This window comes from Microbacterium sp. LWH10-1.2 (genome assembly GCF_038397765.1).
GTDB lineage: Bacteria > Actinomycetota > Actinomycetes > Actinomycetales > Microbacteriaceae > Microbacterium > Microbacterium natoriense.
The window spans coordinates 2,584,570-2,696,875 of record NZ_CP151638.1; the positions used below are offsets into that span (position 1 = coordinate 2,584,570).

Annotated in this window: 105 protein-coding genes and 1 pseudogene (2 of these 106 running past the window's edge); 41 read left to right on the forward strand and 65 right to left on the reverse strand. The window is 69.7% G+C overall.

What is annotated here, in order from left to right:
• The 5 genes from MRBLWH10_RS12330 to MRBLWH10_RS12350 form a co-directional block, all read right to left on the reverse strand.
• On the reverse strand, window positions 1-161 hold the 5' end (the start) of the coding sequence (locus tag MRBLWH10_RS12330) for a hypothetical protein (RefSeq protein ID WP_341940088.1). 448 nt of this gene lie to the left of the window's left edge; only the first 161 of its 609 coding nucleotides appear in the window; it begins with the start codon at window positions 159-161; the stop codon falls past the left edge of the window.
• 108 nt (window positions 162-269) lie between these two features.
• Window positions 270-1,940 (reverse strand): ABC transporter ATP-binding protein, encoded by a 1,671-nt coding sequence (locus MRBLWH10_RS12335; RefSeq protein WP_341940089.1) that lies wholly within the window; start codon window positions 1,938-1,940, stop codon window positions 270-272.
• A complete protein-coding gene (locus MRBLWH10_RS12340) occupies window positions 1,937-2,887 on the reverse strand; it encodes an ABC transporter permease (protein ID WP_105676079.1) in 951 nt (316 codons plus the stop codon). The genes MRBLWH10_RS12335 and MRBLWH10_RS12340 overlap by 4 nt, the downstream gene beginning before the upstream one ends.
• Window positions 2,888-2,921: 34 nt before the next feature.
• A complete protein-coding gene (locus tag MRBLWH10_RS12345; RefSeq protein WP_105676077.1) occupies window positions 2,922-3,926 on the reverse strand; it encodes an ABC transporter permease in 1,005 nt (334 codons plus the stop codon).
• 130 nt (window positions 3,927-4,056) lie between these two features.
• A complete protein-coding gene (locus tag MRBLWH10_RS12350) occupies window positions 4,057-5,730 on the reverse strand; it encodes an ABC transporter substrate-binding protein (protein WP_105676075.1) in 1,674 nt (557 codons plus the stop codon).
• A gap of 171 nt (window positions 5,731-5,901) precedes the next feature.
• On the opposite strand from MRBLWH10_RS12350, the gene MRBLWH10_RS12355 reads away from it, so the two are divergent.
• On the forward strand, window positions 5,902-6,822 hold the full coding sequence (locus MRBLWH10_RS12355; protein WP_341940091.1) for a sugar kinase: 921 nt from the start codon (window positions 5,902-5,904) through the stop codon (window positions 6,820-6,822).
• Window positions 6,823-7,045: 223 nt separating this feature from the next.
• Here MRBLWH10_RS12355 and MRBLWH10_RS12360 read toward each other — a convergent pair whose 3' ends face one another.
• Genes MRBLWH10_RS12360 through MRBLWH10_RS12380 form a run of 5 tightly spaced genes read right to left on the reverse strand, consistent with a single transcriptional unit; the run spans window position 7,046 to window position 12,504 of the window.
• A complete protein-coding gene (locus tag MRBLWH10_RS12360) occupies window positions 7,046-7,909 on the reverse strand; it encodes a MurR/RpiR family transcriptional regulator (protein ID WP_105676071.1) in 864 nt (287 codons plus the stop codon).
• 14 nt (window positions 7,910-7,923) lie between these two features.
• Window positions 7,924-9,393, reverse strand: coding sequence for a glycoside hydrolase family 3 N-terminal domain-containing protein (locus MRBLWH10_RS12365; RefSeq protein ID WP_341940092.1), 1,470 nt, complete (start codon window positions 9,391-9,393; stop codon window positions 7,924-7,926).
• A complete protein-coding gene (locus MRBLWH10_RS12370; protein ID WP_341940093.1) occupies window positions 9,390-10,223 on the reverse strand; it encodes a carbohydrate ABC transporter permease in 834 nt (277 codons plus the stop codon). The genes MRBLWH10_RS12365 and MRBLWH10_RS12370 overlap by 4 nt, the downstream gene beginning before the upstream one ends.
• The gene (locus tag MRBLWH10_RS12375) at window positions 10,220-11,188 is read right to left on the reverse strand and encodes a sugar ABC transporter permease (RefSeq protein WP_223587013.1); all 969 of its coding nucleotides are present in this window, start codon (window positions 11,186-11,188) and stop codon (window positions 10,220-10,222) included. Before MRBLWH10_RS12375 ends, MRBLWH10_RS12370 begins: the two co-directional genes overlap by 4 nt.
• A 14-nt stretch (window positions 11,189-11,202) precedes the next feature.
• Complete coding sequence (locus tag MRBLWH10_RS12380; protein WP_105676062.1) at window positions 11,203-12,504, reverse strand: sugar ABC transporter substrate-binding protein; 1,302 nt, start codon at window positions 12,502-12,504, stop codon at window positions 11,203-11,205.
• 143 nt (window positions 12,505-12,647) lie between these two features.
• Here MRBLWH10_RS12380 and MRBLWH10_RS12385 point away from each other — a divergent pair, with 143 nt between their 5' ends.
• The 4 genes from MRBLWH10_RS12385 to MRBLWH10_RS12400 all read left to right on the forward strand — a co-directional run bounded on the left by MRBLWH10_RS12385 (window position 12,648) and on the right by MRBLWH10_RS12400 (window position 16,346).
• Window positions 12,648-13,904, forward strand: coding sequence for an LCP family protein (locus MRBLWH10_RS12385; protein ID WP_341940094.1), 1,257 nt, complete (start codon window positions 12,648-12,650; stop codon window positions 13,902-13,904).
• A 60-nt stretch (window positions 13,905-13,964) separates the two neighbouring features.
• Window positions 13,965-14,825, forward strand: coding sequence for a fused MFS/spermidine synthase (locus tag MRBLWH10_RS12390; RefSeq protein WP_341940095.1), 861 nt, complete (start codon window positions 13,965-13,967; stop codon window positions 14,823-14,825).
• A gap of 433 nt (window positions 14,826-15,258) precedes the next feature.
• Complete coding sequence (locus MRBLWH10_RS12395; RefSeq protein WP_105676056.1) at window positions 15,259-15,786, forward strand: hypothetical protein; 528 nt, start codon at window positions 15,259-15,261, stop codon at window positions 15,784-15,786.
• A gap of 71 nt (window positions 15,787-15,857) precedes the next feature.
• Entirely contained in the window at window positions 15,858-16,346 is a 489-nt protein-coding gene (locus MRBLWH10_RS12400; protein WP_105676054.1) for a SprT-like domain-containing protein, read from the forward strand.
• A 19-nt stretch (window positions 16,347-16,365) separates the two neighbouring features.
• Here the strand turns inward: MRBLWH10_RS12400 and MRBLWH10_RS12405 are convergent, their stop codons facing one another.
• The 12 genes and pseudogenes from MRBLWH10_RS12405 to MRBLWH10_RS12460 form a co-directional block, all read right to left on the reverse strand.
• Window positions 16,366-16,785 carry a DUF3054 domain-containing protein gene (locus tag MRBLWH10_RS12405; RefSeq protein ID WP_105676052.1) on the reverse strand — a complete coding sequence of 140 codons (420 nt, stop codon included), beginning with the start codon at window positions 16,783-16,785 and terminating at the stop codon, window positions 16,366-16,368.
• A gap of 120 nt (window positions 16,786-16,905) precedes the next feature.
• Window positions 16,906-17,562: a 2-phosphosulfolactate phosphatase gene (locus MRBLWH10_RS12410; RefSeq protein ID WP_341940096.1), complete on the reverse strand. Its 657-nt coding sequence runs from the start codon at window positions 17,560-17,562 to the stop codon at window positions 16,906-16,908.
• Between the two features lie 161 nt (window positions 17,563-17,723).
• A complete protein-coding gene (locus MRBLWH10_RS12415; protein ID WP_341940097.1) occupies window positions 17,724-19,181 on the reverse strand; it encodes an FtsX-like permease family protein in 1,458 nt (485 codons plus the stop codon).
• Window positions 19,178-19,939, reverse strand: a complete 762-nt coding sequence (locus MRBLWH10_RS12420) for an ABC transporter ATP-binding protein (RefSeq protein WP_341940098.1) — start codon at window positions 19,937-19,939, stop codon at window positions 19,178-19,180. The genes MRBLWH10_RS12415 and MRBLWH10_RS12420 overlap by 4 nt, the downstream gene beginning before the upstream one ends.
• Before the next feature lie 185 nt (window positions 19,940-20,124).
• A complete protein-coding gene (locus tag MRBLWH10_RS12425) occupies window positions 20,125-20,595 on the reverse strand; it encodes a carboxymuconolactone decarboxylase family protein (protein ID WP_341940099.1) in 471 nt (156 codons plus the stop codon).
• Between the two features lie 53 nt (window positions 20,596-20,648).
• Window positions 20,649-21,284, reverse strand: coding sequence for a response regulator transcription factor (locus tag MRBLWH10_RS12430; RefSeq protein ID WP_105676044.1), 636 nt, complete (start codon window positions 21,282-21,284; stop codon window positions 20,649-20,651).
• Window positions 21,281-22,468, reverse strand: a complete 1,188-nt coding sequence (locus MRBLWH10_RS12435) for a histidine kinase (protein WP_341940100.1) — start codon at window positions 22,466-22,468, stop codon at window positions 21,281-21,283. Before MRBLWH10_RS12435 ends, MRBLWH10_RS12430 begins: the two co-directional genes overlap by 4 nt.
• 151 nt (window positions 22,469-22,619) lie before the next feature.
• Window positions 22,620-23,409: pseudogene (locus MRBLWH10_RS12440) on the reverse strand (class I SAM-dependent methyltransferase).
• A 46-nt stretch (window positions 23,410-23,455) separates the two neighbouring features.
• The gene (locus MRBLWH10_RS12445; RefSeq protein WP_223587021.1) at window positions 23,456-24,598 is read right to left on the reverse strand and encodes an AMP-binding protein; all 1,143 of its coding nucleotides are present in this window, start codon (window positions 24,596-24,598) and stop codon (window positions 23,456-23,458) included.
• Window positions 24,599-24,680: 82 nt separating this feature from the next.
• Entirely contained in the window at window positions 24,681-25,592 is a 912-nt protein-coding gene (locus MRBLWH10_RS12450; protein ID WP_105676036.1) for a 1,4-dihydroxy-2-naphthoyl-CoA synthase, read from the reverse strand.
• Between the two features lie 82 nt (window positions 25,593-25,674).
• Entirely contained in the window at window positions 25,675-26,661 is a 987-nt protein-coding gene (locus MRBLWH10_RS12455; RefSeq protein ID WP_341940101.1) for a permease prefix domain 1-containing protein, read from the reverse strand.
• Between the two features lies 1 nt (window position 26,662).
• Window positions 26,663-26,995: a helix-turn-helix transcriptional regulator gene (locus MRBLWH10_RS12460; protein ID WP_105676085.1), complete on the reverse strand. Its 333-nt coding sequence runs from the start codon at window positions 26,993-26,995 to the stop codon at window positions 26,663-26,665.
• 110 nt (window positions 26,996-27,105) lie between these two features.
• On the opposite strand from MRBLWH10_RS12460, the gene MRBLWH10_RS12465 reads away from it, so the two are divergent.
• The 3 genes from MRBLWH10_RS12465 to MRBLWH10_RS12475 all read left to right on the forward strand — a co-directional run bounded on the left by MRBLWH10_RS12465 (window position 27,106) and on the right by MRBLWH10_RS12475 (window position 31,644).
• Window positions 27,106-28,119, forward strand: a complete 1,014-nt coding sequence (locus MRBLWH10_RS12465) for a GNAT family N-acetyltransferase (RefSeq protein WP_341940102.1) — start codon at window positions 27,106-27,108, stop codon at window positions 28,117-28,119.
• A gap of 79 nt (window positions 28,120-28,198) precedes the next feature.
• Window positions 28,199-28,747 carry a hypothetical protein gene (locus MRBLWH10_RS12470; protein WP_341940103.1) on the forward strand — a complete coding sequence of 183 codons (549 nt, stop codon included), beginning with the start codon at window positions 28,199-28,201 and terminating at the stop codon, window positions 28,745-28,747.
• The gene (locus MRBLWH10_RS12475; RefSeq protein WP_341940104.1) at window positions 28,744-31,644 is read left to right on the forward strand and encodes an ATP-binding cassette domain-containing protein; all 2,901 of its coding nucleotides are present in this window, start codon (window positions 28,744-28,746) and stop codon (window positions 31,642-31,644) included. Before MRBLWH10_RS12470 ends, MRBLWH10_RS12475 begins: the two co-directional genes overlap by 4 nt.
• Window positions 31,645-31,695: 51 nt before the next feature.
• Here MRBLWH10_RS12475 and metH read toward each other — a convergent pair whose 3' ends face one another.
• Window positions 31,696-35,322, reverse strand: a complete 3,627-nt coding sequence (gene metH / locus MRBLWH10_RS12480; RefSeq protein ID WP_341940105.1) for a methionine synthase — start codon at window positions 35,320-35,322, stop codon at window positions 31,696-31,698.
• A 62-nt stretch (window positions 35,323-35,384) separates the two neighbouring features.
• Here metH and MRBLWH10_RS12485 point away from each other — a divergent pair, with 62 nt between their 5' ends.
• Together MRBLWH10_RS12485 and MRBLWH10_RS12490 are read left to right on the forward strand one after the other, a co-directional pair.
• The gene (locus tag MRBLWH10_RS12485; protein ID WP_341940106.1) at window positions 35,385-36,377 is read left to right on the forward strand and encodes an o-succinylbenzoate synthase; all 993 of its coding nucleotides are present in this window, start codon (window positions 35,385-35,387) and stop codon (window positions 36,375-36,377) included.
• 9 nt (window positions 36,378-36,386) lie between these two features.
• Entirely contained in the window at window positions 36,387-36,701 is a 315-nt protein-coding gene (locus MRBLWH10_RS12490; RefSeq protein WP_105676022.1) for a DUF2277 domain-containing protein, read from the forward strand.
• A 21-nt stretch (window positions 36,702-36,722) separates the two neighbouring features.
• On the opposite strand, the gene MRBLWH10_RS12495 is transcribed toward MRBLWH10_RS12490, so the two are convergent.
• Entirely contained in the window at window positions 36,723-37,346 is a 624-nt protein-coding gene (locus tag MRBLWH10_RS12495; RefSeq protein WP_341940107.1) for a helix-turn-helix domain-containing protein, read from the reverse strand.
• Between the two features lie 122 nt (window positions 37,347-37,468).
• On the opposite strand from MRBLWH10_RS12495, the gene MRBLWH10_RS12500 reads away from it, so the two are divergent.
• The 4 genes from MRBLWH10_RS12500 to MRBLWH10_RS12515 all read left to right on the forward strand — a co-directional run bounded on the left by MRBLWH10_RS12500 (window position 37,469) and on the right by MRBLWH10_RS12515 (window position 43,829).
• Window positions 37,469-40,303: an MMPL family transporter gene (locus MRBLWH10_RS12500; RefSeq protein WP_341940108.1), complete on the forward strand. Its 2,835-nt coding sequence runs from the start codon at window positions 37,469-37,471 to the stop codon at window positions 40,301-40,303.
• Complete coding sequence (locus MRBLWH10_RS12505) at window positions 40,300-42,288, forward strand: ABC transporter permease (protein WP_341940109.1); 1,989 nt, start codon at window positions 40,300-40,302, stop codon at window positions 42,286-42,288. Before MRBLWH10_RS12500 ends, MRBLWH10_RS12505 begins: the two co-directional genes overlap by 4 nt.
• A gap of 197 nt (window positions 42,289-42,485) precedes the next feature.
• Window positions 42,486-43,133 carry a LysE family translocator gene (locus MRBLWH10_RS12510; RefSeq protein WP_105676014.1) on the forward strand — a complete coding sequence of 216 codons (648 nt, stop codon included), beginning with the start codon at window positions 42,486-42,488 and terminating at the stop codon, window positions 43,131-43,133.
• A 105-nt stretch (window positions 43,134-43,238) separates the two neighbouring features.
• Window positions 43,239-43,829 (forward strand): 2'-5' RNA ligase family protein, encoded by a 591-nt coding sequence (locus MRBLWH10_RS12515; RefSeq protein WP_341940110.1) that lies wholly within the window; start codon window positions 43,239-43,241, stop codon window positions 43,827-43,829.
• A 1-nt stretch (window position 43,830) separates the two neighbouring features.
• Here the strand turns inward: MRBLWH10_RS12515 and MRBLWH10_RS12520 are convergent, their stop codons facing one another.
• The 7 genes from MRBLWH10_RS12520 to MRBLWH10_RS12550 all read right to left on the reverse strand — a co-directional run bounded on the left by MRBLWH10_RS12520 (window position 43,831) and on the right by MRBLWH10_RS12550 (window position 50,482).
• On the reverse strand, window positions 43,831-45,465 hold the full coding sequence (locus tag MRBLWH10_RS12520) for an alpha/beta hydrolase (protein ID WP_341940111.1): 1,635 nt from the start codon (window positions 45,463-45,465) through the stop codon (window positions 43,831-43,833).
• A gap of 4 nt (window positions 45,466-45,469) precedes the next feature.
• Window positions 45,470-46,024: a hypothetical protein gene (locus MRBLWH10_RS12525; protein ID WP_341940112.1), complete on the reverse strand. Its 555-nt coding sequence runs from the start codon at window positions 46,022-46,024 to the stop codon at window positions 45,470-45,472.
• 28 nt (window positions 46,025-46,052) lie between these two features.
• Window positions 46,053-46,457 (reverse strand): SHOCT domain-containing protein, encoded by a 405-nt coding sequence (locus MRBLWH10_RS12530; RefSeq protein ID WP_341940113.1) that lies wholly within the window; start codon window positions 46,455-46,457, stop codon window positions 46,053-46,055.
• A 77-nt stretch (window positions 46,458-46,534) separates the two neighbouring features.
• Window positions 46,535-46,846, reverse strand: a complete 312-nt coding sequence (locus MRBLWH10_RS12535) for an SHOCT domain-containing protein (protein WP_341940114.1) — start codon at window positions 46,844-46,846, stop codon at window positions 46,535-46,537.
• Complete coding sequence (locus MRBLWH10_RS12540) at window positions 46,843-47,241, reverse strand: hypothetical protein (protein ID WP_146114352.1); 399 nt, start codon at window positions 47,239-47,241, stop codon at window positions 46,843-46,845. The genes MRBLWH10_RS12535 and MRBLWH10_RS12540 overlap by 4 nt, the downstream gene beginning before the upstream one ends.
• A 5-nt stretch (window positions 47,242-47,246) precedes the next feature.
• Window positions 47,247-48,752: a leucyl aminopeptidase gene (locus MRBLWH10_RS12545; protein WP_341940115.1), complete on the reverse strand. Its 1,506-nt coding sequence runs from the start codon at window positions 48,750-48,752 to the stop codon at window positions 47,247-47,249.
• Window positions 48,753-48,832: 80 nt separating this feature from the next.
• A complete protein-coding gene (locus MRBLWH10_RS12550; protein WP_341940116.1) occupies window positions 48,833-50,482 on the reverse strand; it encodes an AbgT family transporter in 1,650 nt (549 codons plus the stop codon).
• 107 nt (window positions 50,483-50,589) lie between these two features.
• On the opposite strand from MRBLWH10_RS12550, the gene MRBLWH10_RS12555 reads away from it, so the two are divergent.
• A complete protein-coding gene (locus MRBLWH10_RS12555) occupies window positions 50,590-52,152 on the forward strand; it encodes an SLC13 family permease (protein WP_341940117.1) in 1,563 nt (520 codons plus the stop codon).
• A gap of 16 nt (window positions 52,153-52,168) precedes the next feature.
• On the opposite strand, the gene ccsB is transcribed toward MRBLWH10_RS12555, so the two are convergent.
• From ccsB to MRBLWH10_RS12580, 5 genes are all read right to left on the reverse strand, one after another.
• On the reverse strand, window positions 52,169-53,149 hold the full coding sequence (gene ccsB, locus MRBLWH10_RS12560) for a c-type cytochrome biogenesis protein CcsB (RefSeq protein WP_105675994.1): 981 nt from the start codon (window positions 53,147-53,149) through the stop codon (window positions 52,169-52,171).
• A gap of 4 nt (window positions 53,150-53,153) precedes the next feature.
• Window positions 53,154-54,893 (reverse strand): cytochrome c biogenesis protein ResB, encoded by a 1,740-nt coding sequence (locus MRBLWH10_RS12565; protein ID WP_341940118.1) that lies wholly within the window; start codon window positions 54,891-54,893, stop codon window positions 53,154-53,156.
• Between the two features lie 22 nt (window positions 54,894-54,915).
• Window positions 54,916-55,677, reverse strand: coding sequence for a cytochrome c biogenesis protein CcdA (locus MRBLWH10_RS12570; protein WP_105675992.1), 762 nt, complete (start codon window positions 55,675-55,677; stop codon window positions 54,916-54,918).
• 16 nt (window positions 55,678-55,693) lie between these two features.
• Window positions 55,694-56,344, reverse strand: a complete 651-nt coding sequence (locus MRBLWH10_RS12575) for a TlpA disulfide reductase family protein (protein ID WP_341940120.1) — start codon at window positions 56,342-56,344, stop codon at window positions 55,694-55,696.
• Window positions 56,345-56,432: 88 nt separating this feature from the next.
• Window positions 56,433-56,837 carry a MerR family transcriptional regulator gene (locus MRBLWH10_RS12580; RefSeq protein WP_341940121.1) on the reverse strand — a complete coding sequence of 135 codons (405 nt, stop codon included), beginning with the start codon at window positions 56,835-56,837 and terminating at the stop codon, window positions 56,433-56,435.
• A 61-nt stretch (window positions 56,838-56,898) separates the two neighbouring features.
• On the opposite strand from MRBLWH10_RS12580, the gene MRBLWH10_RS12585 reads away from it, so the two are divergent.
• Entirely contained in the window at window positions 56,899-57,804 is a 906-nt protein-coding gene (locus MRBLWH10_RS12585; protein WP_341940122.1) for an NAD(P)/FAD-dependent oxidoreductase, read from the forward strand.
• A 25-nt stretch (window positions 57,805-57,829) separates the two neighbouring features.
• Here the strand turns inward: MRBLWH10_RS12585 and MRBLWH10_RS12590 are convergent, their stop codons facing one another.
• Window positions 57,830-58,459, reverse strand: a complete 630-nt coding sequence (locus tag MRBLWH10_RS12590; protein ID WP_341940123.1) for a histidine phosphatase family protein — start codon at window positions 58,457-58,459, stop codon at window positions 57,830-57,832.
• A gap of 1 nt (window position 58,460) precedes the next feature.
• The gene (locus MRBLWH10_RS12595; RefSeq protein ID WP_105675982.1) at window positions 58,461-58,835 is read right to left on the reverse strand and encodes a DUF5684 domain-containing protein; all 375 of its coding nucleotides are present in this window, start codon (window positions 58,833-58,835) and stop codon (window positions 58,461-58,463) included.
• A 129-nt stretch (window positions 58,836-58,964) separates the two neighbouring features.
• Between MRBLWH10_RS12595 and aspS the strand changes: the two genes are divergently transcribed.
• Window positions 58,965-60,746 (forward strand): aspartate--tRNA ligase, encoded by a 1,782-nt coding sequence (gene aspS / locus MRBLWH10_RS12600; RefSeq protein WP_341940124.1) that lies wholly within the window; start codon window positions 58,965-58,967, stop codon window positions 60,744-60,746.
• 132 nt (window positions 60,747-60,878) lie between these two features.
• On the opposite strand, the gene MRBLWH10_RS12605 is transcribed toward aspS, so the two are convergent.
• Window positions 60,879-61,709 carry a TSUP family transporter gene (locus MRBLWH10_RS12605; protein ID WP_105675978.1) on the reverse strand — a complete coding sequence of 277 codons (831 nt, stop codon included), beginning with the start codon at window positions 61,707-61,709 and terminating at the stop codon, window positions 60,879-60,881.
• Between the two features lie 25 nt (window positions 61,710-61,734).
• On the opposite strand from MRBLWH10_RS12605, the gene MRBLWH10_RS12610 reads away from it, so the two are divergent.
• From MRBLWH10_RS12610 to MRBLWH10_RS12635, 6 genes are all read left to right on the forward strand, one after another.
• Entirely contained in the window at window positions 61,735-62,250 is a 516-nt protein-coding gene (locus tag MRBLWH10_RS12610) for a GNAT family N-acetyltransferase (RefSeq protein ID WP_341940125.1), read from the forward strand.
• Between the two features lie 202 nt (window positions 62,251-62,452).
• Entirely contained in the window at window positions 62,453-63,592 is a 1,140-nt protein-coding gene (locus tag MRBLWH10_RS12615; protein WP_341940126.1) for an ABC transporter substrate-binding protein, read from the forward strand.
• Window positions 63,589-64,518 carry an ABC transporter permease gene (locus MRBLWH10_RS12620; RefSeq protein WP_223587045.1) on the forward strand — a complete coding sequence of 310 codons (930 nt, stop codon included), beginning with the start codon at window positions 63,589-63,591 and terminating at the stop codon, window positions 64,516-64,518. The genes MRBLWH10_RS12615 and MRBLWH10_RS12620 overlap by 4 nt, the downstream gene beginning before the upstream one ends.
• Entirely contained in the window at window positions 64,515-65,309 is a 795-nt protein-coding gene (locus tag MRBLWH10_RS12625) for an ABC transporter permease subunit (RefSeq protein ID WP_223587046.1), read from the forward strand. Before MRBLWH10_RS12620 ends, MRBLWH10_RS12625 begins: the two co-directional genes overlap by 4 nt.
• Window positions 65,306-66,385, forward strand: a complete 1,080-nt coding sequence (locus MRBLWH10_RS12630; protein WP_105675968.1) for an ABC transporter ATP-binding protein — start codon at window positions 65,306-65,308, stop codon at window positions 66,383-66,385. Before MRBLWH10_RS12625 ends, MRBLWH10_RS12630 begins: the two co-directional genes overlap by 4 nt.
• Before the next feature lie 108 nt (window positions 66,386-66,493).
• The gene (locus tag MRBLWH10_RS12635) at window positions 66,494-66,673 is read left to right on the forward strand and encodes a DUF1508 domain-containing protein (RefSeq protein ID WP_105675965.1); all 180 of its coding nucleotides are present in this window, start codon (window positions 66,494-66,496) and stop codon (window positions 66,671-66,673) included.
• A gap of 74 nt (window positions 66,674-66,747) precedes the next feature.
• Here MRBLWH10_RS12635 and MRBLWH10_RS12640 read toward each other — a convergent pair whose 3' ends face one another.
• The 12 genes from MRBLWH10_RS12640 to MRBLWH10_RS12695 all read right to left on the reverse strand — a co-directional run bounded on the left by MRBLWH10_RS12640 (window position 66,748) and on the right by MRBLWH10_RS12695 (window position 76,401).
• On the reverse strand, window positions 66,748-69,135 hold the full coding sequence (locus MRBLWH10_RS12640) for a DUF2156 domain-containing protein (protein ID WP_341940127.1): 2,388 nt from the start codon (window positions 69,133-69,135) through the stop codon (window positions 66,748-66,750).
• Window positions 69,132-70,433 carry an alpha/beta hydrolase-fold protein gene (locus MRBLWH10_RS12645; protein ID WP_341940128.1) on the reverse strand — a complete coding sequence of 434 codons (1,302 nt, stop codon included), beginning with the start codon at window positions 70,431-70,433 and terminating at the stop codon, window positions 69,132-69,134. Before MRBLWH10_RS12645 ends, MRBLWH10_RS12640 begins: the two co-directional genes overlap by 4 nt.
• A 110-nt stretch (window positions 70,434-70,543) precedes the next feature.
• Entirely contained in the window at window positions 70,544-71,299 is a 756-nt protein-coding gene (locus MRBLWH10_RS12650) for an amino acid ABC transporter ATP-binding protein (RefSeq protein WP_341940129.1), read from the reverse strand.
• Window positions 71,296-72,039, reverse strand: a complete 744-nt coding sequence (locus MRBLWH10_RS12655; protein WP_341940130.1) for an amino acid ABC transporter permease — start codon at window positions 72,037-72,039, stop codon at window positions 71,296-71,298. The genes MRBLWH10_RS12650 and MRBLWH10_RS12655 overlap by 4 nt, the downstream gene beginning before the upstream one ends.
• Before the next feature lie 86 nt (window positions 72,040-72,125).
• Window positions 72,126-72,935 carry a basic amino acid ABC transporter substrate-binding protein gene (locus tag MRBLWH10_RS12660; RefSeq protein WP_341940131.1) on the reverse strand — a complete coding sequence of 270 codons (810 nt, stop codon included), beginning with the start codon at window positions 72,933-72,935 and terminating at the stop codon, window positions 72,126-72,128.
• A 131-nt stretch (window positions 72,936-73,066) separates the two neighbouring features.
• Window positions 73,067-73,369, reverse strand: coding sequence for a Dabb family protein (locus MRBLWH10_RS12665; RefSeq protein ID WP_341940132.1), 303 nt, complete (start codon window positions 73,367-73,369; stop codon window positions 73,067-73,069).
• Window positions 73,366-73,653 (reverse strand): glutaredoxin family protein, encoded by a 288-nt coding sequence (locus MRBLWH10_RS12670; protein WP_105675517.1) that lies wholly within the window; start codon window positions 73,651-73,653, stop codon window positions 73,366-73,368. Before MRBLWH10_RS12670 ends, MRBLWH10_RS12665 begins: the two co-directional genes overlap by 4 nt.
• Complete coding sequence (locus MRBLWH10_RS12675; protein WP_105675515.1) at window positions 73,650-73,952, reverse strand: rhodanese-like domain-containing protein; 303 nt, start codon at window positions 73,950-73,952, stop codon at window positions 73,650-73,652. The genes MRBLWH10_RS12670 and MRBLWH10_RS12675 overlap by 4 nt, the downstream gene beginning before the upstream one ends.
• 81 nt (window positions 73,953-74,033) lie before the next feature.
• The gene (locus MRBLWH10_RS12680; protein ID WP_003792170.1) at window positions 74,034-74,132 is read right to left on the reverse strand and encodes an AURKAIP1/COX24 domain-containing protein; all 99 of its coding nucleotides are present in this window, start codon (window positions 74,130-74,132) and stop codon (window positions 74,034-74,036) included.
• 100 nt (window positions 74,133-74,232) lie between these two features.
• Window positions 74,233-74,424, reverse strand: a complete 192-nt coding sequence (locus MRBLWH10_RS12685) for a helix-turn-helix domain-containing protein (protein WP_105675513.1) — start codon at window positions 74,422-74,424, stop codon at window positions 74,233-74,235.
• Window positions 74,425-74,499: 75 nt separating this feature from the next.
• Window positions 74,500-75,429 (reverse strand): cyclase family protein, encoded by a 930-nt coding sequence (locus tag MRBLWH10_RS12690; protein WP_341940133.1) that lies wholly within the window; start codon window positions 75,427-75,429, stop codon window positions 74,500-74,502.
• Window positions 75,430-75,468: 39 nt separating this feature from the next.
• Entirely contained in the window at window positions 75,469-76,401 is a 933-nt protein-coding gene (locus MRBLWH10_RS12695) for a TetR/AcrR family transcriptional regulator (protein WP_341940134.1), read from the reverse strand.
• 118 nt (window positions 76,402-76,519) lie between these two features.
• Between MRBLWH10_RS12695 and MRBLWH10_RS12700 the strand changes: the two genes are divergently transcribed.
• Both MRBLWH10_RS12700 and MRBLWH10_RS12705 read left to right on the forward strand, forming a co-directional pair.
• Entirely contained in the window at window positions 76,520-77,404 is an 885-nt protein-coding gene (locus MRBLWH10_RS12700) for an ATP-binding cassette domain-containing protein (protein WP_341940135.1), read from the forward strand.
• Window positions 77,401-78,198, forward strand: coding sequence for an ABC transporter permease (locus MRBLWH10_RS12705; protein ID WP_341940136.1), 798 nt, complete (start codon window positions 77,401-77,403; stop codon window positions 78,196-78,198). The genes MRBLWH10_RS12700 and MRBLWH10_RS12705 overlap by 4 nt, the downstream gene beginning before the upstream one ends.
• A 222-nt stretch (window positions 78,199-78,420) precedes the next feature.
• On the opposite strand, the gene MRBLWH10_RS12710 is transcribed toward MRBLWH10_RS12705, so the two are convergent.
• Complete coding sequence (locus MRBLWH10_RS12710) at window positions 78,421-78,837, reverse strand: metalloregulator ArsR/SmtB family transcription factor (RefSeq protein ID WP_105675503.1); 417 nt, start codon at window positions 78,835-78,837, stop codon at window positions 78,421-78,423.
• 106 nt (window positions 78,838-78,943) lie between these two features.
• Between MRBLWH10_RS12710 and MRBLWH10_RS12715 the strand changes: the two genes are divergently transcribed.
• The 4 genes from MRBLWH10_RS12715 (at window position 78,944) to MRBLWH10_RS12730 (ending at window position 83,897) form a co-directional block, all read left to right on the forward strand.
• Window positions 78,944-80,374 (forward strand): potassium transporter TrkG, encoded by a 1,431-nt coding sequence (locus MRBLWH10_RS12715; protein WP_105675501.1) that lies wholly within the window; start codon window positions 78,944-78,946, stop codon window positions 80,372-80,374.
• Window positions 80,367-81,038, forward strand: a complete 672-nt coding sequence (locus tag MRBLWH10_RS12720) for a TrkA family potassium uptake protein (RefSeq protein WP_105675499.1) — start codon at window positions 80,367-80,369, stop codon at window positions 81,036-81,038. Before MRBLWH10_RS12715 ends, MRBLWH10_RS12720 begins: the two co-directional genes overlap by 8 nt.
• 508 nt (window positions 81,039-81,546) lie before the next feature.
• Window positions 81,547-82,323 (forward strand): ABC transporter ATP-binding protein, encoded by a 777-nt coding sequence (locus tag MRBLWH10_RS12725; RefSeq protein WP_105675497.1) that lies wholly within the window; start codon window positions 81,547-81,549, stop codon window positions 82,321-82,323.
• A complete protein-coding gene (locus tag MRBLWH10_RS12730) occupies window positions 82,305-83,897 on the forward strand; it encodes a hypothetical protein (RefSeq protein WP_341940137.1) in 1,593 nt (530 codons plus the stop codon). Before MRBLWH10_RS12725 ends, MRBLWH10_RS12730 begins: the two co-directional genes overlap by 19 nt.
• A gap of 55 nt (window positions 83,898-83,952) precedes the next feature.
• Here MRBLWH10_RS12730 and proC read toward each other — a convergent pair whose 3' ends face one another.
• On the reverse strand, window positions 83,953-84,792 hold the full coding sequence (gene proC / locus MRBLWH10_RS12735) for a pyrroline-5-carboxylate reductase (protein WP_341940138.1): 840 nt from the start codon (window positions 84,790-84,792) through the stop codon (window positions 83,953-83,955).
• A 59-nt stretch (window positions 84,793-84,851) separates the two neighbouring features.
• Between proC and MRBLWH10_RS12740 the strand changes: the two genes are divergently transcribed.
• Together MRBLWH10_RS12740 and MRBLWH10_RS12745 are read left to right on the forward strand one after the other, a co-directional pair.
• Window positions 84,852-85,823 (forward strand): cation diffusion facilitator family transporter, encoded by a 972-nt coding sequence (locus MRBLWH10_RS12740; RefSeq protein ID WP_223587055.1) that lies wholly within the window; start codon window positions 84,852-84,854, stop codon window positions 85,821-85,823.
• 249 nt (window positions 85,824-86,072) lie between these two features.
• On the forward strand, window positions 86,073-86,720 hold the full coding sequence (locus tag MRBLWH10_RS12745; RefSeq protein WP_341940140.1) for an alpha/beta hydrolase: 648 nt from the start codon (window positions 86,073-86,075) through the stop codon (window positions 86,718-86,720).
• Between the two features lie 149 nt (window positions 86,721-86,869).
• Here MRBLWH10_RS12745 and MRBLWH10_RS12750 read toward each other — a convergent pair whose 3' ends face one another.
• A complete protein-coding gene (locus MRBLWH10_RS12750) occupies window positions 86,870-87,325 on the reverse strand; it encodes a nucleoside deaminase (RefSeq protein WP_341940141.1) in 456 nt (151 codons plus the stop codon).
• 80 nt (window positions 87,326-87,405) lie between these two features.
• Between MRBLWH10_RS12750 and upp the strand changes: the two genes are divergently transcribed.
• Window positions 87,406-88,038 (forward strand): uracil phosphoribosyltransferase, encoded by a 633-nt coding sequence (upp, locus tag MRBLWH10_RS12755; RefSeq protein ID WP_341940142.1) that lies wholly within the window; start codon window positions 87,406-87,408, stop codon window positions 88,036-88,038.
• 218 nt (window positions 88,039-88,256) lie between these two features.
• On the opposite strand, the gene MRBLWH10_RS12760 is transcribed toward upp, so the two are convergent.
• From MRBLWH10_RS12760 to nadE, 3 genes are all read right to left on the reverse strand, one after another.
• Window positions 88,257-89,024, reverse strand: a complete 768-nt coding sequence (locus MRBLWH10_RS12760) for a hypothetical protein (RefSeq protein ID WP_341940143.1) — start codon at window positions 89,022-89,024, stop codon at window positions 88,257-88,259.
• Window positions 89,025-89,027: 3 nt separating this feature from the next.
• Complete coding sequence (locus MRBLWH10_RS12765) at window positions 89,028-92,498, reverse strand: TM0106 family RecB-like putative nuclease (RefSeq protein ID WP_341940144.1); 3,471 nt, start codon at window positions 92,496-92,498, stop codon at window positions 89,028-89,030.
• A 62-nt stretch (window positions 92,499-92,560) separates the two neighbouring features.
• Complete coding sequence (nadE, locus tag MRBLWH10_RS12770; RefSeq protein ID WP_341940145.1) at window positions 92,561-93,379, reverse strand: ammonia-dependent NAD(+) synthetase; 819 nt, start codon at window positions 93,377-93,379, stop codon at window positions 92,561-92,563.
• A 96-nt stretch (window positions 93,380-93,475) separates the two neighbouring features.
• On the opposite strand from nadE, the gene MRBLWH10_RS12775 reads away from it, so the two are divergent.
• Window positions 93,476-94,033, forward strand: coding sequence for a nucleosidase (locus MRBLWH10_RS12775; protein WP_105675477.1), 558 nt, complete (start codon window positions 93,476-93,478; stop codon window positions 94,031-94,033).
• A 66-nt stretch (window positions 94,034-94,099) separates the two neighbouring features.
• On the opposite strand, the gene MRBLWH10_RS12780 is transcribed toward MRBLWH10_RS12775, so the two are convergent.
• The 4 genes from MRBLWH10_RS12780 to MRBLWH10_RS12795 all read right to left on the reverse strand — a co-directional run bounded on the left by MRBLWH10_RS12780 (window position 94,100) and on the right by MRBLWH10_RS12795 (window position 99,389).
• On the reverse strand, window positions 94,100-97,123 hold the full coding sequence (locus MRBLWH10_RS12780) for an SMC family ATPase (protein WP_341940146.1): 3,024 nt from the start codon (window positions 97,121-97,123) through the stop codon (window positions 94,100-94,102).
• Between the two features lie 15 nt (window positions 97,124-97,138).
• The gene (locus tag MRBLWH10_RS12785) at window positions 97,139-98,293 is read right to left on the reverse strand and encodes an exonuclease SbcCD subunit D (protein ID WP_341940147.1); all 1,155 of its coding nucleotides are present in this window, start codon (window positions 98,291-98,293) and stop codon (window positions 97,139-97,141) included.
• Window positions 98,294-98,553: 260 nt separating this feature from the next.
• Window positions 98,554-99,018 (reverse strand): DIP1984 family protein, encoded by a 465-nt coding sequence (locus tag MRBLWH10_RS12790; RefSeq protein WP_341940148.1) that lies wholly within the window; start codon window positions 99,016-99,018, stop codon window positions 98,554-98,556.
• 62 nt (window positions 99,019-99,080) lie between these two features.
• Window positions 99,081-99,389, reverse strand: a complete 309-nt coding sequence (locus MRBLWH10_RS12795) for a GNAT family N-acetyltransferase (protein WP_341940149.1) — start codon at window positions 99,387-99,389, stop codon at window positions 99,081-99,083.
• 326 nt (window positions 99,390-99,715) lie between these two features.
• Between MRBLWH10_RS12795 and MRBLWH10_RS12800 the strand changes: the two genes are divergently transcribed.
• The 3 genes from MRBLWH10_RS12800 to MRBLWH10_RS12810 all read left to right on the forward strand — a co-directional run bounded on the left by MRBLWH10_RS12800 (window position 99,716) and on the right by MRBLWH10_RS12810 (window position 101,724).
• Window positions 99,716-100,405: a winged helix-turn-helix domain-containing protein gene (locus MRBLWH10_RS12800; protein ID WP_105675466.1), complete on the forward strand. Its 690-nt coding sequence runs from the start codon at window positions 99,716-99,718 to the stop codon at window positions 100,403-100,405.
• A 135-nt stretch (window positions 100,406-100,540) separates the two neighbouring features.
• A complete protein-coding gene (locus MRBLWH10_RS12805; RefSeq protein WP_341940150.1) occupies window positions 100,541-101,497 on the forward strand; it encodes a DNA-3-methyladenine glycosylase 2 family protein in 957 nt (318 codons plus the stop codon).
• A 20-nt stretch (window positions 101,498-101,517) separates the two neighbouring features.
• Window positions 101,518-101,724 (forward strand): hypothetical protein, encoded by a 207-nt coding sequence (locus MRBLWH10_RS12810; protein ID WP_105675463.1) that lies wholly within the window; start codon window positions 101,518-101,520, stop codon window positions 101,722-101,724.
• Window positions 101,725-101,856: 132 nt separating this feature from the next.
• On the opposite strand, the gene MRBLWH10_RS12815 is transcribed toward MRBLWH10_RS12810, so the two are convergent.
• The 4 genes from MRBLWH10_RS12815 to MRBLWH10_RS12830 form a co-directional block, all read right to left on the reverse strand.
• Window positions 101,857-102,612 (reverse strand): ATP-binding cassette domain-containing protein, encoded by a 756-nt coding sequence (locus MRBLWH10_RS12815; protein ID WP_341940151.1) that lies wholly within the window; start codon window positions 102,610-102,612, stop codon window positions 101,857-101,859.
• Entirely contained in the window at window positions 102,609-103,640 is a 1,032-nt protein-coding gene (locus tag MRBLWH10_RS12820; protein ID WP_341940152.1) for an iron chelate uptake ABC transporter family permease subunit, read from the reverse strand. Before MRBLWH10_RS12820 ends, MRBLWH10_RS12815 begins: the two co-directional genes overlap by 4 nt.
• Window positions 103,630-104,676 carry an iron chelate uptake ABC transporter family permease subunit gene (locus tag MRBLWH10_RS12825; RefSeq protein ID WP_341940153.1) on the reverse strand — a complete coding sequence of 349 codons (1,047 nt, stop codon included), beginning with the start codon at window positions 104,674-104,676 and terminating at the stop codon, window positions 103,630-103,632. Before MRBLWH10_RS12825 ends, MRBLWH10_RS12820 begins: the two co-directional genes overlap by 11 nt.
• Window positions 104,677-104,757: 81 nt before the next feature.
• Entirely contained in the window at window positions 104,758-105,759 is a 1,002-nt protein-coding gene (locus MRBLWH10_RS12830; RefSeq protein WP_341940154.1) for an ABC transporter substrate-binding protein, read from the reverse strand.
• A gap of 101 nt (window positions 105,760-105,860) precedes the next feature.
• Here MRBLWH10_RS12830 and MRBLWH10_RS12835 point away from each other — a divergent pair, with 101 nt between their 5' ends.
• The 5 genes from MRBLWH10_RS12835 to MRBLWH10_RS12855 form a co-directional block, all read left to right on the forward strand.
• Window positions 105,861-106,622 carry a siderophore-interacting protein gene (locus MRBLWH10_RS12835; protein WP_105675456.1) on the forward strand — a complete coding sequence of 254 codons (762 nt, stop codon included), beginning with the start codon at window positions 105,861-105,863 and terminating at the stop codon, window positions 106,620-106,622.
• Window positions 106,623-106,776: 154 nt separating this feature from the next.
• Complete coding sequence (locus MRBLWH10_RS12840) at window positions 106,777-107,181, forward strand: VOC family protein (protein WP_341940155.1); 405 nt, start codon at window positions 106,777-106,779, stop codon at window positions 107,179-107,181.
• A gap of 266 nt (window positions 107,182-107,447) precedes the next feature.
• A complete protein-coding gene (locus MRBLWH10_RS12845; protein ID WP_341940156.1) occupies window positions 107,448-108,617 on the forward strand; it encodes an RtcB family protein in 1,170 nt (389 codons plus the stop codon).
• Between the two features lie 170 nt (window positions 108,618-108,787).
• Window positions 108,788-111,340 carry a LuxR C-terminal-related transcriptional regulator gene (locus MRBLWH10_RS12850; RefSeq protein ID WP_341940157.1) on the forward strand — a complete coding sequence of 851 codons (2,553 nt, stop codon included), beginning with the start codon at window positions 108,788-108,790 and terminating at the stop codon, window positions 111,338-111,340.
• Window positions 111,341-111,538: 198 nt separating this feature from the next.
• Window positions 111,539-112,306, forward strand: partial view of a hypothetical protein gene (locus MRBLWH10_RS12855; RefSeq protein ID WP_341940158.1) — the 5' end (the start) only. It continues 1,440 nt past the right edge of the window; only the first 768 of its 2,208 coding nucleotides appear in the window; the start codon lies at window positions 111,539-111,541; its stop codon lies beyond the right edge, outside the window.

Genomic DNA, 112,306 nt, shown 5'->3' on the forward strand with positions numbered 1-112,306 from the left:
GACGGCGTGGCGCTCAGCTCGGAGGCGCCTGAGCCCGAGGACTCGGATGCCGACGCCGACGGCTTGTCGGAACTCGCAGGGGCGGGGATGGCCGACGAGCACCCGGTGAGCGCGAGCGACGCGGCGAGCAGGACGGCGGCGGAGCGGAGCGGGGTGCGCATGCCGCTCAGCCTATCCACAGGATCCGACACCCGCCTGGTGCCGATGCGGAAGACCCCCTGCCGCGACCGACGTTCCGGGGCGACAGGGGGTCTTCGAGAGCGAGCCTTTCAGGACGCGATGTTGAGCTCGTTGCCCGGGATGGACGCGAGCAGGCGCCGCGTGTACGGATCGCGAGGGTTCGTGAAGATCTCCTCCGAGGAGGCCGCCTCCACGAGCGAGCCGTCCTTCATCACGCACACGTAGTCGCTGATGAGCCGCACCACCGCGAGGTCGTGCGAGATGAACAGATAGCTCAGGCCGTACTCGCTCTGGAGGTCGCGCAGCAGCGTGAGCACCTGGTCCTGCACCAGCACGTCCAGCGCCGACACCGGCTCGTCGCACACGATGAGATCCGGCGAGAGCGCGAGCGCCCTCGCGATCGCGACGCGCTGACGCTGACCGCCCGAGAGCTCCGACGGGTACCGCCGCAGCATCGACTGCGGCAGTGCGACGTCGTCGAGGAGCTGGCGGACGCGCTTGCGGCGATCAGCGCCGCTGCCCCTCCGGTAGAAGTCGAGGGGCTCGGCGATCAGGCGCTCGATCGTGAACATCGGGTTCAGGCTCGAGTACGGGTCCTGGAAGATCGGCTGCACCCGCTGGCGGAAGTCGCGCGTCTCCGCCTTGCTCAGAGACGACACGTCCTTTCCCTCGAAGCGGATCAGGCCGCTCGTCGGCTCGATCACCTTCAGCAGCATCCTCGCCGTCGTCGTCTTGCCCGACCCCGACTCGCCCACGATGGCGACCGTCTCCCCCCGCGGGATCGCGAGCGAGACGTCGTTCACCGCCACGAAGTCCTCGCCCCGACCGCGGACGGGGTAGACCTTCGTGAGGTTCTCGATCTCGACGATGTTGTCCACAGGAGCCGACTCCGCCTCTGCCTCCTCCTCGCGCTCCTTCGCGGCGGACACGAAGGCCTCGGGCCGCAGCCGTGCCGCGGCCACGGAGGGCGCGGCCTTCACCAGGGACTGCGTGTACGGATGCTGGGGATCCTCGAGGATCTGCCGCGCCGGCCCCTGCTCGACGACCCGGCCCCTGTGCATCACGACGACCCGCTCGGCCCGCTCGGCCGCGAGGCCGAGGTCGTGCGTGATGAGCAGCACGGCGGTGCCGAGCTCGCGCGTCATCGCCCCGATCTGGTCGAGGATCGTCTGCTGCACCGTCACGTCGAGGGCGCTGGTTGGTTCGTCGGCGATCAGCAGGCGGGGGTTGCACGCGAGGCCGATCGCGATCAGCGCGCGCTGCCGCATGCCGCCGGAGAACTCGTGCGGATACTGCTTCGCCCGCCGCTCCGGGTCGGGGAGACCAGCCGCGGTGAGCGCCTCGACGACCTTCGCCTGCACGTTCTGCCTGTTCGCGAGACCGTGCGCGAGCAGCGTCTCGGCGACCTGCGTGCCGATCTTCGCGACCGGGTTCAGGTTCGACATCGGATCCTGAGGCACCAGGCCGATGTCCCGTCCGCGGATCTTGCGCAGTTCGTGCTCCGGTGCGTGTCCGATCTCCTTGCCGTCGAGTCGGATCGTGCCGCTGGCGATGCGCCCTCCGCCGGCGAGCAGGCCGATGATGGCCATCGCCGTCGTCGACTTGCCCGACCCGGACTCCCCCACGATCGCGACGGTCTCACCCGCCGCGATGTCGAGATCGACGCCCTCGACGGCGTGCACGACGCCGTCCATGGTCGAGAAGTCGACGGCCAGTCCCTCGACGGTGAGCAGCGGCTGTCTCTGGTTCAGATCGTTCATCGTGCCCTCGTCCTCGGGTCCATGGCCTCACGCAGGGCCTCGCCGAACAGTGTGAAGCCGAGCGCGGTGATCGCGATGCAGATGCCGGGGAAGAACGCCAACCACGGTGCGATCGCCAGTTCGTCCTGCGCGTAGGTGAGCATGCGGCCCCACTCCGCCGTCTCGGGGCGTCCGCCGCCAAGTCCGAGGAACGAGAGCGCTGCCGCGTCGATGACGGCGGTGGCGAGCGTCAGGGTGCCCTGCACGATCACCGGCCCGATCGCGTTCGGCAGCACGTGCGACATGGTGATCCGACCGCGGCCGAGTCCGAGCGTCTGCGCCGAGAGGACGTAGTCGCTCGATCGCTGCTGGAGCATCGACGCCCGCAGCAGACGGGCGAAGATCGGCACGTTCGCCGCACCGATCGCGATCATCACGGCGAACGGCGTCTGCCCGAGGATCGCGGCGATCGAGACCGCGAGCAGCAGGTTCGGCACCGACAGGATGATGTCGACGAAGCGCATGATGAGCGTGTCGACCCACCCGCCGAACGTGCCGGCCAGGAGGCCGAGCAACATGCCGCCGGCGAGACCCATCACGGTGGAGATGACGCCGACGAGCAGCGACGCCTGGGCGCCCCAGATGAGCTTGGAGAGCACGTCTCCGCCGAAGCGGTCGAGCCCGAGCGGGAATTGCGCCAGCTCCCCCGGTCCGGGGATGTGCGTCGGCGTGATGAACTTCGCACCGGGCAGGGCCGTCTCCGGGTACGGAGCGAGGATGGGCGCGAGGGCGGCGACCAGCAGGAACAGCAGGACGATGCCGGCGCCGATCCAGGCGGTCGGATTGCGGCGGATGCGGCGGAACACGTCGCGCCAGAAGCCGCCGGGTCCGTCCTTGAGGTCCGCCTGGGCGATCGCGACGGTGTCGATGATCTCGCCGCCCTGGGCGGGTGGGAGTGCGACGCTCATGACGTCACCTCATTTCGGATGCTGAGCCGGGCCATCACTGCACCCGCACTCTCGGATCGATGAAGCTGTACGACACATCGACCGCGAGGTTGATGAGCGCGTACGCGATCGCGATGAAGATGATGAACCCCTGGAGGACGGGGAAGTCCCTGGTGAAGATCGCCCTCGCGAGGAACGATCCGATGCCGGGGAAGGCGAACACCGTCTCGGTGAGCACCGCGCCGGAGATCAGCAGACCGGTCTGCAGGCCGATCGTCGTGATCACCGGGAGCATGGCGTTGCGCAGGATGAACCGGTTGCGCAGCGTCGAGGATCCGACGCCCTTCGCACGACCCGTGCGCACGTAGTCCGCGTTCTGCACCTCCAGGACACTCGCCCTGGTGATGCGCACGATGATCGCGAGCGGGATGGTGCCGAGGGCGAGGGCGGGCAGCACGAGATGCAGGATCGCATCCCAGGCGGCGTCGAACTCCCCCGTTATGAGGCCGTCCCACACGTAGAAGCCCGTGGGATGTGTCGCGTCGATCCGCGGGTTCTGACGCCCGTCCGAGGGGAGCCAGCCCAGCTGCACCGCGAAGACGTACTTCAGGATGAAGGCCAGGAAGAACACCGGGATGGTGATGCCGACGAGGCTCAGGACGACCGAGGCGTGGTCGCTCAGCTTGCCGTGGCGGCGGGCCGCCCAGTAGCCGAGCGGGACGCCGACGCCCACCGCGAAGATGAGCGCCATCACGCTGAGCTCGATGGTCGCGGGGAAGCGACGGAAGAACTCCTCGACGACCGGTCGGTTCGTCTGGATGGAGGTGCCGAAGTCTCCCTGCAGGAGACGGCCGACCCAGACGAAGTACTGCTCGATGAGCGGTCGGTTGAAGCCGTACAGCTCGTTGACTCTGGCGATGGCCTCCGGGGTCGCCTTCTCACCGAGAAGAGCGACGGCGGGGCCGCCGGGAAGGGCCCTGACCCAGGCGAACAGCAGGATGCTGAGGCCGATCAGGGTGGGGATGAGGAACAGCAGTCGCCTGCCGATGGTGCGCAGCACGAAGATCTCCTATCACCCGGTCGTCGAGCGAGCGAAGCGAGACGAAACGCAGCTTCCGCAGGTCTCTGCTGCTGCGTTTCGTCTCGTCGCTTCGCTCCTCGCTCAACGACCGGTTGTCGGCGTCAGCCCGTTACTTGGTGAGGACGATGTCCGTGAAGACCTCGTCGTTCACCGGGCTGGCCGGGTAGCTCTTCACGCGGGGATCGAACGCCAGGGTCGGCGCCGGGTGCGCGAGCGGGACACCGGGGATGAACTGCGCGACATCCTCGTTGATCTGCTCGTAGAGCTTGCTCTGCTCCTCGAGGTTGGAGACGCCGCGGGCATCTGCAAGCTTCTGGAACAGCTCGGGGTTGTCGAAGCCCCACTCGGAGCTCTTCTGTCCGAAGAAGACGCCGACGAAGTTGTCGGTGTCGTTGTAGTCGCCGGTCCAGCCGAGCAGGTGGATGCCGTGGTCGGACGTGCCGGTGGTGCGGTCGAGGTACTCGACCCATTCCTCGGACACCGGGGTGGTCTCGACGCCGACCTCCTTGAGCTGCGTGGACAGCACGGTGAAGATCTGCTCGGGGTCCGGCATGTACGGACGCGAGACGTTGACCGGGTAGTTGAAGGTCAGCTTGAGGGGGTTGGCCTCGGTGTAGCCGGCCTCGGCGAGCAGCGACTTCGCCTTCTCGGGGTCGAAGTCGTAGGTCGTGACGTCGGGGTTGTAGCCGTTGACGACCTCGGGGACGAACTCGATGGCCTTCTTGGTGCCCTCGGGGAGCACCTGGCTGATCAGCGCGTCCTTGTCGATCGCGTAGGAGAGCGCCTCGCGGACCTTCGGGTTCTGCAGCTCGGGCACCGCCTGGTTGAACGCCAGGTAGAGGATGGTGAACGGCGGACGGGCGACCATGGTGAAGCCGTCGTCGGAGAGCGCCTTCGTGTCAGCGGGGCCGACCAGGTCGTAGCCGTCGATCGAGCCGGACTCGAGCGCCTGGCGGCGTGCGGTCGGGTCGTCGATCGTGCGGAAGATGATCTCGTCGATCTGGCCCTTGTCGCCCCAATAGCCGTCGTACGACTTGAGCGTGACCTGCTCGCCCGGAGCCCACTCCTCGAACTGGTAGGGACCGGTGCCCACGGGGTGGCCCATGGCGTACTCGGAGAGCACGGGGGCCTCGGCGGATCCCGACACCTCGTCGGCGCCGAACTCCTTCAGCGCCGAGGGGCTCTGCATCGCGAACGCGGGCAGGGACAGCGAGGCGACGAAGCCGGCGAACGGCTTGTTCAGCTCGATCGTGACCTTGTCGTCGCCGTCGGGCGTGCAGGACTTGTAGACGGCGTCAGCCGCGGTGGAGGCGTAGCCGTGGAACAGCTTGTTGTAGTAGTAGCCGAAGGCCTCGGACGCGGCCAGGCCCGTCCAGTTGTACCAGCGGTCGAAGTTGACGCAGACGGCCTCGGCGTTGAACGGGGTGCCGTCCTGGAAGGTGACGTCCTTCTTGAGCGTGAACGTGTGGGACATGCCGTCGTCGGACGACTCCCACGACTCCGCGAGCAGCGGAGCCGGGTCTGCGGTGCCGGGCTTGGTGCCGACGAGACCCTCGAAGATCTGACGCGAGACGCGGAAGCTCTCGCCGTCCTGGGCGAAGGCGGGGTCGAGGCTCGCCGGGTCGGAGGACGCGGCGAAGACGAACGTGCCGTCGACGTCGCCGGAGGCGGTGTCGCCCTTGTCTCCGCGCTCGCTGGCGACGCAACCCGCCAGGACGAGAGCGGCGAGAGCGGCTCCGGTGACGGCGATGAGACCCCGCCGTCGTGTGACTGTGTGGTGCATGGTGTGACCTTCCCTGTTGGGGCGCTTCGTTGCGCGACCCGGGAGCCTCTTCGCCCCCGGACACGGTGATCCCTCGACGCTACCCAGCGAATCCATAGATGCCAAATGCTTGCAGGTTGCGATCCGGTATCGGACTCACGGGTGCCGGGGCGATCCGGTAGCGTCGGAGACGTGCCCGACACCTCTCCCCTCGCCGTCTGCGTCGGCGAGGGTCTGATCTCGCTCGTACCGGTCGCGGCGGCCCCGCTCGAGGACTGCAAGACCTTCCGCAGATCACTCGCCGGCGCCGAGTGGAACACCGCGATCGCCCTCGCCTCGGCGGGCATCCGCACCGCCGTCGTGTCGCGCGTCGGAGACGACGGCTTCGGTCGCTTCCTGCGCAGCGAGCTGCGCGACCACGGCGTCGACGACTCGGCGGTCGAGGTCGATCCCGACGCCCCGACCGGTCTCTACGTGAAGGAGCTGTCCCCGCTGCCCGACGGCTCGATCGACGGCACCATGCACTACTACCGGAAGGGCTCTGCGGCATCCGCTCTCTCCCCCGGCACCCTCGCGTCTCCGGCAGCATCCGCTCTGCTCGATCAGGCCGCGCTCGTACACACCTCGGGCATCACGCCCGCCCTCTCGGCGAGCGCCCGTGCCGCGCAGGACGCACTGTTCGACGCCCCACGGGGCGAGCGTCTGGTGAGCTTCGACGTGAACTGGCGCCCTGCGCTGTGGCGCGGGCGGGAAGACGAGGGAAAGGCCCTGATCGCCGCCTATGCACGGCGTTCCGACGTGCTGTTCTGCACCCGGCCGGATGCCGAGGCCGTGTTCGGCACCTCCGACCCTGAGCGCCTCCGCGAGCTGTTCCCCGAACCCCGATATCTGCTGGCGACGCACTCCCGCGGGGCCGAGGCCTTCGACGGATCGGAGCGCACGCACAGCGACGCCCTCGACGTCGCCGTCGTGGAGACGATCGGCGCCGGCGACGCGTTCGCGGCCGGGTTCCTGGCCGGCATCCTCACGGGCCTGTCACTCAGCGGCAGTCTCTCCCGCGCGCACCGCATCGCCACGCGCGCCCTGGCGAGCACGCGCGACCACGTCGACTGAGGCGCGTCGGACGACACCCCGTTTCGTCTCGTCGCTGCGCTCCTCGCTCAACGACCCGCGGAGGAGACGCCGCTCACCCCGCGGAGGAGACGGCGCCCACTCGACGGAGGGGAAGGCGCCCACCCCGCGGAGGTGACGCCGCCCGCTCCGCGAAGAAGAGCCCACACCCCGCGGGACGAGACCGCCGCGGTCGTTGAGCGAGCGCAGCGAGACGACACGCGGCTCAGCGCCCTCGGCGGGTCGCGGCGTCGTGCGTCAGCTGGAGCGGGATCACGACGGGCAGTCCGCGATGCTGCACGACCCTGACGAACAGGATGTCGACGAGCACGAGCTGTGCGATGCGGCTGGACATCGCCGCCATCCGGAAGGGCGACTCCTGCGCGTGGGTGAGCAGCACCACGTCGGCGGCGAGGGCGAGCGTCGACTCCTCGACGCTCGTGACGGCGACCGTGAGCGCGCCGGCATCCCTGGCGACCTCCACCGCGCGCACCACCTCGGCGGTCTCCCCGCCGTGCGAGAACGCGATCGCGACGTCGTCGGATGTGCGAAGGGACGCCGTGGTGAGTGCCAGATGCGGATCGGCGGAGTGCGCCACCGAGCAGCCGATCCGCGCGAGCTTCTGCTGCAGATCCTGCGCGGTGAGCGACGAGGCCGCCTGCCCGTAGACGTCGATGTGGCGAGCCGCCACGACCGCGCGCGCGACCCTGTCGAGCGCCTCGGCATCGACGCCCAGCGCCGTCTTCTCGATCGCGTCGATCTCCTGCGCGGCGATCTTCGCGCCGATCGCCGTGGGCCCGTCCTCCGGATCGATCGCCGTCGTGTCGAGGCCGAAGCGCGCCTGCTGGGCCTGCGCGAGGGTGATCGTGCGCGCGGCGGCGACCCGCAGCTCGCGATAGCCGCTGAAGCCCAGCGACTGCGCGAAGCGGGCGACCGTGGAGACCGAGGTGCGGCACAACTTCGCGAGGTCGTTGATCGCGAGGTCGACGACGAGCGTCGGGTCGCCCAGGATCGTGTCGGCGACCCTCGCTTCGGCGGCGCTCAACCGAGGAAGGGATCGCCGAACCAGTGCGAGAACGTCAGCGTCCACGGTGGCCTCCGCGCTCAGCCTACGCGGCCGAGCAGCGTCTCCCTGGCGATCAGAGCCCCGATGCGGCTCGCGGCTCCCACCTCGACGGTGGGCAGTGCCAGCGGGCGCTCGGCGGCCAGCCCGACGTTGACGGCGACGGCGGCCGCATCGCGCTGCGCTGCGCGCTCCACGAGGGCCCGCTGCGCCGGATCGGCGTCGGGACGGTCGACGAGGATCACCGTGGTGCCCTCGGCGGCGACCGCCGCGTCCAGCGCGGCATCCTGCTCCTCGACGCCGGTGCTCGCCACGTCGAGCCGCACCCGGTGGCCGTCGCCGGCCAGCGCTGCGGCGACATAGCCCGCAGCGCTGTCGACGGCGAGCGACGAGCGGCGGCGCGCATCGACGACGGAGAGAGCGGATGCCGGTGCGACGCCCGCGTCGGCGACGGCCCTGCGGACCACCTCGGCCGCGTCGAAGTCGGCGACCTGCACAGCATCCGCCTCCCGCAGTCTCGCGGCCAGCGCGGCGACGCGACCCGCCGCCTCACGGACCCGCTCCTCCGACAGCGAGCCGTCGCGGAGAGCGGCGACGATGCCGTCGCGCGCCGCGAGGAAGTCGCGGAGATCCTGGTCGGGAAGCGCGGCCTCGCCCGGGTTGGTCGGGTTTCCGATGCACAGCAGATCGGCCCCCGCGGCCAGGGCCTTGGCCGCTCCCCCGCCGATGCCGACGGTCTCGCGGATCGCGGCCATGTCGAGCGCATCGGTGATGATCACGCCTTCGAAGCCCATCTCGCGCAGCATCCCCAGGACCCGCGGGTTCAGGGTCGCCGGCTCCTCGCCCCACGCGGGGACGACGATGTGCGCGGTCATGATCGTGTCGACGCCGGCGGCGATCGCGGCGCGGAACGGCTCGAGGTGCACGCGCTCGAACTCCTCGACCGGCAGGGCGATCTCGGGAAGCGAATGATGCGAGTCGAGATGGGTGTCCCCATGACCGGGGAAGTGCTTGACGCAGGCCGCGACGGCGCCGTTCTGGATGCCGCGCACCTCCGCCACCGTGTGCCGGGAGACGAGCTGCTCGTCACTGCCGAAGGAGCGGACGCCGATCACGGGGTTGCGCGGGTCGGTGTTCACGTCGGCGACCGGTCCGAGGACGACGTTGCCGCCGATCGCACGCACGCGTCGTGCGAGCTCGGCGCCGGTGGCCTCGGTCGCCGCGACGTCGTCGAGGCGGCCGAGCTGAGCCGCCCCCGGAAGGGTCGAGCCCGTGGCCGTCTCGAGGCGGGTGACGCTGCCGCCTTCCTCGTCGATGCCGATCAGCGCGTCCGGTCGGGCGGCGAGGATCTCTTCGCTGAGGGAGGCGAGATCGTCGCTGATGTTCTGACCGAAGTAGACGACGCCGGCGAGACCATCGCGCAGCTCCTCCAGGAGCCACGCGGGGGCCGTCGTGCCGAAGAAGCCCGGCCAGAGCACGCCGTTGGCGAGGCGGGTGAGGTCGCCGCTCATCCCTTCACCGCTCCCGCCACCATGCCGGCCGAGAGGCGGCGCTGCACGATCACGAAGAAGATCATGACCGGGATGGTGATGATCGTCGACGCGGCCATGATGCTGCCCCAGTCGTTGGAGTGCAGGCCGAAGAACGACTTGAGTCCGATCGACACCGTGTACTGATCGGTCGCGCTGCCGAGGATCGTCATGGCGAAGATGAACTCGTTCCACGCCGTGATGAAGCTGAAGATGCTCGTCGCGACGAGGCCGGGCATGACCAGCGGCAGCAGGATCGAGCGGAACATCCGCCACCAGCTCGCACCGTCGATGTACGCGGCCTCCTCGAGCTCGACCGGGACCGCGGCGACGAAGCCGCGCAGCATCCAGATGCCGAAGGCGAGCGACAGCGCCACGTAGACGACCATCAGACCCAGGATGCTGTTGAGCAGCCCGAGGCTCTTGACCTGGAGGAACAGCGGGATGACGAGCGCCTCGAGCGGCACCATCTGCACCACGAGGATCATCATGAGGATGGTGGTGCGGAACTTGAAGCGGAACCGGGCGACGGCGACCGCCGCGAGCAGGCAGACCAGCGCGCTGACGAGGACGGTGACCAGTGCCACGATCGCCGAGTTGCGCAGGTAGGTGCCGAAGCCGCCGTCGGTGAGGACGAAGGCGAAGTTGTCGAACGTGAACTCCTGCGGCAGCAGCGACTGCCCGCCGCTCGATGCCTTCTTGTCCAGGGCGCTGGAGACCATCCAGTACACCGGGAACAGGGTGAAGATCAGGACGGCGGCGATCGCGACGCCTGTGCCGACCCTCGACATGACAGACCGACGGGAGCTCACAGCTCGTCCTCCTTCATGAGGGAGCGGATGTACACGATCGTGATGCCGATCAGCACGAGGGTCAGCAGCACAGCGAGGGCAGCGCCGAACCCGTACTTGTTCTGACCGAAGGACTCGACGTACGACCACACGCCGAGGTTGAGCACGGAGCGGTTGCCTCCGTTTCCGCCGGGCATCAGGTACACCTGAGCGAAGACCTTGAAGTCCCAGATCGTCGACAGGATGATGACGACCGAGAACACGGGCTTGAGCGTCGGGAAGACGATCTGCCAGAACCGGCGCCAGGCGTTCGCACCGTCGAGGGCGGCGGCCTCGAGCATCTCCTTCGAGACGCCGAGGAGTCCGGCCAGCACCGTGATCGCGACGAACGGGAAGCCGTGGTGCACGACGTTGAGGAGGACGATGGCGTAGAACGACCACTGGTTCGTGAACCAGTTGACGGGCTCGTCGATCAGCCCGAGGTCCTGCAGGACTGCGTTGAAGATGCCGCGGTCGGCATCGAAGATGAAGGTCCAGACGTAGGTGCCGGTCACCGCGGGCATCGCCCAGGCGACCATGATGCAGCTGGAGACGATGGTGCGCCACACCGGGCCGAGCTTCGCGAGCAGCAGGGCGACGAGCGTGCCGACGGCGACGGTGACGAACACCGCGACGGCGGCGAAGCCGACCGTGTTCGGCAGCACGACGGTCCACAGCTGCGGGTCGCTGAGCGCCTTCGCGTAGTTCTCGAGGCCGATCCAGTTCTGCTCGCCGGTGTTGATCTCGCGCAGACCGTAGTCCTGCAGCGAGAAGAGGAACACCTGCACGAGGGGCCACAGCATGAGCACCGCGAGGATGATCAGGCCGGGAGCGAGAAGAAGCCACGGGCGGGCCTTCACCAGGGAGAACCCGCGCGGCCTGCCGGCCACGGAGGCGGAGGAGGACTCCGCCTTCGTGGCCGGCAGCGGTGCTTGCACCATCGACATGGAGGGAGACTTTCCTACTGGTTGAGGAGCTCGGTCATCTCGGCAGCGGCATCCTTCGTCGCCGTGGCGACGTCCTTCTGCCCGCTGAGGATGGCCTGGATCATCGAGTTGGTGGTCTTCTTCGCCTGCACGGCACCGAAGTTCGGGGTGACGGGCACGGATGCACCGCCCTCGACCATCTGCTGCGCGAACGGGGCGACCAGCGGGTCGGTCGAGGCGAGGGCCTCTTCCATCGCCGACTGCACGCCGGGGAAGTAGCCGGTCTCCTGCGACCACTGCTCGGCGAACTTGCCGGTGGTCATGAGCTGGACGAACTTCCAGGCGAGGTCGGCGTTCTTGGTCGTGTTGAAGATCGACAGGTGCGAGCCGCCGAGCACGGAGGGGGCGATACCGCCGTCCTTGCCCGGGATGACCGCGGCGCCGATCTTGCCGTCGAGCTCGGGGTTGGCCTCGATGAGGGCCTTGGGGGTCCAGGAGCCCGAGAGCATCATGGCGACGTTGCCCTGGGTGAAGGCGTCGCGGAGGTCCGTCTCCTTCCAGGTCGTGGCGCCGGCCGACGAGAAGCCGTGCTTCGTCGCGAGGTCGGTGTAGAACTCGATCCCCTCCTGGGACTTCTTGCTGTCGAGCTCGCTGGTCCACGTCTTGCCGTCGAGGGTCGCGACCTCTCCGCCCGCGCCCCAGACCCAGGGGTAGACCTGGAACTCGGCGTCACCCGGAACCGGGAAGGGCAGCATGTCGGGCTTGGCGGCCTTGATGGCCTCGCCGGCGGCGACGATGTCGTCCCAGTTCTTCGGAGCGTCGAGACCGAGCTCCTCGAAGACGTCCGTGCGGTACACGAGCGAGCGGACGCCGGCGTACCACGGCATGCCGTAGAGCTCGCCGTCGTAGGTGCCCGCGACCTTGAGGCCCTCGACGAGGTCCTTGTCGAGGCCCTTCTCGGCGGCGACGTAGTCGTCGATGGGCAGCAGTGCGCCGGCATCGGCGAACTCGGCGGTCCAGGTGGTGCCGGTCTCGGCGATGTCGGGGGTCGTCTGTCCGGCGATCGAGGTCACGAAGCGGTCGTGCGCATCCGCCCACTGGACCTCTTCGATCTTGACCGTCGCGCCGGTCTCCTTCTTGAACTCCTTGGAGACGGCGTCGTAGAAGGCGGTCGAGTCGGGGTTGGTGCCCTTCATGATCCAGACGGTGAGCTCCTTGCCCTTTCCGTCGACGGATCCGCCATCACTGGAGCCGGTTCCTCCACCGCTCGAGCAGGCTGCAAGGCCCAGGGTGGCCACGGCGCCCAGCGCCACAGCCGAGAGAATGCGCTTGTGCATCAGGGATCTCCTCTTTGAAACGTCCTGGCGGCATCGGGTGCTCACCAACTGAGATAAGTATCCACGACTAACTAATTCGCTGCAACTAATTCTCAAGATCGTCATCTCGTCGTGACACAAATTTCCAAAGGTAGGCTCAGCCCATGCGCCGTCCCCACGACAGCACCGACCGCTCGACCGTCGCACGTCACGCCCATCTGCCCTCCCCCTCTCGCCTCTCCGTCGGGCTCAAGCTGACCGGCATCGCCCTGAGCGTCGTGCTCGTATCGGCGATCGCCGTGGCCGGATACCTCGTCGCCGACTTCGCGAACCGCATCGGCGACGGCGCCGTCGTCCTCGAGGGCGCCCCCACGGTCGCACCACCCGCTCTCGGCCCCTATCCTGCGGACAAGTCGTTCGACATCCTCGTCGTCGGCACGGACGAATGCGGGGAGATCTCGAAGCAGTACCTCGCCGAGCGCTGCGAGAAGGTCGACGACGGCATCCGCAACGACGTGAACCTCCTCGTACATGTCTCCGCCGAACCGCGGAACGTCACGGTGGTGTCCTTCCCGCGCGACCTCATGGTCAAGGTGCCGTCCTGCACGAGAGAAGACGGCTCCACTGCGCCCTCCTCCCCCAAGGTCGCCTTCAACAGCCTGTTCGACCGCGCCGGCGTCTCCTGCATCGTGAAGACCGTCTCCGAGCTCAGCGGCATCCCCATCGGGTTCGCCGCCAAGATCAGCTTCGACGGTGTGATCGAGATCACCGACGCGATCGGCGGCGTCGAGGTCTGCGTCGCGGGCAAGGGCATCCGCGATTCGCAGGCCGGCATCAACCTGCCGCCGGGCACCCACACGGTGTCGGGCCCGGACGCTCTCGCGTTCATCCGCACCAGGCACGGCGTCGGCGACGAGAGCGACCTCGCCCGCATCTCGAACCAGCAGCAGTACATGTCGCGTCTGGCGAAGAAGATCCTCAGCGCCGAGACGCTCACCGATCCGGCGAAGGTGCTGCGCCTGGCGACCACCGTCGCCGACAACATCGTCCCCAGCGAATCGCTCAACAACGCGCTCACGCTGACGCAGCTCGGCCTCGCCCTGAAGGACGTGCCGTTCTCGGACTTCGTGTTCGTGCAGTTCCCCAACGGAGCAGACCCGACGGACAGCAACAGGGTCGTTCCCGACGAAGCCGCCGCCGAGCAGCTCTGGCAGGCGCTGATCGCTGGGCAGCCGATCGCCCTCTCCGGCGACGTGGCGACGAACTCCGGCGTCGAGCTGGTCACCCCGGCGCCCACCACGCCTCCGGTCGAGACCGCGACGCCCACCGAGACTCCCGAGGTGCGCACGACGCTGCCCCCGGAGATCTCGGGACAGTCCGTGGATCAGGAGACCTGCTCCAACGGCAGGCAGTCGAAGTGACCACGTGGGGGCGGAGCACGACCGCATAGGGCTCGGAGCACGACGGCGTAGTCTCGGAGCATGGGCAGGACGCGCGCACGAGACACCGAGCATCCGCAGGCCCGACTCGACCAGGGAGGCCTAGCCCGCATCGTGCCCTCGGAGTTCACGAGCGGGTTCGAGCTGATCGTCGACGACACCCCGCAGTCGCACGTCGATCCCGACGACCCGACGCATCTGCACTTCGAGTACATCGTGCGCATGGGCGCCGTGATCGACCAGCTGCCCGCTGGCGCGCTGACGGCCGTGCACCTGGGTGCGGGCGCCATGACGATCCCTCGCTACGTCGAGGCCACGCGGCCCGGCTCCCGTCAGCAGGTCATCGAGCTCGAGGGTCCGCTCGCGGCACTCGTGCGCGAGCACCTGCCGCTGCCCCGGGGCGCGGCGATCCGCGTGCGCATCGGCGATGCGAGGGCGGGCGTGCAGAAGCTGCCACCGGCGCTCACGGGCGCGTGCGACCTCGTCGTCTCCGACGTCTACTCCGGAGCGCAGACTCCCGCGCACCTCACGAGCGTCGAGTTCTACCGGGAACTGCGCGAGCTGCTGGCGCCATCCGGCGTGCTGCTCGTGAACGTGGCCGACGGACCGGGCCTCGCCTTCGCCCGACGCCAGGCCGCGACCGTCGCGGAGGTGCTCCCAGAGATCGGCATCCTCGCCGACACCCAGGTGCTCAAGGGCCGCCGCTTCGGCAACCTCGTGATCGCGGCATCCGCCACCCCGCTGCCCACCGAGTGGCTGCCGAGGATGCTCGCGGCGGGTCCGCATCCCGCGAAGATCGCCCAGGGCGCGGAGGTCGCCTCGTTCATCCAGGGCGCGAGAGTGGTGACCGACGCGGATGCCGTGGCATCCCCTCGCCCCGACGCCTCCCTCTTCCTGCGCTGACCCGCCGCCTTCACTCTCGCGGCACTTTGCCGGGCTGAGGGGTCAAAAAGCGTCCCCTCACGAGCCCCGCACCCAACACTTCATGACCCCTCACCCCGTGTGCCCCGCGCTCCCTTGCGCGAGAGGTCGCAACACGTCCCCTCACGAGCCCCGCACCCAACACTTCATGACCCCTCACGCACCGCGCGCAGCGCAAGTGGAGGTCAAGAAGCATCTCGCCCCTCCTGCCGTGGCCCTCTCGCCCCGTCATGCCCTCGCATACGTGAGGGTCAAAATGTGTCCCTTCGGGGGCCCAGCATTCAACGATCTTTGGCTCCTCAGCCCGGGCGGAGCACGACCTGCGGAATCGGATGCCGAGGAGCGGGGCGCGCCGCCCCCGCGACCGCGGCGAGGCCATGCAGACTGGAACGCGGGACGCTGCGGAAGGAGAGCAATGAGTTTCATCCGGGGATACGACCAGGACACCCTCCGCGAGCTGGTCGATCTCGATGAGTGCGAGACGAGGCTCGCCGAGATCGAGTATCAGCGCAGCCTTCCGGCTCTGCTGGAGCGCGTGTGGCTGCTGAAGGTGCTCGGACGCCTCGACGATGCGCTCGCGCTGGCGGACGAGGCCGTGCGCCAGGCCCGCATGGCCGGCACCCGCAAGGACGTTCTGCGCGCCCGCGTGCTGCACGCGACCGTCCTGCAGTTCCGCGGCGCCCACGCGGCGGCCGAACAGGAGCTCGCCACCTGCGCCGACGAGGCCGAAGGACAGCGGTGGCTGTCGATCGCCGCCTTCGCCCACCAGCACCACGGCAAGAACGCATACGAGGCCGAGGACTACGAGACCGCACGCGAGAGCTTCAAGAGGTCGCTCTTCCTGCGCCGCGAGGCCGGCGCCGAGGACCGCGAGCTGGAGACGGCGCTGCTCGCCATCGACGCGGCGGAGCGTCGTCGATCGACGCAGCTCGTCGCGGGCTGAATCCGCCCCTTCACCCTGACGCGGTGCGTCGCGCCGACCTCAACGTCCCCGGCATGGCTTAGCCTGGGCGCATGGCGGAACTCGACCGTGTGCGCGTCTGGGGCGAAGCACTGATCACGCTGCATCTCGATGACAGCTGGTCGTTCGGCTTCGACAATGCGAAGCGCCGTGCAGGACAGTGCGATTACACGAACAAACGGATCACCGTGTCGCGCTATCTCGCCGCGCGATTCGACGACGATGAGATCCATCAGGTGCTGCTGCACGAGGTGGCCCACGCGCTCGCCGGGCATCGAGCGGCGCACGGCCCGACCTGGAAGCGCGTCGCGCGCGATCTGGGCTACGTCGGCGGCACCACGCATCACGGCGAGACGGCGGTGGAACTCGCCCCCTGGGTCGGCACCTGCCCCGCAGGGCACGTGACCTATCGACACCGCCGTCCGACGCGTGCGACCTCGTGCGCCCGCTGCTCGCGGTCCTTCGACGCCCGGCATCAGTTCACCTGGACGCGACGCGAGATCACCGCCGACGTGCGGCTGGCGGCACAGTCCGCACGCTGACCGACGGCGGCCCGCGGGCTCAGACCGACGTCGGCTCCTCGGGGGCATCGGATGCCGCGGCATCCGTCGTGCTCTCCTGCACACCCCGCCTGCGACGCAACAGCGCGGCGAGCGCCCGCCATCCGACCAGGAAGACACCGAGCACGATCGTGGCGACGATGATGAACGGCACCTGCGCCGTATCGCCCGAGACCACCCGCAGCAGCATCCCGCCGGCCACGGTCACCACCCAGACGACGGCGCCCCACAGGATCGACCACGGCTTGCGCGGTCCGCTGCCCATCAGGGCGGCGAGGGCATGTCCGACGACGAGGGCGACGAGGAACGGCCAGGCCGTGAGGAGGAAGCCGATCGGACTCTCGCCATGGGACGCACGTCCGATCACGGCGAAGATCAGAACCAGCACGGCGTCGACGAGGAAGGCGGGGAGGTACCTCATGCCACGACCCTACGTCCGCGGCGGCGGATTCCTCGCCGGACGCACGGCCTGTTGAGGACTGCGACGTAGGGTCGCGCCGTGCGCCGCCACCCTACGTCGCGGCGGGGCGGATGCCGCGGCCTACTCGAACCGGACGAACAGGCCCTCGCGAAGAACAGGGACGACATCGCTCGAGTCCAGTGCCGCCGCCTCGGCGACGGACGCGGGACGGATGCCGGACTCCGCCATCCGTGCGGTGGAGGCCACGCCGATCTCCAGCTCTCGGGCGGAGCCGCTGGCGCTGAGCAGGTGGCCCAGAGCCCGCCGCAGCGCGCGGAAACCCTCGGCGGCGACGGCCGCATCCGGCGCGGTGTGATCGATGCCGAGGTCGGTGAGCGCGGCGATCACCGCCCCCGCCCCGAGCTGATCCTCCACCGCGAAGCGCAGCGACCCGTCGTCCGCCTTCTCGCCCGCCGCGATCACGGCGACCGAGGTGCGCGCCTGACGTCGCTCCTGCACGGTCTGCACGGCTCTCGCCACCGCCGAGGCGTTGCGCAGCCCGCCCACCAGGACGAGGGCGTCGCCCGCCGATGCGGCCACGGCGGCGCCGTTGCTCGACCACTCGACGGCGTCTGCGAGCGCGACGACGGTCCCCGACGCCACGGCATCCGGGAGCGTCGAGGAGAACCGCAGCACGTCGACCACCACGACGATGTCGGCCGGCGCCAGGCGGGCGAGCCCGGCGACACCCCACTCGTGGCGGACCTGGTAGGTGGACTGATCGAACGGCGAAGCCATCCGTCCAGCCTATGCGCCCCGGAGAGCGGGCCCGCCGCCCCAGGACGCAGTCCGCAGCCACGGGGTGCACGAAACGGACGCCTCCGCACCGCAGAGGCGTCCATCTCCGTCACCGGGGCTCCGCACGCGAGATCGGCTCCCCGCATCGGGCCCTGAGTCGTTCAGTCGGCGGCCAGCGCCTCGACCGGAGCGACGCGGGTCGCGAGACGCGTGGGGGTGGCCGCCGCGACGAGCGTCAGCACCGCGGTCGCGGCGACGATGATCACGATGGGCAGCCACGGGACGTGCGGAGGCACGAGACCCGCCGGCACGAAGTCGGGCAGCGTGGGGACCGATCCCAGCAGCGACTGCGCGGCGATCCAGCCGTACACGACACCCAGCACGAGTCCGGTCAGCGTCGCAGCGACCGTGATGTGCGTCGCCTCCAGCAGCACCATGCGGCGCACCTGACCGTTGGACAGCCCGATCGAACGGAGCAGCCCGAGCTCGCGACGGCGCTGCACCACGCCGATCGTGAGCAGGTTCACGAGTCCGACGGCGGCGATCACCGCGGAGACCGCGACGAGCACCATCATGACCGAGGCGAACGCGTCGAAGGGCGCGAAGAACTCCGCGGGGACCTCGCCCTCCACCTGGTTGATCATCATCTGCTTCACCGACTCGAGCGCGACGGCGAACATCGTCACGAGCGTGACGCCCATCACGACGCCGATGGCCATGCGCGAGGAGCGCTCCGGGTACCGGAGGGCGTTCTCGGCGGCGAGGCGCGCCGTCGCACTGCGCCCGAAGAGACGGCCGACGAGGCGGAGCACCGGAGGCATGAAGAGCACGGAGCCCAGGGCGAGCCCGGTGAACGACAGCAGGCCGCCGAAGAAGGCGACGACGACGCCGAGCGGGCTCGCGAGCCCGACCAGCACGCCGCCGGCGAGGAGGGCCGCACCGATGGCCAGAAGCACCCACGCGCCGATGTGACGGCCGGGGCGGGAGACCTCGTCGTGCGTGCGCTCGACGGAGCCGCCGATCGCCTGCAGCGGGGTCACCGCCAGCACACGGCGGGATCCCGCCCAGGCCGCAGCCCAGGTCGTGAGCGCGACGCCGACGGCGGGCAGCACGATGAACGGCTGCGCGAGCGAGAAGCCGACGGGAGGGTTGGCGAGCAGCCCAGAGGCGATCTGCACGCCGGCGACGGAGGCGAGCAGCCCGGCGAGCAGTCCGAGCACGGCGCCGATGATGCCGACGATCAGCCCCTGACGTCCCACCTCACCGCGCTGCGAGCGCGCCGTGGCCCCGATCAGGCGCATGAGCGCGATCTGCCTGGTGCGTCCCGCGATGATCGTGGAGAACGTGTTGGCGGTGACGATCGCGGCGACGTACATCGCGACGCCTGTCAGCAGCACGGACAGGATGCCGACGACGATGGCGAGCGTCTCGCTGTCTCCGATGAAGGGGTCGGCCTGCAGCACCGCGCCGATGAACACCGTCGTCTCCACCAGGAGCACGCCGAATGCGGCCGACAGCGTCGCCACGAGGATGCTGGCGCCCATGCCCCTGTCGCGGAGCCACGCCAGCCGAGGACCGGTCGCCGATGTCTGCGGAACGACCGTCGCGACCGCGCTCACGCCGCCACCTCGGCGGCGAGCATGTACGCCGAGATCTCTTCGGCGGTCTGCCGCGGGTGATCGGCGACGATGCGGCCGTCGCCGAGGAAGAGCACGCGGTCGGCATGGCTCGCGGCGATCGCGTCGTGCGTGACCATCGCGATGGACTGGCCATGCTCGCGACTGGCGGTGGCGAGGAGCTGGAGCACCTCACGACCTGTCTTGGAGTCGAGGTTGCCCGTCGGCTCGTCGGCGAAGACGAGGTCGGGGGCCGTGGCGAGGGCGCGGGCGATCGCGACGCGCTGCTGCTGGCCGCCCGAGAGCTGGTGCGGGCGGTGGTCCAGGCGTGCGCCGAGTCCGAGGGTCTCGATGAGGCCGTCGATGCGGGCCTTCTCGATCGCGCTCGGACGACGCCCGTCGAGCTCGAAGGGCAGCATGATGTTGCCGAGCGCCGTGAGCGTGGGAACGAGGTTGAACGCCTGGAAGATGAAGCCGACGCGGCGTCGGCGCAGGATCGTGAGGTCGAGGTCTCCGAGTCCGGTGATCTCGGTGTCTCCGATCCAGGCACGCCCCTCGGTGGGGGTGTCGAGTCCGGCCATGATGTGCATGAGCGTGGACTTGCCGGAGCCCGATGGGCCCATGATCGCGGTGAACTGACCGCGACGGATGCCGACGCTCACATCGTCGAGGGCGCGCACGGTGCCCTCGCCGGCGCCGTAGGTCTTCTTCAGGTGCTGGACGCGGGCGGCGAGCCCCAGGTCTGTGGTCGTGATCTCCATGCCTTCGACGCTATTTCGGCGGCGTCAGCGGGCGCGTCGCCCGTGCGGCGCATCCGCGTACATCTGGAGGATGACATCGCCGTCACCCGCACAAGCGTCCGTGGCCTTCACCCCGCACAAGCGTCTGTGGCCTTCACCCCGCACAAGCGTCTGTGGCCATCACCCCGCACAAGCGTCTGTGGCCTTCACCCCACCCAGGCGTGCGTCGATACCCCGACCGCGTTCCAGGCGTTGATCGTGACGATGAGCGCCACGAGCGCCCCCAGCTCCTCCGGCCGGAAGACGGCGGCGGCCGCATCCCAGTCGGCATCGGGGACGTGCGTCTCCGACGTCCTCGTGATGCTCTCGGTCAGCGCGAGGGCGGCACGGTCGCGTGCGGTGAACAGCGGGGACTCCCGCCACACGGCCACCGCGTTGATCCGCTGCGGGGTGTCGCCCGCCGTGAGGGCATCGCCGGAGTGCAGCTCGACGCAGTAGCTGCAGCCGTTCAGCTGGGAGGCTCTGAGACGCACCAGCTCGCGCAGACGGCTCTCGAAGCCCACCGCGTCGAGCTCGCGGACCATCGCGTTGTCGAGATGGGCGAGCGCCCGGGAGAAGTGCGGGGCGACGGCGTCGATGTCGAGGCGGACGGGGATCGGGACGAGAGGTTCTGTCATGACGACAGCATCCTCCCGCCCGCCGACATTCGGCGCCAGGACCGCGGATCGGGTCAGGTGAGCCCGTGCTCGAACGCGAACACGACGAGCTGCACCCGGTCGCGCAGGGAGAGCTTGGTGAGGATCCGGCTGATGTGCGTCTTCACGGTCGCCTCGCTGAGGTACTCGCGCGCGGCGATCTCGGAGTTCGAGAGGCCCCTCGCCGCGAGCGCGAAGATCTCCCTCTCCCGATCGGTGAGGTCGGCGTACTGCGCGGGGACGGGCTTGGGAGCCTCGGCGAAGTGCGCGAAGAGATCACGGGTGGCGGATGCCGCGATCACGCTCGACCCTCCGTGCACGGTGCGGATCGCCGCGAGCAGGAACTCGGGGTCGGCGTCCTTCAGGAGGAACCCGCTGGCCCCCTGACGGATGGCTCTGGCTGCCGCCTCGTCGAGGTCGAAGGTCGTCAGCATCACGATGCGAGGGGCGTCGGGCTGGGTGAGGATCTCGGCGGTGGCCGTGAGGCCGTCCATGACCGGCATCCGGATGTCCATCAGCACGACGTCGGGGCGCGTGGCCCGGACGACGTCGATCGCCTCCCGCCCGTCGCCCGCCTCGCCCACGACGTCGAGGTCGGGCTGCGACGCGACGAGCATGCGGATGCCGGCGCGGAACAGCGCCTGGTCATCGACGAGTACGACCCTGATCATGCGGCTCCTCCGATGGGAAGCGAGGCGCGCACGACGAACCGTTCGCCCTCCTGCCCCGCCTGAAGGCTACCGCCCACGAGCTGGGCGCGCTCGCGCATGCCGATCACGCCGTGGCCGCCCCCGAGCGACGCGGTCTCCTTCTCGAAGGCGTTGGTGACGACGACGTCGACGCGGTCGGGAAGCCACGCGAGCCGCACGTCCACCGCGCCGTCACCGTGTCGGATGGCGTTCGTGAGCGCTTCCTGCAGGATCCGGTAGACGGCGAGCTGGATGGCCCCCGGCGGCTCACCCGGCGGCATCGGATCGACGGTGATGCGCGGTTCGACGCCCGCCTGACGCACCTGCGCGAAGAGGGTCTCGAGGTCGGCGAGGGTCGGCTGAGGACCGTCGCCCTGCCGATGACGCAGCTGGGTGAGGAGCAGCCGCACGTCTGACAGCGCCCCGCGCGCGGTCTGCGCGATCGTGCTCAGCGCCTCGGTCGCCATCTCCGGCTTGACCGCCGCCGCATACCGCGCACCGTCGGCCTGCGCGATCACGACGGCCAGCGAGTGGGCGACGATGTCGTGCATGTCTCGCGCGATCCGCACGCGCTCCTGCTCCTCGGCCGCCATCAGCTCCGCCTGGGCACGGGCGACCTGCGTCTCCCGGCCGTTCAGCACCACGCGCCACAGGAGCCCCGTGCCCCAGGACATCACCATCGCGAGCACGAAGACGGAGGCCATCAGGGAGCCGATCAGCGCTGCGCGCATGGTGCTCGCGGCATCCGTCAGCAGCTCTCCCGACCAGATGACCGCGAAGTAGAGACCGCCGATGATCCCGCCGCCCAGCGCCGAGACGCCGCCGATCCAGAGGATCCGTCGCGTGCCCCACGCGGCCGTCGCGAACAGCACCACGAGGATGCCCGCGTCATAGGCGCTCGGAGGCAGCCCTGCCGCCATCTGCACGACGGCGCCGAACCAGGCGACGCCGATCGCGAGGGTGGGAGACAGACGGCTGATCGCCGCGGCGCCCCACAGGATGAGGCCGACGATGACGTACATCACCACGGCCACCGGCTCGGCGCCGATCCACGCGCTGAGCCAGCTGGAGCCGGCGATGAACGTCAGCGGGGTGGTGACGACGAAGCCGAAGACGGCGCCGATGATGTCGACGACGAGCCAGGCTCGGGAGACGGGGCGGAACACCCTCCTACGGTACGGGGCCGCGCCAGGACGCCGCATCCGTCTGCGGATGTATCCGGCGAGCCGCGTTCACAACTCCTCAAGAATCCGATGTTCGGGCGCTGTGAAGACGCCGTCGCCGCATCCCGGCCCGATTCTTGAGGAGTTGTGAACCTCAGGCGCGCGCGATGATCTCCCCGTGCGGCACGAGGAACCAGCCGTCGCCGTCGTCGGCCCAGCGATGCCAGGCCTCACTGATGCCGCGCAGCTCCGCGTCGGTCGCCATGCCGCTGTCGAGCAGCTGACCGGTCAGCGCGGATTCCAGGATGCGGTCGGCCCACATGCCACCCCACCACGCCCGGTCCTCGGGGTTCGCGTAGCACCAGGTGGATGCCGTCGCCGTGACGTCGTCGAAGCCGGCGGCGCGCGCCCACGACAGCAGACGTCGCCCGGCGTCCGGCTCGCCGCCGTTGGCCTGCGCCGCGCCGGTACAGGTCGAGCCAGCGGTCGAGCTCCGGCAGCATCGGGAACCAGTGGAAGCCAGCGTAGTCGGCGTCCCGCGCCGCGACGACGCCGCCGGGCACGGTGACCCTGCGCATCTCCCGCAGCGCCTGCACCGGGTCGCCGACGTGCTGCAGCACCTGGTGCGCGTGCACCACGTCGAAGCTGTCGTCGGCGAAGCTCAGCGCGTGCACGTCCTCGACCGAGAAGTCGATGTTCGCGACGCCCCGGCTCTCCGCGAGCCCGCGCGACAGCCCCAGGGCGTTCTCGTCGATCTCGGTGGCCGTGACGCGGGCCACGACTCCAGCGAAGTCGACCGTGATCGATCCGGGACCGGCCCCGACGTCGAGGAGCCGCGTCGACGGGGTGAGGTGCGGGCGGAGGTACTCGGCGGAGTTCGAGATGTCGCGGCTGCTGTGGGAGCGGAGGACGGACGAGTGGTGTCCATGCGTGTACGTGGCCATGCTCCAGTCTGGCACCTGCCGGAGACCGCGCCCGCCAGGGCGACGATCAGCGCAGCTCGGAGACGGCCCTGCGGATCGACTCGCGGTCGGGCTTGCCCGAGGTCAGGACGTCGAGCTCGTCGACGAGGATGAGCCGCGCGGGGCGCGCGTGCCTGCCGAGCTCTTCGGCGACGGCATCCCTCGCGTGGGCGAGCTGCTCGGACTCGCTGCGGCGGAGCGCTTCACCACGGGCGGCGACGATCACGGAGGCCTCACCCCAGCGCTCGTCCGCGACGCCGACGACGACGGCGCCGCTGAGTCCGGGGACGCGCCGGACGATCCGCTCGACCCGGTCGAGGGAGATGTTGATGCCGCCGGACACGATCACGTTGTCCGCACGGCCGTGCACCCGCACGATGCCGTCCTCCACCAGTCCGAGGTCGCCGGTGCGGTACCAGCGGATGCCGTGCTCGTCTCGGGTGAAGGAGCGGGCGGTGAGCTCCTCGTCTCCGAGGTAGCCGTCGGCGAGCATGGGTCCGGCGATGTGCAGCTCTCCGTCGACGGAGCGGACGGCGACCGTGTCGAGGGGCTCGCCGTCGTACACGCAGCCCCCGCTCGTCTCGCTCGATCCGTAGGTGCGGACCAGGCGCGCACCGAGCTCTCCCGCACGGTCGCGGAGCGGCTCCGGCAGCGCCTGACCGCCGACCAGGATGGCGCGGTAGGCCTGCAGCGCCGCACGGACGGGGGTGCTGTCCGCGGCATCCAGCAGCGTCGCGAGCTGCGCGGGCACGAGGGAGGTGTAGAGCCTCTCCTCCCCCGTGCGCAGCATGGACAGGGTGGTCTGCGCGAACGTCTCCGCCGAGAACCGGCCCTCGAGCACGGCGGGCTCGGTGCCGGCGACGACGGAGCGGACGAGCACCTGGAGCCCGGCCACATAGGTCGCGGGGAGGGCGAGCAGCCAGCGGCCGCTGCCGATCCGCGACGCGGTGGCCTCGGCGCTGGAGCGGAGCGCCTCCCCGCTCAGGACCACCCGCTTCGGGATGCCGCTCGACCCGGAGGTCGCGATGACCGCGGCCGTGCCGTCTGGCACGCGCTCAGGGGCCCCGTCGAGCATGCCGAATCCCAGAGCGGGTCCGCCGTCGAGTGCCCGGGCCAGCGCCTCACGCAGCGCGACCGGGTCGTCGGCATCCGTGGGCCTGAGCGCGATCATCGGCCAGCCCGCCGAGCACGGGGCTTCTCCCCCACGATGCCGGGGTGGAGAGGGTCGAAGATCGTCGAGACCATGGGCGGGATCAGTAGTGGTAGGGGAAGGACGACCAGTCGGGAGCGCGCTTCTCGAGGAAGGAGTCGCGGCCCTCCACGGCCTCGTCCGTGCCGTAGGCGAGACGGGTCGCCTCCCCCGCGAACACCTGCTGGCCGACGAGTCCGTCGTCGACGGCGTTGAAGGCGAACTTCAGCATGCGGATCGCGGTCGGCGACTTCGTGAGCACCGTCCTGGCCATCGCCAGTGCTTCGCGCTCCAGCTCCGCGTGCGGCACGACGCGGTTGACCGCGCCCATCTCGTACGCGCGCTGCGCCGAGTACTCCTCGGCGAGGAAGAACACCTCACGCGCGATCTTCTGGCCCGTCTGCCGCGCCATGTACGCCGAGCCGTATCCCGCGTCGAAGCTGCCGACGTCGGCATCCGTCTGCTTGAAGCGCGCTTCCTCCGCCGATGCCACCGAGAGGTCGCACACGACGTGCAGCGAGTGCCCGCCCCCCGCGGCCCACCCGGGGATGACCGCGATGACGACCTTGGGCATGAAGCGGATGAGCCGCTGCACCTCGAGGATGTGCAGACGCCCGCCTCGTGCGGAGTCGTGCACGGTGGTCTCTGAATCGGAGTACTTGTAGCCGTCGCGTCCGCGGATGCGCTGGTCGCCGCCGGAGCAGAACGCCCAGCCGCCGTCCTTCGGGCTGGGGCCGTTGCCCGTGAGCAGCACGGCTCCGATGCGCGGATCCTGCCGGGCGATGTCGAGGGCGCGGTACAGCTCGTCGACCGTGTGCGGACGGAACGCGTTGCGCACCTCCGGCCGGTTGAACGCGATGCGCGCGACCCCGCCGTCGTGCGTGACGTGCGCCGTGATGTCGGTGTAGTCCTCGGCACCGGGCGCGAGCACCCACTCCTCGGGATCGAACAGGTCGGAGACGAAGGGTGTGGTCACGGCATCCAGCCTATTCCCGTGGCCGCGTGGACATGCGGAAGGCGCTGCTCCCCGGGGAACAGCGCCTTCTGCGTGGATGCCGTCAGCGGCGGCTGCGGCGGACGGTCTTGAGCCATCCGTCGACGATGTCCCACCCGACGCCGATCGCGACGCCGAACCCGAGGAGGACGGCAAGGATGCGGAAGACGCCGCCTTCGCCTGCGGCCCCGGCATCGCCGGCCGCGAACCCCTCCCCGCCCGCGGCGACGATGTACGAGAGGAAGTCCGGGTTGACGAGCTGCCCGCCCAGCAGCAGGACGAGCGTCCAGGCGAGGAAGGCCAGCGCCAGGACGGTGTTGACCACGGCCAGCCCGGTGCTCCAGCCGCGGCGGAACACGACGACGGCGAACACGGCCTCGGCCACGATGAGCGCGAACAGGACGCTGATGCCCCACGGCCACAGGGCCGGGTCGAGGATCGGCAGCGCCTCACCGGGGACGAAGCCACGGAAGCGGTCCCAGAGCAGCGCGCCGGCCGCGATGCCGAGGAAGACGAGCGAGGCGATCAGCTCGCTGCGCCCCACCCCGTCGTCGGTGATCTCGGGCAGCTTGTCGAGATCCCACTCGTCGATCGTCGTCGTGCTCCCGGTGCGCTCGAGGATGACGAACACGAGGGTCGTCCAGAAGCAGATGTGCATGATCGCGCCACCGGTCGCGACGATCGAGGTCGAGATGACCTCGCCCACAGCCGCGCCCGAGATCGTCTGCCCGAGGGCGACGGCGCCGAGCACGCACACCGGGACGATCGCCAGCAGCAGCTTCAGCAGCCGCCACCACGTGAGGTAGAAGCGCGGACCGATCAGGTGCAGCGGACGATCCGCGTACCCGGCGGCGAGGATGCCGGGGTCGCCGAGCTCCGTGAGGACGGCGCGCTCTGCGTCATCCGGCGCCTCGCCCTGCTCGAGACGCGCCTCGATCGCGTCCGCGATGGAGGCTTCGAGCTCCGCCCGCACGTCGTCCTGCGTCTCGGGTCGCAGGCCCTTGACCGTGGCGGCGATGTAGCGCTCGGTGAGAGTGGCTGTCGTGGTCATGTCAGTTCTCCTCTGCGGTGAGGGCGGAGATCGCGGTGGTGAGCGATCGCCATTCGTCGGTGAGGGTGTCGGCGAGCCGGATGCCGGCATCCGAGGTGCGGTAGAACTTGCGGGGCCTGGCCTCTTCGGTGTTCCACTCGCTGGTGAGGTACTCCTGCTTCTCCAGCCTGCGGAGCAGCGGGTACAGCGTGTTCGCGTCGGTCGCGAAGCCGCGCGCCTCCAGCTCTTCGAGCAGTCCGTAGCCGTAGCCGGGCGTGCGCAGCAGCTGCAGGCAGGCCAGGACGACGGTGCCGCGCCGCAGTTCCTGCAGGTGCGTGTCGAGCGTCTCGTTCATGCCCATCACATTACTGTGCGTCACACACTATAGTCAAGCGCACATTGATGAGATTCCTTCCTTGCTCCCCACCTGTCGAGGCCGGAGAGGGCGCCGGGTAGCGTGGAGGGATGAGTCTCGAGATCAGCCGGGTCGACCCTTTCGACGATGCGACGGTCGACGAGTGGTGGGACGCGTACGCCGCGGCCGAGCGCGCCGACCGCGCGAAGGGCACCCCGGTATGGACCCGCGAGGAGACCAGGCGAGAGCTGCAGCAGGACTCGTCGGCCGTGGAGCGGCGGACCTACCTGCTGCGCTCGGACGGCGAGTGCATCGGCGCCGCGAGCCTCGCGCTGCCCCTCAAGGACAACACGCACGTGGCGCACCTCGGCCTCGGCGTGCCGCCCCGTCATCGCCGTCGAGGCTACGGCTCGCACGCACTTGCCTTCCTCGAAGGCGAGGCCGTGGCTGCCGGACGCACCACAGCGCAGTCCACGACGAGCTGGCTGTACGAGCTCGGACCCGACGGCGTCGGCTCACCGGGGCGCGAGTTCGCGCGCCGTCACGGCTATTCCCTCGCCCTCGGCGACGTGCAGAACCGGCTGGACCTGCCCGTCGACCCCGCGCTGCTCGACCGACTGCAGGCCGGAGTCCCCGACGAGGGCTACACGCTGCGGAGCTGGATCGGCCCTGTGCCCGACGACGTGGTCGAGGGCTGGGCGTCGCTGGACGCGTCGATCGAGACCGAGGCCCCCAGCGGCGAGCTCGACATCGAGCCCGCGACGCCGGACGTCGCCGACATCCGCGAGACCGAGGACCTGCTCGTGCTGCAGCACCGCATCTCCTTCGGCACCGTCGCGCTGGCCTCGGACGGCGCTGTCGCCGCCTACACGCAGATCGTGGTCTCGGGCGACGACGGCAACGCCTACCAGTGGGGCACGCTCGTGCGCCGTGAGGATCGAGGGCACCGGCTGGGAACGGCCGTCAAGGTCGCGAACCTCAGGATGTTGCAGCACGAGTCACCGGGGACCCCCTGCGTGTACACGTACAACGCGGAGTCCAATGCGCACATGCTCGCCGTGAACACCCTGCTCGGCTTCCGCCCTCGGGAGCGGATGGGCGAGCTGCAGAAGCGCCTGAGCTGAGGGCTCCGCGCGACGGGGCGCGCGGCCGAATGTGACACGACGGACGGGCGAGATGTCCCCGATTCCGTAGGGTGTAACGGTGACCCCGAAGACCCGCCACCTCGCCCTGTCCCTCGTCGCGGCATCCGCCCTGACACTCGCGTTGAGCGCCTGTACGCCGCCGGCGCCCTCCTCCGAGCCCACGTCGTCTCCGTCGTCCTCGTCGACCGCGTCTGCTGAGTCGTGCGCCGGGGTGACCGTGGTCGTCGACACGGGCGACCTCGACGTCTCCGACGATCCCTCCTCCTCGGTCTGCGTCGACACGGACGGGACGATCCTGGGGACGGATGCCGTGTCCGAAGCCGGGTTCACCACCGTGGGCACCACGACGTACCCCGACGACGTGATCTGCCGTGTGAACGGCGTGCCCGCCGAAGACACCGAGCTGACCGGCGACGACGGCGCCGCCTACCACGAGACCTGCGCCGACATGCCTCCGGCCGCCGCCTACTGGGGCCTGTGGGTCAAGCCCGCCGGCGGCGCGTGGGACTACGCGCAGACCGGTCTCTCCGCCCTCGAGCTCAACCCCGGCGACAGCGTCGAGCTGCTCTTCACGCTGAACGGCGCTCCCGCCGCACCCGCGTCGTGAGCGATGCGGGCCGGCTCAGACTGAGACCCGGCCCGCTGCGCGCGGCGGCGGGGCTGGCGGCGGTGTTCGTCGTCGCCCGCATCCTCTACCGCGTGCTCTTCAACGGAGCCGCCGGCAGCGGCCCCGTACTGCTCCCTCTGCCCGCGATCCGCCTCCCCGCGCCGTTCAGCTGGGTGACGCTCCTCGGCCCCGTGACGGTCGACGGACTCGCGGATGCCGCGCTGTCCGCACTGCCGATCGCCGCCGTCATCCTGCTGTTCGGGCTGCTGAACGCGATCTTCGACGTGTCCAGGGCGTTCGGGCTGCTCGCGAGGCGCGGTCCGCTGCGCGGCATCGCCCGCGCTCTCGCCGTCGCCTGGTCCACGCTCCCCGGGCTCGGTCAGGCCGTGCGGACGGTGCACACCGCCCAGCGGCTGCGCGGCGAGAAGCCGGGACCGCGGATGCTGGTGCCGGTGCTCGAACGCACTCTGGAGCGCGCCGCCGCCGTCGCGAACGGGCTGGAGCTGCGCGGCTTCGGCGGCGATCCCGTCGACGGGGAGTGCACGAGCCCGGTCCGCCTGGGGGATGCGGCGTTCGGGTTCGGCGACGACGCGGTGCTGACCGTGCCCGAGCTCGCCCTCGGCACCGGAGCGCTCACCGTCGTCACCGGACCGACCGGCTCGGGCAAGTCGACGCTGCTGCGCGGGCTCGCCGGCCTCGTGGACCACGTCGACGGGGGCTGGTCGACGGGCGTCGTCGAGGTCGCAGGCCGCGACCGACGGCGGATGCCGCCGCGCGACTCCTCGCGGCTGGTCGGCGTGGTGCTGCAGAACCCCCGTGAGGCGTTCTGCAGCGAGCTCGTCCGCGACGAGATCGGCCTGTCGCTGCAGCTGCGCGGCGTCGCCGCCGTGATCGTGAGCGCCCGCGTCGACGAGGTGCTGGAGCGCCTGGACATCGCCTCGCTGCGGGACCGCTCCGTGCACACGCTCTCCGCGGGGGAGGCGACGATGGTCGCGATCGCCGCCGCGGTGGTCGAGCGGCCGATCCTGCTGCTCGTGGATGAGCCGCTCGCCGATCTGGACGCAGAGGCGCGCGTGCGCGTCGTAGACGCTCTGGACGCCCTGGCGCACGAGAGCGGAGCCTGCGTGCTCGTCGCCGAGCACAGGGCCGCCGCGTTCGACGGCGTCGCCGACGAGTGGCGGTCGATCGAGCAGGGCACGGTGTCGACGGGGTCGACCGAGCGCAGCACGACGCCGAACATCATCCTTCCGGAACCTGCACCGCACCGCACCGCACCGCACCCTCTCCCTCCGGCGGCGTCTCCGTCGCCTGTCCTCGCGGCGTCGCACGTCCGCATCGCCCACGGCGACGTCCTCGCGGTGCACGACGCCTCCCTCGCTCTCGGGAACGGCGAGATCGCCGCGCTGATCGGACCGAACGGCGCGGGCAAATCGTCGCTGCTCACGGCCCTCGCCCTGCCGCCGCGCGGCCTGGAGGTCGTCGGCGCCCCCGTGCTCGTCCCCGACGCCTCCGACGATCTGTTCACACGCGACACCGTCGCCGCCGAGTGCGCGCGGGCCGACCACTCGGCGCCGCGGCGCGGCATCCACTCCCCCACGTCCACGGCTGACCGATTCGCGGCATTCCTCAGCCTCGACGCCGCAGGTCTCGCAGAGCGGATGCCGCGGCATCCCCGCGATCTCTCCCTCGGCGAGCGCAGGTGCCTGGCGATCGCCCTGCAGCTCGCGCGCTCCCCCGAGGCGCTGATGATCGACGAGCCCACGCGCGGACTCGACTCCCGTGCCCGCGAGCAGGTGCGCTCCGCGTTGGAGCAGGCGGCGGATGCCGGTGCCGCCGTGCTCATGGCGACGCACGACGCCGATTTCGCGGCGGCACTCGGTGCGCGGGTGCTCCCGATGCGGGAGGGCATCGTCCCGGCATCCGTCGCAGCGCCGTCTCGGCCCTGCCTCGTCGAGCGGAAGGGCACGAGCCGTGCATCGCGGATCGACGCGGCGCTGCGCACGGATTCGCGAGCGGCGGATGCCGTGGACGACTCCCCCGCTCCGGCTCGCTCACCCCGCGTGACCGGTGGGCGCGTGGCGGGGTCTGCCACTCCTCGTCCCGCCGCGCGCTGGACACCGCTCACGCTTCTCGCCGCGAACCTCGTGGCCCTGGCATCCTTCACCTGGCCTTTCGTCGCCGCGGCGGTGCCCGCGCAGGCCGACGCGGCGGTCCCGTGGGTCGCTCTCGCGCTGGCGCCGATCGCCGTGGTCGTCGCCGTCGCGGCCCTCGACCAGACCGTGCGATCAGCGCACGTGCTCGCGTACCTCGGCGTGCTCGCGGCGATCGGCACGGCCCTGCGCATCGCGAGCACCGGTGTGGGCGGCGTCGAGGCCGTGTTCATCCTGCTCGTGCTCGCCGGTCGCGCGTTCGGCGCCCGGTTCGGCATGCTGCTCGGGGTGTCCACCATCTTGCTGTCGTCGACCGTGTTCGGCGGGTTCGGCCCGTGGACGCCCTTCCAGATGTTCGCGTGCGCCTGGGTGGGAGCCGGAGCAGGGCTCCTCCCCCGCAGAGTCCGGGGCTGGGGCGAGATCGTGATGCTGTGCGTGTACGGAGCCCTCGCCTCCTACCTGTTCGGCCTGCTGCTGAACCTGTGGTTCTGGCCCTTCGCGATCGGATCGGGCACGGCCATCTCCTACGCGCCGGGTGCGCCGATCGGGCAGAACCTCGGCAGCTTCCTGCTGTACTCGCTCGTCACCTCGAGCGCGGGCTGGGACACCCTGCGCGCGATCACGACGATCGTGGGCGTCGCGCTGATCGGCCGCCCCGTGCTCGCCGCCCTCCGCCGCGCGAAGCCCGTGGCGGCCCGCCGTACCCGGTCGACGCCCCACCTGGCCGTCGACGCCCCGCTTCGCTGACGTCTGCCAGCGGGCGTCGAGACTCAGACGGGCATCAGTGATACAGCCTGCTCAGACCGAGAAGTACTTCGCCTCGGGGTGGTGGAACACGAACGCATCAGTCGACTGCTCCGGATGCAGCTGCAGCTCGTCGCTGAGCTCGACGCCCATGCGCTCGGGGCGCAGCAGCTCGACGACCTTGCGGCGGTCCTCCATGTCGGGGCACGCGGGGTAGCCCAGCGAGAAGCGGGCGCCACGGTACTCGAGCTTGAACAGACCGGCCGTGTCGGTGGGGTCTTCGGCCGAGAAGCCGAGTTCGGAGCGGATGCGCGCGTGCCAGAACTCGGCGAGCGCCTCCGTGAGCTGCATCACGAGGCCGTTGAGCTCGTAGTAGTCGCGGTACCGGTCCTCGGCGAACAGCTTCGCGGTGACCTTGTCGATCGCGGCGCCGGCGGTGACGAGCTGCACGGGGAGCACATCGACCTGCCCCGACTCGCGCGAGCGCACGAAGTCGGCGAGGTCCAGGTGTCGATCGCGACGCTGCCGCGGGAACGTGAACCGCAGCCGATCCGTCCCGACGGGTCCGCCCGATCCTCCGTCGGGTGCGAGCAGTCCGGGCACGCCCAGGATGCCGGTCGGGTCGTCGCCGTGGTGCAGCACCACGACGTCATCCCCCTCCGACACCACAGGGAAGTAGCCGTAGGCGACGGAGGCGTCGAGCATCCCCTCGCCGAGGATCCGGTCGAGCCAGTACCGCAGGCGCGGCCGCCCCTCGGACTCGACGAGCTGCTCGTAGGACGCCCCGTCTTCGCCGCGGCCGGGCTTGAGACCCCACTGCCCCATGAAGGTGGCACGCTCGTCGAGGAAGGCCGCGTAGTCGGCGAGCGCGATGCCGCGCACGATGCGGGTTCCCCAGAACGGCGGCGCAGGGACCTCGTTGTCGGATGCCACGTCGGAGCGGCCGGGCATCGCCTCGGGCTCCGTCAGCGTGAGCTGGGCGCCGCGCGCATGGATGCGCTTCTTGAGCGCCGGCAGTCCGACTTCGGAGGGGTCCTCGCCGCGCGCGACCCGCACGAGCGGCTCCATGAGCGCCAGCCCCTCGAACGCGTCCTTGGCGTAGCGCACCTCGCCGTCGAACATGCCCGCCAGATCGTCCTCGACGTACGCGCGAGTGAGGGCGGCGCCGCCGAGGATCACGGGCCACTTCTTCGCGAGCCCGCGGGCCTGCAGCTCCAGCAGGTTCTCCTTCATCACGACCGTCGACTTCACGAGCAGGCCCGACATGCCGATCACGTCGGCGTCGTGCTCCTCGGCCGCCGCGATGATGTCGGCGATCGGCTGCTTGATGCCGAGGTTGATCACCCTGTAGCCGTTGTTCGTGAGGATGATGTCGACGAGGTTCTTGCCGATGTCGTGCACATCTCCGCGCACGGTCGCGATCACCATGGTGCCCTTGCCCGAGGCATCCGACTTCTCCATGTGCGGTTCGAGCAGCGCGACCGCGGTCTTCATGACCTCGGCCGACTGCAGCACGAACGGCAGCTGCATCTCACCCGCGCCGAACCGCTCGCCGACGATCTTCATGCCCTCGAGCAGGTGGTCGTTGATGATGCCGAGCGCGGTCTTGCCCTCGGCGCGTGCGAGGTCGAGGTCGGCTTCGAGCCCCTTGCCCTCGCCGTCGATGATGCGCCGCTCCAGCCGCTCGCCGACGGGGAGTGCCGCGAGCTCGGCGGCGCGCTGGTCGCGCAGGGCCGCGGTGTCGACTCCGGCGAACAGGTCGAGCATGGTCGACAGCGGGTCGTAGGTGACGTTCCCGTCGGCGTCGTACTCGCGGCGGTCCCACACCAGGTCGAGCGCGACCTTGCGCTGCTCCTCGGGCAGGGAGGCCAGCGGCACGATCTTGGCGGCGTCGATGATGCCGCTCGACAGCCCGGCCTCCGACGCCTCGTGCAGGAACACCGAGTTCAGCACCATCCGCGCGGCGGGGTTGAGCCCGAACGACACGTTCGAGACACCGAGGGTGGTGTGGATGCCAGGGTACTTCTGCGTGATCTGCCGGATGGCCTCGATCGTCTCGATGCCGTCGCGCCGGGTCTCCTCCTGGCCGGTGGCGATCGGGAACGTCAGCGCGTCGACGATGATGTCCTCCACGCGCATGCCCCACTCGCCCACCAGCGAGTCGATCAGGCGCGAGGCGATCGCGACCTTGCCCTCGGTCGTGCGTGCCTGTCCCTGTTCGTCGATCGTGAGCGCGACGACCGCGGTGCCGTGCTCCTTCACGAGCGGCATGATGCGGCCGAACCGGCTGTCGGCGCCGTCGCCGTCTTCGTAGTTCACGGAGTTGACGACAGGGCGCCCTCCGATGAGCTCCAGTCCCGCCTGGATCACGGGCGGCTCGGTCGAGTCGATCACGAGCGGCAGCGTCGACTGCGAGGCGAAGCGCGAGACGACCTCGCGGATGTCGGCGACGCCGTCACGCCCCACGTAGTCCACGCACACGTCGAGCAGGTGCGCGCCGACGCGGATCTGGTTGCGGGCGATCTCGACGCAGTCGTCCCAGCGCTCCTCCAGCATCGCCTCGCGGAACGCCTTCGAGCCGTTCGCGTTCGTCCGCTCGCCGATCGCGAGGTACGAGGCGTCCTGATCGAACGACACGTGCTGGTAGAGCGACGCGACGCCCGACTCGACCTCGGGCGTGCGAGTGGTCAGCGCGCGGGTACGGTACGGCTCCAGCCGCTCGACCACGGCGGCGAGGTGCTCGGGGGTGGTGCCGCAGCATCCGCCCACCAGCCCCAGACCGAACTCGCGCACGAACTGCTCGTGCGCGGTCGCCAGCTCCGCGGGGGTCAGCGGGTAGTGCGCGCCGTTCGCGCCGAGCACGGGCAGCCCCGCGTTGGGCATGCACGCGATCGGCACCGTGGAGTGCTTCGACAGGTGACGAAGGTGCTCGCTCATCTCGGCGGGACCGGTGGCGCAGTTCAGGCCGATCGCGTCGACCCCGAGCGGTTCCAGCGCCGTCAGCGCGGCGCCGATCTCCGACCCCATCAGCATGGTGCCGGTGGTCTCGACGGTCACCTCGACGAAGATCGGCAGACGGATGCCGCGCGCCACGATCGCCTGTCGGCATCCGTTCACCGCGGCCTTCGTCTGCAGCAGGTCCTGGCTGGTCTCGATGAGGAACGCGTCGGCGCCTCCGTCGATCAGGCCCTCGGCCTGCAGCGCGAACGTCTGCTTGAGATGGTCGTACGTGGTGTGGCCGAGGGTCGGCAGCTTGGTGCCGGGTCCCATCGACCCCAGCACCCAGCGCACGCGGCCGTCCACGGCCTCGGCAGCCTCCGCGCGCTCGCGGGCGATGCGCGCGCCGCGCTCGGCGAGCTCGTGGATGCGGTCGTCGATGCCGTAGTCCGACAGGTTCGACCAGTTCGCCCCGAACGTGTTGGTCTCGACCGCGTCGATGCCCGTCGCGAAGTACGCGTCGTGGATGCCGCCGATCACGTCGGGGCGGGTGACGTTGAGGATCTCGTTGCACCCCTCGAGCCCCTCGAAGTCGGCCTCGATCGACAGATCGTGCTGCTGCAGCATGGTGCCCATCGCGCCGTCGGCGATGACCACGCGCGAGTGCACGGCATCCAGCAGCGCCTGCGAGCGGGCCGGGCGGTCGAAGGCCTCGATGTCGAGGGCGTGACGGGGGTGCGACATGCTCCCAGCCTAGGGGCGAGTTCCCGCCGTGTTTCGGCCCGCGACGGAGCAAGATGGACCCTATGACGCTCCCGCCGCTCGCAGACCTGATCGACTCGGCACGGGTCGTCTCCCTCCCGATGCACACGCGCTTCCGCGGCGTCGACACGAGAGAGGCCCTGCTCTTCGAGGGCCCCGAGGGCTGGGCGGAGTTCTCCCCCTTCGTGGAGTACGCGGATGCCGAGGCCTCGACCTGGCTCGCCGCGGCGATCGACTTCGCCTGGAACGCCCAGCCGGAGCCGCTGCGCGACCGCATCCCGGTCAACGCGACCGTCCCCGCGGTCGACGCGTCGAAGGTGGCCGAGGTGCTCGCCCGGTTCCCCGGATGCCGCACCGCCAAGGTCAAGGTCGCCGAGCCCGGTCAGACGCTCGCCGACGACGTGGCCCGCGTGCGCGCCGTGCGCGAGGTCATGGGTCCGGAGGGCCGCATCCGCGTCGATGCGAACGGCCTGTGGAACGTCGACGAGGCCGAGCACGCCGTGCACGCTCTCAACGAGTTCGACCTGGAGTACGTCGAGCAGCCGTGCGCGACGGTCGACGAGCTCGCCGAGCTGCGCCGACGGGTGAAGTACATGGGCATCCCGGTCGCCGCCGACGAGAGCGTCCGCAAGTCGACCGACCCGCTCGCCGTCGCCCGCGCGAAGGCGGCCGACCTCCTCGTCGTGAAGGCGCAGCCGCTCGGCGGCGTCACGCACGCGCTCCAGATCGTGACCGCCGCCGGACTCCCCGTCGTCGTGTCGAGCGCCCTCGACACCGCGATCGGGCTCTCCCAGGGCGCCGCCCTCGCCGCCGCGCTGCCGCGGCTCGACTTCGACTGCGGTCTCGGCACGGCGTCGCTGTTCCTCGACGACGTCGCCGACCTCCGTCCGGTCGACGGCTCGATCCCGGTGGGCAGGGCGACCCCGGATGCCGCGGCGCTCACGCGGCTCGCGGCCTCCGACGAGCGCCGCGACTGGTGGCTGGCCCGCCTCGGCCGCTGCCACGAGGTGCTTGGCGGCGTCGGAGATGCGTCCTAGCCTGGCTGCATGTGCCGCAACATCGTCCCTCTGAACAACCTCGAACCGGCCGCCACCGACGAGGAGTGCCACGACGCCGCGCTCCAGTTCGTGCGCAAGATCGCGGGCACGACGAAGCCCTCGCGAGCGAATCAGGAGGTGTTCGACCGCGCCGTCGCCGAGATCGCGGAGTCGACGCGTCGTCTGCTCGACGAGCTCGTCACCCCGGCGCCGCCGAAGAACCGTGCGGAGGAGGCGGCGAAGCGCCAGGCCCGCTCCGCCGAGCGCTACGAGGCGATCCGCGTGTTCCAGCAGGAGAAGCGGGCAGCGCGCGCCGCATCCTGAGTCCGGACGCGCGCCGCGACCTCACTCCTCGATGAGCAGCTGCACCAGGCGCCCGAGCTCGACGCCGCCGGAGCGGCGCAGCTGCGCGGCATCCTGCCCGTCCATCGCGCCGCGGACGGTCATTCCCTCCCACACGATCATGAGCATGCGCGCGGCGGCCTCGGCGGGCACGCGCAGCCGCAGGAGACCGGCGGCGACGATGTCGGTGATGATCTGCGCGATGCTGGCGACCATCTCACGCTCCTGGGCGAGATAGGCGGCGCCGAAGGCCTCGTCCCGAAGGGCTCTGATGCGGATCTCGCTCAGGAGCATCACGCCGAGACGGTCGTCGCCACCCGAGTCCATGACGTCTTGCACGAGGTCGACGGGATCGCACCCCTCGGCGAGCGCGCCATCGGCCGTCATCTCCTCCACGCGGGCGCGGACCGCCTTCATGCGCACCTCGCCGACGCTGGCGGCGAGCGTGAGGAAGAGCTCGTCCTTGGACTCGAAGTTGGAGTAGAAGGCTCCGCGGGTGAAGCCTGCGCGCTCGCACACCGCCTCGACCGATGCGCCGTCGAGACCCACCTCGGCGAACACCTGGGCTGCGGCGTCGAGCAGCCTGGCTCGCGTGTTCTCGCGACTGCGTGTCGTGGATGTCGTCATCGAATCCTCCTGCCCCCTCATTCTCACACCCGGCACACAGACTTTCGCGGGCCGACACCTTTACGATACATCTATGTATTGGATACACCTGTGTATCCAACTGGGATCCTCGGAGGAACGTCGTGTCCACTCTCCTGTCCTCGCTCGGGCGCTGGTCGTTCCGGCACCCCTGGCGCGTGCTCGTCTCCTGGCTCATCGTGCTCGGCATCGCCGGCGCCGGTGCGCTGGCTCTCGGGCAGGGCACCGACAACACCTTCTCGATCCCCGGGACCGAATCACAGGCCGGCCTCGAGCAGCTGTCCCGCTCGTTCCCCCAGGTGAGCGGCACCAACGCGCAGTTCATCGTCGTCGCGGCCGACGGCGACCACATCACGGATGACGCCTACCGGACGGACGTGGAGCACGCCGTCGACGAGCTGTCGACGATGAAGGGCGTCCTCGCCGTCACCTCGCCCTATGACGAGATGGTCAAGGGCATGATCAACGACGACAAGACCGCCGCGATCGTGCGCCTGCAGTTCGAGGGGCAGGCGACCGACGTCTCCGCCGAGACGAAGGATGCTCTCACCCGCACCGTCGACGAGCTCTCCACAGCGCTCCCCGACGGCTCTCAGACCTCCCTCGGCGGAGACCTCTTCGCGATGTCCATCCCGGGCGTCACCCTCACCGAGGCCGTCGGCCTGCTGATCGCCCTGCTCGTCCTCATCGTGACGTTCCGCTCCTTCGTCGTCGCAGGACTCCCGCTGCTCACCGCGATCCTCGGCGTCGGCATCTCCATGGCCGGCATCTTCGCCGCCACGGCCTTCGCGACCGTCTCCTCGACCACGCCGCTCCTGGCGCTCATGCTCGGGCTCGCCGTCGGCATCGACTACGCCCTGTTCATCATGGCGAGACACCAGGATCAGGTCCGCGAGGGCGTCGACCCCGAGGAGTCCGCGTCGCGCGCGGTGGGCACCGCAGGATCGGCCGTCGTGTTCGCCGGCGTCACCGTGCTGATCGCGCTGATCGGCCTCGGATTCGCCGGCATCCCCTTCCTCACGACCATGGGCATCGCGGCATCCGTCGCGGTCGCCGTCGCCGTGGCGATCGCCGTGACCCTCACCCCGGCCGTCCTCGGCTTCGTCAAGGGCCGGGTCACCGGCTGGCCGCGCCGCGAGCGCAAGGCGCGCAAGGGCTCCCCCGCCCCCGAAGGCCGTCGCTCGTTCAGCCAGCGCTGGGTCTCCGGCGTCACGAAGCGCCCGATCCTCGTGTCGCTCGCGGTCGTGATCGGCCTCGGCATCGTCGCGGTGCCCGCGCTCAGCCTGAACCTCGCGCTCCCGAACGCGGGCGTGCTGCCGAAGGACTCCGAGGCGCGGCAGACCTACGACCTCGTGGGCGAGGAGTTCGGCGCCGGCTTCAACGGTCCGCTGATCCTCACCGGCACGATCGTCACGTCGACCGATCCGCTGGGCCTCATGGAGGATCTCGGAGACGCCGTCGCGAAGGTCGACGGCGTGAAGGAGGTCGCCCTCTCGACCCCCAACGAGACCGCCGACACCGGCATCGTGCAGATCATCCCCGAGACGGCGCCCGACGCCCCCGCGACAGCCGATCTCGTGCGCGAGCTCCGCTCCCACCACGACGAGTGGCTGAAGGAGTTCGGCATCGACCTCAAGGTCACGGGCTTCACCGCCGTCGGGATCGACATCTCCGACCAGCTCGGCAACGCGCTGCTGCCGTTCGGCATCTTTGTGATCGGCCTCTCGCTGATCCTGCTGACCATCGTGTTCCGCTCGATCTGGGTCCCCGTCACCGCCGCCCTCGGCTACCTGCTCTCGATCGTCGCGGCGTTCGGCATCGTCGGCGCCGTCTTCGAGTGGGGCTGGTTCGCCGACCTCCTGCACGTCGCGAAGGTCGGCCCGATCATCAGCTTCATGCCGATCATCCTGATGGGCGTGCTGTTCGGACTCGCGATGGACTATCAGGTGTTCCTCGTCTCCCGCATGCGCGAGGACTTCGTGCACGACAAGGACTCGAAGAACCCCGACCGCGCGGCGCGCCGGGCCGCGGCGCTCCGAGCCGTGCGCAGCGGCTTCACGGGCTCGGCGAAGGTCGTCACCGCCGCAGGACTCATCATGTTCGCGGTGTTCGTCGCGTTCGTCCCCGAGGGCGACTCCTCGCTCAAGCCGATCGCGCTGGGGCTCGCCGCGGGCATCGCGATCGACGCGTTCCTCGTGCGGATGACGCTGATCCCGGCGCTCATGGCGATCCTCGGCGAGCGCGCCTGGCAGATCCCCGCGTGGCTGGAGCGGATCCTCCCCAGCGTCGACATCGAGGGCGAGGCCGTGGAGCGCGAACGGCACCTCTCCTCCTGGCCCGGAGACGACTCGGTCGTCGCCGCCGACGGCCTCGTGCTCGCCGACACCGGCATCGACGGACTGCACCTTCGCGTCGCACCAGGCGGATCGGCGGTCCTCACCGGAGCCGCCCCCGGTGCACTCCGCGCGCTCGCCCTCGCGATCGCCGGACGCGTCACCCCCGACGACGGTCGACTGCGGGTCGCCGGCCATCTCCTCCCCGGACGCGCGGCGTGGGTCAGGGCGCACGTCGGAACGGTGATCGCGACGGATGCCGGAGCCACGGCATCCGATCTCTCCGAAGCCCTGCGCGGCCGCCCTGCACTCGTCGTGATCGACGGCGTCGACCTGCTCCCGCAGGCGGCACGCGATCAGCTCGCCGCGCGACTGCGCGACGCGGATGCCGCCACGGCCGTGCTCCTCACCGCCGCTGCTCCCGCCGCGGCGCTCGACGTCCTCGCGTCCGCCGGGCGCGAGACCACGGACCTCGTCGATGTGAGCGCACCCGCTCCTCGCCTCGCCGACGCGCCCGCCGCCCACCCCGACTCCGCCGCAGACGCAACGGATGCCCCCGGCCTCGACGCCGAAGACTCCGCAGAATCCACCGAGGTGACCGCATGACCCTCCCCATCGAGCGCGCACGCTCCCGCAAGCCCATCACATGGCTGACGATCCTCGGCATCCTGCTGCTCCCCGCAGCCGTCGGGGGCATCCTCGTCGCGGCGCTGCAGAACCCGACCGAGCGGCTGTACTCCATGACCGCCGCGATCGTGAACCTCGACGACCCGGTCACGATCGACGGACAACTGACCCCGCTGGGCCGACAGCTCTCCGCGGGGCTCGTCGAGGGGTCGGACGACCTCGACTCCAACCTCACCTGGGTGATCTCCAACAAGGACGACGCCGCCGACGGGCTCGCCGACGGCACCTACCAGGCCGTCATCACGATCCCCGAGGACTTCTCCGCCGCCGCGACCTCCGCAGGCAAGGCGATCTCCGACGGCGGCGGCGCCGCCTCCGACAAGGCCGAGAAGGCGACCATCACGGTCACCACTCCGCCAGACGGCCTCGTCGCCGACGATCTCATCACCAGCCAGATCGCCTCGGTCGCGACGTCGACGATGGGCTCGATGCTCAGCGAGGCGACCATGAGCAACGTGCTGGTCGGCTTCACCACCCTCGGCGACCAGATCGGCGAAGCGGCGGACGGCGCGCTGCAGCTCGCCTCCGGAGCACGGGATGCCGCGACCGGTGCGGCCGCGATCCCGGACGGCGCCGCGAAGCTGGCCACCGGCGCGTCCGGTCTCGGCTCCGGCGCCTCCGATCTCGCGAACGGCCTCGGCACGATCGCCGGCAACACCCGTCAGATCGCCGCCGGAGCGGGACAGCTCGGGTCCGGGCTGCTCGGCGGGGCGTCCGGATTGCAGCAGACGGGCCTCGTCCCCGCAAAGCTGTCGGACGGCGCGGCTGCCGTGCAGCAGCTGACCAGCGGCGTCGCAGCCGGAGTGTCCGGTCTGTCGACGGAGCTCACGAAACTGGTCGGTGAATGCGACACGGTCGCGACGCCCGACTTCTGCACGAAACTCAAGAACGCATCGGCGACGGCGGCCGGCCTCGTCGACCCGGAGAAAGGTCCGGCGATTCTGGCAGCAGGAGCCGCGACCGGCACCGCGGCAGGATTGACGGCCTTCAACACGGAGGCGACCGCGACGCTCTCCACGCAGATGCGCGATGCCGGCACCGCCGCCTCGTCGATCGCTGCCGGTCTCAACCAGCTCGCCACCGACGGCATCGACAAGTCCACGAGCGGCGCCCGCCAGCTCGCCGACGGGGCGACGCAGCTGTCGGACGGCGCCACGCAGCTGTCCACCGGAGCGACCGAGCTCGCCACCGGGCTCGACACCCTGGCGACGGGCACCGGTGATCTCGCCGGTGGACTGCGCAAGGCCTCCGACTCCCTGCCGTCGTTCACCGACGGCGAGTCGAAGTCGCTGGCGACCGTGATGGCCGACCCGGTCACCTCGAACTCGAAGATGGACACGATCTTCGGCCCGACCGCGATCCCGCTGCTCGCCGCCGTCGTGCTGTGGTTCGGCGGACTAGCCTCGTTCATCGTGATGCGGGCGCACACGGCGCGCACCCTCACGTCCCGCCGTTCCTCGGCCGGTCTCGCTCTGCGCTCCTTCGCGCCGGCCGCGCTGATCGGCGCCGGCCAGGGCGTGCTTGTGGCGCTCATCGTGCAGATCGTGGCGAGCTATGACGCGGCGACCTGGTGGGCGTTCGCCGGCACGGCTGTGCTCGCCGGCGTCGTGTTCGCCGCGGTGAACCAGGCGCTCGTCGCGGTCTTCGGCGGGATCGGCCGCTGGATCGGCGCTCTGGTCGGTGTGCTGGCCGTCGCGACCGGGCTCATCTCGACCGTTCCCGGGTGGCTCTCGGCGATCGGGGCCTCCCTGCCCACGGCGCCCGCGTTCACGGGTCTCATCGCCGCGAACGGCGGGGCCGCAGCGGGGCTCGTCGTCTGGGGTGTGCTGTCCCTGATCGTCACGACCCTCGCGATCGCCCTTCGCCGGACGACCTCTGCGAAGACGGTGCTCGCGACCGCCTGAGCATCCATCGACCGTCGCCCTCCGGGGGACCGAGAACGCCTCCGCACAGCGACCTGCGGAGGCGTTCTCGTCGGCGCCGGCACAGATCTCCCCCGGCGCATCGGAGCGTGTGCGAGCTCATACGTAGATCGGATGCGAGACTGGGTGCAGCGTCGAGGGGGATGCGCGTGTGAATCCTCCTGATGAAAGAAGCGTGCATGATCTCGTTGTCCGCCGCCCTCGGTATCGCGCTCATCGAGCTCGGGCTCGCCCTCACCCCCGGACCGAACATGATGTATCTGGTCTCTCGCAGCATCAGCCAGGGATGGCGTGCCGGGATGATGTCGCTGTCCGGGACGGCTGTGGGCTTCGTCGTGTACCTCGTCATGGCCAACCTCGGGTTGGCGGCGGTCTTCCTCGTCGTCCCCTGGCTGTTCATCGTTGTGAAGATCGCGGGCGCCCTGTACCTCCTCTGGCTCGCCTACAAGACGCTTCGCCCGGGTGGGAGGTCCCCGTTCGAGACCGATGATCTGCCTCGCGATTCGTTCGGCACGCTCTTCCGCATGGGGCTTCTGACGAACCTGTTGAACCCGAAGGTCGCGATCCTCTATCTCGCGCTCATTCCGCAGTTCATCGATCCCGCCGCCGGCAGCATTGTGGCGCAGGGATTCCAGCTCGGCGCGATCCAGATCCTCGTCGGGGTGGTGGTCAACGGCGCGATCATCGTCGTCGCCGGCTCCGTCGCCACCTTCCTTCAGCGCAGGCCCACGTGGATGCGATGGCAGAAACGGGTCACCGGCACGCTGCTCGGCGCGATCGGCGTGAAACTCGCCATCGACGCTCCCGCTCCCGCCGTCGCCCCCTGACGTCGGCAGCACCTTCGAGTCGCCGCCCGGTCGTCGACCGCGCTTCTCCGGAACGTCACCGTCATGTGACGCACGGGGGCGACCGGACTCACGTACCCTCGACCCATGCGACGACCGTTCATGGACACCCCGGATCAGCTCGCCTCGCTGCAGGGCCAGCAGTACCTCGTGCTGCGGCCTTCCGCGGCCGTCGCGCGGGAGTACGAGAGCACGCAGCGCGCGCTGCTCGACGGGCCGGCACGAGACCTGCGGCATCCGCACACCGGACATGTGACGCTGCGCGGGTTCTTCGAGGCGGAGCGCCGAGAAGAGGTCGCGGCCCTGATCCGCGGGTGGGCTGCTGAACAACCTCCGATCGAGGTGACGGCGGATGCCGTTGACGCGTTCCCGTCTCCCTGGCAGGTCGTCATCCTCCGCGCGGCGCGGTCCGCGTCCCTGGTCCAGGCCTACTCCCGCCTCACGGACAGGCTCGAGCCGACCGACTACCGACGGCTCGATGAGCTGAGCGTCGACGACTGGACCTTCCACCTCTCCCTCGTCTACGCCCGCTCCCTCGGCGCTGCGGAGTGGGAGGTTCTGGAGCGCGCGGCGGGTCGCGCACTCGAGCTCCCGCCGACCGAGACCATAACCGAGGCCGAGTTCGTCTGGTACGACGAGGACGGGGAGCACGCCGAGATCATCCCGCTCGGCGGCTGACTCACTCCAGGTAGGGCTGGATGGGCGCGTAGCCCTCGATCTCCTCCTGGATGCGGTCCACGGCCGCCTGGTCGAGACCCGCGTCGCCGGCGACCTCGCGCCAGCCCGTCGTGACGACATCGCCGAAGTTGTGTCCGTGCCGTGCGGGCACGGCCTCGCCGCCGAGCATGTCGATGCCGACCTGCACGGCGGTCACGACCGGTATCCACCGCATCTCCGGGCTGACGTCATCCGCCCGCTGCGACGGATCCAGCCACTCGGGCGGACTCCAGATCAGCTCGGGAGCGAGCCAGGTCACCGGGTCGGTCGCGTGCTGCAGGTACAGCACGCGCGGCTCCGACCAGGGCCCCGGCAGCAGGCTCTCGTCCCCCGCGCGGGAGATCCATCGCACCTCGCGTCCGTCTGCGAGCACCGGCTGCCACACCGGACTCCCCGGATCGCGCGCCCCCTGCAGGGTGCGCCACAGCGCTGATCCGTTGGGGCTGCCGACGAACATCGCCCCGTCCGCACGAGACCGCAGATCGCCGAGGCCGTCGAACACCGCCTGTCCGCCGTGAGCGCCGAGGCTCAGACCGTACACGATCAGCTCGGGGCGGTCATCGGCGGGGAGCCGGGACCACCGCTCCTCGACCGCGTCGAACAGCGCCCGCGCCGACTCGACGGGAGCGTCCGGATCGAACAGGAACGACACCCAGCTCGGGGTGTAGGCGTACTGCATCGCGGCGATCGCGGTGTCACCGGCGTGCAGGTACTCGATCGCGTCGACGGTCTGCGCCTCCAGCCAGCCCGACCCGGTGGTCGTCGCGACGACGAGCACCGAGCGGTCGAACGCGCCCGTCCGCTCCAACTCGTCGACGACGAGCTGCGCCCTCGCCTCCGGGGTCTCCGCGGACTCCAGCCCCGCGTAGACGCGGATGGGGTCCTTCGCCTCCACTCCGGTGAGCGCCGTGATCTCCGACGCCGTGGGGCCGCCGCCGATGAAGGCGCTGCCGTGCCGCCCCAGGTCCTCCCAGCGGATTTCCGACCCGGCCCCGGCGGAGCGGAACTCGCTCGCCGGTTCGACGGCCTCGGCATCCGGGGCTCCGTTGAGTCCCTTGTAAACCGCGTCGACACCGAACATGACGACGAGCACCGTCGCGGCGACGCCCGCGACCAGCGCGGTGAGGGTGCCCAGCAGCGCCACCGATGTTCCCGACGTGCGCTGGAGCGCGCGGAAGACGCGTCGGTTGAGCTTTCCGACCGCGATCAGGATGACGACGACCGGGAGGAATCCGAGCAGGAACCCGGCGAGGTCCACGGCGTCCAGCGGAGGCATCTCCACTGCTCTGCGCACCTCGTTCTGCCAGGCGACGGCCAGCACGGACAGCGCTCCGACCGCGACGAGCCAGAGCACCCCGTACGCGACCCAGAGGATCGGTCGGCTGCGCATCGGCACGAGGCGTCGGAGGCCGAGCCACGCCGCCGTGCCGACGCCATAGCCCACAGCGAAGGCGACCGCCGTGATGAGCCCCTGGAACAGCGCCGCACGAGGGAGCAGCGACGGGGTCGCCGACAGCACCGCCAGCAGCAGGCCGCCGAGCGCTCCGCCCGGGTCGACGTGCCACCAGCGACGGCGGGGCGAGTCCGAATCCTTCATGGCATCAATGATGGACGAGCGCCTTCAGCGCGATGAGCACCCCGCCGAACGCGGCGGTGACGAGCATGCTCCCGAGGCGCACCCACAGGCTGTGGCTGCGGGAAGCGGCGATGAACCAGCCCAGCAGCCCGAGCAGCATCACATCGGCGCCGAGGGCGAGCCACACGGCGTCGGCATCGCGGAGCACGCCGATCACACCGAGCAGCAGGATGACGACGGGAACCGCACCGACGACGATCATGCCGGACGACTCCCCGACCCCGTGCGCGAGCGCCTCGCCGAGCGATCGCCGCTCGGACCCCCTGGCCATCCAGGAGACCGCCGAGGAGTACACGTGCGCCGCGAAGAACACCAGCAGCGTCGTCACGACCGAGATCAGGGCGTCTCCGGAGCTCGCGGTGAGGTTGCGGCTGACGACGATCATGCCGGCGACGATGATCAGTCCGTAGATGCCCTCGGCGGAGGTGGCCAGCCGGCCGGCCCACGAGGCGCCGGCCGACGGCATCCCCCTTCCGGAGAAGGGGGCGCCGCCGACCGGAGCCTCGTCGTGATCGTGCATCGTCCGCCCGATCAGCCGCTGCACCGCATCACGCCGAGGCGCGACGCAGCGCGGACTGCTTCAGCGAGGCGAACTCGGCCTCGCTGATCGCACCGGCGTCGAACAAGCGCTTGGCCCGCTCGATCTCGTCGGTGGGCGTCGCCGCCGTCCCGGCAACCGAGCGGACGTAGTCCTCGGCAGCGGACTGCGCGGCGGCGGACTGCTGCGCAGCGCGCTCGCCCATGCCCTTGCCGCGCGCGATGAGGTACACCAGCGCAGTGAGGAAGGGCAGGAACACCAGGAAGAGCAGCCAGACCGCCTTCGCGAAGCCGTTGAGCGCGCGGTCGCGGAACAGGTCGCTGATGATCGAGAACAACGCCATCAGATAGGCGACGAAGACGAAGACCGTGAGAGACCACCAGAGGATGTCGACGATCGAGGACCAGAAATGCATGCTGTTGTACTCCTTGCCGCGTCTGCGGCGTTCGTGACGGATGCCGCAGGTGCGGCATCCTGGGTCATGGGGCGGGCTCAGGCGCCGAGGAGCCGCTGCTTCTGCGCCTCGAACTCCGCGTCGGTGAGCACACCGGCGTCCCGCAGCTGGCCGAGCTGCTGGAGCTGTGCGATCACCTGGGTCATGTCCGGCGCAGCGGCCGGTGCAGGAGCGGCGGGTGCAGGAGCGGTGGTGGCCGCGAGGCGAGCAGCCGCGTCATCCGCGGCCTGCGCCTGCTGCGCGGCCACGGCGGCGTCCTGGGCCGCCCACTGCTGGTGCTGCCGTCGCTGGACGTTGCCGACCACCCGGGTGGCGACCGCCGCGCGTGCGGCCGTGCGGAGCAGACTCATGATGCGACTCCCTCGTCCAGATCGGCGGCGTCGATGCCGCCCGCCCATGCCTCGCGTCCGCCGAGCGCCGTGATGCGGTCGGCGACCGTCGCAAGGCTGCGGTCCTCGTAGACGACGACGAGCGCCCGCTCGCCCGCTCGCAGTTCGCGTCCGATCTCGGAGAGGTCGTCGTCATCGAGCAGATCGGTCTCCGCGGCGGCCGCAGTCTCGTCTGCGAAGGTCAGCCGGCGCACCGTCCCGTCGTCGGAGAGCTCCACCAGCTCGAGATCGAGCACCTCGACGGCGTGCGAGAGCTGCAGGCTCTGCAGCTCGTCGATGACGGAGACGAGCTCCGCGTCGGCCGGCACAGCGAAGACCGCGAAGCTCAGCGGTCCGACGTAGTTCGACGTGGTCATGGTGGTCACTCCCCCGCCCGGAACGCGCGCGCGGACTCCAGCAGGATGCGCGCGCCGAAGCCCGTCGCCCCCGCCGTCCGCCAGGAGTCGTCCTTCTCGGTCTGCATCGTGCCGGCGATGTCGAGGTGCGCCCACGGGGTCTCCCCCACGAAGTGCGCGAGGAAGAGCGCCGCGGTCGTCGCCCCGGCGAACGGCCCGCCGAGGTTGGCGATGTCGGCGATCTCCGAGTCGAGCTGCGGCCGGTACTTGCGCTCCAGCGGCAGCTGCCACACGGATTCGTCCACCGCGGCGGATGCCGTGCGGACGAGGTCGATCGTCTTCTGGTCGTTGCCGAGCACCGGCGCGGTCGCGGGGCCGAGCGACACCAGCGCGGCGCCGGTGAGCGTCGCGATGTCGATGATGGCGTCCACGCCGTCCTCGTTCGCGAGCACGAGGGCGTCCATCATCACCAGTCGTCCTTCCGCGTCGGTGTTCTTGACCTCCACGGTCGTCCCCCCTCGGGCGGTCAGCACGTCGCCGAGCTTGTACGAGGTGCCGGAGGGCATGTTGTCGGTGCACATCAGCCACCCGGTGACCTGAGCGGTCACGCCCGCGTCGCGGAGACCGGTGAAGGCCCCGAGCACCGCTGCGGCCCCTCCCATGTCCATCTTCATGAGCAGGTGCATGGGGTCGCTGGGCTTGAGGCTGATGCCTCCGGAGTCGTACATGATGCCCTTGCCGACCAGCCCGAGGTGGCCGGTCGCTCCGCCCGACGGGGTGTAGCTCAGCTTCACCATCCGCGGCTCCTCCACGGAGCCCTGGTTGACGCCGAGCAGGCCACCGCAGCCGAGATCGATGAGTGCCTGCTTGTCGAACAGCTCCACCTCGAACCCGAATCGCTCTCCGAGCTCCGTCGCGATCTCTCCGAGGTTCACGGCGGTGAGGTGCCCCGGCGGGGTGTTGGCGAGGTCGCGCGCGACCACGGCCGCCCGCGCACCCGTGCGTGCTTCGGCGATGGCGGCATCCGCACCCCCTGGCACATCGAGCACGAGCGAGGCGAGCGGGACGTGCGGCGAGGAGCCGCGCAGCACCGTGTACCGGTAGCGGGCGAGCAGGGCCCCCTCCGCCAGCATCCGAACAGCGGTGTCCGCGTCGACGTCGCCGAGGTCGTCGATGCGGAGACCCAGTCGTGAACGGCGGGATGCCGCGCGCACGAACGTCGCGGCGGCATCCCGCAGCGCATTCGCCGTCGTCTCGTCCCGTGCTCCGAGACCCACGGCGACGATGTCGGCCGCGTCCGCCTGAGGGAGCAGGAGAGACGACCCCGCCGCGCCGGTGAAGCCGGCCTCCTCGAGCGCCGATCTGTCGAAGCCGAGCTCCGCCGGCACGTCGCCGTCGGAGTGCACTCCGATGCCGAGCGCCTCGACGTCGTCTGGCACGACCCCGACCGTGATCGTCGCGGCGTCGAGCGCGTCGAGGCCCGGCACGGTCGGGAGGTCGGCGGGGATCAGCTTGTTCGGTCTGCGTTCCATGGTGGCTCCTTGCGTGCGGTGGTGATGTCGAGGCCCGCCGCCCGGTCCCGGGGGAGGGTGAGGCCGGACGGCGGGGAGGGTCAGCCGACGACGTCGACCGGTGAGCCGGGTCCCCACGGGATGCCGAGGAGGAACCACACGACGTAGAGGGCCACCCAGGAGATCAGCATCCAGACCGCGTACGGGATCATCAGCGCGATGATCGTGCCGATGCCCGCGTCCTTCTTGTAGCGCTGCGCGACGGTCACCATGAACGGCAGGTACACCATCAACGGGGTGAGCACGTTGACCGGGGAGTCGCCCACCCGGTACGCCGCCAGCAGAGTCTGCGGTGCGACGTCGAGCGAGGCGAAGATCGGGATGAACACCGGAGCGAAGATCACCCACTTGGGCACGAGCCCCGGGAGGATGAAGTCGAGGATCACGATCACGAGGATGAACGCGAGCAGGAGCACGATCGCCGGCACGCTCGCCTGCTGCAGGAGCTCGGCGGCCGACACCGCGGCGACGGTGGGCAGGTTGGTCCAGTTGAACAGCGCGATGAACTGGGCGATCATCAGGAACATCACCAGCAGTCCGCCGAGGCTGGCGAACGTCTTCGCGATGGCTCCGACCGCGGCCGAACCTCCCCTGAGCGTCCTCGCCCCGGCGCCGTAGGCGACACCGCACACGAGGAACGCGAGCGAGATGATGAACACCAGGCTCGCCATGAACGGCGTCGTGCCGATGATGTCGCCCGTCTCGGGGTCGCGCAGCGGAGCACCAGGGGGAAGGGTCAGCAGCAGTATCACGGCGAGATAGCCGAGCAGCGCCCAGAAGGAGAAGCGGAGCCCTCGGGCCTCGGCATCGTGGTCGACGCCGTCGGCCTCGTCGGCGACGGTCATCTCCGAGCGGTCGTACGAACCGAGCCGCTTCTCGGTGATGAACATGGTCACGAGCAGGGCGACCGTGGTCAGCAGCAGCGTCGACACGATGCCGAAGTACCAGTTCTGGGTCACCTCGATCGGCTGCATGCCCGCAGCGGTGAGCACCTCGTTGGTGATCTCGGTGAGCATGCTGTCGCTCGGGGTGATCAGGATGTTGGCGCCGAACGCGGCTCCGACTCCCGCGAACGCCCCGGCGAGCCCCGCGAGCGGATGCCGCCCGACGGTGAGGAAGGCCGCAGCCGCGAGCGGGACCAGGATCAGATACCCGGCATCCGTGGCGACCGAGGAGAGCACGCCGACGAAGATGAGGATCGCGGCGATCCAGCGGCGCGGCGCGACCTTCACGACGCGACGGATCATCGCCCCCATGAGGCCGGCGTGCTCGGCGACGCCGACGCCCGCCATCGCGATCAGCACGACGGCGACGACTCCGAACCCGGCGAAGTTGTCGACGAAGGAGGAGAAGAAGAAGCGAACGCCCTCGATGGAGAGGAGGTTGCGCACCTCGAAGGTGCGCTCCTCGATCGTGTAGTCGGGTGTCTCGGCCGGCAGCCCGGTGGTGGTGTCGTAGATCTGCCAGCCGCCGCCGAACTGCTCGTTGAGCTCGTCCAACTGGCTCTGCGGACCGGGGACGACCACCTCGTCGGTGACGGAGACTCCGGCCCAGGCGAGCAGGAAGGAGAGGACTGCGATGAACCCGATCAGATAGACGAACATGATCGTCGGATCAGGGACTTTGTTACCGACCTTCTCGATCCAGTTCAGGAACCCCTTGCGATCGGCGTCGGGGGCACTCAGCGTCATATCGCCAGCCATAGCCCCATGATCTTGGCGCGAGGGATGCCGGGGCAAGCTGACCCCCTAGAACTAGGGGGTCCCCTTGACGTCGCGGCCTTCTATTGTGTGAACCAATGGATCCGATCACCTCCACCCTCGTCATCCTGCTCTGCGCGGTGATCGCGTTCGTCTCGAACCGGATCCCGCTCGGGGTCGTCGCCGTGGGCGTCTCGATCGCGCTGTACCTCTTCGGCGTCCTCGATCTGAACACCGCGCTGTCCGGATTCGGTGATCCGACGGTGCTGTTCATCGCCTCGCTCTTCGTCGTGAGCGAGGCTCTGGAGGCCACCGGCATCGTCGCCTGGGCCGGGCAGGAGGTCATCGCCAGGACCGGCACCCGGCGCCGGAGACTGCTGCTGACGATCGGGCTGCTCACCGCCGTGCTGACCGCCGTGATCAGCGTGAACGGGTCGGTCGCCTCGCTGCTGCCCCTGGTGGTCGTGGTGGCGGCGCGCGCGGGCATAGCGCCCTCGCAGATGCTGATGCCGCTGGCGTTCTCCGCGCACGCCGGTTCGATGCTCGCCCTGACCGGGACCCCGGTGAACATCATCGTCTCCGACATCGCCGCCGAGAATGGGGGCAGGCAGTTCGGGTTCTTCGAGTTCGCTCTGGCCGGCCTCCCCCTCCTCGTCGGAACTCTCGCGATCATCCTGCTGCTCGGTTCGCGCCTGCTGCCGACGCGCAGCCCGGTGTCGGCCCCGGTCGACCTGGAGCAGCTCGCCGCCGCGCTGCGGGCCGACTACGAGATCGCCCCCGAGCGTGCTCTGATGTCTCCGGCGCGCGGCGTCGCCGAGGTCGTCGTGCCTCCTCGGTCCTCGCTGATCGGGCTGCACGTGTTCCCCGGAATGTGCACGCCCAGCGGCGACCTCGTCATCCTGGGCGTCCGTCACGGCGAGGATGCCTTCGACGAATCGGGCACCGAGCTCAGCGCCGGAGACGCCCTGCTGCTCGACGGGTCATGGGACGATCTGCAGCGGCACACCGCGAAGCGCGAGGAGGTGCTCGTGGTGGACGCGCCGCTGACCCTGCGTCGCTCCGTGCCGCTCGGGGCCGGAGCCAAGCGGACGGCCGTGATCCTGCTCGCGATGATCGTGCTGCTCGCGACGGGCATCGTGCCCGCGGCGATCGCCGGGCTCCTCGCCGCCGGCGCCCTGATCCTCACCGGAGTCGTCTCGATCACCCGGGCCTACCGCGCGATCTCCTGGACCACGGTGATCCTCGTCGCCGGGATGATCCCGCTCTCGACCGCCTTTCAGGAGACGGGCGCGGCGCAGCTGATCGCCGACGGGCTGCGCTCGTTCCTCGGAGAATCAGGTCCTCATGCGGCGGTCGCCGTCATCGTGCTGATCACGCTCGTGCTCGGCCAGCTCATCAGCAACACCGCCACGGTGCTCATCGTCGCACCGGTGGCCGTGGCCCTCTCCTCGGCCATGGACGCGTCCGTGATGCCGTTCATGATGGCGCTGACGGTGGCCGGGGCGGCGGCGTTCCTCACGCCGGTCGCCACCCCCGCGAACCTGATGGTGATGGAGCCCGGGGGCTACCGCTTCGGCGACTACGCCAAGCTCGGTCTGCCTCTGATGGCGCTGTTCTTCGCGGTGGCGGTGTTCTACGTGCCGCTGATCTGGCCGTTCTGAGAGCGGGGCTCCGCGCTCAGCTGAGGCCCGAGTACGCGTGCAGGCCCTTGAAGAAGACGTTCACGATGGTGAAGTTGAACATCACCGACGCGAAGCCGACGATCGACAGCCATGCCGACGGGTTGCCGCGCCAGCCGCGCGTCGCCCTGGCGTGGATGTAGCCCGCGTACACGACCCAGATCACGAAGGTCCAGGTCTCCTTGACGTCGAAGCCCCAGTAGCGACCCCAGGCGTCCTGCGCCCAGATGGACCCTGCGATCAGCGTGAACGTCCACAGGATGAAGCCGATGATCGTGAAGCGGTAGGCGAGGCTCTCGAGGCGGTCGGACCCCGGCAGCGTGCGGAGGAATCCTGGGCCGGTCTTCGCGGCCTCCTCGCGCACCAGCCGCTCGCGGCGGGCCTGCATGAGCTGGATCACCGAGAGTGCGAACGCGAGCGCGAAGAACGCCGTGGCGAGAGACGCGACGAACACGTGGATGATCAGCCAGATGCTCTTCAGCGGGTCCATCAGGGGCGTGACGGCGACGTAGAAGTTCGTCGCGGCGAGTCCGAGCAGGACCACCACGAGACCGGTGATGAAGGTGCCGAGGTAGCGGAGGTCGATCCGGGTGAGCACGACGAGGTAGACGAGGACGATCAGGAGCGTGCCGATCATCGCGAACTCGTAGAGGTTCGCCCACGGGACGCGTCCGGCCGCGATGCTGCGGGTGACGACGGCGGCGAGGTGGAACACCCATGCGAGGATCGTCAGCGAGGTGCCGATGCGCGCCATCACGAAGCGCTGCGGCGCGGGATCCGCAGCGGCGCCGGTCGCGGTGACCGTCGGCGCTCCCCCGCGGGCGCCGACGCCGACGAGCTCGCCCTCGCGGACGGTCTTCGCATCGGCCGTCGCCTGCGAGCGGCGCGCCAGGTCGAAGGCGTACGCCACGAAGGAGGCCGCGTAGATCGCGATCGCGGTCCACAGGAGGACGGGCGAGATCACGGTGAGCTCGAGCATGCTGTCAGTCTACTTTCGGAGTGTCGGATGCCGGGGGCTCGGATGCCGGGGGAGAGGATGCCGGGGGCTCGGATTCGTCTTCCGCCTCATGGGCGGCCGTGACACCGGCGGCGTCGAGCAGCCGTGCGTGCCCGGCCACGAGGTCGTCGACGGCGGCGCCGAGCGTGGGGTCCTCGCCTCGCGCCAGACCGGCGTACTCCAGCGCGACCCCGTCACCGGAGTGGGTCGCCTTGACCCACACGCGACGACGCGGCACGAAGAGCGCCAGCATCAGCCCGCCGAGGGCCAGGAGGGCGAACACGAGCACCCACACCGACGACGCGTCGTGGTGGATCTGCAGCGACGCGAATCTCTTCACCGAGTGCGTGAGGTCGGTCGCCCCTGCGGGGGACTCGTCTTCGAACGTCACGGTGCCGAGCCCGTTCGGGAGATCTGCGGTCTTGCCCGGGGTCAGCTTGATCGACTCGACGTCCGTCGTGCGGCCGGTGAGCTTCGTCATCCCCGTGGTGTCGAGCACGTAGACCGAGCGGGGCGTGCCCTCGTTGATCCCGAGGTCACCCGAGTACACGTCGAGGGTGAGCGTGGGGTTGGTCAGATCCCCGTACGCGGAGAAGAAGGCCCCCGTGTCGAGCACGCCGGTGGTGGGGTAGAAGAACCCGAGGAGACCGAGCTGTTCCGGCATCCCGTCGGTGACCTTGACGACGCCGAGCGAGGTCATGCTCGTGTCCTGCGGGAGGAAGGGGACGCTGTTCTTGAAGACGACCTTGCCGTCGGCGTTGCGGACCGTGATGGTCGGCGCGTAGCCGTTGCCGAGCAGGTAGATCCGGTCGCCGCCGACCTCGAGCGGATGGTTCACCTTCACTGAGCCGGTGCGCGTGTCACCGTTCTCCTTGAGCGTGACGTTGGCGGAGAAGTCGCCGGCCTGCCCCGATCCCGGCTCTCCGAACGGCTGGTAGGTGACGTCGAAGCTGTCGAGCCGCATCGAGTAGGGCGTGAGAGCCCCGTCGCCGACGAAGCGGCCGCGGTTCATGGAGTCGTAGTCGAGAAGGGTGTTCGCGAAGGTCTCCCCCTCGACCAGCACGCGCTGACCGGTGTAGGCGAAGCCGCCGCCGACGCCGACCGTGATGAGCACGCCGACCAGCGCGATGTGGAAGAGCAGGTTGCCCGTCTCGCGCCAGTACCCGCGCTCGGCGGAGACCGAGAAGGTGCGCCCGGCGTCGTAGCGCTCGACGCGGTATCCGAGGGCCTTCAGCTGCTTCTGGGCGATGTCGATGGACGCGGCCGCGTCGGCGGCGGCATCCGTGCTCGTGCGCTCCACCGCACGGAAGTCGGCGAGCCTCTTCAGCCGGGCGGGGGTGCGCGGCGGGCGCGCCTGCAGGGCCTTGAGGTGGTGCTTGATGCGCGGGATCACGCAGCCGACGAGAGAGGTGAACAGCAGCAGATAGATCGCCGAGAACCACGGCGACAGGTAGACGTCGAACATCTTCAGCGAGTCGAGCACCGGGAAGATGTCGGGGTTGTTGCGCTCCCACTGCGTCACGCCGTTGGGGTCGGCCATGCGCTGGGGGAAGATCGAGCCGGGGATCGCCGCGATCGCGAGCACGAGCAGCAGGATCAGGGCCGTGCGCATCGAGGTGAGCTGGCGCCATCCCCACCGCAGCCAGCCGACGAAACCGAGCTTGGGCTGGACGATCGTGTCGTCGCCGTCGACGTGGTCGGATGGGCGCAGCGGGTCGGTGTCCACGGGGTCCTTCTGGTCGTTCAGGTCAGAGCGGGAGGATGACACTGTTCATCACCGCCGTCAGCCGGGACATGATGTCGGTCCACAGCCCGGTCACCATGAGGATGCCGAGCACGATGAGCAGGACGCCGCCGATGACGTTCACCACGCGGATATGGCGGCGCAGGAAGCCGATGGCCCTCGTCGCCCAGCCGAACCCGAGGGCGACGAGCAGGAACGGGATGCCGAGGCCGAGCGAGTACGCGAGCCCGAGGAATCCTGCACGCACCGGGTCGCCCGCATTGAACGAGAGTGCGAAGATCGCCGTGAGAGTGGGCCCGAGACAGGGCGCCCACCCGATGCCGAGCGCGACGCCGAGCAGCGGGGCTCCGGCGACGCCGAGCTTCGAGTCGACGTGGAATCGGAACTCGCGCTGGGCGAAGCCGAAGAGCCCGAGGAACACCAGGCCCATGATGATGATCACGACGCCGAGGATGCGGGTGATCAGATCGCCCCACCGGATCAGGAACACGTTCGCGACGCCGCCGAGCGCCGTGATGGCGACGAAGACGACGCTGAAGCCGAGGATGAAGAGCAGCACTCCCAGCACGAGACGACCGCGCCCGGGGGCGACGGCGTCCGTTCGTCCCTGCGCAGCGCGCGGCGACACCGCACCGCCGAGGAAGCCGAGGTATCCGGGGACGAGCGGGAGCACGCACGGGGAGAGGAAGGAGATGAGTCCCGCCAGCATCGCCACAGGGATCGCCAACCAGAGCGCACCCGAGTTGATGATGACCTCGGGGTTCACAGCGCACCCCGCGCGCTCACGAGGTCTCCGCGAGCGCGTCCTTGACGAGCGTGGAGAGGATCGACGGGCTGTCGATCGGCCCGATGATGCGGGCGGCGACGCGGCCCTGCTTGTCGAGCACCAGCGTGGTCGGAGTGGCCTGGATCGGCACGACCTCGGCGAACGCGAGCTTCGCCTCCGCGGTGTCGACGTCGATCAGGCTCGGGTAGGTGATGCCGTACTCGTCGGAGAAGGCCTTGGCGGTGTCGGCCTGATCCCTCGTGTTGATGCCGATGAAGGAGACGCCCTGGTCTCCGAACTTCTGCCAGACCGCTTCGAGGTCGCCCGCCTCGACACGGCACGGAGCGCAGCCCGCGTACCAGAAGTTCACGACAGCGACTTTGCCGGCGATGTCGGCGCTGGAGAACCTCTCCCCCGCCTCGGTGACACCGGCGAAGTCGACGGGTTCGTCGCGCTCGGCGACGGGGATCTCGACGATCGCGCCGTCGGCGGCCACGTAGCCGGTGTTCTCGCCGCTCAGGAACGAGTCGCTGACGGCATCGGGGGCGCAGGCGCTGAGGCCGATGGCGAACACCGCGGCGAGCGCGGCTCCGACCGCACCACGAAGGACGCGAGTGCGGGAGCGGCGGCCGCTGCGGATCGGGCGAACCGTCGAGGCGAGTGGCACGATTCCCAGTCTACGCAAGGGTTCCTATGCGTGAGCCGGACGGGTGGGGCCTCCGCGTGAGCCCGTTCTCGGGGCGTCTGGAAGGGCGTCAGAACCGGGCGAGGACGTCGGCGACACCCTCGCGGAAGCGCGGGCAGGTGGCGATGTCGTGCGACCGGCAGCGCATCGCGTGCTCGGTCATCTCCCGCGACCGGCGCATCTCCTCCATGCGCCGGTCCAGATCGTCGAGGTGCTCCTGCAGCACCTGATGCCGACCAGCGCTCCCGTCGTCGAGCAGCACCCCGATCTGCTCGAGGCTCATCCCCGCCGCCTTGCTGCGCTGGATCACGGCGATGCGGACGACCTCGTCCTCCCCGTAGCGGCGCCGGTCGGCCATGTCGCGTTCGGGCCGCAGCAGGCCCACCGCCTCCCAGTGCCGCAGCACGTTGGTGGGGAGGTCGAAGCGGGCGGCGACTTCGCCGACGGACCACGGATGCTCGGCGCTTGACTTCATGTCGACATGAAGTCACAGACTGAGCGGGAACGCAACCCCATCCACGGAAGGACACTCGCACATGTACGACGCGATCGTCATCGGCGCAGGCCCCGCGGGCCTGCAGGCGGCACTCACGCTCGGACGCATGCACCGGTCGGTGCTGCTCCTGGACTCGGGCGAATACCGCAACGGCACGGTGCTGCACATGCACAACGTCGTCGCGAACGACGGCACCCCTCCCGCCGAGTTCCGGGCGACCGCACGCGCGCAGCTCGGCGCCTACGACGACGTGGAGATCCGCGATGTCCGCGCCGAGAGCGTGTCCGGCGGCGAGGGAGACTTCACCGTGGCGCTCGCCGACGGCTCCACGGCGTCGGGGCGGAACGTCATCCTCGCGACCGGGGTGGTCGACGACCTGCCCGAGATCGCCGGGCTGTCGGAACTCTGGGGCACCCGAGCATTCTCCTGCCCCTTCTGCGACGGCCACGAGCACGCGGGGAAGCCGATCGCGGTCCTCGGTGGAGCGGCGCGCGCCGAGCACCTGATCGGCATGCTCGGACGGATCGTGAGCGAGATCTCGGTCATCCCCGTGGGGACCGCCTTCACGACCGAGGAGGTCGTGTCCCTCGAGGCCCGCGGCGCCAGGGTGAGCGGCTCGGCGGTCGTCGCGGTCTCGGCCGCTGACGCCGGTGTCGTGGTGCGCACGTCCGACGCCGAGCACACCGTCGCCGGTGTCTTCGTCGCCTCGGGGACGATGCGTCAGCGCGCACCGTTCGCGGCGCAGCTCGACCTGCGGATGCTCGAGTCCGGCGCGATCGAGATCGACGACTTCGGACGCACCTCCGCGCCCGGCGTCTTCGCGGCCGGCGATCTCGCGCACCGCGCGACGCTGCCGGGACCGATGGCCGCAGTGATGCTGGCGGCGACGGCCGGCCAGCTCGCCGCGGTGGGGATCATCCAGTCGCTGCTGGCCGCCGAGCACTGACCCGGAGCGCCGAGGGCGTCAGGGGTCAGACGGCGCCGACGTCCACGGCGCCCTCGGTCGTCGCCGGTTCCGCATAGGCGACCTCGCGCCACACGTCGCCGACGAGCTCGAAGGACGTGACGCTCGACAGCGCACATCTCCGCGTGCGCGGGTCGTGCCGCAACGGCAGGCCTGCCACGCGGAGATGCGTGATCCAGATCGGCGCCTGGTGCGAGACCATCACCACGTCGCCGTCATCGGCTGCGTGCCAGGCCTCGCCCATGGCGCCCAGCATCCGCTCCGCGATCGAGGTGTACGGCTCACCCCAGCTCGGCAGCGACGGCTGCCGCAGGTGCCACCAGTTGAGCGGATTCATGAGCGAGCGGCGCATCCGAGTGCCCTCGAACACGTTGGTCGGCTCGATGATGCGGATGTCGATCTCCGGCACCAGGTCGAACCGCTCCGCGAAAGGCTCCGATGACTCCTGGGCGCGCTCCAGAGGCGAGGAATACAGGGCGGCGACCGGCCGACCCAACGAGGCCACGTGATCGGCCGCCGCCTGCGCCATGCGACGTCCCGCGGTGCTCAGGTGGTAATCGGGCAGCCGCCCGTAGAGCACCCGCGCGGGATTGTGCACCTCGCCGTGTCGGACGAGGTGCAGTCGCTTCGCCGGCACGTCAGGCCTTGCTGTAGCGGGACTCGCCGAAACCGAGGATCAGGTAGCCGATGTAGGGGAACAGGAACAGCAGGAAGAACGAGAAGACGCCGCCCTTGCCGAAGCGCTCACCGAGCTTGATCGCCACGATGATGCCGAACACGAAGCCGACGATCGGGATGAGGTACAGCAGTGCGAGCCATCCGGACATCCCGGCGATGCGCACCAGGATGACGATGTTCACGATCGGGATGATCGCGAGGATGCCGGGGTACCCCGCCTTGGAGAACACCTTCCACAGGCCGATGGCCACCAGGACGTAGAAGACGAGCGCGATCAGACCGGTCGTGCCGGAGAAGATCGATGCGTAGAGATCGGAGATGCCGTTGGAGTCCACGATGCACCCTTTCTGTGTGATGGCTGTGTCGAGGCGATCATACTGATCGACACCACACAGGCGGGGAGGCGATCCGCGCCCACGTAGAATGGGCGGGTTCATCATTTCCCAGATCAGGAGGAATCCTCCGTGCTTCGCACTCACTCCGCAGGCTCCCTGCGAGCCGAGAACATCGGTCAGACCGTCACCCTCACGGGCTGGGTCGATCGTCGTCGTGATCACGGAGGAGTCGCGTTCATCGATCTTCGGGATGCCTCGGGCATCGCCCAGGTCGTCATCCGCGACGAAGAGGTGGCCCACCCGCTGCGCAACGAGTTCGTCCTCAAGGTCACCGGAGAGGTGTCGCGTCGTCCGGACGGCAACGAGAACCCGAACCTGCCGACCGGCGAGATCGAGCTCATCGCGAGCGACGTCGTCGTGCTGAACGAGTCGGCCCCGCTGCCGTTCCAGGTCTCCACGGCTCTCGCCGAGACCGAGAACGTGGGCGAGGAGGCTCGCCTCAAGTACCGCTATCTCGACCTGCGGCGTCCTGCGACGGCATCCACTCTGCGTCTGCGCTCGAACGTCTACAAGGCGATCCGCGACGTGCTGCACGCCGAGGACTTCACCGAGGTGGAGACGCCGACGCTCACGCGTTCCACTCCCGAGGGCGCCCGCGACTTCGTCGTGCCCGCGCGCCTGCACCCGGGCAGCTGGTACGCGCTGCCCCAGTCGCCGCAGCTGTTCAAGCAGCTGCTCATGGTCGGCGGCGTGGAGAAGTACTTCCAGATCGCGCGCTGCTACCGCGACGAGGACTTCCGCGCCGACCGTCAGCCGGAGTTCACGCAGCTCGACATCGAGATGAGCTTCGTCGACCAGGAAGACGTCATCGCCCTCATGGAGTCGCTCGTCGTCGCCATGTGGAAGACGATCGGCGTCGAGGTGCAGACCCCTCTGCCCCGCATCACGTACGCCGACGCCATGGCGAAGTACGGCTCCGACAAGCCCGACCTGCGCTTCGGCCTGGAGCTCGTCGAGGCCACCGAGTACTTCGCTGAGACGCCGTTCCGCGTGTTCCAGGCGGAGTACGTCGGCGCCGTTCGCATGCCCGGCGGAGCCTCACAGCCCCGCAAGCAGCTCGACGCCTGGCAGGACTGGGCCAAGCAGCGCGGCGCCCGCGGCCTCGCCTACGTGCTCTTCAACGAGGACGGTTCGCTCGGCGGCCCCGCCGCCAAGAACCTGTCCGAGGCCGAGCAGGCAGGGCTCGCGGCGCTCGTCGGCGCCGAGTCCGGTGACTGCGTGTTCTTCGCCGCGGGTTCGGCGAAGGAGAGCCGCGCGCTCCTCGGCGCCGCGCGCGTCGAGATCGGCCGCCGCCTCGGCTACCTGAACCCGGACGAATTCGCGTTCACCTGGGTCGTCGACGCTCCGATGTTCGAGTCCGCAGCGGATGCCGTCGCCTCGGGTGACGTCGCCGTGGGCGCAGGGGCCTGGACCGCCGTGCACCACGCCTTCACGGGTCCGAAGCCCGAGTTCGAGGACACCTTCGACACCGACCCCGGCTCGGCTCTCGCCTACGCGTACGACATCGTGTGCAACGGCTCCGAGCTCGGCGGCGGATCGATCCGCATCCACCGCGAAGACGTGCAGAAGCGCGTGTTCGAGGTCATGGGCATCAGCGACGAGGTCGCACAGGAGCAGTTCGGCTTCCTGCTCGACGCGTTCAAGTTCGGCGCACCGCCGCACGGCGGCATCGCGCTGGGCATGGACCGCGTGCTGCAGCACCTGTCGAAGAGCGAGTCGATCCGCGACGTGATCGCCTTCCCGAAGTCGGGCGGCGGCTTCGACCCGCTCACCTCGGCTCCGGCGCCCATCAGCCCCGAGCAGCGCGCCGAGGCCGGCGTCGACTTCGTCCCGGAGGACGACGAGGCCTGACCCTCGCACGGCGCCCGACCACCCGCTCGTTGAGCGACCTCATCCTCCCGGTCGTTGAGCGAGCGAAGCGAGACGAAACGCCTCATGTTCCCTGGAGCATGGGGCGTTTCGTCTCGTCGCTTCGCCCCTCGCTCACCGACCGGGCAGGCCGAGCGCCGGGGCGATGTTCTCGTTCCAGACGTCGACGCCGAGCTTCGCGATGAGGCCGATGACCACGATGAGGAAGACGACGCGGATGAACGTCGTGCCGCGGGAGATGGCCATGCGCGACCCGAGGTAGCTCCCCGCCACGTTCGCGACGGCGAGGATGCCGCCCAGCAGCCACAGCACCGAGCCGTGCGGGATGAACAGCAGCAGCGCCCCGGCGTTGGTCGCGAAGTTCACGATCTTCGCCTTCGCGCTCGCCTGCAGGAAGTCGTATCCCAGGAGAGCGACCAGGGTGATCACGAGGAACGTGCCGGTACCGGGGCCGATCATGCCGTCGTAGAAGCCGATTCCGAGGCCGGCCGCCCCCGCCGCGATGTGATGCCGGTGGCCGCTGAAGCGCAGCTGCGTCGCGGCCCCCATCTGCGGGCGGAAGGCCGTGAACAGCGCCACGGCCAAGAGCGCGACGACGATGATCGGCTTGAACGCGGCGGACGGGAGCACCGTCGCGACCGCCGCCCCGCCGAACGACCCGATGAGCGCGATCACCGCCATCGGCACCGCCGTGCGGATGTCGGGCTTGGCCCTGCGGTAGTAGGTGATGCTGCTCGTCGCCGTGCCGAAGACAGAGGCGAGCTTGTTCGTCGCGAGGGCCTGCACCGGAGCCATCCCGGGGATCAGGAGCAGGGCGGGCAGCTGCAGCAGACCGCCGCCACCCACGACGGCGTCGATCCAGCCGGCGGCGAACGCGGCGATCACGACGAGGATCAGCGTGCCCCAGGTGAGCTGCTCCAGCCCGAGCACAGCGCCGATGTCCATCCGCCCAGGATGTCAGACTGGGAGCATGCTCGACGCCCTGCCGCTGCCGCACGTCTTCGAATCCCGAGCCGGACGGGCCACGCTGAGGCGCGCGACGGCTGACGATGCGGATGCTCTCATCACTCTGCTCTCCGACGATCCGATCAGCGCGGCGCGGGGCGACGTGGCCTCCGCCGAGGACCGTCCCGCGTACGAGACCGCCCTCGCAGAGATCCTCGCCGAGGCGTCGAATGACCTGGTGGTCGTCGAGCTCGCCGGCCGCGTCGTCGGCACGATGCAGCTGACGTCCATCCCCGGCATGGCCCGCCGCGGCGCACGGCGGCTCCTCGTCGAAGCCGTCCGCGTCCGGAGCGATCTGCGCTCATCGGGGATCGGGTCGGCGATGATGCGCTGGGTGGCGGATGCCGCGGCCCCCGCGCTGGACGCGGCGATGGTCCAGCTCACCTCGGACGCCGCCCGCGTCGACGCGCACCGCTTCTATGAGCGGCTGGGGTACACGGGCTCGCACGTGGGCTTCAAGCTCGGCATCCCTCAGGACTGACCCCGGCGCCTCTTCCCGGCGCCTCTCCGCGGCGCCTCTCCGCGGCGCCTCTCCCCGGGGCGTCAGCCGGCACGCAGCATCCGTCAGCCACCACCCGGTCATCTGTCGTTCACCCGACCCGCGACGATCGGCAACCTCCACCCCGTAGCGTCCACTCGCAACCCGACCCGGCGTACCCGCGCCGGACACCGAGAGGACCCTCATGGCACACTTCCCCCGCCGCGCCCGCTTCGGCGCCGGCATCGCCCTCGCCGCCACGGCCGCGCTCGTCCTGGCCGGATGCGCATCCGGCGGCGACGCTCCCGCCGCTGACGGCGACAAGGTCGACGCGGCATCCGCGACCTCCGTCTCCGACTTCGGCACGTTCGCCGACCTCGAGGCCGCCGCCAAGGCCGAGGGCGCGCTCAACGTCATCGCCCTCCCCCGCGACTGGGCGAACTACGGCGAGATCCTCGATCTCTTCGCGAAGAAGTACCCGGAGATCACCATCAACGAGGCCTCCCCCGACGTGTCCAGCGCCGAGGAGATCCAGGCCGCCGAGACGAACAAGGGCCTCGACACCGCACCCGACGTGTTCGACCTCGGCATCGCGGTCGCCCTGCAGAACACGAAGAGCTTCGCCCCCTACAAGGTGCAGACGTGGGACGAGATCCCCGACAACCTCAAGGAGTCCACGGGTCTCTTCGTCGGCGACTACGGCGGGTACATGTCGATCGGCTACGACTCGTCGAAGTACGACGCCCCGAAGACCCTCGACGACCTGCTCGGCACCGACTACAAGGGCGCCGTGGCGCTGAACGGCGACCCGACGCAGGCCGGAGCGGCCTTCGCGGCGGTCGGCCTCGCCACCGTGCAGTCCGACGGCACCCTCGACGACTTCGAGCCCGGCATCGACTTCTTCTCGAAGCTGCAGAAGGCCGGCAACCTGCTCAAGGTCGACGTGACCACCTCGACCGTCGCGAGCGGTGAGACGCCCGTCGTCTTCGACTGGGACTACCTGAACACGTCGCACCAGAAGGACAACGAGAACTGGAAGGTCGTCGTCCTCCCGGGCACCGGCTACTCCAGCTACTACAACCAGGCGATCAACGCCGACGCCCCGCACCCGGCGGCCGCGCGCCTGTGGCAGGAGTTCCTGTACAGCGACGACGTGCAGAACCTGTGGCTCAAGGGCGGCGCACGCCCGGCGCGCGTCGACGCGATGACCGAGGCCGGAACGATCGACAAGGACCTCCTCGCGAAGCTCCCCGAGGCTCCGGAGAAGACGGTCGTCCCGACCGAGAAGCAGTCCGCCGACGCCGGAAAGCTCCTCGGCGAGAAGTGGGCAGCGGCGGTCCAGTGACCTCGACTGCGCTGACGGGGGCGGATGCCGCGGCATCCGCCCCCACCCCGACCGCCGGACCCTCGCGGGTCCGGCGGTTCGCCCCTTCCCTCTCCTGGCTGGGACTCGTCCCCTTCGCCGTCTACGTGGTCCTGTTCCTCGCCGTCCCGACGGTGCTCTCCATCGGCTCGGGCTTCTTCACGAAGGACGGCAGCTTCACCTGGACGAACCTGACCGCCCTCGTCGACCCGGTCGTGCTCACGACCTTCGCCAACTCCGCCTGGCTGTCGCTGCTGACCGCCGCCGTCGGAGCGGTCGTCGGCGCTCTCGTCTGCTACGCGCTCCTCGGCATGAACCCCGAGGGCATCGTCCGTCAGACGGTGGATGCCGCGGCCGGCGTGCTCGCCCAGTTCGGCGGCGTCATGCTCGCCTTCGCCTTCATCGCGACGATCGGCATCCAGGGCGTCATGACGCTCCTCCTCAAGGACACGTTCGGTCTCAACATCTACGAGAACGGCACGTGGCTGTACGAGCTGCCCGGGCTGATCCTGCCCTACATCTACTTCCAGGTCCCGCTCATGGTCATCACCTTCATGCCCGCCCTCGCCGCTCTCAAGCCGCAGTGGGCCGAGGCCAACCTCACGCTCGGCGGCACCAGGACGAGCTTCTGGCTGCGCATCGGCATCCCGGTGCTCGCGCCCTCGTTCCTCGCCAGCCTGCTGCTGCTGTTCGCCAACGCGTTCTCGTCGTACGCGACCGCGGCGGCCCTCGCCAGCCAGGGGTCGCAGATCGTTCCCCTGCAGATCCGCACGGCGCTGACCAGCGAGACCGTGCTCGGCCGCGAGAACCTCGCAGGGGCCCTCGCTCTCGGCATGATCGTCATCGTCGGCATCGTGATGGCGCTGTACTCGTCCATCCAGCGTCGGGCTGCGAGGTGGCAGGCATGAACCGCCTCGGCCCCTCGCCACTGACCCGCTGGATCATCGGCATCCTCGTCGGTGCGTTCTTCGCGATCCCTTTGGTCTCCACGCTGCTGTACACGCTGCGCGATCCGAAGGGCGGCCTCTCGTTCGCGCGCTGGATCGCCCTGTTCGACCCGGTGAAGTCCGCCGCGATCAAGCCGATCTGGATCGGTCTCGGCAATTCGCTGGTGCTCGCCCTCGTCACGGTCGTGATCGTGCTGCTGATCCTCGCACCGACCATGATCCTCGTGAATCTTCGTTTCACGAGGCTCAAGCCGGTGTTCGAGTTCGTCGCCCTGTTGCCGATCTCGATCCCCGCGATCGTACTCGTCGTCGGCCTCGCCCCGATCTACCTGCAGATCGGGCGGGCACTCGGCACCGGGACCTGGACACTCGCGTTCGCATACGGCATCACGGTTCTGCCCTTCGCCTACCGCTCGATCCAGGCATCCATCGACGCGGCCGATCTGCGCACCCTCTCGGAGGCCGCGCGCTCGCTCGGTGCCAGCTGGCCGACCGTCGTCCTCCGGGTGCTCGCACCCAACCTGCGCCAGGGGCTGCTCGCCGCTTCCCTCATCTCGATCGCCGTGGTCCTCGGCGAGTTCACGATCGCATCGCTGCTGAACCGGCCCGTGTTCCAGACCGCCATGGTCGTGGTCGGAAAGCAGGACCCGTATGCCCCGGCGATCTTCACGCTGCTGGCGCTGCTGCTCGTCTTCGCCCTGCTCCTCCTCATCGGCCGCCTCGCCCGCGGCACCCGAAAGGCCCGCTCATGACTCTTCCCCGGACTGCCGACAATATCCTCCTCGCCGAGGCGGGAGAGGGCACCCGCGTGCAGCTGCAGGGCATCGTGAAGAGCTATGCCGGCACCACCGTGCTGCACGGCGTCGACCTCGACATCGCTCCGGGCGAGTTCGTCTCGCTGCTGGGCCCGTCGGGCTGCGGCAAGACCACGCTCCTGCGGGTGCTCGCCGGCCTCGAGGGCGCCGACCAGGGCGCCGTGCTCCTCGGCGGAGGGGACGTCTCCCGCGTACCGACGAACAAGCGCGACATCGGAATGGTGTTCCAGTCGTACTCGCTGTTCCCGCATCTGAGGGTGGTCGACAACACCGCCTTCGGGCTGCGTCGTCGTGGGGCAGGCAAGGCGGATGCCGCGGCGCGGGCCCTCGACGCCCTCGCTCTCGTCGGCCTCGCAGACTTCGCCGACCGTTTCCCGCATCAGCTCTCCGGCGGCCAGCAGCAGCGCGTGGCACTCGCCAGGGCTCTCGTCACCGAGCCGAAGGTGCTCCTGCTCGACGAGCCGCTCTCCGCGCTCGACGCGAAGGTCAGGGTGCAGCTGCGCGACGAGATCCGCCGCATCCAGCTGCGGCTCGGCATCACGACGGTGTTCGTCACCCACGACCAGGAGGAGGCCCTCGCGGTGTCCGATCGGATCGCGGTGATGAACTCCGGCCGCATCGAGCAGATCGGCTCTCCCGAGCAGCTGTACACGACGCCGTCCACGGCAGGGGTGGCCGCATTCGTCGGGCTCTCCAGCGTCGTCTCCGGAGTGGCCGAGGGCGATCACGTCACGGTGTGGGGGCAGCGACTTCCGCTCCAGAACCCCGCGGACGGCCCCGTCGACGTGTACCTGCGCCCGGAGAACGTGTACTTCGCATCGGAGGCGGATGCCGCCACCGACGCCCTCGTCGAGGAGAGCACCTTCCTCGGCAGCATGCGGCGCACCCTGGTGCGCACGGAGTCGGGTGAGCTCGTGCGTCTGCAGCACTCCCCCGGCATCCACCCCGCCTTCGGAGACCGCGTGCGCATCGCCGTGTCCCCCGAACCCGTCGCGGTGCATCCGCGCGGCTGAACGCCGCCGCGACGATTCGTGACGACGCCCTTCCCCCCGCTGCCTCCCGGGGCTAGCGTGTTCCCGGGAGGGGCGTCGTTCCCTCGATCCGAAGAGAAAGGACGCCTCATGGCAGGCAAGTGGGAGCTGTACACCGACAAGTCCGGCGAGTACCGGTTCCGTCTGAAGGCGGGCAACGGCGAGGTCATCGCGCTGTCCAGCGAGGGCTACTCCTCGAAGTCGGGAGCCCTCAACGGCATCGACTCGATCCGCCGGAACGCCGACTCCGAGATCGTCGAGACCGACTGACCGTCGGACTCCGCATCACGACGAAGACCCTCCGCGGCCGATGAAGGCAGCGGAGGGTCTTCGCTATCCATGACTCAGCGCCGCAGAGTCCTCGCCAGGGCCAGGTACTCCGACGCCGTGACGTGCGGGAGATAGGCCCTGGCGAGCGCCAGCCCGATCGCCGGCAGCCGACCGGGATCCGGGTAGGCCATGTACAGGGGCCGGTACTCCGGATTGAACTTGGCCTTGAACTGCAGCAGCGAGCGGAACCCGTACGCGGGCTCCAGCACCCGCCCCAGCCACGACAGCAGCTCCGACATCGTGCCGTCGCCGATCTCCCCGGTCTGCGCCAGCGGCGCCCCGGAGAGGCTCATCACCGCGAGCCCCTCTCCCTGCATCCGCAGCGCGGCGGACGCGAGCAGGAACTCCATCACGCCGGGCATCGCGTCATCCGCACGCCGCATGAAGTCCAGGGTCCACCCCACCCGCTCGCCGCCCTCCCACACCGGCAACCAACTGGTCACGGCCTGGAGGCCGCCGTCGGGTCCGATGGCGAGCATCAACGCCACGTCCGGGTCCTTCAGCTCGTCGAGACCGCCCAGGGTGAAGCCCATCTCGGGCAGCGCCTTCTCCGCGATCCAGTGCTCGCTGAGGGCCTCCAGCTGCGCCGAGAGCGCGGCGGGAAGGTCTCGCCACCTGGTCCACTCGGCGCGCAGCCCGTCGCGCTCCCCACGCCGGTAGGGCTGGCGCACCTTCGCCCAGGAGCGCCCTTCGAGCCCGAAGCCCTCCAGCGGCACCACGGTCTCCTCGCCGACGGGGATCTCCGTCCACCCCAGTGCACGCGTCACCGGAAGCGTCTCGTCGTGCACGCTGTAGAGCACCGGCATCCACCCCTGCCGATCGCAGAAGTCGACGAAGCCGCGCACGGTCGCCGCGGCGTCCGCGCCGACCGGATCGGCGACCGCGATCGCGATGCCCGAGATCACCCGATAGGCCATCGCCCCGCCGCCATCCGGTGTGAACCAGTGCCGGCTGCCCTCCCAGGTGCCGAGGAACCCGAGCGTGCCGCTGTGCGCGTGCAGGAGCGCACGGTGGCGATCACTCTCATCGACGGACGCGCCGATCGCCGGCGCACGCAGCAGCCGCACCAGCGCGAACGCCGTCACGATCCAGAACAGCACCCCGATCAAGTGCCTCACGAGTGGGGCCGCACCGCCGAAGTGCGTGTGCGGGTGCCCGTGGGTGAATCCCGCAGGCAGCAGACGCCGCAGGGAGTCCAGCAGCGCGAAGCCGATGTCTCCGCCGGACAGCAGCACCACGACGACCCCGACGACCAGGGCGGATGCCGCGGAGACCGAGAGGGTGACGGCGAAGCGCCGCACTGCACTGCCCTCGGCCCTCACCGCGAACCGCCGACGTGTCGCCAGCAGGACGGCGGCCATCGCGATCGGGACGAGAAGGGCGACGACGGCGAAGCCGGGGAACGCCCGGTCGATGGCGACGATCTCCGCCGGATGCCGCAGGTCGTCCATGCCCAGGCTCACGCCGATGAGCGCAGCACTCCCGACGTTCACGAAGAGCGCGAGGATCCACCCCGCCCTCCTCCCGGCCCGCACCCCCATGGCCGCGATCAGGCTGAGGAGAACCGGCGCGAGACTCGACAGGAGCGACCAGGTCCCGAAGCCCAGCCCGGCCACGCAGCGATCGGAGAGCTGCGCCGCGCAGCGGGTCAGGATCGCGTCGACGCCGGTGCCGCGGAACCCCGCGATCACCGGAGAGAGCGGCCCGACGCCCACCCCGGTGATCAGGACGATCAGCGGCCCGAGTCCTGTCACGGCGACCGCGGCGGCGACGAGCGCCCGCACCTCGCCATAAGAGCTGCGGTGCCACAGCGGATGCCGCACCCGACGCGCGAGCACCATTCCGACGAAGACTCCGATCACCGCCGAGAACAGCCGGTACACGCTGTCGACGTCGCCTCCGTACAGCGCGAACATCAGGAGCAGGGAGAATCCCAGCAGTCGGATACGCCGACGCCAGAGCGCAGGGGCGAAGGCGCTGGCCGCCATGATCGCTCCCACGACGCCGATCGCGGGGTCGAGCACCGGCTCGGCCGTTCGCGCCCAGACCGCGCCCTGCGATGCCGCGAGAGCCTGTGTGCCGATGCCCGCGAGAGTCCCGAGCACTCCGGTGCCCACGATCAGGAGGACGCTTGTGACGGTCCCCAGCAGCCGCTCTGAATACGCGAGGACCGTGAGGATCAGCAGCAGGGTCAGGATCAGCTCGATCAGCGAGTCCGGCACCAGCAGCGCGGTGAACGGCGTCCACCAGCGCCCGTCGGCGATCGCTGCCGGACTCGCCGCGAGCCAGCGCGGATGAGCCCTCCACAGCGTGCCGCAGACGAGCGATGTCAGTACGAGGGTCGCGGCGAACGACGACGACACCGGATGGGCGCGCAGGTGCCTCAGCGCGCGGGCGATCATGACACCAGCCCCCATCGCGGCGCGAGCACCCGCAGCGCCTCGTCGAGCCCGCCGGAGAGAGCGGGCCCGACGTGACCGGCTCCGGGGATCGAGAAGAACTGGGTCTCGAATCCGGCAGACCTCGCCGCTTCAGCCCCACGCTGCGCCGCTGGACTGTACACGTGATCGTCCGCACCCGCGGTGAACAGCGCGAAACGGCCCGCATAGGCGCCGGGGTGCTGCGCGAGCACGGTCTCGGGCTTGTTCGCATCGAACGCGGCCCGGTCACCGGCGAACGCGTTCTCGAGCACCGGCGTCGGGTTCTCCATCCCTGGGTACTCCTCCCCGGAGATGCTCACGAAGGAGCCCCAGATCTCGGGATGCGTCGCGCCGTAGAGGAAGGAGCACGCGCCGCCGTTGGAGTATCCGCTGATGGTCCAGTTCGCGGGTCCCGGCAGAACGCGCAGGTGGGTGCGGATCCACTCGGGGATGTCGGTGTTGATGTACGTCTCCACGCCTCCGTACGCACGGGAGTCGGCGCACCCGGGGTTCTGGTCGGAGGCCCCGAGCTGATCGGCCACGATCACGATAGGCCCGAGTCCCTGGTGCGCTGCCGCGAAGGCGTCGACGGCGGTCTGGATCGCGGTCGGCGACGGGCTTCCCGGCAGCCCCATCATCTGCACCATCACGGGGAGCGCCGGCGGGTCCTTCACGAGCGCCGCGGGCGGAAGGTAGATGGCGGCGTCACGGGGTTCGAAGCCGGCGGTCGAGGGGATGCGCTGGGCTCCCGACAGCTGTCGGACCTCCCCGTGCGCCGGCATGTCGGCCGGCGGACGCCAGGTCTGAGCGAGCGGCGGGTCGGAGCTGGGCGTCGGGAGCGGTGTGGAGAACGTCCCCGCCGGGGGCAGCGCCGACAGCTCGAGCAGGTCGCCCAGCGTGCGGTCGAGGCCGAATGCGGCGTTGACGCCCAACACGGTCGACAGCAGAGAGCCGAGGATCGCAAGGGTGGCGATCGCCTTCCGCCACAGCCCCGAGTCCCACAGGTGCACGATCCCGAGCGCGACCGCGGCGAAACCTCCTGCGGCCCACCAGGGAACCGCGTCCGGCAGCGGAGTGCCGAACACATCGAAGGCGTCGATCGCCCCGCAGACGACCGCCCCGAGAAGTGCCCCGACCGCGACGGCGACGACCATCCGGCGTACGCGCCGGATGGTCGTCCTCCGCATCGGAAGAGCGGCGAGCAGAAGCGCGGTGGCGCTCCACACGATCAACGGGAGCGTGCCCCCGGAGATGTCGAGACCCAGAAGCGCAGCAAGCATGCCCCCTCGATTCCCGCGACCACGTGTCGTGCTGACCTGATCGTAGGACCGCTCCCCCGCATGACTCCTAGGCGTGCGCTATGCGCCCGCTCGGAGTCTGCTGAGGCTCGTCAGAGGACGCGCGAGAGGAAGTCCTTCGTGCGCTGGTGCTGCGGGTTGCCGAGCACTTCGCGCGGATCGCCCTCTTCGACGATGTGCCCGCCGTCCATGAAGATGAGCCGAGAGCCGACCTCGCGCGCGAAGCCCATCTCGTGGGTGACGACGAGCATCGTCATCCCCTCGTCAGCCAGAGTGCGCATGACCTGCAGCACCTCGCCCACGAGCTCGGGGTCGAGAGCCGACGTCGGTTCGTCGAACAGCATCATGTCGGGGTTCATGCAGAGGGCCCGCGCGATCGCGACACGCTGCTGCTGACCACCCGAGAGATGCCCGGGGTAGGCGTCGGCCTTGTGCCCCATGCCCACGCGGGCGAGCATCTCATGCGCGACCTTCTCGGCCTCCTCCTTGCCCCGCTTCTTCACGCGCCGCTGGGCGATCGTGAGGTTGCCGAGCACGCTCATGTGCGGGAAGAGGTTGAAGCTCTGGAACACCATGCCGATGCGGGTGCGCACCCGGTCGATGTCGATGTCGGGGTCGGTGATGTCGATGCCCTCGATGAGCACCTTGCCGCCCGTGGGCTCCTCGAGCAGGTTCACCGAGCGCAGCAGCGTCGATTTGCCCGATCCCGAGGGGCCGATCACGCACACGACCTCTCCGGCGGTGACGGTGAGATCGATGCCCTTGAGCACCTCGTTGTCGCCGTAGGTCTTGACGAGGCCCTGCACATCGATCGCGGGCGCGTGGACATCAATCAGGTCGGTGATCATCGCTGCTTCGCCATCCGTCGCTCCAGGTACGCGGTGAACCGCGTGAGGGGGATCGTCACGATCAGATACAGGATCGCCGCCATGACGAGTGGCGTCGCGTTCTGGTTCGCGCTCGTCGCGTCCTTCGCAAAGTTCGTGAGTTCCTTCGACCATGGCAACGTTCCAACGACGAAGAGTAGCGAGGTGTCCTTCAAGAGCAGCACGAACTCGTTGGTCAGCGGCGGGATGATGATCCGGAAGCCCTGCGGCACGACGATCCAGAAGGTGGTCTTCATCGGAGACATGCCGAGAGAGCGCGCCGCTTCCGTTTGCCCCTTCGGGACTGCTTGGAGACCCGCCCTGATCGTCTCGGCCATGTACGCAGAGGCGACGAGGACGAGACCAATCAGTCCGAGAACCACTGGACCGCCGAGTTGCGTCGCCCTCACGCCGGTGGCGATTGGCAACACGATGCCGATCGCGAAAATCGTGAGGATAGCCGGAAGCCCTCGGAACAGCTCGATCCATGCGGTCGCGATCCAGCGGAACGGGCCGATGCTCGACATCTTCAACAGCGCCAGTACGACGCCCAGCAACAATCCTCCGGCAAAGGCTGCCGCCGTGAACCACAGGGTGTTCACCAAGGCCATCGTGATGATCTCGGGGAACATCTTCGCCGCGATCTCCGGATTGAAGAACAACGGTCCGAGCCTTGCCCAATCGGCGCTGAACGCAGCCCAGACCACGACGGCGATCAGCACCGCGTAAACGGTGTATCGGTACAGCTTCTTCTTCTGAGCGCGCCTCAACGCCATTGTCAAGGTCCTCTCGTGTCCTGTTCGCCCGCTCAGTTCGCGGTGAAGTAGGTGTCGTAGATCGTCTGGTACTCGCCGCTGTCGCGGAGATCCTTCAGCGCGCCGTTGACCGCCTCAACAAGTTTGGTCTTCTTGCCCTTCTCGAAGGCGAATCCGTAGCTCTCGTTGGTGATGTAGGTCTCGACGATCTTGTACGCACCGTCGGCCTTCTCGTGCTCGAGGTTCACCGGCTGGTCCTGCAGGATCGCATCGATCTGCCCCGCCTGCATGGCCGGCCAGAGGTCACCGTCGCCCTGGTACTGCACGATTTGCGCACCCTTGGCGTTCTCTTTCGCGTAGGCCTCTCCAGTGGTTCCCTGCTGGACGCCGACGTTCTTGCCGTCGAGGTCCTTGATGCTCTTGATGCCCGAGTCGGTGCGAACGAGCAGCGACTGCAGAGAGTCGTAGTACGGCTCGGAGAAGTCGATGTTCTTCTTGCGGTCGTCCGTGATGGTCATCGCCGACGCCCCCACATCGCAGGTGCCGGCCGCCAGGGTCGCACCCGACTGAAGCGCCTCGAAGCCCACGTCCTGGACCGAGATCTTGAGGTCCAGCTTCTTGGCGATCGCGCCAAGAAGATCCAGATCGAACCCGGTGTACTCGCCGTTGTCTCCTTCGAACTCGAAAGGAGCGTAGGGGATGTCGGAGCAGACGGTGAGCGTGCCCGCGTCGACGAGGCCGTACGGGTCGTCGGCCGCGTCGCCGCCAGAACCCGCACCGGTGGATCCGCCAGCACAGCCGGCGAGAGCGAGGGTGGCGGTCGCCACGAGGGCGAGCCCGGCGAAGATGTTGCGACGCTGCATGTCAGCTCCTGTGAGTCGGGGGCGGATCACGCCCACGTACGGGTAGGAGTTCATCTTGACATGCGGTCAGCGGACCGCACGACGGCTGAGGGCCTCAGCGCATCACATTTGTGTTGCAAGTGCGCGAGCGCTCAGACCTCGAAGTCGACGGCGACGCGCGACGACACCACCGAGCGGATGTACACGGCGACCTCCTCGTGCGCAGGGTGCACCTGGTACTGCTCGATCGCCTCGACCGAGTCGAAGTCGGCGACGAGCGTCACGTCCCAGTTCACGTCGGCGAACGCGACGTTCGCTCCCGCCGAGATCGAACGCAGCTGCGGCACGACGCCGTCGAGCGCGTTGAGCCGACGGGCGACCTCTGCGGCCCGCTCGGCGCGCGCGGCGCCGTCTTCAGCGGCGAGCTTCCAGCTCACGACATGGCGGATCGTCATTTCGACTCCTTCGATGCGTCACGGGTCACTGCCTCTTCGAGCGCGGCGCGCAGCCGGTCGGCCGACAGCCGCCAGTGGGCGTGCAGCTCTCCGTCGATCAGCACGACGGGGATCTTCTCCCACCACAGCTCATACAGGGCGGGGTCGTCGGCGATGGACGCCTCGACGATCTCGATGCTCTCGGCCGCGGCATCCGGAAGCTCGGCGACCACCGCATCGATGATCTCGGATGCCACGTCGCAGAGGTGGCAGTCGGGCTTGCCGATCAGGGTCAGCGTCGTCACGCCGACGGGACCTCGACCTCGCGGCCCTCCGCGATCCACTCGGCCGTGCCGCCGTCGACGTTCGTGACGTCGTAGCCGCGGCCCTCAAGCGCCTCCACGACGCGAGCCGAGCGCCCGCCGAGCTGGCAGATCACGTCGAACGCCTCAGCGGGAAGCTCCTCGAGACGGTTGCCGATCTCGGACATCGGGATGTTCACGGCCCCGGGGACGTGACCTGCGGCGAACTCATTCGCCTCGCGCACATCGATGAGCGGGGTGTTCGCACGGGCGGCGAGCTCGGCGACGGTGATCGACTTCATGGCATCCTCCTGGCGGTGTGGCGAGACGCGGGCAGAGACACAAAGCGCCCGTCCGGAGACAGGCGCTCGGTGTCTGGCCGCTTACTTCTTGTTGCGGCGCTGGTGGCGAGTCTTACGAAGCAGCTTGCGGTGCTTCTTCTTCGCCATGCGCTTGCGGCGCTTCTTGATGACAGAACCCACGGAAACCTCACTAAGTCAGGGGCTGGGCGTCGCACGTGGCGGACACCCGGGTACGGGCACGGAAAAATGCCTCGGAACAGTCTAGCAAACCAGCGGAGTGCTATCCGACGTCGGCGATCGGACGCTGCAGAGCCTCTGCGACAGCCGACTCGGGGACGCGGAAACTGCGCCCGAAGCGGATCGCCGGCAGCTCCCCCGCATGCACCAGCCGATAGACGGTCATCTTCGACACACGCATGAGTTCGGCGACCTCGGCCACCGTCAGGAACTTGACGTCAGGAACTTCGGGCATCCCACGTACCCCTTTCTCGATGTGCACACTCTATGTGTTGCCTGGGACGTGTGTAAACCCATGTGGCCCCTGTGATCAGTGGGACGGTCCCACGGTCGCGAACGCCCGCACGGGGAATGTGCCGAACCCACGCACCGCCGGCGGAGCCGCCGTGAACCGCGCACCCCGCGCCGGGACCTCGTCGAGGTTCGTCAGATGCTCCACCACGTGGACTCCGGCGGCGAGCAGGATGCTGTGGGCCGGCCGCTCCCCTCCGTTCTCCGTGTCGTCGATGTTGAGCGCGTCGATCCCGACGAGACGGACCCCCTCGTCGACGAGGAACCGCGCGCCCTCCTCGGTGAGGAACGGAGAGCCCGCGCCGTACTCCGGGGCGCCGAAGAAGCGGCTCCACCCGGTGTCGAGGAGCACGGCGCTTCCGGAGAGCTCCCTGTCGGCGAGGGTGGCCGCGCCGATCCCTCGGCGGTCGGCGGTCCAGGCGTCGCGCAGGTGGAAGACCTCGGCGCGGAGTCCGACGAGCCCGCTCAGCTCCAGCGAGGCGAGGTCTCCGCCGTCGGCGTAGCGGTGGTACGGGGAGTCGAGGTACGTGCCGGTGTTGCCGATCATCGTGATGATGTCCATGGCGAACTCCGTGCCCGGCGCGTACTTCGCTCTGGAGTCCTCGCGGGTCAGATGCGGGGTGATCGTCGGCGCCGGAAGGCCGGGATAGGTGATGACACCGGCCTCGATGGGATGGCTGAGGTCGATCACCCTCAGTTCCTCGACCGGAACGGCATCCACTCCTCTGCTGCCGCGATGAGGCTCCTCGACGATGCGCACCCCGCTGAGCTCGACCTCGCCCACGAGCGCGAGGCCCAGGTGCTTCACCAGCAACGCGGCGATCTCGGCCTCGGCCAGTTCCGGACCAGGCAGGTCGAGCCGGAAGCCCTCCCCGCTCATCCCCCCGCCGTTGGCGAACGAGATCGAGAAGTCGAAGTGGGCGCGGTGCTCGACGGGTGCGGTGGCCATGAGCACATCATGGCAAAGGCGGGAATCGGGACGGGCCGATCAGCCGACCTTCTTCGCCTTCGCCAGACGCTCCCCCGCCTCGCGCAGCGCCTGGCGTTCGGTCTTGCGGGCCGCTCGCAGTGCCTTCTCCGCCTCCCTGACCGCCTTCTGCGCCTCCTTCAGGCGGCGGTCACCCGCGAGCTCTGCAGGATCGAGGTGGATCCAGTCCTGTGCGTCCCCGTGCGGTTCGCCGCGATCGAGGTCCGCGATGTAAGCGGCCACGCCATCGAGGAGCCTCTCGACGCCGAACCGGAAAGGGTCGGCCGTCGAGGTGAAGATCCCCTCGTCGATAGCGCGACGGAGCGCAGGGAAACCCTCGGCGTCGATGACCCGGTCGTAGAGCGCCGCCTCGCGCTCGGCGACCTCGTCTGCGGAGAGCCCCGTGCCCCGAGCCTGCTCGGTGTACCCCGCCTGCACGATCCCGCACCACCGCGCGTCGCCCGTGACCGCGAGAGCGACGGCGAGCCGCTCCTCCGCTGTCAGCGGCGTCTGCCCGAGGGCCGCGAGACTCGCGTCGAGCCAGGCGGAGCTGTTCGGGGTGATCGGCGATCCGTTGATCGGCAGCGACAGCATCCACGGATGCCGGAGGTAGAGCAGCACCTGGGCCTCGAACAGCGCACGCAGGCGATCCCGCCAGCCGTCGTGGTCGAGATGCGACTCGGGCGGGAGGCCGGTGGCCTGCTCCTGCATGAGCAGCAGCAGGTCGTCCTTCGCGCTGACGTAGCGGTACAGCGACATCGGCGTGAAGCCGAGCTTCGCTGCCACGGCGGCCATGGAGACCGCGCCGATGCCCTCGGCGTCCGCCAGGTCGACCGCCGCGTCGACGATGCGCTCGACGCTCATCTCCCGCTTCGGGCCGCGCTGCGGATTCGCCGCGACGCCCCAGGCGAGGGCGATGCCCCGCGGCAGCTCCGGTGCTTCGTTCTCGGTCATGGAGCCATCCTACTTCTGTTTATTAAATAAACAGTGTGTTATGGTCATACACAGTTGCGTTGGGCATACACAGTTTCCGCCCGGCGTGGAGTCCATCACAGACGGAAGGGAAGACACGATGACAACCGCCATCGACGTGCACGGGCTGCGCATCGCCTTCGGAGACAGGACCGTCGTCGACGGCCTGGACTTCTCGGTAGAGCGCGGCGAGGTGTTCGCCCTGCTCGGCCCCAACGGGGCGGGCAAGACCACCACCATCAACATCCTCACCACCCTCATCGCACCGGATGCCGGAACAGCGACGGTCGCCGGCTACGACGTCGGCACGCAGCGCACCGAGGTGCAGCAGCGCATCAGCCTCACCGGGCAGTCGGCCGCAGTCGACGATGCCCTCACGGCGACCGAGAACGTGGCGATGTTCGCGCGCCTCGCCGGTCTCGACCGTGCGGCGGCACGGCTGCGCGCCGAGGAGCTGCTGGCGCGGTTCGACCTCGTCGACGCCGCCGATCGTGTCGTCCGCACCTTCTCCGGCGGGATGCGCAGACGGCTCGATCTCGCCCTCAGCTTCGTCGTCACCCCCGAGGTGCTGTTCCTCGACGAGCCGACCACCGGCCTCGACACCCGCAGCCGACGAGACCTGTGGGACATCATCCGCTCCCTCGCCGCCGCAGGCACCACCGTCTTCCTCACCACGCAGTATCTGGAGGAGGCCGACCAGCTCGCCGATCGCATCGCCGTGCTGCACGACGGTCGGATCGCCGCACTCGGGACGCCCTCCGCGCTCAAGGCGCGCATCGGCGGAGACACCGTGGAACTTCACGACGAGCGCGGAGAGCTGCTGAACGCGATCCCCACCGACGGCAGCGTCGCCGACCTGCGGCGAGCGCTCGACCAGCTCGCCGACGCCGCGGCCGACGGGGTCGTCACCCTGCGTCGCCCCGCCCTCGACGACGTCTTCCTCGCCGTCACCTCCGGAGCCGCGAACGTGGAGGAGCACGCATGAGCACCGCATCCCCCGCCATCGCGCCCCGTCCTCCCCTGCGCGGCTTCGCCGCCGAGTCGGTCTTCGTCGGCAGGAGCCTGCGTCACTCCCTCCGCGACGGCGAATCGCTGCTCATGGCGATCATGCTGCCCGTGACGCTCATGCTCATGTTCACGTGGGTGTTCGGCGGGGCGATCGATCCGTCCGGCGCCTACGTCGACTACGTCGTTCCCGGCATCATCCTGACCTGCGCGGGCTATGGAGCGGCATCCACCGCCGTCTACGTCGCGAACGACATGCGCAGCGGCATCATCGACAGATTCCGGACCATGCCGCTGAGGGCCAGCGCCGTGCTCACCGGCCATGTGGTCGCCAGCCTGCTCCGCAACCTGCTGGCGACGGCGGTCGTGATCGGCGTCGGGGTCCTCGTCGGCTTCAGGCCCGAGGCCTCGTTCGCGGAGTGGACGGGGGCGGCCGCCCTCATCGCGCTGTACATCCTGGCGATCACATATCTGTTCGCCGCGATCGGACTCGCGGCGGGAAGCCCCGAGGGCGCGAACGGCTACGGATTCGCCCTGCTGTTCCTGCCCTATCTCTCCAGCGCGTTCGTCCCGGTGGCGAGCATGCCGTCGTGGCTGCAGCCGGTGGCGGCGCATCAGCCGATCACCCCGATCGTGGACTCCCTCCGCGGGCTCCTCACCCACGCTCCCCTGCACGCGGAGCCGCTGTGGGCGATCGGCTGGTGCGTGCTCATCCTCGTCGTGGCCGTGCTGTGGGGGTCCTGGCTGTTCCGCCGGAAGGCCGCGCGGCGGTGAGGATTCACTCGCGCCCGCCACAGCAAAGGCATAGGAATCGTCCCGGATCCGCACAGTCAGCTCTGGGAGCCTGACACCACGGTCCGAGCCGGGCACTGCTCGGACCGCCGCGGATATGGGGTCCGCACGACGCCCCTGATGACAAGCCCCCTGTCGTCAGGGGCGTCGCCGTCTCGGCGAGTCCTCCGATCGGCGGCGCCGTTCGGAGGACGACGGATGCCGTCAGGCGCTGAGCCTCTTGAGGGCGTTCGCGACGACGTGCTTGGCGGAGGCGGCCGCTCGTCCGACGACCTCGGCGGCATGCGCCGCCCCGTCGGGAAGGGGCTGACCGGGGTAGTCGATGTCGGGCGCGTCGTCGCCGTAGGCGTCCACCAGGAACGGGACCAGCCAGTCGTCGACCGCTCCGAGCGGCTCGACGGCCAGGCTGTAGAACCGGCGCTGGCCGTCTTCACGCACGTTCACGAGCTCCGCGTCCCTCAGCACCTTCAGGTGCTTCGACACGGTGGGCTGACTGATGCCGAGGTCGGCGACGATCTGGCTCACACTGATGCCGGATTCTCCCTCGTCGCCGCGGCGCAGAAGGAGCTGGAGGATGTCGCGCCTCGTACCGTCTGCGATCACGTCGAAGATGTCCGTCATGAGTTCAGGCTAGTCGTCCGCGGCACGGAGTACCATGACGAAGGCCTGTCGAGCAGGTCTCTCGACCCGCACGAGGCGGTGAGGGCGAACACGGGAAGGGGAGGCGATGTCGGGCATCGCATCGGGTTCGTCCCCGCGACGTCGTCTCGAAGGCCTGGCAGGCCGCGCACGCCACATCATCACCTCGTCGCCGTCGCGCTTCGCCATCGTCGTGTTCGCACTGCTCATCCTGGTGTTCACGGTGCTGCTGTCGCTGCCGATCGCCTCGGCCAAGGGCGAGGTCACCCCGCTCAGCGACGCGCTGTTCACCGCCGTGTCCACCATCTGCGTGACCGGCCTCGCGACCGTCGACATGGCCTCGCACTGGTCTCCGTTCGGCCATGTGCTCGTCTTCATCGGCGTGAACGTCGGCGCACTCGGCGTGCTGACCCTCGCATCGCTCATGGGCATGCTCATCTCGAAGCGCCTCGGGCTCAGGGCCAAGCTCATGGCCGCGGGAGACACCAATCCGATGCGCGCGCACGGCGGCGTGGTGAACGAGAGCCAGACCGTGCGTCTCGGCGAGGTCGGCCAGTTGCTGATGACCGTCGCTATCTCCGCGCTCGTCATCGAGGGCTCCCTCGCGATCCTGCTCTACCCCGCGCTCGTCATGGCGGAGGTCGATCCGATCGCCGCGCTGTGGGAGGCGCCGTACTACGCGGCCATGGCGTTCACGAACACCGGTTTCGCGCCGAACGCCGGCGGCGTCGCGGTGTTCGCCGACGACTACCTCGTGCTCACGCTGCTGATGACCGGCGTGTTCCTCGGAAGCATCGGCTTCCCCGTGATCTACACGCTGGCCAAGCACGTGTGGCACGTGAAGAAGTGGTCGCTGCACACCAAGCTCACGCTCGTCACCACGGTGCTGCTGTTCTTCCTCGGCGCGGCCGTCTTCCTCATCCTCGAGTACAACAACCCGAAGACGTTCGGGTCGATGGATGCCGCCGACACCACCTTCCAGGCCTTCTTCCTGTCTGCCATGACCCGCTCCGGCGGCTTCAATGTGATCGACATGGCCGACCTCAACGGATCCTCGCTGCTCGCGGCATCCATGCTGATGTTCGTCGGCGGCGGCTCGGCATCCACGGCCGGCGGCATCAAGGTGACCACTCTCGCGGTCCTCGCCATCGCGGTGTGGTCGGAGGCGAAGGGACGGCAGTCGGTCGAGGCGTTCGGCCGCCGCATCCCGAGCGACGTGCAGCGTGTCGCGCTCAGCGTCGTCGCCTGGGGCGCCACGATCGTCGCGCTCTCGACGATCATCATCGCGCAGATCACGAAGGACGACATCAGTCACGTCCTGTTCGACGTGATCTCGGCGTTCGCGACCGTCGGCCTGTCGTCAGGCCTCACGGAGACGCTGCCGGACTCGGGCTCCTACGTTCTCGCGGCGACCATCTTCATGGGCCGCGTTGGTACAGTGACTCTCGCCGCGGCAGTCGCCGCGACGTCGCGATCGCAGTATTACTCGCTGCCCGTGGAAAGGCCGATCGTTGGTTGAAGTCCTCCGGGGCGACGCTCCCGTCCTCGTCATCGGCCTCGGCCGGTTCGGCGCCGCGTGCGCCGGTGAGCTCGACCGCCTCGACCGCGAGGTGCTCGCGATCGACGACAACCTCGAGCTCGTGCAGAAGTGGTCCGACCGGGTCACGCACACGGTGCAGGCCGACGCCAAGAACATCGACGCGCTGCGCCAGATCGGCGCCCAGGACTTCCAGGTCGCGGTCGTCGCGGTCGGCTCCTCGATCGAGGCGTCCGTCCTGATCACGGCCAACCTCGTCGACCTCAAGGTGCCGCAGATCTGGGCCAAGGCCGTCTCACAGTCGCACGGCAAGATCCTCGCCCGCGTCGGCGCCAACCACGTCATCTACCCGGAGCGCGAGGCTGGCGAGCGCGTCGCGCACCTGGTGTCCGGTCGCATGCTCGACTTCATCCGATTCGACGACGACTTCGTGCTGGCCAAGATGTACCCGCCGAAGTTCATCCGCGGCGTCGGACTGAACGAGTCGGGCGTCCGCACGAAGTACAAGGTCACCGTGGTCGGCGTGAAGAGCCCCGGCAAGCCGTTCCGCTACGCCGAGGCGAACACGATCGTCACGAACCACGACCTCATCATCGTGTCGGGAACCAACGTCGACATCGAACGGTTCGCCGCGCTCGACCGCTGAGCCCCGGCATCCTTCCGGAGCGGGTCTCCGCGCTGCGCGCGCGATGGCCTCCGAGCCCCTGGCCCCCGCCCGGCATCCCGAACTCCGGCCGACCGCCCCAGATCCGGAAACTCCAGCACCCGCCAACCGGAACCCGGTCGATCGTCCGGAAACGGGCCGACCATCCGGCATCCCGGGACCCGGTCAACCGCCCCAAATCCGGAAACTCCAGCACCCGCCAACCAGAACCCGGCCGATCATCCGGAAACGGAACCCGGCCGATCATCCGGCATCCCGAGACCCGGCCGACCGCCCGAGACCCGTAAACTCCAGCACCCGCCAACCGGAACTCGGCCGATCATCCGGAACCCGGCCGACCACCCGGCATCCCGGAACCCAGCCGATCATCCGGAAACGGGACGATCGCCGCGGCGCGACCGCGGGATGCCGAGGCGCGGAGGAACTCCCGGTCCGGATATCCCCCGCTCGGCGGATGCCTCTGCGTCCGCCTCCGTGGTGGGATGGGGGCATGACCGACCAGACAGCGGCCCCTCCCGTCCTCGCCCTCCGCGGCCTGCGCAAGCAGTTCGGCCAGAAGGTGGCGGTCGACAACCTGTCGCTCGATGTACCCGCTGGCACCATGCTGGGCCTTCTCGGCCCCAACGGCGCGGGCAAGACCACGACGCTCTCGATGACGACGGGTCTGCTGCGCCCTGACGCCGGAACCGCCTGGATCCTCGGGGTCGACGTGTGGCAGAACCCCGCGGAGGCGAAGGCGCGCATGGGGGTCCTGCCCGACGGCATCCGGATGCTCGACCGCCTCACCGGCGCCGAGCTCCTGCGCTACAGCGGACTGCTCCGGGGGATGCCGGAGGCGGAGGTCGTGTCGCGCGCCGCGGAGCTGCTCGACGCCCTGGGACTGACGGATGCGGGCGACACCCTCGTCGTGGACTACTCCGCGGGCATGCGCAAGAAGATCGGTCTCGCCTGTGCGCTGATCCACGCCCCTCGGCTCCTCATCCTCGACGAGCCGCTCGAAGCGGTGGACCCGGTGTCGGGAGAGACGATCAGGCAGATCCTCCGCGCCTTCGTGAACGGCGGCGGCACGGTGGTGCTGTCGAGTCACGTGATGGAGCTCGTCGAGTCCATGTGCGACCGGGTCGCGATCGTCGCGGAAGGCCGTCTGCTCGCGGACGGCACGCTCGACGAGGTCCGCGCAGGGATGAGCCTGCAGCAGCGCTTCCTGTCGCTGGTCGGCGCGCACGAGCTCGGATCGGAGACGCTGTCATGGTTGCGCTCCTCGTAAGCCTGCGGTGGCGCCAGCTGGGCCATCAGCTCCGTCGCAACCCGTGGATGATCGTGACGCTGATCATCACAGGGATGATGGCGCTCGGGTTCCTCGCGCTGCTCGCGTTCGGTCTCGTCGCGATGCGGATCGCTGCCCCCGATACCGCCGTCACGGTCATGGTCATCACCGGCGCGATCATCGTCGCCGGCTGGTGGCTCGGATCGCTGCTCGTGAGCGCGGACGACTCCCTCGCTCCCGAGCGATTCGCACTGCTGCCGGTGACCGCCTCCGCGCTCCTCCCCGGAATGGTCGTCGCCGGCGCCACCACGATCGGCGGAATCGGCACCGCGATCGCCCTCGTGCTCATGCTGCTGGGGTGGTCGGTCAACGCGTTCGCCCTCATCGCCGGGCTCATCACGATCCCCCTGGCCCTCGCGACCTGCGTGCTCGGCGCGCGCGTCATCAGCGGGCTCCTCGCGGGGTGGCTCGCCCGGCGCCGCACCCGCGACCTGGTCGTGACGCTCGGCGTGCTGCTCGCGGCATCCTCCGGGCTGCTGATCAACCTCGCGCTCAGCGCCTTCCGGCAGATGGGCGATGTGGGATCGGCCTTCTCCGGCGCCGCGGACGCCCTCGCCTGGACACCGCTCGCCGCCGTGTTCGGCGTGCCTGCGGCGCTCGTCGACGGCGACATCGGCACCGCGGGACTGCGGATGCTGATCGCCCTCGCCACGGTCGTCGTGTTCTGGTTCGCGGCGCGGGCCCTGCTCGCGGCACGGCTGGTGGCCCCGATCCAGGGCAGCGGCGGCGGCCGGGTGCGCTCGGGCGGCCTCGTCGACCGGATGCTGCCCGCCACAGCGGTGGGAGCGATCGCCGCGCGCACGCTCCGCTACTTCCGCCGTGATCCTCGTCAGGTCATCAACGTGGTCATGATGCTGCTCCTGCCGGCGATCCTGATCGGGGTCGTCTTCATGAACGGCCTGCAGGACGAGCAGATCGGCTTCGGTCCGGTGATCACGCTGGTCCCCGCGATCAACGCGCTGATGATCGGCACCATCATGCAGATGGCGATCGCCTACGACAACGATGCGGTCGCCATGCACATCCTCACCGGGGTGAGCGGCACCGTCGACCGCTTCGGGCGACTGCTCGGCTTCGCGATCATCGCCGTGCCGCTCACTCTCGTGCTCTGCGTCGCCAGCTGCGTGCTGGCAGGACGTATCGACCTGCTGCCGGGAAGCCTGGGGGCTGCGCTCGGACTGGGGGCGGTGTCGGCAGGCGCCGGCGCGTGGGCGGGGAGCTTCCTGCCCGGGCGTGCGCCGGCCCCGGAGGCCAACCCGTTCGGACGCGGGTCGTCGGGCGGCGTGCAGTCGCTCATCGCGATGATGGTGATGTCGCCGATCACGCTGATCCTCGGCGCTCCGGCGCTCGGGTTCGCGATCGCCGCGTTCTGGGTGCCGCCGCTCGGCTGGGTGAGCCTGGTGTGCGGACTCGTGATCGGCGCCGCCGCCGTGTGGGGCGGGGCCGTCCTGGGCGGACGAGTGCTCGACGGCCGCTGGCCGCAGGTCCTCGCCGAGGTGTCGAGCGAGGCGTAGCCGCGGCGGCCACCGCCCTGATCTCGAGCGGTCCTCCGTCGCAGGGAGCCGTGGATCAGGCTCCGGCCGCGAGCTCCTTGGCGCGGGCCAGCGCCGCCGCGGCAGCATCGGCGAAGGTCCGGTCGAGGTGCGCATCCTGCAGCACCGCGATCGCGCGCTCGGTCGTGCCCTTGGGGCTCGTGACCCGGCGGCGCAGCTCGGCGGGGTCCTCCCCCGATGCGTCGAGGAGCGCGGTCGCCCCGATGAAGGTCTGCTCCGCCATCAGGCGCGCGTCGGCCTCTGCGAAACCCAGATCGACCGCCGCCGCTGTCAGCTTCTCGATCAACAGGAACACGTACGCGGGTCCGGAGCCCGAGATGGTGGAGAGCGCGTCGATCTGCGACTCCGGCACCTCGATCACGGCGCCGACGGTCTCGAACATGCGACGGACCTCGGCGAGATCGGACTCCGTGACCGCAGCCCCGGCGGCGAGTCCGGTGACCGCCTTGCCGACGGTCGCGGGGGTGTTCGGCATCGAGCGGATGACACGCGCCTCGGCGCCGAGCACATCGGCGAAGGTCTCCAGGGTGACCCCGGCGGCGATGCTGACGACGATCGCCTCCGGCTTCAGGTGCGGCCCGATCTCGCGGAGCAGGTCCGGCACCATCGCGGGCTTCACGCCGACGATGACGATGCCGGCGGATGCCGCGGCGTCGAGGTTCCCGGTCGGATGCCCGTCGAGGGCGATGCTGGTGACGCCCGGCATCCCCTCCAGCGTCGCCGCGCTCTGCGCGGTGCGGTTGGTCGCGGTGATCCCGCCGTCGACCGCGATGCCCGAGGCGACGACGCCGCGGAGGATCGCCCCTCCCATGGAACCGGCACCGAGAAAAGCGATCGAGGGAAGCGCGTCAGTCATGTCGTCATCCTACGGCGGCTCGCCGCTGATCCCTCGGGGAGGAGATCTAGACTCGTCCCATGAGTGCATCCGGCGGCAGCAGAGCAATCATCGCGGCGTTCCTGGCGAACCTGGGCATCGCGCTCGCGAAGTTCATCGCGTGGGCGCTGTCGGGCTCGGCCTCGATGCTCGCCGAGGCGATCCACTCCGTCGCCGACTCCGGCAACCAGCTGCTCCTCATGTTCGGCGGGCGCAAGGCTCAGCGCCAGGCCGACCGCGAGCATCCCTTCGGCTACGGCCGGGAGCGCTACGTCTCCGCGTTCGTGGTGTCGATCATCCTGTTCTCGGTCGGCGGCGTCTTCGCGATCTACGAGGGCGTCGACAAGCTGCGCCACCCGCACGAGCTCGACCCGGTGTGGTGGTGGCTACCGATCGTGGTGCTGCTCGTCGCGATCGTGCTCGAATCGGTCTCCCTGCGCACCGCGGTGAAGGAGAGCAACCTGGTGCGCGAGAAGGGGCAGTCGTGGGTGTCGTTCGTGCGCCGCGCGAAGGCCCCCGAGCTCCCCGTCGTGCTGCTCGAAGACACCGGAGCCCTCACCGGCCTGGCGTTCGCGCTGCTCGGCGTCGGCCTCACCGTCATCACGGGCAACCCGCTCTTCGACGCCCTCGGCACCGTCATGATCGGTCTGCTTCTCGTGGCCATCGCGATCGTGCTCGGCATCGAGACCAAGAGCCTGCTGGTCGGCGAGGGCGCGAACCCCGCCGACTACGACCGCATCGTCGACGCCGTCAACGAGGGTCCCGAGGTGGAGAAGATCATCCACATGAAGACCCTGTACCTCGGCCCTGACGAGCTGATGGTCGCGGCAAAGATCGCGCTGAGCGCCGACAAGCCGCTGCGCGAGGTCGCCGACGACATCGACGAGATCGAGGCGCGCATCCGTGCGGCGCTTCCGATCGCCCGCGTGATCTACATCGAGCCCGACGTGTACCGTCCGGCGATCGACCCGCAGCCGTCGACCGATGTGTTCGTGCTGAAGTCCTCGGACTGATCGTGCCGGTGCGGGACGAGCTGAGGTCCGCGCTCGCGCGCCCCGACCTGCCGGTCGAGACGCGGACGAAGATCCAGCACGTCCAATCCGTGCTGGACGCCGACTCGCAGGCGCGGCTGGAGTCCTTCACGATCCTCGACGGCCGACCCTACGCCGTCGTCTCCTTCGGCGATCCGAGCACGGCCGACCTCGTCGTGTACCTGCTGCACGGCATCGACACGGACCTCGCGTCCTTCCCCGAGTGGGCGGATGCCGCGCAGCGACTGTGCATCGACATCATCCGCACGTGCGTGGCGCGGCGAGCCGCGCAAGGTCGCGACCGTCGCCTGGTTCGCGTGGGACTCCGGAACACACGTCACGGCGCTCGCGACGAAGCACGCGACCATCGGCGCCGCCCGGCTGTCGGTCGACATCGATCGGCTGATCGTGCGGAATCCCGGCGCCCACATCGCCGCCGTCGCCTACTCGTACTCGACGACCCTGCTCGGCGAGATGTTCGCGCTGAACATCGCCGACGAGGTCCACACGGCGTTCTGCATCGCCTCGGCCGGCGTCACCCACGCCGCGAGCACGGCGATCGAGGACGCGATCGAACGAGAAGAGGTCGTGGTCTACGCCACCGAGGGCGCCGGCGACGGCGTCGCGCCGATGGGACGGCTCGGCAACCACCCGATCGATCCGCGCGACATCCGCGGCGTCATCGTGTACGACTCCGACGGCGGCGAGGCACCGGGCATCGACGGCGGTGTGGTCGCGGGGGTCCCCGTCGAGGGCCACGCCTCCCAGACCGCGGTCGACGAACGAGGCATCCGGCACCCCGGCTATTTCGACGAGCGCGCGCAGTCGTACCTGACGCTGGTCGCTCGCCTGGCGGACGCCGTCACGACCGCTCTCTGACGCTGGCGCGGGGTGCCGGGGCAGAGCCCGGGCGGGTGCCGGGGCAGAGCACGGGCGGGTACCGGGCAGAGCACGCGCAGAGCACGGGCAGAGCCCGGGGATCAGATCGCTCGGCGTGATTGCGGGTACTGCACTCAGCGCCGCTTCGCTCAGCGCCGCTGCTCGAAGAAGGAGCGGAGAAGACCGGTCGCGGCATCCGCCTCGACGCCCCCGATGACCTCGGCCCGGTAGGGCAGTCGGCGGTCGCGCAGCACGTCGTACGTGGAGCCGGCGGCTCCGGCCTTGTCGTCCCAGGCTCCGAACACGACGCGCGAGATGCGCGACTGCAGGATCGCCCCTGCGCACATGACACAGGGTTCGAGGGTGACGACGAGGGTGCATCCGTCGAGATTCCAGGAGCCGATGGATGCCGCCGCTCCGCGGAGCGCGTTCACCTCCGCATGGCCCGTGGGATCGTGCGTGGCCTCTCGGTCGTTGCGCCCTTCGGCGAGAACGCGTCCTTCCACATCGAGGACCACGGCTCCGACGGGGATCTCATCGGCTGCGGCGGCCTCGGCGGCGAGCTCCAGGGCACGCGTCATCGCACGGTCGTCGGCGGAGGTCATGGGATGAGCCTACGGCGCGCGGCGCGGGTGCCGCGGCATCCGATGTCGTGCGGGGCTGTGCGGCGCATTAGCCTGTATCCATGCGCGTTCACGTTGCCGACCACCCTCTCATCACCCACAAGCTCTCGGTGCTGCGCGACGAGCGCACCCCGTCGCCGGTGTTCCGCCAGCTCACGGAGGAGCTCGTGACGCTGCTCGCCTACGAGGCGACGCGCAACGTGCGGGTCAGCCCCATCGAGATCACCACCCCGGTGACGAAGACGATGGGCGTCAAGATCTCTGAGCCCCGGCCCATCGTGGTGCCGATCCTGCGCGCCGGCCTCGGCATGCTGGAGGGTCTCGTCACGCTGCTGCCGACCGCCGAGGTCGGGTTCCTCGGCATGGTCCGCGATGAGGAGACCTTCGAGCCGACGACCTACGCCGAGCGTCTCCCCGACGACCTCAGCGACCGCCAGTGCTTCGCGATCGACCCGATGCTCGCCACCGGCGGCTCGCTCGCCGCGGCGATCCAGTTCCTCTTCGACCGCGGAGCCAAGGATGTCACCGCGATCTGCCTGCTCGGCACCCCCGAGGGAGTCGCCGCGATCGAGGCGCTCGTCGGCGACCGCGACGTCACCCTGGTGCTGGGCGCTCTCGACGAGCGGCTCAACGAGAAGGGCTACATCGTCCCCGGTCTCGGCGACGCCGGAGACCGCCTGTACGGCACCGTCTGACCCTCGGGCCCAATTGCGGCTTCCGCGTCGCAGCAGAGCTGCGTTGGGGAGCAGGCGGAGGCGCCGCCGCGGAGCTACCAACGGGCCGGGTCTGAGACCGACGCTCGGGCAGGGCTGCAGAGCGGCGCCCGGTTCAGACGCTCGGGCACGCCCACAGAGCTGGGCACCGAGAGCGGGCGGAGGCGTCGCAGCAGAGCTGCGCTCGGGCGGGGCCGGAGTCAGACGCTCAGCCGGTACGCGCGCTCGTCTCCGTAGTGCCGGAATCCCGCTCGTTCGAGGATCGGCGCGGACGTCGAGATCCTGCCCTTCACGAGCGCGGTCGTCGCGCCGAGCTCGGCGCTCGCTCGGAGCCGCTCCGCCAGGACCGCCCGATACGCGCCGCGGCCTCGAGCCCGCTCCAGGGTCGCGGCACCCCACAGGCGGGTGAAGCCTTCGACGATCGTGCAGCCGCCGGTGCTCACGGCCTCGTCGTCGAGTCGGCCGAGCACGCGCACGCCTTCTGCGGCTTCAAGCCCGGCGACCACCTCCGCCAGCTCGATGCGCAGTCCGTCCTCGTCGAGCGGCGACTGCTCCCACACCGGCACGTTGATCGCGTCCACTTCGCGCACCTGCTCCAGCGTGCGGACCACCTCGGCGGTGACTCCGCTCGGAACGTCGATCGCGAGCTGATCGATCGCGAGGGCGAACACGGCGACCGTATCCTCGTGCAGGGCGCCGCGGCGGCGCAGCTCCTCCTCGAGGTCAGGGCTGTCGGACGGATTCGTCCAGAAGGTCAACTGCGACTCGCCCCATGCTCGGGTCTTCTCGACAGCACGATCGAGAACCGCGGCGGCGCTCGACGCCGAGCTGACCTGGGAGCCGCGCACACCGCCTCCGAACCGTTCGGGGTACCTCACCAGCAGCAGGTCTTCCCGCACGTGCTCGCTGTCGCGCGGCAGCCAGGCCCAGGCGGCGGCCGCGCGAAGGATGTCGTCCGTCGTGTGCATCGTTCAGTCCTCTCCGGCGCCGACCAGTCGGGCGAACGCGCTGAGCCGTGCAACGCCCTCCGGCGTGTACGGCAGATCGTCGAGAAGCGCGGGCGAGTGGATCAGATAGGCGACGACCTGGGCGCGCGAGATCGCCACGTTCAGCCGGTTCTGCAGGAGCAGGAACTCCGGACCGCGGGGAGCGTCTCGCCCGCTGGATGCGGCGAGCGAGGTGATCGACACGACGGCCTCCTTACCCTGGAAGTTGTCGACCGTGCCTACAGGGACATCGGGGAAGCCTGCGGTGGAGAGCGCGTCGTGCACGAGCTGACGTTGCGCGTTGTAGGGCGTGACGACGATGATGTCGGACTGTACGAGAGGGCGCGCCGTGGCGTCCGCGTCGTTGTCGGTGAACGTGCGGCCGAGGAGATCGGCCACGAGTGCGACGACCGCCTCCGCCTCTTCAGCGGACTGCGTCGCGTTGCCACGGTGGCGCAGGGGCAGGACGTGAAGGCCGGGATCGATGCCGGCGAGCGATCTCTTCTCGGTGCCGGGAGCAGAAGCCAGCTTGCCTGCGTAGGCGAGCGTGGAGACCGGGGCGGCGACGAACGGGTGCATTCTCCACGACCTCGCGAGGAAGTACCCGTACTCGGGCTTCACGACCGCGTCACCGTCCATGACCCATCCGAGCGCGGAGGTGTCGACCGGTTCGGGATGAGCGCCCTGGCTCACCTGGGGCAGCTGCTGGGGGTCTCCGAGCAGCAGCAGTCGCTTCGCCCCCGTGGCCACCGCGATCGTCGACGCGAGCGAGAACTGTCCGGCCTCATCGATCACCAGCAGGTCGAGGCCCCCGCGGCCGACCCGCTGAGTGTTGCTGAAATCCCAGGCGGTACCGCCGACCACGACGCCCTCACCGCTGTGCTCGGCGAGGAACGACGCCATCCCGCTCTTCGGGATCACCGTGTACGACGGATCGCCGTCATCGGACTTCGGCGCCTTGCCCACCTGCGAAGGAGACACGCCGTCGGCGACAACGCGCTCGAGCAGGGTCTCGATGATCGCATGGGACTGGGCGACGACTCCGACCTTGAAGCCGTGCTCGTTCACCAGCCGCGCGATGACCTGGGACCCGGTGTACGTCTTGCCGGTACCGGGAGGTCCCTGCACCGCGAGGTAGCTGTGGTCGAGATCGAGGATGCCGCGCACGATCGCATCGATCGTGTCGCCCCCCGCTTCCGGAAGCGGGGCTCCCGATATCGTGCGCGGAGGGATCCGCCGGAGGATGTCGGTCGCCGCGTCGTCGGGGAAGCCCGGTGCGGCCAGGTGCACGGCATCGGCCCACTCGTCGATCGCCCCCTGCAGGGAGACCACTCTCGGCGGCGCGGCCGGAGTCAGCGCGATCGGGAGCTCGTCCCATGTCTGCCCCTGAACAGCGGTCTCGGTCACGAGATATCCGTCGTCGAGCACCTCGGCGATCGTCACCGTGTGCGGCACGTGCACGACGCGTGAGGGCACTTCGGTGTCGAAGGGCGCGGGGACCTCGTACAACGCGAACGGCTGCGATCCGACGCCGAGCGTCGTGCCCGGGGACACCTCGCCGCGGATCTCGATGTCGCGCGACATCACCCGACGCCCCTCGCCCACGCTCCAGTCACGGCTCACGGTCGACGAGAACCGATCGACGCGGATGACGTCTCTCGTGCCGTCCCACATCGTGACCGGCTCACGGAGCCTCTGGAAGTGCGAGACCCAGAAGCTCTTCGCCTCCCGGGGGAAGTAGTCGATGGCCGCGGCGGCGATCCGGTGCACCTGACCGTCGCCGCCCGCCTCGACGTCATGCTCCGCGTCGCCGAGCAGGGCGACTGACCGCGGAGACGGCTCGTACATGACCTCGTCGGCCTGGTCGGGCGGCGCCGGGTGCACACCCTTCTCCCGAGCGATGTCGATCAGCCAATTGCGCAGACGCCGCGTCGACACGCAGTCGTAGCGGTTGTAGTCGGCGAGGTCGGCGAACACGGCATCCGCCCCGGCCTGCTCCCCCGCGGCCGCGAGCTCCCGCGCCGCAACGTACTGGACGATCGAGTCGTCGCCCTTCTGCACGTCGCTCGTGCGCACATCGGCGCCCATGTAGAGCGGTTCGAGCTTCTTGATCGAGTACGAGCGCGACCCGACGCGCACCGTGCGCAGCACGAGCGGGTAGAGGTCGACGAACACGCCCTCTCTGAGGAGCCGATCGACCTCGCCCTCGCGCACGCCGTGCCTGGCCGCCATCGCGACGAGGTGCGAGGTCTCGTACGGGGCGTAGTGGTAGATGTGCATGCCGGGGTGGGCGGCTCTGCGCACCTTCACGAAATCGAGGAAGTCCTCCAGAGCCCTCTTCTCCGCGGCGAAGTCGTGCGCCCACAGCGCGGTGTACTGATCGAGGTTGTCGACCCAGCCGAAGAGGTAGTCGATCCCCCACTCCGACTCCCCCGCCGGCGCCGGCTCGGTGTAGAGCGGGTCGCCCTCGAAGTCGAAGAAGATGTCACCGTGGCTCGGAACAGGGAGCGTGTGGATCGCCGCCGCGTAGTGCACGTCGAACGTGGGAGTCCCCGCCGCATCTGCCCGCAGCTGGAGTTCTGCCTGCGCACGGAGCGTCGCGAACGTGTCGGGATTCATGCCCTCCGGCGCATCGGACGCCGCGGCGAGCTGATCGATCGTCTCGATGCCCGCTGAGCGCAGACGAGCGCGCTGCACCGGCCGCATGCGCGCCACCATGAGCAGATCCCTGTGCGCCAGCACCTGTTCCTCGCACGTGGCGCAGCGGCCGCACGCGACGACGTCGAGATCGCCGCGGTCGTCTCCCCACGCGAGCGGAGCCCCGGCCGAACCCTCCGCGATCCGACGATCGGCGATCAAGGCTCGCAGCCGCGCACGCCGCACGCGGAACAGCGGGAGGAGGTCATCGACCCGGTGCGTGCTCCGCGTGCCGTCGCCGAGGATGAGATCGACCTCGTCGGATCGGGGGATGCCGAGGCGGTCGAGCTGGTCGACGTATGCCGCGAGCTGCATGAGCGCCGTGACCCGCGCCTTGCGGGCGAGCTTGGAGTCCTCCACCCGCCACCGGCCGTCGGGATCGCGCCGCAGGAAGTCGGCGAACCCGACGAACTCCTCGGTCGCGAACGCCGCCTGGAAGATCACCCGGGCGTCGGAGGACAGCGCGACGATCGTCTCGGCGACCACGCCGGCGAGCGCGTCGGCATCCACCGACGACACCTTCGCGACCTCGTGAACGCCCTGCCCGAACTCGGCCACGTAGTCGGCGAGGACCTTCTGCTCGTGGACGTCTCCGAGACGGGCGGCGCGGGCCAGCGTCGCGTCCTCGGGCTCCTCGACCGCGGGAACGCGGCCGAGCTTCGCGTCGATCGCTCTGCACCACGCGAACTCGCACTCGGCCGCGGCCTTGAGGTCGCTCGCGCTCCAGATGACGCGCTGCGCCTGAGTGTCGATCCGCACGATGCTCCCGTTCTGTCGGATGCTTCGACACTAGCCGCGGCATCCGACATCACAGGACGCGCTCAGCGCCACCAGGTGTCGTCGGGGGTCACCGGAAGGTGCCGCTTGTGCTGGGTGCCGAGGTACTTCGCCTCGATGCGCCCCGCGACGTCGGGAGCGACCTCTCGGCCTTCCAGGAAGTCGTCGATCTGCTCGTAGGTGAGGCCCAGTTCGTCCTCGTCCGCACGGCCGGGCTGCCCGTCGAGCAGGTCGGCCGTCGGCACCTTGAATGCGAGGCGGTCGGGGGCTCCGAGCACCTGCAGCAGCGAGCGTCCCTGACGCTTCGTGAGGCCCGAGAGCGGCAGGATGTCGGCCGCACCGTCTCCGAACTTCGTGTAGAAGCCCGTCACCGCCTCCGCCGCGTGGTCGGTGCCGATCACGAGCAGTCCGTCGTGACCGGCGAGCGCGTACTGCGTCACCATCCGGACGCGGGCCTTGATGTTGCCGCGATTGAAGTCGCTGATGTCGCTGGTGACGGCGAACTCGATGTCCTCCTCGACGCCGTCGACGCCGTTCTGGATGTTGACCTCGACCGAGGAGTCCGCGGAGATGAACTCCAGCGCGGCCTCGGCATCCGCCGCATCCTGCTGCACGCGGTAGGGCAGACGCACCGCGAGGAACTTCGCGTCACCGCCCTCGGACCGCACGCGCTCGACGGCGAGCTGCGCCAGCCTGCCGGCGAGCGTCGAGTCCTGGCCGCCCGAGATGCCCAGCACGAAACCGCGGGCTCCGGTGGTGCGCAGGTAGTCGACGAGGAACCGCACCCGCCGCTCCACCTCGGCCTCGGGATCGATCTCGGCCTTGACGCCGAGGGCTTCAGAGATCTGCTGCTGCAGGGACACGGGGACTCCTCACTCGTTCTCGACCCAGTATCCCCCCTGCGTGTTACGAGGGGATGACACATGCTTCTACCAGGTGCGACCTGAAAAGATGAGGCAGTGAAACTTCTCGTCGCCGCCCTGAGCTCCGAACTCGCCGCATTCCCCGACACCCTCCCCGGTTTCGACCGTCTCGTGACGGGCCCCGGAAAGCTGCAGGCGACGTACGCCCTCACCCGCGCGCTCGACGCGAACAGCTATGACGAGATCGTCGTCGTGGGCACCGCCGGCGCGATCGACCCCGACCTCGCCGACGGCGTGCACGAGGTCGGCGAGGCCTTCCAGCACGACGTCACCGATCTCGACGGCATCTCCGGACAGCACGTCTCGCTGCCCGCGCGGGTCTCGACCGGCCGTGACGGGGTCCTGATCGCGACCGGCGATCACTTCGTCGACGACGCGGAGGTCACCGCCGTGATCCGTCCGACCGGCGCCGCTCTGGTCGACATGGAGACCTACGCCTACATCTGGGTCGCCGCACAGTTCGGCGTGCCGATCCGCGTCTTCCGTGCGGTCTCCGACAGCGCAGAAGACGGTGCGCTCACCGACTGGCGCGAGGCCGTCGCACGCTGCAGCGCCCAGCTGCGGACCTTCATCCGCGAGGAGTACGGGGTCTGATCGGCTCCGTTCCGGCGAGCAGCGTCCGGAAACGGATGCCGGAGGCGGTCCTGTGGCCGCGCGTCGTCAGCGGGCCTCGATGACGCTCGGCCCCTCGGCCGTGGCCCTGACGGTGAGCTGAGCAGGGATCTGCTCCTGCATCGCCTCGACGTGACTGATCACGCCGACCGTGCGGCCGCCCTGACGCAGCTCATCGAGCGTGCGCATGGCGACCTCCAGGGTGTCGCCATCGAGCGATCCGAACCCCTCGTCGATGAACAGGGTGTCGAGTCGGATGCCTCCCGCGCGCGCCGTGACGACCTCGGCGAGCCCGAGCGCGAGCGCGAGAGAACTGAGGAAGGTCTCGCCCCCGGAGAGCGACTGCGCAGGGCGGCTCTGGCCGGTGAAGGCGTCGAACACCACGATGCCGAGGCCTGAGGCCGCGCCCCTGGCGGCCAGCGCGTCGGAGTGCTGCAGCTGATAGCGTCCGGCCGACATGTCGCTCAGCCGTCGGTTCGCCGCCCTGACGATCTCCTCGAGTTCGGCGGCGAGCACGAAGGTCTCGAGGGTCATCTTGCGGCTGTTCGCCCCGCGGCCGGCGATGGTGTCTGCCAGCTCCCGCAGGACCTCGAACTCGGCGGCGTCGTCGCCGACGCGCGCCTGCTCGGATGCCGCGGATTCGATCAGACCTCCCAGCCTCTCAGCGGTGCCCTCGGCGCGGGAGGCGGCATCCACCGCTGCGGTCCAGCGCGCCCTGGCCTCGACGGATGCCTGCTCCTGAGGCAGGAGATCGATCGGCTCCTCGGGGAGAGTGCGCAGTTCCAGGTCGAGCAGGATCGCCTTCTCCTTGCCCCGCTGCGCCGTGTGCTCGTCGATGCGGGCCGTCAGCGCCGCCTGTGCCGCGGGCGAGCGCAGCGCCGCCTCGGCAGCTGCGACATCGTCGAAGGCCGACGCGGCGAGCGCGGCATCCCGCTCCGCGACAGCGTCGGCAGTCGTCTTCTCGTGACGCTCCCGCTCCGCGATCGCTTCGGACAGTAAGCGGGCGGCGGAGATGCGCTCCCCGGCCTCCTCCAGGCGCGCGGCGACCGTCTCGTGTTCCCCGCGGGCCGAGAGGATCTGCGCCTCGGCGTCTGCGCGGCGCTGAAGAAGCACGGCGAGCTCTTCCCGAGCGGCGGAGAGGGCGGCAGTGTCGTCCGCGCGACCGTTCTCGAGAGCCTCTGCTCTCGCCGTCAGAGCGGCGAGTTCCTGCTCGAGCTCCGCGACGGCCGACGCCGACGCGACACTCGTGTCGTACTCCTCTTCGGCCGCGGTGAGGTCTGCGGTCGCCTGCTCCACCGTGCGCCCATCGGCGCGGGCTGTCGCCGCAGCGAGTGCGGCGACAGTGGCCGCGAGCTTCTCCGACGCCATGCGCTCGCGCTGGGCCGCGGCGTCGCGCGCGGCCTCGGCCTCGGCCACGTCGTCGGCCGACACCGGGTCGACATGCTCGGCGGGGGCGGGATGCTCGTGCGCGCCGCAGACCGGGCAGGCCTCTCCGTCGACCAGGGCGGAGGCGAGTTCCCCCGCCATCCCGTCGGAACGGCGCTTGCGCAGCTGCGCGAACCGCGCCTGCGCCGATGCGAACGCTGCCGCCGCATCGTCGACGGCAGCGTTGTCGATGACCTCCTGCGCTTCCACCCGCTCACGCTCGGCAGCCGCCGCATTCCGGGCTGCCGCAGCCTCGCGCGCGACGAGGAGATCTGCGGCCCGATCGGCCCGTCGTCTCGCGTCGTCACGTCGCTGGGTGGCCGCCGCGATCCGCTCAGGAATCGTCGACCGCTCCGTGTCCCCTGCGTCGATCCGTGCGGACACGGCCGCCACACGATCTTCGGCGGCCTGGAGATCGACAGCCAGCTGCGGCGCCCGGCGCTCGAGCTCACGCGCGTGCTCCCAGGCGCCTGTCTCCTTCGTCTGCTCCGAGGCCCAGGCATCGAGCTCCTCCGTGCTCTCGGAGGGAAGGGCGATGCCGAATCGGGTCCAGCGGCTCCGGGCCTCCTGCTCGGCATCGGTCGAGACGGTGAGCGCGACCTGCGCGCGCGTCGCCGCGGCGATCGTCGCACGCAGCGCCTCGGCAGCGCGGGCAGCATCGAGCTCTGCCCGGGCGTCGGCGATCTGCGGGAGTTCGGCATCGAGCCGATCGAGGGCCGCACGGGCGCGATCACGCTCGCTCTGCGCGCGCTGATCCTCTCGCAGCGCGGCCAGCGCCGCATCGGCCGCGGTGAGGCGCGTCTCGGCGTCGTCGCGCTCGGCCGCACGCCGCTCGACGCGGTAGTCCGCCCTGGCCTTGGCGCGGCGCAGGTCGTCGAGCCGCTCGTCCGTGGAGGCCGCCGACGTCAGCCCGGCAACGCTCACGTCTTCGCGCTCAGCGCGCGACGAGCCCTCTGCCCCGTCGGCCTCGAGCTCCGCGCTCGCGACCAGACGATCGGCCTCGTCGAGTCGCGCTGTCACGGCGGCCAGTCTCGTGCCGAGCCGGAGCTCCGCCTCCCGCCGACGCTCGTCGAACCGCGACTGCACGTCCTCGAAGCGCTCCGTGCCGAAGAGGCGGCGCAGGAGCGACTGACGGTCTCTGCTGTTCGCGAGCAGGAACTCCGAGAACCGGTTCTGCGCCAGCAGGATCACCTGCAGGAACTGCTCCCTGCTGAGCTGCAGGATCTCGTCGAGCTCACCGGCGACATCGACCGCTCGGGCGGCGCGACCGACCCAGCCGGCATCCGTCCACTCGTCGAGAGCGACCGCGGCCGCCTGCTTCGTGAGACCGCCGCCTCGCTTCGCCGGCCGCAGATACTCCGGCGAACGTGTGACCCGGAACCGCCCGGAAGGCGTGCTGAACTCCACGACGACCTCGGACACCTCGTCGGGTTCGCTGTGGTCGCTCCTCAGCCTCTTCTCGCTCCCGTCGTAGCGGGGAACACCTCCGTAGAGGCCGAAGCACACCGCATCGAGGATGCTGGACTTGCCCGCGCCCGTCCGCCCGGCGATGAGGAAGATGCCGTCGTCAGCGAACGCGTCGAAATCCACGATCTGACGCGAACGGAACGGGCCGAAGCCCTCGACCTCCAGGCGGTGCAGCTGCATCGGATCAGTACCCGCTCAGACCAGTGCTTCGGTCCGCGCACGATCGTCGAGGATCTCGCGGATCAGCTCGCTCTCTCGCTCAGACGCCCCTTGCCCTGCCCGGACGTGCTGCAGGAAGGCCTCGATCCGGTCGGTGTCGGTGACGGCCATCCGCAGGCGCTCGGAATAGGAGCGCTCATCGACCTCGGCGCTCACCGAGGGCTGATGCTGCACCATCGCGCAGAAGGGATACTGCTCACGCAGACGGCGCATCGGCTCTGCCTGTGCGACGGCGTCGGTGTAGATCGCGCACACCCAGTCTTCGGCGTGCGCGGCGACGTTCTCGACCGACAGGATCTCGTCGAGAGTACCGGTGAGCGTCACGAGTGCGCGGGGCACGGGCAGATCGAGCCACTCGGCGGACGCCAGGCCGTCGGCGTCGAGCTCTACCAGCCAGGAGCCGCGCGGCTTGTGCTGCTCGCCGAAGCTGTAGTGCAGCGGCGCCCCCGAGTAGCGCACGCGTTCGCTCACCTGCTGACGACCGTGGATGTGCCCGAGCGCCACGTAGTCGGGACCGTCGAAGACCTCGAGCGGGACCACGTCGAGACCGCCCTGGCGGACCTCGCGCTCGAGGCCGGCGGTGACGTCGACGCCCGCCGCGAAGCAGTGCGCGATCGCGACCGAGCGCCCTTCGTGCCGGTCGATGCCCTCGCGCACCAGCCCCATGGCGTGCGCCATCGTCTGGGCCTGAGTGCGCAGCTGCGCCTCCGGCCAGTGCTGGCGGACGATCGCCGGCTCGAGGTACGGGATGCCGAAGAAGTGCACGGGGCCGTCGGCATCGTGCACCGTGACGGGGTCACCGATCGCACGGGGATCGGTGAGCACGTCGATGCCGTCGCGCAGGAGCCTGGCCTGGAACCCGAGCCGCGCGGCCGAGTCGTGGTTGCCGCTCGTCACGATGACGCGGGCTCCCGTCTCGTGCAGCGCGACGAGCGCGTCGCCGAGGAGCGTGTACGCGGCCGCAGCCGGCGTCGCCGAGTCGAACACGTCGCCTGCGACCACCACGACGTCGACGTCGTTCTCGCGAACCTGCTCCGTGAGCGCCCCGAAGACCTCGGCCAGCGCATCCATGGTCGAGTTGCCATGGAAGGTGCGGCCGATGTGCCAGTCGGAGGTGTGCAGGATTCGCATACCCTCACGGTACGGAGGGCCTCCGACATCACGTCCGAGGCGTGCCGGACGCGATCCTGAATGAGAGAGCGAAAGGTCCCCTGGCCCACCCTCGCCATGACGATCGGCACGCGGTGATGCGAGATGCGCTGTGCGCTGTCACCTGTGCGGGGTGCGGGGCTGCGCGATACGGGATCTGGGCTGCCCTCCGCCCGACAAGGGCCGGTCTTGCCCCACCGGCAGGGGTTGTGCCCGCTTCGTCGTGGCTACCGACTGCCGCTCTACTCCTCCAGGTCGCTCGTCCAGTTCGCCTGCTGGATGCGGTTGTCCAGCTCCCGCAGCTCGACGGCGACGGCATCCGCCCTCTCGCGCAGCGTCGCGACGGGAAGAGCCGCCACCTGCCGCAGCTCGGAGCGCATCTGCCGGAACATCCCGGCGGACCCGGAGGCCGCCGACGCCGCGTCCGCGAGCAGCGAATGCCGCAGGCGCAGCACGTCGCGAGCCGCGAGCGCGTCTGTCATCGTGCCGTCCGCGCCGAGATCGAGCCGGGAGTTGGTCGCGTTGATGCGGCGGATCAGCTCCTGGAGGCGCTCCAGCGCGGCGTCCGCCTCGACGATGAGCGCCGCGGCGTCCTCCGCCGGCTCCTCGCCCTCCTGATAGCGCGCGTTCGCGGTGATGCGGGAGCGGAGCTGCTCGATCCTGCGCTGCAGATCGGCTCTCGCGGTGAGCGCTTCGGCGAGTTTCATCCGGTCATCTCCTCGGGGTGCACGTGCGGACGGCGTCGTAACACAGTGTCACAGAAGCCGGATCATCGTGTACGGAGCAGATCCACGTGCTCGGGGTGCGCGGCGAACCAGTCCGCAACGTACCAGCAGACCGGATCGACCTTGCGATCCCCCCGGGACTCGAGGTCGGCGACAGCGCCCTCCACGACCTTCGCGGCGTACCCTTTTCCGCGGAAAGTCGGGATCGTGAAGGCTCTGGTCAGCGCGACCGTACGCCCGTCGTCGCGGTAGTCGAGCACACTCACGAGCTCGCCGTCGTGCAGGAGCGTGTAGCGCGACGCGTCCTTCTCATCCGTGAAGCTGAAGCCTTTTATCGCATGCGGGAGCACCATCTGAGCAACGTTACGCCCGCCCCGGGGCCCGGTGGTCGTTTTGACACGCGCAGACTTCTTCCGACATAATCCCCCCATGACCACCAACGCACGCCCTTTGTCCGCCCAGGAGGCGAACAGGACTGCCGGGATGATGATGCCCGGTCGCGTTGGCATGTGTTGCCGAATGTGTCGCTGAACGAACAGCCACCCCGCCTGACCTGACCCTTCGCGATCTGCGAGGTCGGTGTCTCCGAGCATCCACCCTTGCTCGCTCTCCCGGCGCCGCCGGTCATTCATGCAACGCATCAGAGCCGCATCGGCTCACGTCCTGAGGACTCATCATCATGTCGAACACCGCCCTTCTCGAGCGTCCCGCCGCATCCGTCCGCCCGCAGGCCGCCACCGCGCCGCTGGCCGCCGACCTCCCCGCCGTCCGCTCGCCCCGTGGCTTCGCCCTGTACGTCGGCCTCGACGAGATCAAGGCCGCCGAGGCCGGGGTCAGCCTTCCGCTCCTGGTCGACGCCCTCCGTCGCACCCTCGCCGAGCTCGCTCCCGGTGCCGAGACGCACGCCACCGTGGCGCTCGCCCCGCACGGCTCCGGCGGCCGCGACCTCGATGTCGTACGCCTCGCCCTGCAGGAGCCCGGCGCGATCGCCCGCACCAAGGCCGCCGCCGAGGAGGACGTGACCGACGAAGAGGGCGGAGTCGTCGTCGACATCTCCCGCAAGCGCGTTCTCATCGACGGCGAGTCCGCGTCCTTCACCTACAAGGAGTTCGAGCTCCTGCAGTACCTCGTCCTCCGCGAGGGCCGCACGATCGAGCGCAGCGAGCTGGTCTCCGCGCTCTGGCAGGCGCAGGACGACGAGACCCCCGGCGAGCGCACGATCGACGTGCACGTGCGTCGCCTCCGCGCCAAGCTCGGTCGCTACGAGGACATCGTCCGCACCGTGCGCGGCATCGGCTACCGCTTCGACCGGCACGCCGACGTCGTCATCCGCTACGGCCACGGCACCCCCTCGCCCGACCGCTTCTGAGTCGGGGCGCAGGCCTTCCGGGGGTCCGTTCGGTTCACGCGTCGCTTTCCCGGGATTCTCCGGAGTTCTGCGCACGAGCTCGAGGCGTACGATGTCGGGACTCACGACGTCGGAACCGCCGCGTAGGGTGATCGCATGACCGTGACGGCAGCTCCCGAATCGGATGCCGCGGCATCCGGCGCACCGCTCGAGACCGTCTACCGCCCCGCGCGCCCCGTCGACCTCCGCTCCACCGTCGGCGTGCTCCGCCGAGGGCCGGGCGACCCGACCATGGTGCACGACGGCCCGGTGATCTGGCGCGCCCTGCGCACGGCGACGGGCACAGCCACTCTCGCACTGCGCTCATCCTCCGGCGAGATCAGGGCGACCGCGTGGGGCCTTGGCGCCGCCGCCGCCCTCGACACCGTGCCCGCGCTGTGCGGATCCCATGACGATGACTCCGGCTTCGACGCGTCGCATCATCCCCTCGTCGCCGAGGCCGCCCGCCGCCATCCGTCGCTGCGCCTCGCCAGGACGGACCAGGTCTTCGACGCACTGGCCTGCGCGATCCTCGAGCAGAAGGTGACGGGGCTGCAGGCGTTCCGCGCGTGGCGCGTGCTGGTGACGCGCTTCGGCGAACCCGCTCCTGGTCCGACGCCGCGGCCGATGCACGCCGCCCCCTCGGTGGAGGGCTGGCGCCGCATCCCGTCGTGGGCCTGGCACAGCGCGGGCGTGCAGCCGCCGCAGTCGAAGACGCTCGTCCGCGTGGCGGAGCGCGGCGACAGCATCCGTCGCGCGCTGATCGCCGCAGCGACCGGGGCCGACCGTGATCGCGTGCTCACCAGCCTCCCCGGAATCGGCCTCTGGACCTCGGCCGAAACCCGCATCCGCGCCCTCGGCGACCCGGATGCCGTGAGCGTGGGCGACTATCACCTGGCCCACGAGATCGGCTACGCGCTGACCGGCTCTCGGACCGACGACGACGGGATGCTGGAGCTGCTCGCCCCCTGGGCTGGTCACCGCCAGCGTGTGATCCGGCTGATCTCCGCGAGCGGCGTGCGCGAGCCGCGGCGGGGCCCTCGGCTCTCGCCGGAGGACCACCGCGGTCGCTGATCGCCCCCTAGGCTGAGGGCATGAAGACGCCCCCGCGCACCGGCTTCCGCCTGCTCATCTCCGCCGGACTCCTGGTGATCGGCGTCGTCGTCGGCCTCATCTTCGAGAACGTGTGGCTCGGAGTGCTGCTCGCGGTCATCGTGTGGTTCGGCTGGTTCCTCGGCTTCGAGTCCCGCCGGGGGCACAACGAGGGCGTGAACGACGAGGACCACGGCATCGAGCTCTGACCCGCCGCCGATCCCGCTCCCCGGCGGCGGCGACCCGCGCCGAGCGCACCGGAAGCCCGCCCCGCGCACGGCTCCTCGACGACGGCATCCCGTGCACCCGGCGAGATCACGGGAGATCGACGACGTCGGCCGTCAGTAGTAGACCGCAAGAGGGCCGGAGGGGCCCTCGATCACCCGCACGGGGGTGTCGAACACGCGGGTGAGCACCTCGTCGGTCATGATCTCCTCCGGGGTCCCGAACTCGACCACCGCGCCGTCCTTCATCGCACAGATATGGTCGGCGTAGTGGCCGGCGAAGTTGATGTCGTGCAGCACGATCACGATCGTGCGGCCCAGCTCCTCGGCGGCGCGGCGCAGGTGCTTCATCATCTGCACGGCGTGCTTCATGTCGAGGTTGTTCAGCGGCTCGTCGAGCAGCACGAACTCGGTGTCCTGCGCGAGGACCATGGCGACGTAGGCGCGCTGTCGCTGACCGCCGGAGAGCTCGTCGATGAACCGCTGTTCGAGATCCGTGAGACCGAGGAAGTCGATCGCCTCGGTGATCTTGTCCTCGTCGAGCTGGGTGAGCCGCCCGCCGGAGTGCGGGTAGCGGCCGAAGCCCACGAGCTGGCGCACCGTGAGCCTGGTGACGAAGTGGTTCTCCTGTCGCAGGATCGACACGATCCTCGCCACCTGCTTCGACGGCGCCCGGTGCACGTCGAGACCGTCGATCTCGACGGTCCCCTCGTCCGGGGAGAGCAGCCGTCCCATCATGGTGAGCAGGGTGGACTTGCCCGCGCCGTTCGGGCCGATGAGGGCGACGATGCCGCCAGCCGGGAGATCGATCGAGACGGGGCCGATCTCGGTGTCACTGCTGTAGCGCTGGACGAGGTCTCTGATGCGGATCACAGTCGCCCCTTTCGGAGGATGATGAGGAGGAAGAGGAGACCGCCGAGCAGCTCGACGATGATCGTGACCGCGTTGACGAGAGTGAACACGTGCTTGAGCAGGAAGTAGGCGAGCCCGAGAGCGACGTAGCCGAGCAGCCACGCCATCGGCAGGAGGAGACGGTGGTCGTAGGTGTCGGCGATCGCGTAGGCCAGCGTGGCGACGAGGAAGCCGAGGAAGGTCATCGGCCCGAACAGCGACGTGCTCATCGCCATCAGCACCGAGACCAGCGTGAGCACCAGCATCACCTGACGCTTGTGGTTCAGCCCGAGGTTCGTGCTGATGTCCTTGCCCAGCGACAGCAGGTCCAGTCGCCGCGACAGCATCCAGATCGCCCCTCCGGCGATCGCGCACACCGGGATGACGAACCACAGGAAGTCGGTCTTGGCGTTGGTGATGCTGCCGAAGAGGCGAGCGGCGAGAACGTCGAACTCGTTCGGCTCGAGCATCTGCTGCAGGAACGTGGAGAGGGCTCCCATCCCCGTGCCGAGGATGATGCCGATCAGCAGCATGACGTGCAGGTTGCCGAACCGTCCGGAGAGCAGCCACGAGTAGAGCAGCACGGCGAAGAGCACCATCAGCGCCGACTGCAGCAGGAACCGGGCGAACGGCGTGACGCCGCTGAATCCTGCGACGCCGAAGAAGAACACGATCACCGTCTGGATGAGCACGTAGAGGGACTCGAAGCCCATGATCGACGGCGTGATGATGCGGTTGTTCGTCGCGGTCTGGAAGGCGATCGTCGCGTATGCCTGGCAGAAGGTGACGACCGCGATGACGACGACGGCCGAGACGCGCATGCCCGAGATGCGCAGCCACCGTTCGCTGAACAGCGCGTACGGGTTGTTCCAGCACAGCAGCAGGGCGGTGATGACGATCGCGCCGACGATCAGGCCGATCAGCACGAGCCGGTACCGGAGGCGGTGCGCGGGGTCGGCGAAGGACCCGGAGCGCCGCACGGACGGGCGGTTCACGAGGTCAGCGGACACCGGTCCTCCTCGTCCGAAGGAGCATGAGGATGAACACGATCGATCCGACGACGCCCAGCACCAGCGAGATCGGCACCTCGAAGGGCATGATGATCGTGCGTCCGATGAGGTCGCAGATGGTCACGATCCAGATTCCGGTGAGGAACACCCACGGCAGGTTCGAGCGCAGGTCGTCGCCGCGCACCATCGACACGAGGTTCGGCACGATCAGCCCCAGGAAGGGCAGAGCGCCGATGATGACCGTGACCACTCCCGTGGTCATCGCGACGAGACCGACGCCCAGGAGCACGACCCGCTCGTAGTGCAGGCCAACGTTCGTGGCGATGTCCTTCCCCAGGCCGGCGACCGTGAAGCGGTCGGCGGCGATTACGACCACGACCGCGACGAAGAGCACGATCCACAGCGGCTCGTAGCGACCGATCTCGATCCCGGTGAACCGGCCCATGAACCACCCGCCGATCACCTGCAGCAGATTGAAGCGCAGCGCGAGGAACGTCGACACGGCGCTGATGACGGAGCCGAACATGATGCCGACGATCGGCACGATGAGCGACGACTTCAGCGTCACCCGCCGGAGGAACGCGAAGAACACGAGCGTCCCGGCGAAGGCGAAGAGGATCGCGATCACCATCTTCGTGAAGACTCCGGATGCCGGCAGCACGATGTAGGTGACGAGCAGCCCCAACCCCGCCCACTCCGTGGTGCCGACCGTCGTCGGCTCGACGAAGCGGTTCTGCGTCATCAGCTGCATCACGAGACCCGCCATCGCCATGCTCGCCCCTGCGAGGACGAGGGAGGCGGTGCGCGGTATGCGGGTGATCCAGAGGAACTCCCGGCCATCGCCCTGCGCCGCTGTGATGTCGGCGACGCCGGTGAAGATCGACACGGTCACGAGGGCGAGTGTCAGGAGGACGGCGAGGAGCAGCGGCCACGTCAGGGACCAGCGGGAGCGGTCTCGTCGGGGTGACGCGGTGGCGGCGACGGCGTCGGTGTTCGTGATCCGTCGCGGCACCGGCGCGGAGGGCGTCGAGGTCATGGGGTCTCCGGGGCAGTGGGGCGCGCCGCCGCCACGTCCGGAATGCGGTCGGGCAGCGGCGCGCGGGTCGGCGTCGGCGCGTCAGCTCGCGTCGAACATCTCCGTGAGCCCGTTCAGGACCGCGATGTAGGCGAAGACGTCCTCGGTGAGGTAGTAGTCCGCCGGCATCACCGTGATGGCCTCGTTCTTCACGGCCGGGACGCTGGAGAGGGCGGCGGAACCGGTGATCAGCTCGAGCGCGGGGACGACGGTCTGGCCTTCCTCCGACACCGCGGCGTCGCGGTCGAGGACCAGGAGGTAGTCGGCGTTCGCCTGGGCGAGCGCCTCGAGCGAGACGTTGTCGCCGGTGTGGTCCGACGACCCCGCGGCGTCGAGGGCGGGGGTGAGCCCGAGCAGGCTGAAGAAGATGCTCGCTCCGCGGCCGTCGGTGGGGTTCGAGTAGTTGATCTCGCCGCCGGAGGTGACCAGGCCCATGACCGTCTTCTCGGGGTCGTACGCGTCCTTCGCCTTCTCGATGGCGGTGTGGAGCTCCTCGACGAGCGCCTCGGCCTCGGCCTTCTTGTTGAAGACCTCCCCCATCAGGGTGACGCTCTCGACGACGAACTCGTCGGCCGTCTGCCCCTCCGGACCCGTCATGTCGATGAACGCCGCGTCGGGGGCGGCATCCTTCACGCCCTGGGCGTTCTCTTCGCCGCCGAAGCGGTAGCCGTTGACCACGACGTCGGGGTCGGCCGCGACGATCTGCTCGAAGTCGGGCTCGGTGTGAAGGCCGATGTTGAGGATCTCGGTCGAGTCCTTGAGCGGATTCTTCGGGCTGAACAGGTCGAGCGGGGCGACGGAGACGGGGAGATCCCAGTCTGCGGCGAGCTGGAAGAAGCGGTTGTCGGTGATCGCGACGCTGTCGGCGCTCTCGATGGTCACCTCGTTGCCCGCGAGGTCGGTGACGGTCACCGGATAGTAGTCCTCCGCAGCCGCGGGCTTCTCGGTGTTCGGGGCCTCCGCCGACGGGGAGGCGCAGCCGGCGAGGGCGAGCAGACCGACGAGCCCGAGGCTCGTGGCGGTGAGGATTCTGGGCATGGACATGGAGAGACTCCTGTTCTGCGGGGGTTTTCGCGCGAAGGGCGCCGGATCGGGCGAAGTTAGGGTTGCCTATCCTCGCCTCGAATGTAGGTTAGCCTTACTTCATGAGCGATACGAAATCCGGCTTCTCCATCGAGCGTCGCGGCCTCGAGCTGCGCTTCCGCACCGTCACGCTGACCGCTCGGGAGTGGCTGGCCCCCGATTTCGTGCGCGTCCGCCTCTCCGGCAGTGACCTCGCCGGCTTCGACTCCCTCGGCTCCGACGACCACATGCGCCTGTTCTTCCCTGCGGGTCCCGTCGACACCGTCGAGGAGCTGCGCGCCTCCCCGAGCCGCGAGTACACGCCGCTCGCGTGGGGTGAGGACTGGCTCGACGTCGAGTTCGCGGTGCACGGCGACGAGGGCGTGGCCGCGCCGTGGGCGGCCACCGCACCGCTCGGATCCTCGATCGGCGTCGGCGGTCCCCGTGGATCCGCCGTCATCTCGGGACAGCCCGGTTCCTGGTTCCTCGCCGGCGATGAGACCGCCATCCCCGCCATCCGCCGCTTCGCCGCGCTGCTCCCCGCCGACGTGCCCGCGCGCATCGTCATCGAGACGGTGTCGGCGAGCCGCGAGGTCGAGATCGAGGCCCCGGTCGACGTCGAGTGGGTGCACCGTGGCGACGCCCCCTCCGGCTCCGCGCTCACGACCCTCATCGACGGGCTGACGGATGCCGTCGGCGCCGACCCGTTCGTCTTCATCGCCGCCGAGCAGTCCATCGTGAAGCCCGGTCGCGCGCTCCTCGAGCGCTGGGGCGTCGACACCGCCCACGCCGTGGTCAAGGGCTACTGGAAGCGCGGCGAGGCGGAGTACCACGCCCCGCACTGACCTCACCCGCTCTCGCCGGAAGACTCTCGCCCGCTCTCATGGGAGAGCCCGGAGCATCGGATGCCGGTGCGGCGCGCCTCCCGGCGACACGCCGCGACGCGAGCGGATGCTCCGGGTTCTCCGGCAGAGCCCGACGATGCGCGACGATGGACGTATGGCACTCGTCGATCACCTGGGTATCACCGTCAACGACATCGCCCGAGGACGTGAGCAGTTCCATCCTGTGCTGACGGCGCTGGGCTACGAGCTCGGAGTCGAGGCCGAGGGCGGGTTCTCGTGGCACCACGGCGACGACACCGAGATCATCGTGTTCGCCCCGCGCGAGGCGGACTCCGGTCCTCACGTGCACGGCCGCGTCGGATGGCAGCACCTCGCCTTCGCCGTCGACTCCCGCGAAGACGTCGATCGACTGCACGCCGTCGCGGTGGCCGCCGGGTGGACGGTCGTGCGCGAGCCGAAGATCTACGAGCGCTTCAGCGACACGTACTACGCCTCCTTCGTCGAGGAGGACAACGGCATCCGCATCGAGTTCATGCACAATCCGCCGCGGGACGCTTGACGCACGCAGCGAATCTCCCCTAATGTTGCAAAGCTGTGCCGACCGGCGCAGCACTCAGCCGAGGAGACGACGGATGCCCGCCCTGCGGAAACTCCCCTTCGCCGCGGTCGATGCCCTTCAGCAGAAGCGCAACGACCGCCACGAGTCGTACCCTCCGGCGCGCGCCGTGTAGCAGCATCCGCTGCTCTCATGCCCCGCACCGTCAGGTCCGGGGCATTTTTCTGTGCCTCCCGACCTGTGGCTGACCATCACGAAGGAAAGGAATCATGGAGAGGCTCTCCGCACGGCTGCTGTCGTGGGCGTCGCTGATCGACGAGAAGACACTCGATCAGGCGAAGACCACGGCGCGCATGCCGTTCATCCACCCGCACCTGGCGCTCATGCCGGATGCGCACCTCGGCAAGGGGGCGACCGTCGGGTCGGTCATCCCGACCCTCGGCGCGATCATCCCGGCCGCCGTCGGCGTCGACATCGGCTGCGGGATGATCGCCGTCCGCACGCAGTTCACGAGGAGCGACCTCGACGGTCGCGACCTCGCCGAGCTGCGGGAGCAGATCGAGCGGGCCATCCCGCTCTCCGCCGGGCGCTACAACAACAAGATCGTCGCCACGGCGCAGCCGAGGATCGACGAGCTCGAGGCGCTGGCGGAGAAGAACGGATTCGATCCGGAGTCCTACGCAGGGAACTGGCGGCTGCAATTGGGCACGCTCGGCTCGGGCAACCACTTCATCGAGGTGTCGGTCGACGAGCTCGACCGGGTGTGGCTGTTCCTGCACTCGGGTTCGCGGGGAGTCGGCAACCGGATCGCCGGCCACCACATCGCCGTCGCGCAGCGGCTGGCGAAGCAGTGGTGGATTGACCTTCCCGACCCCGACCTCGCCTACCTGGTCGAGGGCACGCCCGAGTTCACGCGGTACATCAGGGAGCTCCGGTGGGCGCAGCGCTTCGCTCTGCTCAACCGGGAGGAGATGATGGACAGGGTGGTCCGGCAGGTGTCGGAGTTCCTCGGGACGACGGTGGACGAGCAGGAGCGGATCAACTGCCACCACAACTTCACCGAGTCGGAGAAGCACTTCGGCAAGCAGGTGTGGGTCTCCCGGAAGGGAGCGATCCAGGCGGATGCCGGACGGCCGGGGCTCATCCCCGGCTCGATGGGGACCGCGTCCTACGTGGTCGAGGGCCTCGGCAACCCGCTGTCGTTGAACTCGTCTCCGCACGGTGCAGGGCGGGAGTACTCCCGGTCGGCCGCGCGGCGGACGTTCACCCACGATCAGCTGCGGGAGGCCATGGTCGGGATCGAGTTCCGGGACACGGATGCCTTCATCGATGAGATCCCGCAGGCGTACAAGCCGATCGACACGGTGATGGCGGATGCCGCCGATCTGGTGACGATCCGGCACACGCTCAGGCAGCTCGTCAACGTGAAGGGCGACTGAGCACAGAGGTGGGCGGTGGCGATGCCATCGCCCACCTCTGCGTCTTCGGGGCCGAGCAGCATACTGCGCGGTCACGGGAGCGGTGATTACACTGACGTCCGAACCAGGAGATGCCCTCATGCCACGACCCGAACTCCGCCCGCCGCTCTTCGGCGCCGAACGGAGCAGCGATGTTCGTCAGGACTGACGATCTCGCCTCGGCGCTGAGGCTGATCACGGCGGGCTCCTGCGTCAGCATCGTGGGGCCGGACGGCAGCGGACGCTCGATGCTGCTGCGCGAGATCGCCGGACACCTGGAGCAGCGCGGCTATCCGACCATCCGGATCCTCGGCATCGAGTCGCTTCGCGGCCGCCCCTTCGACGCACTGGATCTCGCCGGCGAGACGCCGACGGGATCGTCACCGCTTCAGGCCAGACAGCTGGTCGCCGCATTGGCCGAACGCGCGGCGGGGACGCGCGCAGTGCTCCTCGTCGACGACGCCCCGTTCGTCGACGAGGAATCGTGGGGAGTCATCGCCGCCGTGCACGCCCGCACGGGCGCCACGATCGTCACGACATCGGCGGCGCCCCGAGACGGAGCCGCGAAGAGACTGCATGCGATCGTGAGCCAGGCCGCGGAGCTCCGCCTGCGTCCGCTGACCTTCGAGGCCGTCTCCGATCTCGTCCACGAGCAGCTCGGGAGCGCCGTCGACACCGGCCTGGTCGGACGCGTGTACACCCGATCCGCCGGCATCCCCAGCCTGGCCGTGGCGATGATCACGGCGGCGCGCGCGTTCGGCCACATCGCGCTCGAGGACGGCACCTGGACCACGATCGGCGAGCTCTGGCACGATTCGATGTCCGGAGCGGTCGAGCACCTCCTCGCCCACCTGGATGCCGACGACCTCGAAGCCATCGAGACGCTCGCGCTCGCGGGCGTCCTGGACATCGACACCGCAGAGGAGCTCGTCGGCCGTCACGCCATCGAGTCGCTCGAATCGGCGAGCCTGCTGCTGAGCATCGAGCCGTTCGGACGTCTGTCGGTCGCCGTGACTCCCCCGCTCGTCGCCGACTACTTCCAGAACCGCCCGACCTCGGTGCGGCGCACCCGCATCCTGAGAAGGATCCAGGAGCGCTTCGGCCCCGCAGACGACGCCGCCGCGCGCATCGAGCTCCTCCCCGGAAGCGCTGCGGACGCTTCGCTCGAACCGGATGCCGCGGAGATGACCCTGGTGCGGCTCATCCGCGATCGGCACGCGGCGCAGCTCTCGGCACGACGGCGCGCGTGGGAGCGCGACCCGAGCGTGGAGACGGCCACGAACTACCTGTTCACGCTCTTCGACGGGAAGCACGACTCCTCAGTGGCGCTCCAGGTGTTCGAGCGCACGCCCACCAGCATCGGGGACGGCGGAGCGCGCGCGATGTTCCGCATCCTCCAGGCGCGCTGGCATGCGCTCGCTGCGGGCGAGACGGCATCCGCACTCGACATCCTCGAGGCCGCCGCCGCCGACCAGCCCCGCTACGAGACGATGCTGGAGGTCTGGGCGACCCACCTGAAGATCGTCGGCGACGGCGCGACGCGCGCGCAGATCGACCGCCTCGCGACGTTGTCAGGACGGGATGCCACCACCGACGACTCGATCAGGTCCGTCCTCTCGACGGCGCTGCTTCTTCGAGGTCGCGCCGAATCGGCGCACGAACTCCTCGTGGACGCGGACGACACCTCCACGAAGCTCGGACGCGTGCTCACCCTGCTGCACGGTTGGTCCCTGCTGGGCCGGGGCGATGTGGCCGAGGCGCACGACTGGGCGGTCACCCACATCGAGCAGAGCCGGGTCGAGCTCGACCTCGAGAATCTGCGAGGGCACACCTATCTCGCCGCGGTCTCCGGGATCACCCTCGGGCGGTTCCGCGCCGCCGAGATCCACCTCGGCAGGTTCCTCGCCCTGGGAGAGCCGGGGCTGGGCCAGGAGGGCAGCCAGATGGGAGCACTGGCGCTGGCGGCGATGCTCGCTGCCAGGTCGGGGCGGATCAGCACGGCGACATCGCTCGCTGCGCAGGCCACTGCCACCGGGGTGACGATCGGCCCCTGGCCCGGCATGGTCGCAGCGCTTCCCGACATCACCTTCCGACTCCTCGCCGGCGATGCCGAGGGTGCGGAACGGGAGATCCGCGCGCAGATGAGCGAGCTCGAGAGGCGCGGCTACCTCCTCGCGGCCGGGATGCTGCGCGTGCTGACCTGGGGGCTCGGCGTGCAGGCACCGCCCACGGCGAGCGCCGACGACGACGCCATCCGCGTCGAGGGCGCCCTCGTCACTCCGATCCTCGATGTGCGCGCGGCCGTCGCACGCGAGGACCATGCGGAGCTCGCGCGCCTGGGCGCGTGGTTCGAGGAGCAGAAGCGCCTCGAACACGCGGCGACGTCGTACGAGCGAGGACGCGACATCGCCGTGCGGCACGGTGACGACGTGGCGGCGGCACAGCTGTCCGATGCGCTCGCCGACCTTCGGGGTCGACGCGATCCCCTCGATTCCGTGTCGGCAGCGGGCCGTTCGAGCACGCAGGCGCAGCTGTCGAATCGCGAGCGCGAAGTCGCCCGTCTCGCCGCGCACGGCCAGTCCAATCACGAGATCGCAGAGCACCTGCACATCAGCACCCGCACTGTGGAGAGCCACCTGCTCAAGGCGTTCCGCAAGCTGCGCATCTCCGGTCGCGCGGAGCTCTCCGCGTTCTCCTGGCTCTGAGCCACGGCGACAGACGCCGCGCTCCCGCTGAGCATCACCGGGTTCGACGTGTGACGTACCCGGTCGCGCATCGCGCCTACTGAGTTCCGCTCGCCCACTACGGATCACGACCCGCACGCGGCACCGCGCGTCCGCACCCTTGAGAGGTTGCCCCGCGCACCGGAGGCACTCCGACCCACTCTCAGAGAGGACTGCCTCATGGCACGTTCAGCCCGCAGATCGACACACGCGGCCCCACCCGGCCTCCGTTCACGACGAGGAAGGACCGCCGGTCTCGCGGCGGCCGCCCTCGCCATCGGCGCCGTGGCGATTCCCGGCGGAGTCGCCTCGCCCGCGCCGGCTTTCGCCGCGGATGCGATCGACTGCTCCGCCATCTACGCCATGAACTCGACCAACGGCGCCGGCAGCACGCTGTGGAGCATCGACACGGCCACGGGAGCGCAGACCGAAGTGGGCGAGATCGCCGCGGGGGCCGATGCCCGCTCGACGTTCAACGCCCTCGGCGTGCACGTCACCCCCGAGCATCCGGGCGGACTCGCCTATGTGATGCGTTCCGACCACTGGACGACGAATAAGGGCGCGATGGAGACCTACGATTTCGCGACCGGAACGACCACGAGTGTCGATGTCGTCGATCTGCCCACCGGCTGGACGAGCACCCAGACGCACGGCGCAACGGACCCGAAGACCTCACGGTACTTCCATGGCTCGACGAACGGCGGCTCCCTGAACCTGGATGCACGCGCGCTCGACTCCGGTGCCCGCGAAGGCCGAGTCCGGATCACGTTTCCGTCCACCATTCCAGGAACGAACGGCGACATGGCCTTCGATCACGAGGGAAACCTCTACGTCGTCATGAGTGACGCGAAGGAAGCGGCGATCTACGTGGTGGACGCCCGAGACATCATCCTCGGGCAGGGGAACCCCGCCCCGGCAGTGCGCTCCACGCTGATCCATCGCTTCACC

Excerpts from the sequence above, each read along its gene's own strand:
- MRBLWH10_RS12365 (WP_341940092.1), bottom strand. The coding sequence starts at position 9,393 with ATGAGCGGCGACCTCACCCGCCTCGCCAACGGCGTGCTCTGGCCGGGC.
- MRBLWH10_RS12430 (WP_105676044.1), bottom strand. The coding sequence starts at position 21,284 with ATGATCAGGGTCGTACTCGTCGATGACCAGGCGCTGTTCCGCGCCGGC.
- MRBLWH10_RS12495 (WP_341940107.1), bottom strand. The coding sequence starts at position 37,346 with ATGACGACATCCACGACACGCAGTCGCGAGAACACGCGAGCCAGGCTG.
- MRBLWH10_RS12545 (WP_341940115.1), bottom strand. The coding sequence starts at position 48,752 with ATGGAACGCAGACCGAACAAGCTGATCCCCGCCGACCTCCCGACCGTG.
- MRBLWH10_RS12525 (WP_341940112.1), bottom strand. The coding sequence starts at position 46,024 with ATGCACGATCACGACGAGGCTCCGGTCGGCGGCGCCCCCTTCTCCGGA.
- MRBLWH10_RS12425 (WP_341940099.1), bottom strand. The coding sequence starts at position 20,595 with ATGACAGAACCTCTCGTCCCGATCCCCGTCCGCCTCGACATCGACGCC.
- MRBLWH10_RS12410 (WP_341940096.1), bottom strand. The coding sequence starts at position 17,562 with ATGGCTTCGCCGTTCGATCAGTCCACCTACCAGGTCCGCCACGAGTGG.
- proC (WP_341940138.1), bottom strand. The coding sequence starts at position 84,792 with ATGACTGACGCGCTTCCCTCGATCGCTTTTCTCGGTGCCGGTTCCATG.
- MRBLWH10_RS12400 (WP_105676054.1), top strand. The coding sequence starts at position 15,858 with ATGGCGGAACTCGACCGTGTGCGCGTCTGGGGCGAAGCACTGATCACG.
- MRBLWH10_RS12835 (WP_105675456.1), top strand. The coding sequence starts at position 105,861 with ATGAGCGATACGAAATCCGGCTTCTCCATCGAGCGTCGCGGCCTCGAG.
- MRBLWH10_RS12850 (WP_341940157.1), top strand. The coding sequence starts at position 108,788 with ATGTTCGTCAGGACTGACGATCTCGCCTCGGCGCTGAGGCTGATCACG.
- MRBLWH10_RS12700 (WP_341940135.1), top strand. The coding sequence starts at position 76,520 with ATGACAACCGCCATCGACGTGCACGGGCTGCGCATCGCCTTCGGAGAC.
- MRBLWH10_RS12490 (WP_105676022.1), top strand. The coding sequence starts at position 36,387 with ATGTGCCGCAACATCGTCCCTCTGAACAACCTCGAACCGGCCGCCACC.
- MRBLWH10_RS12405 (WP_105676052.1), bottom strand. The coding sequence starts at position 16,785 with ATGAGGTACCTCCCCGCCTTCCTCGTCGACGCCGTGCTGGTTCTGATC.
- MRBLWH10_RS12710 (WP_105675503.1), bottom strand. The coding sequence starts at position 78,837 with ATGACGGACATCTTCGACGTGATCGCAGACGGTACGAGGCGCGACATC.
- metH (WP_341940105.1), bottom strand. The coding sequence starts at position 35,322 with ATGTCGCACCCCCGTCACGCCCTCGACATCGAGGCCTTCGACCGCCCG.
- MRBLWH10_RS12760 (WP_341940143.1), bottom strand. The coding sequence starts at position 89,024 with ATGCACACGACGGACGACATCCTTCGCGCGGCCGCCGCCTGGGCCTGG.
- MRBLWH10_RS12350 (WP_105676075.1), bottom strand. The coding sequence starts at position 5,730 with ATGCACCACACAGTCACACGACGGCGGGGTCTCATCGCCGTCACCGGA.
- MRBLWH10_RS12805 (WP_341940150.1), top strand. The coding sequence starts at position 100,541 with ATGACCGTGACGGCAGCTCCCGAATCGGATGCCGCGGCATCCGGCGCA.
- MRBLWH10_RS12645 (WP_341940128.1), bottom strand. The coding sequence starts at position 70,433 with ATGCTTGCTGCGCTTCTGGGTCTCGACATCTCCGGGGGCACGCTCCCG.
- MRBLWH10_RS12630 (WP_105675968.1), top strand. The coding sequence starts at position 65,306 with ATGACTCTTCCCCGGACTGCCGACAATATCCTCCTCGCCGAGGCGGGA.
- MRBLWH10_RS12530 (WP_341940113.1), bottom strand. The coding sequence starts at position 46,457 with ATGCATTTCTGGTCCTCGATCGTCGACATCCTCTGGTGGTCTCTCACG.
- MRBLWH10_RS12675 (WP_105675515.1), bottom strand. The coding sequence starts at position 73,952 with ATGAAGTCGATCACCGTCGCCGAGCTCGCCGCCCGTGCGAACACCCCG.
- MRBLWH10_RS12745 (WP_341940140.1), top strand. The coding sequence starts at position 86,073 with ATGCCGCGCAGCGACTGTGCATCGACATCATCCGCACGTGCGTGGCGC.
- MRBLWH10_RS12795 (WP_341940149.1), bottom strand. The coding sequence starts at position 99,389 with ATGGTGCTCCCGCATGCGATAAAAGGCTTCAGCTTCACGGATGAGAAG.
- MRBLWH10_RS12395 (WP_105676056.1), top strand. The coding sequence starts at position 15,259 with ATGAGTTTCATCCGGGGATACGACCAGGACACCCTCCGCGAGCTGGTC.
- MRBLWH10_RS12555 (WP_341940117.1), top strand. The coding sequence starts at position 50,590 with ATGGATCCGATCACCTCCACCCTCGTCATCCTGCTCTGCGCGGTGATC.
- MRBLWH10_RS12640 (WP_341940127.1), bottom strand. The coding sequence starts at position 69,135 with ATGATCGCCCGCGCGCTGAGGCACCTGCGCGCCCATCCGGTGTCGTCG.
- MRBLWH10_RS12800 (WP_105675466.1), top strand. The coding sequence starts at position 99,716 with ATGTCGAACACCGCCCTTCTCGAGCGTCCCGCCGCATCCGTCCGCCCG.
- MRBLWH10_RS12715 (WP_105675501.1), top strand. The coding sequence starts at position 78,944 with ATGTCGGGCATCGCATCGGGTTCGTCCCCGCGACGTCGTCTCGAAGGC.
- MRBLWH10_RS12585 (WP_341940122.1), top strand. The coding sequence starts at position 56,899 with ATGTACGACGCGATCGTCATCGGCGCAGGCCCCGCGGGCCTGCAGGCG.
- MRBLWH10_RS12830 (WP_341940154.1), bottom strand. The coding sequence starts at position 105,759 with ATGTCCATGCCCAGAATCCTCACCGCCACGAGCCTCGGGCTCGTCGGT.
- MRBLWH10_RS12665 (WP_341940132.1), bottom strand. The coding sequence starts at position 73,369 with ATGACGATCCGCCATGTCGTGAGCTGGAAGCTCGCCGCTGAAGACGGC.
- ccsB (WP_105675994.1), bottom strand. The coding sequence starts at position 53,149 with ATGCTCGAGCTCACCGTGATCTCGCCCGTCCTCCTGTGGACCGCGATC.
- MRBLWH10_RS12840 (WP_341940155.1), top strand. The coding sequence starts at position 106,777 with ATGGCACTCGTCGATCACCTGGGTATCACCGTCAACGACATCGCCCGA.
- MRBLWH10_RS12705 (WP_341940136.1), top strand. The coding sequence starts at position 77,401 with ATGAGCACCGCATCCCCCGCCATCGCGCCCCGTCCTCCCCTGCGCGGC.
- MRBLWH10_RS12790 (WP_341940148.1), bottom strand. The coding sequence starts at position 99,018 with ATGAAACTCGCCGAAGCGCTCACCGCGAGAGCCGATCTGCAGCGCAGG.
- MRBLWH10_RS12520 (WP_341940111.1), bottom strand. The coding sequence starts at position 45,465 with ATGAAGGATTCGGACTCGCCCCGCCGTCGCTGGTGGCACGTCGACCCG.
- MRBLWH10_RS12390 (WP_341940095.1), top strand. The coding sequence starts at position 13,965 with ATGGGCAGGACGCGCGCACGAGACACCGAGCATCCGCAGGCCCGACTC.
- MRBLWH10_RS12445 (WP_223587021.1), bottom strand. The coding sequence starts at position 24,598 with ATGATCGCGCTCAGGCCCACGGATGCCGACGACCCGGTCGCGCTGCGT.
- MRBLWH10_RS12460 (WP_105676085.1), bottom strand. The coding sequence starts at position 26,995 with ATGAACGAGACGCTCGACACGCACCTGCAGGAACTGCGGCGCGGCACC.
- MRBLWH10_RS12660 (WP_341940131.1), bottom strand. The coding sequence starts at position 72,935 with ATGCAGCGTCGCAACATCTTCGCCGGGCTCGCCCTCGTGGCGACCGCC.
- MRBLWH10_RS12610 (WP_341940125.1), top strand. The coding sequence starts at position 61,735 with ATGCTCGACGCCCTGCCGCTGCCGCACGTCTTCGAATCCCGAGCCGGA.
- MRBLWH10_RS12380 (WP_105676062.1), bottom strand. The coding sequence starts at position 12,504 with ATGCACAAGCGCATTCTCTCGGCTGTGGCGCTGGGCGCCGTGGCCACC.
- MRBLWH10_RS12550 (WP_341940116.1), bottom strand. The coding sequence starts at position 50,482 with ATGACGCTGAGTGCCCCCGACGCCGATCGCAAGGGGTTCCTGAACTGG.
- MRBLWH10_RS12335 (WP_341940089.1), bottom strand. The coding sequence starts at position 1,940 with ATGAACGATCTGAACCAGAGACAGCCGCTGCTCACCGTCGAGGGACTG.
- MRBLWH10_RS12535 (WP_341940114.1), bottom strand. The coding sequence starts at position 46,846 with ATGAGTCTGCTCCGCACGGCCGCACGCGCGGCGGTCGCCACCCGGGTG.
- MRBLWH10_RS12580 (WP_341940121.1), bottom strand. The coding sequence starts at position 56,837 with ATGAAGTCAAGCGCCGAGCATCCGTGGTCCGTCGGCGAAGTCGCCGCC.
- MRBLWH10_RS12740 (WP_223587055.1), top strand. The coding sequence starts at position 84,852 with ATGAGTGCATCCGGCGGCAGCAGAGCAATCATCGCGGCGTTCCTGGCG.
- MRBLWH10_RS12420 (WP_341940098.1), bottom strand. The coding sequence starts at position 19,939 with ATGGAGATCACGACCACAGACCTGGGGCTCGCCGCCCGCGTCCAGCAC.
- upp (WP_341940142.1), top strand. The coding sequence starts at position 87,406 with ATGCGCGTTCACGTTGCCGACCACCCTCTCATCACCCACAAGCTCTCG.
- MRBLWH10_RS12685 (WP_105675513.1), bottom strand. The coding sequence starts at position 74,424 with ATGCCCGAAGTTCCTGACGTCAAGTTCCTGACGGTGGCCGAGGTCGCC.
- MRBLWH10_RS12515 (WP_341940110.1), top strand. The coding sequence starts at position 43,239 with ATGCGACGACCGTTCATGGACACCCCGGATCAGCTCGCCTCGCTGCAG.
- MRBLWH10_RS12605 (WP_105675978.1), bottom strand. The coding sequence starts at position 61,709 with ATGGACATCGGCGCTGTGCTCGGGCTGGAGCAGCTCACCTGGGGCACG.
- MRBLWH10_RS12465 (WP_341940102.1), top strand. The coding sequence starts at position 27,106 with ATGAGTCTCGAGATCAGCCGGGTCGACCCTTTCGACGATGCGACGGTC.
- MRBLWH10_RS12695 (WP_341940134.1), bottom strand. The coding sequence starts at position 76,401 with ATGACCGAGAACGAAGCACCGGAGCTGCCGCGGGGCATCGCCCTCGCC.
- MRBLWH10_RS12635 (WP_105675965.1), top strand. The coding sequence starts at position 66,494 with ATGGCAGGCAAGTGGGAGCTGTACACCGACAAGTCCGGCGAGTACCGG.
- MRBLWH10_RS12845 (WP_341940156.1), top strand. The coding sequence starts at position 107,448 with ATGGAGAGGCTCTCCGCACGGCTGCTGTCGTGGGCGTCGCTGATCGAC.
- MRBLWH10_RS12340 (WP_105676079.1), bottom strand. The coding sequence starts at position 2,887 with ATGAGCGTCGCACTCCCACCCGCCCAGGGCGGCGAGATCATCGACACC.
- MRBLWH10_RS12785 (WP_341940147.1), bottom strand. The coding sequence starts at position 98,293 with ATGCGAATCCTGCACACCTCCGACTGGCACATCGGCCGCACCTTCCAT.
- MRBLWH10_RS12385 (WP_341940094.1), top strand. The coding sequence starts at position 12,648 with ATGCGCCGTCCCCACGACAGCACCGACCGCTCGACCGTCGCACGTCAC.
- MRBLWH10_RS12690 (WP_341940133.1), bottom strand. The coding sequence starts at position 75,429 with ATGGCCACCGCACCCGTCGAGCACCGCGCCCACTTCGACTTCTCGATC.
- MRBLWH10_RS12750 (WP_341940141.1), bottom strand. The coding sequence starts at position 87,325 with ATGACCTCCGCCGACGACCGTGCGATGACGCGTGCCCTGGAGCTCGCC.
- MRBLWH10_RS12825 (WP_341940153.1), bottom strand. The coding sequence starts at position 104,676 with ATGACCTCGACGCCCTCCGCGCCGGTGCCGCGACGGATCACGAACACC.
- MRBLWH10_RS12485 (WP_341940106.1), top strand. The coding sequence starts at position 35,385 with ATGACGCTCCCGCCGCTCGCAGACCTGATCGACTCGGCACGGGTCGTC.
- MRBLWH10_RS12540 (WP_146114352.1), bottom strand. The coding sequence starts at position 47,241 with ATGACCACGTCGAACTACGTCGGACCGCTGAGCTTCGCGGTCTTCGCT.
- MRBLWH10_RS12780 (WP_341940146.1), bottom strand. The coding sequence starts at position 97,123 with ATGCAGCTGCACCGCCTGGAGGTCGAGGGCTTCGGCCCGTTCCGTTCG.
- MRBLWH10_RS12510 (WP_105676014.1), top strand. The coding sequence starts at position 42,486 with ATGATCTCGTTGTCCGCCGCCCTCGGTATCGCGCTCATCGAGCTCGGG.
- MRBLWH10_RS12730 (WP_341940137.1), top strand. The coding sequence starts at position 82,305 with ATGGTTGCGCTCCTCGTAAGCCTGCGGTGGCGCCAGCTGGGCCATCAG.
- MRBLWH10_RS12505 (WP_341940109.1), top strand. The coding sequence starts at position 40,300 with ATGACCCTCCCCATCGAGCGCGCACGCTCCCGCAAGCCCATCACATGG.
- MRBLWH10_RS12650 (WP_341940129.1), bottom strand. The coding sequence starts at position 71,299 with ATGATCACCGACCTGATTGATGTCCACGCGCCCGCGATCGATGTGCAG.
- MRBLWH10_RS12810 (WP_105675463.1), top strand. The coding sequence starts at position 101,518 with ATGAAGACGCCCCCGCGCACCGGCTTCCGCCTGCTCATCTCCGCCGGA.
- MRBLWH10_RS12455 (WP_341940101.1), bottom strand. The coding sequence starts at position 26,661 with ATGACCACGACAGCCACTCTCACCGAGCGCTACATCGCCGCCACGGTC.
- MRBLWH10_RS12615 (WP_341940126.1), top strand. The coding sequence starts at position 62,453 with ATGGCACACTTCCCCCGCCGCGCCCGCTTCGGCGCCGGCATCGCCCTC.
- MRBLWH10_RS12375 (WP_223587013.1), bottom strand. The coding sequence starts at position 11,188 with ATGTCGATGGTGCAAGCACCGCTGCCGGCCACGAAGGCGGAGTCCTCC.
- MRBLWH10_RS12725 (WP_105675497.1), top strand. The coding sequence starts at position 81,547 with ATGACCGACCAGACAGCGGCCCCTCCCGTCCTCGCCCTCCGCGGCCTG.
- MRBLWH10_RS12625 (WP_223587046.1), top strand. The coding sequence starts at position 64,515 with ATGAACCGCCTCGGCCCCTCGCCACTGACCCGCTGGATCATCGGCATC.